Source organism: Burkholderia sp. AU33803 (assembly GCF_002223095.1).
In the GTDB taxonomy this organism is placed as follows: domain Bacteria; phylum Pseudomonadota; class Gammaproteobacteria; order Burkholderiales; family Burkholderiaceae; genus Burkholderia.
This window is the reverse complement of sequence record NZ_NKFJ01000005.1, coordinates 790,550-903,326: the sequence shown is the minus strand read 5'-3', so window position 1 is coordinate 903,326 and position 112,777 is coordinate 790,550. Positions and strand designations below refer to the sequence as shown.

The 112,777-nt window shown below is 68.1% G+C and carries 101 protein-coding genes and 1 pseudogene (2 of these 102 cut by a window edge); 37 read left to right on the top strand and 65 right to left on the bottom strand.

Annotated features, from left to right (window positions below):
• The 3 genes from CFB41_RS16005 to gor all read left to right on the top strand — a co-directional run.
• Positions 1–962, top strand: partial view of a porin gene (locus CFB41_RS16005; RefSeq protein WP_034190325.1) — the 3' portion only. It extends 160 nt beyond the left edge of the window; 962 of the gene's 1,122 nt are visible here — the last part of the coding sequence; its start codon lies beyond the left edge, outside the window; its stop codon occupies positions 960–962.
• Between the two features lie 374 nt (positions 963–1,336).
• Positions 1,337–1,567: a hypothetical protein gene (locus CFB41_RS16000; RefSeq protein WP_069249385.1), complete on the top strand. Its 231-nt coding sequence runs from the start codon at positions 1,337–1,339 to the stop codon at positions 1,565–1,567.
• 243 nt (positions 1,568–1,810) lie between these two features.
• The gene (gene gor / locus CFB41_RS15995) at positions 1,811–3,169 is read left to right on the top strand and encodes a glutathione-disulfide reductase (protein WP_089457060.1); all 1,359 of its coding nucleotides are present in this window, start codon (positions 1,811–1,813) and stop codon (positions 3,167–3,169) included.
• 73 nt (positions 3,170–3,242) lie between these two features.
• Here the strand turns inward: gor and CFB41_RS15990 are convergent, their stop codons facing one another.
• The 11 genes from CFB41_RS15990 to CFB41_RS38620 form a co-directional block, all read right to left on the bottom strand.
• A complete protein-coding gene (locus CFB41_RS15990; RefSeq protein WP_089457059.1) occupies positions 3,243–4,544 on the bottom strand; it encodes an FAD-binding oxidoreductase in 1,302 nt (433 codons plus the stop codon).
• A 25-nt stretch (positions 4,545–4,569) separates the two neighbouring features.
• Positions 4,570–5,874: an FAD-binding oxidoreductase gene (locus CFB41_RS15985; RefSeq protein WP_089457058.1), complete on the bottom strand. Its 1,305-nt coding sequence runs from the start codon at positions 5,872–5,874 to the stop codon at positions 4,570–4,572.
• Between the two features lie 111 nt (positions 5,875–5,985).
• Positions 5,986–7,563 (bottom strand): DUF3138 family protein, encoded by a 1,578-nt coding sequence (locus tag CFB41_RS15980; protein ID WP_089457057.1) that lies wholly within the window; start codon positions 7,561–7,563, stop codon positions 5,986–5,988.
• Positions 7,564–7,679: 116 nt separating this feature from the next.
• Positions 7,680–8,519 carry an ABC transporter permease subunit gene (locus CFB41_RS15975; RefSeq protein WP_011353448.1) on the bottom strand — a complete coding sequence of 280 codons (840 nt, stop codon included), beginning with the start codon at positions 8,517–8,519 and terminating at the stop codon, positions 7,680–7,682.
• Positions 8,516–9,502 carry an ABC transporter permease subunit gene (locus CFB41_RS15970; RefSeq protein WP_089457056.1) on the bottom strand — a complete coding sequence of 329 codons (987 nt, stop codon included), beginning with the start codon at positions 9,500–9,502 and terminating at the stop codon, positions 8,516–8,518. Before CFB41_RS15970 ends, CFB41_RS15975 begins: the two co-directional genes overlap by 4 nt.
• A gap of 10 nt (positions 9,503–9,512) precedes the next feature.
• Positions 9,513–10,667: an ABC transporter ATP-binding protein gene (locus CFB41_RS15965; protein WP_089441194.1), complete on the bottom strand. Its 1,155-nt coding sequence runs from the start codon at positions 10,665–10,667 to the stop codon at positions 9,513–9,515.
• A 188-nt stretch (positions 10,668–10,855) separates the two neighbouring features.
• Complete coding sequence (locus CFB41_RS15960) at positions 10,856–11,974, bottom strand: polyamine ABC transporter substrate-binding protein (protein ID WP_089441193.1); 1,119 nt, start codon at positions 11,972–11,974, stop codon at positions 10,856–10,858.
• Between the two features lie 62 nt (positions 11,975–12,036).
• Complete coding sequence (locus tag CFB41_RS15955) at positions 12,037–13,479, bottom strand: aspartate aminotransferase family protein (RefSeq protein WP_089457055.1); 1,443 nt, start codon at positions 13,477–13,479, stop codon at positions 12,037–12,039.
• A gap of 37 nt (positions 13,480–13,516) precedes the next feature.
• The gene (locus tag CFB41_RS15950) at positions 13,517–14,854 is read right to left on the bottom strand and encodes a glutamine synthetase family protein (protein ID WP_089441191.1); all 1,338 of its coding nucleotides are present in this window, start codon (positions 14,852–14,854) and stop codon (positions 13,517–13,519) included.
• Between the two features lie 27 nt (positions 14,855–14,881).
• The gene (locus CFB41_RS15945) at positions 14,882–15,667 is read right to left on the bottom strand and encodes a gamma-glutamyl-gamma-aminobutyrate hydrolase family protein (protein WP_089441190.1); all 786 of its coding nucleotides are present in this window, start codon (positions 15,665–15,667) and stop codon (positions 14,882–14,884) included.
• Positions 15,668–15,950: 283 nt separating this feature from the next.
• Positions 15,951–16,136 carry a hypothetical protein gene (locus tag CFB41_RS38620; RefSeq protein ID WP_043184603.1) on the bottom strand — a complete coding sequence of 62 codons (186 nt, stop codon included), beginning with the start codon at positions 16,134–16,136 and terminating at the stop codon, positions 15,951–15,953.
• Between the two features lie 455 nt (positions 16,137–16,591).
• On the opposite strand from CFB41_RS38620, the gene CFB41_RS15935 reads away from it, so the two are divergent.
• Together CFB41_RS15935 and CFB41_RS15930 are read left to right on the top strand one after the other, a co-directional pair.
• On the top strand, positions 16,592–17,143 hold the full coding sequence (locus tag CFB41_RS15935) for a cupin domain-containing protein (protein ID WP_089441340.1): 552 nt from the start codon (positions 16,592–16,594) through the stop codon (positions 17,141–17,143).
• A 96-nt stretch (positions 17,144–17,239) separates the two neighbouring features.
• Positions 17,240–18,730, top strand: coding sequence for an aldehyde dehydrogenase (locus tag CFB41_RS15930; RefSeq protein ID WP_089457054.1), 1,491 nt, complete (start codon positions 17,240–17,242; stop codon positions 18,728–18,730).
• 64 nt (positions 18,731–18,794) lie between these two features.
• Here the strand turns inward: CFB41_RS15930 and CFB41_RS15925 are convergent, their stop codons facing one another.
• Entirely contained in the window at positions 18,795–18,995 is a 201-nt protein-coding gene (locus tag CFB41_RS15925) for a heavy-metal-associated domain-containing protein (RefSeq protein WP_089457053.1), read from the bottom strand.
• A gap of 349 nt (positions 18,996–19,344) precedes the next feature.
• Here CFB41_RS15925 and CFB41_RS15920 point away from each other — a divergent pair, with 349 nt between their 5' ends.
• Positions 19,345–19,677, top strand: a complete 333-nt coding sequence (locus CFB41_RS15920) for a cupredoxin domain-containing protein (RefSeq protein ID WP_089441187.1) — start codon at positions 19,345–19,347, stop codon at positions 19,675–19,677.
• 12 nt (positions 19,678–19,689) lie between these two features.
• Positions 19,690–20,526 (top strand): FTR1 family protein, encoded by an 837-nt coding sequence (locus CFB41_RS15915; protein ID WP_089441186.1) that lies wholly within the window; start codon positions 19,690–19,692, stop codon positions 20,524–20,526.
• A gap of 122 nt (positions 20,527–20,648) precedes the next feature.
• On the opposite strand, the gene CFB41_RS15910 is transcribed toward CFB41_RS15915, so the two are convergent.
• The 7 genes from CFB41_RS15910 to CFB41_RS15880 all read right to left on the bottom strand — a co-directional run bounded on the left by CFB41_RS15910 (position 20,649) and on the right by CFB41_RS15880 (position 26,986).
• Positions 20,649–20,867 (bottom strand): hypothetical protein, encoded by a 219-nt coding sequence (locus CFB41_RS15910; protein ID WP_011353435.1) that lies wholly within the window; start codon positions 20,865–20,867, stop codon positions 20,649–20,651.
• Positions 20,867–21,343: a hypothetical protein gene (locus CFB41_RS15905; RefSeq protein ID WP_089457052.1), complete on the bottom strand. Its 477-nt coding sequence runs from the start codon at positions 21,341–21,343 to the stop codon at positions 20,867–20,869. The genes CFB41_RS15910 and CFB41_RS15905 overlap by 1 nt, the downstream gene beginning before the upstream one ends.
• A 59-nt stretch (positions 21,344–21,402) precedes the next feature.
• Positions 21,403–23,220 (bottom strand): glutamine--fructose-6-phosphate transaminase (isomerizing), encoded by a 1,818-nt coding sequence (glmS, locus tag CFB41_RS15900; protein ID WP_089457051.1) that lies wholly within the window; start codon positions 23,218–23,220, stop codon positions 21,403–21,405.
• A gap of 50 nt (positions 23,221–23,270) precedes the next feature.
• Positions 23,271–24,632: a bifunctional UDP-N-acetylglucosamine diphosphorylase/glucosamine-1-phosphate N-acetyltransferase GlmU gene (gene glmU / locus CFB41_RS15895; protein ID WP_089457050.1), complete on the bottom strand. Its 1,362-nt coding sequence runs from the start codon at positions 24,630–24,632 to the stop codon at positions 23,271–23,273.
• 134 nt (positions 24,633–24,766) lie between these two features.
• Complete coding sequence (gene ttcA, locus CFB41_RS15890) at positions 24,767–25,762, bottom strand: tRNA 2-thiocytidine(32) synthetase TtcA (RefSeq protein WP_089457049.1); 996 nt, start codon at positions 25,760–25,762, stop codon at positions 24,767–24,769.
• Positions 25,759–26,163 (bottom strand): dihydroneopterin aldolase, encoded by a 405-nt coding sequence (locus tag CFB41_RS15885; protein ID WP_089457048.1) that lies wholly within the window; start codon positions 26,161–26,163, stop codon positions 25,759–25,761. Before CFB41_RS15885 ends, ttcA begins: the two co-directional genes overlap by 4 nt.
• Before the next feature lie 79 nt (positions 26,164–26,242).
• The gene (locus CFB41_RS15880; protein WP_089457047.1) at positions 26,243–26,986 is read right to left on the bottom strand and encodes an SDR family oxidoreductase; all 744 of its coding nucleotides are present in this window, start codon (positions 26,984–26,986) and stop codon (positions 26,243–26,245) included.
• 13 nt (positions 26,987–26,999) lie between these two features.
• Between CFB41_RS15880 and CFB41_RS15875 the strand changes: the two genes are divergently transcribed.
• Together CFB41_RS15875 and CFB41_RS15870 are read left to right on the top strand one after the other, a co-directional pair.
• Positions 27,000–28,193: a class I SAM-dependent methyltransferase gene (locus tag CFB41_RS15875; RefSeq protein WP_089441339.1), complete on the top strand. Its 1,194-nt coding sequence runs from the start codon at positions 27,000–27,002 to the stop codon at positions 28,191–28,193.
• A gap of 11 nt (positions 28,194–28,204) precedes the next feature.
• Positions 28,205–28,399, top strand: coding sequence for a DUF2905 domain-containing protein (locus CFB41_RS15870; RefSeq protein WP_039355363.1), 195 nt, complete (start codon positions 28,205–28,207; stop codon positions 28,397–28,399).
• A 26-nt stretch (positions 28,400–28,425) separates the two neighbouring features.
• On the opposite strand, the gene CFB41_RS15865 is transcribed toward CFB41_RS15870, so the two are convergent.
• The 6 genes from CFB41_RS15865 to CFB41_RS15840 all read right to left on the bottom strand — a co-directional run bounded on the left by CFB41_RS15865 (position 28,426) and on the right by CFB41_RS15840 (position 35,466).
• Positions 28,426–28,647, bottom strand: a complete 222-nt coding sequence (locus CFB41_RS15865; protein ID WP_069249042.1) for a hypothetical protein — start codon at positions 28,645–28,647, stop codon at positions 28,426–28,428.
• Positions 28,648–28,747: 100 nt separating this feature from the next.
• Entirely contained in the window at positions 28,748–29,656 is a 909-nt protein-coding gene (locus CFB41_RS15860) for a carbohydrate kinase (protein WP_089457046.1), read from the bottom strand.
• Positions 29,653–30,933: an AGE family epimerase/isomerase gene (locus tag CFB41_RS15855; protein WP_089457045.1), complete on the bottom strand. Its 1,281-nt coding sequence runs from the start codon at positions 30,931–30,933 to the stop codon at positions 29,653–29,655. The genes CFB41_RS15860 and CFB41_RS15855 overlap by 4 nt, the downstream gene beginning before the upstream one ends.
• Positions 30,930–31,952, bottom strand: coding sequence for a LacI family DNA-binding transcriptional regulator (locus CFB41_RS15850; protein WP_089441179.1), 1,023 nt, complete (start codon positions 31,950–31,952; stop codon positions 30,930–30,932). The genes CFB41_RS15855 and CFB41_RS15850 overlap by 4 nt, the downstream gene beginning before the upstream one ends.
• Positions 31,953–32,315: 363 nt before the next feature.
• Positions 32,316–34,154, bottom strand: a complete 1,839-nt coding sequence (locus tag CFB41_RS15845) for a phosphodiesterase (protein WP_089457044.1) — start codon at positions 34,152–34,154, stop codon at positions 32,316–32,318.
• A gap of 280 nt (positions 34,155–34,434) precedes the next feature.
• Positions 34,435–35,466, bottom strand: coding sequence for a bile acid:sodium symporter family protein (locus CFB41_RS15840; RefSeq protein WP_089457043.1), 1,032 nt, complete (start codon positions 35,464–35,466; stop codon positions 34,435–34,437).
• A gap of 346 nt (positions 35,467–35,812) precedes the next feature.
• On the opposite strand from CFB41_RS15840, the gene CFB41_RS15835 reads away from it, so the two are divergent.
• The 3 genes from CFB41_RS15835 to CFB41_RS15825 all read left to right on the top strand — a co-directional run bounded on the left by CFB41_RS15835 (position 35,813) and on the right by CFB41_RS15825 (position 38,863).
• Complete coding sequence (locus tag CFB41_RS15835; protein ID WP_089457042.1) at positions 35,813–36,298, top strand: peptide-binding protein; 486 nt, start codon at positions 35,813–35,815, stop codon at positions 36,296–36,298.
• Between the two features lie 345 nt (positions 36,299–36,643).
• Positions 36,644–37,720, top strand: a complete 1,077-nt coding sequence (locus tag CFB41_RS15830; RefSeq protein ID WP_089441176.1) for a porin — start codon at positions 36,644–36,646, stop codon at positions 37,718–37,720.
• Positions 37,721–37,900: 180 nt separating this feature from the next.
• Complete coding sequence (locus tag CFB41_RS15825) at positions 37,901–38,863, top strand: LysR family transcriptional regulator (RefSeq protein WP_039346485.1); 963 nt, start codon at positions 37,901–37,903, stop codon at positions 38,861–38,863.
• 120 nt (positions 38,864–38,983) lie between these two features.
• Here the strand turns inward: CFB41_RS15825 and CFB41_RS15820 are convergent, their stop codons facing one another.
• Positions 38,984–39,943: a nitronate monooxygenase family protein gene (locus CFB41_RS15820; protein ID WP_089457041.1), complete on the bottom strand. Its 960-nt coding sequence runs from the start codon at positions 39,941–39,943 to the stop codon at positions 38,984–38,986.
• A gap of 266 nt (positions 39,944–40,209) precedes the next feature.
• Between CFB41_RS15820 and CFB41_RS15815 the strand changes: the two genes are divergently transcribed.
• Entirely contained in the window at positions 40,210–41,106 is an 897-nt protein-coding gene (locus tag CFB41_RS15815; protein WP_089457040.1) for an alpha/beta fold hydrolase, read from the top strand.
• A gap of 66 nt (positions 41,107–41,172) precedes the next feature.
• Here the strand turns inward: CFB41_RS15815 and CFB41_RS15810 are convergent, their stop codons facing one another.
• Positions 41,173–41,664 (bottom strand): Lrp/AsnC family transcriptional regulator, encoded by a 492-nt coding sequence (locus tag CFB41_RS15810; RefSeq protein ID WP_011353413.1) that lies wholly within the window; start codon positions 41,662–41,664, stop codon positions 41,173–41,175.
• A gap of 112 nt (positions 41,665–41,776) precedes the next feature.
• On the opposite strand from CFB41_RS15810, the gene CFB41_RS15805 reads away from it, so the two are divergent.
• On the top strand, positions 41,777–42,679 hold the full coding sequence (locus CFB41_RS15805) for a DMT family transporter (protein WP_089457039.1): 903 nt from the start codon (positions 41,777–41,779) through the stop codon (positions 42,677–42,679).
• Between the two features lie 266 nt (positions 42,680–42,945).
• Here the strand turns inward: CFB41_RS15805 and CFB41_RS15800 are convergent, their stop codons facing one another.
• From CFB41_RS15800 to CFB41_RS15785, 4 genes are read right to left on the bottom strand one after another with little or no spacing between them, the layout of a single operon-like run.
• Entirely contained in the window at positions 42,946–43,158 is a 213-nt protein-coding gene (locus CFB41_RS15800) for a DUF1289 domain-containing protein (RefSeq protein WP_089441172.1), read from the bottom strand.
• Positions 43,155–43,661 carry a YbaK/EbsC family protein gene (locus CFB41_RS15795; protein WP_089441171.1) on the bottom strand — a complete coding sequence of 169 codons (507 nt, stop codon included), beginning with the start codon at positions 43,659–43,661 and terminating at the stop codon, positions 43,155–43,157. The genes CFB41_RS15800 and CFB41_RS15795 overlap by 4 nt, the downstream gene beginning before the upstream one ends.
• Positions 43,662–43,687: 26 nt before the next feature.
• Positions 43,688–44,620 carry a hydroxymethylglutaryl-CoA lyase gene (locus CFB41_RS15790; protein ID WP_089426474.1) on the bottom strand — a complete coding sequence of 311 codons (933 nt, stop codon included), beginning with the start codon at positions 44,618–44,620 and terminating at the stop codon, positions 43,688–43,690.
• Positions 44,621–44,646: 26 nt separating this feature from the next.
• The gene (locus tag CFB41_RS15785; protein WP_089457038.1) at positions 44,647–45,588 is read right to left on the bottom strand and encodes a glyoxylate/hydroxypyruvate reductase A; all 942 of its coding nucleotides are present in this window, start codon (positions 45,586–45,588) and stop codon (positions 44,647–44,649) included.
• A gap of 334 nt (positions 45,589–45,922) precedes the next feature.
• On the opposite strand from CFB41_RS15785, the gene CFB41_RS15780 reads away from it, so the two are divergent.
• Positions 45,923–46,546 (top strand): alpha/beta hydrolase, encoded by a 624-nt coding sequence (locus tag CFB41_RS15780; RefSeq protein ID WP_089457037.1) that lies wholly within the window; start codon positions 45,923–45,925, stop codon positions 46,544–46,546.
• A gap of 255 nt (positions 46,547–46,801) precedes the next feature.
• On the opposite strand, the gene CFB41_RS15775 is transcribed toward CFB41_RS15780, so the two are convergent.
• Positions 46,802–47,089 (bottom strand): hypothetical protein, encoded by a 288-nt coding sequence (locus tag CFB41_RS15775; protein WP_089441168.1) that lies wholly within the window; start codon positions 47,087–47,089, stop codon positions 46,802–46,804.
• Between the two features lie 553 nt (positions 47,090–47,642).
• On the opposite strand from CFB41_RS15775, the pseudogene CFB41_RS15770 reads away from it, so the two are divergent.
• The 3 genes and pseudogenes from CFB41_RS15770 to CFB41_RS15760 all read left to right on the top strand — a co-directional run bounded on the left by CFB41_RS15770 (position 47,643) and on the right by CFB41_RS15760 (position 51,640).
• Positions 47,643–48,398 (top strand): annotated as a pseudogene (locus CFB41_RS15770) ((2Fe-2S)-binding protein).
• An 18-nt stretch (positions 48,399–48,416) separates the two neighbouring features.
• A complete protein-coding gene (locus tag CFB41_RS15765; protein WP_089457036.1) occupies positions 48,417–49,418 on the top strand; it encodes a xanthine dehydrogenase family protein subunit M in 1,002 nt (333 codons plus the stop codon).
• Entirely contained in the window at positions 49,415–51,640 is a 2,226-nt protein-coding gene (locus CFB41_RS15760) for a xanthine dehydrogenase family protein molybdopterin-binding subunit (RefSeq protein WP_089457035.1), read from the top strand. The genes CFB41_RS15765 and CFB41_RS15760 overlap by 4 nt, the downstream gene beginning before the upstream one ends.
• Before the next feature lie 9 nt (positions 51,641–51,649).
• Here the strand turns inward: CFB41_RS15760 and CFB41_RS15755 are convergent, their stop codons facing one another.
• Positions 51,650–52,570 carry a LysR substrate-binding domain-containing protein gene (locus CFB41_RS15755; RefSeq protein ID WP_089457034.1) on the bottom strand — a complete coding sequence of 307 codons (921 nt, stop codon included), beginning with the start codon at positions 52,568–52,570 and terminating at the stop codon, positions 51,650–51,652.
• Positions 52,571–52,682: 112 nt separating this feature from the next.
• On the opposite strand from CFB41_RS15755, the gene CFB41_RS15750 reads away from it, so the two are divergent.
• Positions 52,683–53,321 (top strand): glutathione S-transferase family protein, encoded by a 639-nt coding sequence (locus tag CFB41_RS15750; RefSeq protein WP_089441163.1) that lies wholly within the window; start codon positions 52,683–52,685, stop codon positions 53,319–53,321.
• Positions 53,322–53,377: 56 nt separating this feature from the next.
• Here CFB41_RS15750 and CFB41_RS15745 read toward each other — a convergent pair whose 3' ends face one another.
• Positions 53,378–54,649, bottom strand: coding sequence for an MFS transporter (locus CFB41_RS15745; RefSeq protein ID WP_089457033.1), 1,272 nt, complete (start codon positions 54,647–54,649; stop codon positions 53,378–53,380).
• A gap of 106 nt (positions 54,650–54,755) precedes the next feature.
• Here CFB41_RS15745 and CFB41_RS15740 point away from each other — a divergent pair, with 106 nt between their 5' ends.
• The 3 genes from CFB41_RS15740 to CFB41_RS15730 all read left to right on the top strand — a co-directional run bounded on the left by CFB41_RS15740 (position 54,756) and on the right by CFB41_RS15730 (position 56,519).
• Positions 54,756–55,814 (top strand): LysR substrate-binding domain-containing protein, encoded by a 1,059-nt coding sequence (locus CFB41_RS15740; protein WP_089457032.1) that lies wholly within the window; start codon positions 54,756–54,758, stop codon positions 55,812–55,814.
• A 115-nt stretch (positions 55,815–55,929) separates the two neighbouring features.
• Entirely contained in the window at positions 55,930–56,139 is a 210-nt protein-coding gene (locus CFB41_RS15735; protein ID WP_089426463.1) for a hypothetical protein, read from the top strand.
• Positions 56,139–56,519: a type II toxin-antitoxin system VapC family toxin gene (locus tag CFB41_RS15730; RefSeq protein WP_089457031.1), complete on the top strand. Its 381-nt coding sequence runs from the start codon at positions 56,139–56,141 to the stop codon at positions 56,517–56,519. Before CFB41_RS15735 ends, CFB41_RS15730 begins: the two co-directional genes overlap by 1 nt.
• Before the next feature lie 56 nt (positions 56,520–56,575).
• On the opposite strand, the gene dapA is transcribed toward CFB41_RS15730, so the two are convergent.
• Complete coding sequence (gene dapA / locus CFB41_RS15725; RefSeq protein ID WP_089457030.1) at positions 56,576–57,469, bottom strand: 4-hydroxy-tetrahydrodipicolinate synthase; 894 nt, start codon at positions 57,467–57,469, stop codon at positions 56,576–56,578.
• Between the two features lie 453 nt (positions 57,470–57,922).
• On the opposite strand from dapA, the gene CFB41_RS15715 reads away from it, so the two are divergent.
• Both CFB41_RS15715 and CFB41_RS15710 read left to right on the top strand, forming a co-directional pair.
• The gene (locus tag CFB41_RS15715; protein WP_069249019.1) at positions 57,923–58,942 is read left to right on the top strand and encodes a sulfate ABC transporter substrate-binding protein; all 1,020 of its coding nucleotides are present in this window, start codon (positions 57,923–57,925) and stop codon (positions 58,940–58,942) included.
• Between the two features lie 187 nt (positions 58,943–59,129).
• On the top strand, positions 59,130–60,092 hold the full coding sequence (locus tag CFB41_RS15710) for an ion channel (RefSeq protein WP_089457029.1): 963 nt from the start codon (positions 59,130–59,132) through the stop codon (positions 60,090–60,092).
• A 51-nt stretch (positions 60,093–60,143) separates the two neighbouring features.
• On the opposite strand, the gene CFB41_RS15705 is transcribed toward CFB41_RS15710, so the two are convergent.
• Positions 60,144–60,758, bottom strand: a complete 615-nt coding sequence (locus CFB41_RS15705; protein WP_089457028.1) for a glutathione S-transferase family protein — start codon at positions 60,756–60,758, stop codon at positions 60,144–60,146.
• A 358-nt stretch (positions 60,759–61,116) separates the two neighbouring features.
• Between CFB41_RS15705 and CFB41_RS15700 the strand changes: the two genes are divergently transcribed.
• Together CFB41_RS15700 and CFB41_RS15695 are read left to right on the top strand one after the other, a co-directional pair.
• Positions 61,117–61,674, top strand: coding sequence for a sugar O-acetyltransferase (locus tag CFB41_RS15700; protein WP_089457027.1), 558 nt, complete (start codon positions 61,117–61,119; stop codon positions 61,672–61,674).
• 2,270 nt (positions 61,675–63,944) lie between these two features.
• A complete protein-coding gene (locus CFB41_RS15695; protein ID WP_089457026.1) occupies positions 63,945–67,517 on the top strand; it encodes an indolepyruvate ferredoxin oxidoreductase family protein in 3,573 nt (1,190 codons plus the stop codon).
• A 92-nt stretch (positions 67,518–67,609) separates the two neighbouring features.
• Here the strand turns inward: CFB41_RS15695 and CFB41_RS15690 are convergent, their stop codons facing one another.
• Complete coding sequence (locus tag CFB41_RS15690; protein ID WP_089441153.1) at positions 67,610–69,277, bottom strand: Na+/H+ antiporter; 1,668 nt, start codon at positions 69,275–69,277, stop codon at positions 67,610–67,612.
• A gap of 298 nt (positions 69,278–69,575) precedes the next feature.
• On the opposite strand from CFB41_RS15690, the gene CFB41_RS15685 reads away from it, so the two are divergent.
• The 4 genes from CFB41_RS15685 to CFB41_RS15670 all read left to right on the top strand — a co-directional run bounded on the left by CFB41_RS15685 (position 69,576) and on the right by CFB41_RS15670 (position 72,645).
• On the top strand, positions 69,576–70,862 hold the full coding sequence (locus CFB41_RS15685; RefSeq protein WP_089457025.1) for an EAL domain-containing protein: 1,287 nt from the start codon (positions 69,576–69,578) through the stop codon (positions 70,860–70,862).
• Between the two features lie 160 nt (positions 70,863–71,022).
• A complete protein-coding gene (locus tag CFB41_RS15680; RefSeq protein WP_089441152.1) occupies positions 71,023–71,409 on the top strand; it encodes a hypothetical protein in 387 nt (128 codons plus the stop codon).
• Positions 71,406–71,810, top strand: a complete 405-nt coding sequence (locus tag CFB41_RS15675) for a hypothetical protein (protein WP_089457024.1) — start codon at positions 71,406–71,408, stop codon at positions 71,808–71,810. The genes CFB41_RS15680 and CFB41_RS15675 overlap by 4 nt, the downstream gene beginning before the upstream one ends.
• A 109-nt stretch (positions 71,811–71,919) precedes the next feature.
• The gene (locus CFB41_RS15670) at positions 71,920–72,645 is read left to right on the top strand and encodes a copper homeostasis protein CutC (protein WP_089431779.1); all 726 of its coding nucleotides are present in this window, start codon (positions 71,920–71,922) and stop codon (positions 72,643–72,645) included.
• Between the two features lie 301 nt (positions 72,646–72,946).
• Here the strand turns inward: CFB41_RS15670 and CFB41_RS15665 are convergent, their stop codons facing one another.
• The 6 genes from CFB41_RS15665 to CFB41_RS15640 all read right to left on the bottom strand — a co-directional run bounded on the left by CFB41_RS15665 (position 72,947) and on the right by CFB41_RS15640 (position 78,892).
• Complete coding sequence (locus CFB41_RS15665) at positions 72,947–74,302, bottom strand: cytosine permease (RefSeq protein ID WP_089441150.1); 1,356 nt, start codon at positions 74,300–74,302, stop codon at positions 72,947–72,949.
• A 223-nt stretch (positions 74,303–74,525) separates the two neighbouring features.
• Positions 74,526–75,521: a biotin-dependent carboxyltransferase family protein gene (locus tag CFB41_RS15660; protein ID WP_089457023.1), complete on the bottom strand. Its 996-nt coding sequence runs from the start codon at positions 75,519–75,521 to the stop codon at positions 74,526–74,528.
• Positions 75,511–76,386 carry an allophanate hydrolase subunit 1 gene (locus tag CFB41_RS15655; protein ID WP_069249007.1) on the bottom strand — a complete coding sequence of 292 codons (876 nt, stop codon included), beginning with the start codon at positions 76,384–76,386 and terminating at the stop codon, positions 75,511–75,513. The genes CFB41_RS15660 and CFB41_RS15655 overlap by 11 nt, the downstream gene beginning before the upstream one ends.
• Positions 76,383–77,846, bottom strand: coding sequence for an acetyl-CoA carboxylase biotin carboxylase subunit (locus CFB41_RS15650; RefSeq protein ID WP_089457022.1), 1,464 nt, complete (start codon positions 77,844–77,846; stop codon positions 76,383–76,385). The genes CFB41_RS15655 and CFB41_RS15650 overlap by 4 nt, the downstream gene beginning before the upstream one ends.
• 4 nt (positions 77,847–77,850) lie before the next feature.
• The gene (locus tag CFB41_RS15645; protein ID WP_089457021.1) at positions 77,851–78,093 is read right to left on the bottom strand and encodes an acetyl-CoA carboxylase; all 243 of its coding nucleotides are present in this window, start codon (positions 78,091–78,093) and stop codon (positions 77,851–77,853) included.
• Between the two features lie 16 nt (positions 78,094–78,109).
• Entirely contained in the window at positions 78,110–78,892 is a 783-nt protein-coding gene (locus tag CFB41_RS15640; RefSeq protein WP_089441145.1) for a 5-oxoprolinase subunit PxpA, read from the bottom strand.
• Between the two features lie 259 nt (positions 78,893–79,151).
• Between CFB41_RS15640 and CFB41_RS15635 the strand changes: the two genes are divergently transcribed.
• Complete coding sequence (locus CFB41_RS15635; protein WP_069249003.1) at positions 79,152–80,069, top strand: LysR family transcriptional regulator; 918 nt, start codon at positions 79,152–79,154, stop codon at positions 80,067–80,069.
• 78 nt (positions 80,070–80,147) lie between these two features.
• Here the strand turns inward: CFB41_RS15635 and bioB are convergent, their stop codons facing one another.
• From bioB to aceK, 11 genes are all read right to left on the bottom strand, one after another.
• Positions 80,148–81,170, bottom strand: coding sequence for a biotin synthase BioB (bioB, locus tag CFB41_RS15630; protein ID WP_089441144.1), 1,023 nt, complete (start codon positions 81,168–81,170; stop codon positions 80,148–80,150).
• A 54-nt stretch (positions 81,171–81,224) separates the two neighbouring features.
• Positions 81,225–81,944, bottom strand: coding sequence for a dethiobiotin synthase (gene bioD, locus CFB41_RS15625; RefSeq protein ID WP_089426452.1), 720 nt, complete (start codon positions 81,942–81,944; stop codon positions 81,225–81,227).
• A complete protein-coding gene (gene bioF / locus CFB41_RS15620; protein WP_256941059.1) occupies positions 81,941–83,311 on the bottom strand; it encodes an 8-amino-7-oxononanoate synthase in 1,371 nt (456 codons plus the stop codon). The genes bioD and bioF overlap by 4 nt, the downstream gene beginning before the upstream one ends.
• Complete coding sequence (gene bioA, locus CFB41_RS15615; protein WP_089457020.1) at positions 83,308–84,654, bottom strand: adenosylmethionine--8-amino-7-oxononanoate transaminase; 1,347 nt, start codon at positions 84,652–84,654, stop codon at positions 83,308–83,310. Before bioA ends, bioF begins: the two co-directional genes overlap by 4 nt.
• 399 nt (positions 84,655–85,053) lie before the next feature.
• Positions 85,054–86,403, bottom strand: coding sequence for a type II toxin-antitoxin system HipA family toxin (locus CFB41_RS15610; protein WP_089457019.1), 1,350 nt, complete (start codon positions 86,401–86,403; stop codon positions 85,054–85,056).
• Complete coding sequence (locus tag CFB41_RS15605) at positions 86,403–86,792, bottom strand: helix-turn-helix domain-containing protein (RefSeq protein ID WP_256941058.1); 390 nt, start codon at positions 86,790–86,792, stop codon at positions 86,403–86,405. The genes CFB41_RS15610 and CFB41_RS15605 overlap by 1 nt, the downstream gene beginning before the upstream one ends.
• A gap of 153 nt (positions 86,793–86,945) precedes the next feature.
• Positions 86,946–88,220, bottom strand: a complete 1,275-nt coding sequence (locus CFB41_RS15600; RefSeq protein ID WP_089457018.1) for a dienelactone hydrolase family protein — start codon at positions 88,218–88,220, stop codon at positions 86,946–86,948.
• Between the two features lie 106 nt (positions 88,221–88,326).
• Positions 88,327–88,764, bottom strand: a complete 438-nt coding sequence (locus CFB41_RS15595) for a YchJ family protein (RefSeq protein WP_069248996.1) — start codon at positions 88,762–88,764, stop codon at positions 88,327–88,329.
• 45 nt (positions 88,765–88,809) lie between these two features.
• Positions 88,810–89,487, bottom strand: a complete 678-nt coding sequence (locus CFB41_RS15590; protein WP_089441137.1) for an SDR family oxidoreductase — start codon at positions 89,485–89,487, stop codon at positions 88,810–88,812.
• A 111-nt stretch (positions 89,488–89,598) separates the two neighbouring features.
• The gene (gene can / locus CFB41_RS15585) at positions 89,599–90,366 is read right to left on the bottom strand and encodes a carbonate dehydratase (protein ID WP_089441136.1); all 768 of its coding nucleotides are present in this window, start codon (positions 90,364–90,366) and stop codon (positions 89,599–89,601) included.
• Positions 90,367–90,421: 55 nt separating this feature from the next.
• A complete protein-coding gene (aceK, locus tag CFB41_RS15580; RefSeq protein WP_089457017.1) occupies positions 90,422–92,239 on the bottom strand; it encodes a bifunctional isocitrate dehydrogenase kinase/phosphatase in 1,818 nt (605 codons plus the stop codon).
• 304 nt (positions 92,240–92,543) lie between these two features.
• Between aceK and CFB41_RS15570 the strand changes: the two genes are divergently transcribed.
• The gene (locus CFB41_RS15570; RefSeq protein WP_089457016.1) at positions 92,544–93,623 is read left to right on the top strand and encodes an MBL fold metallo-hydrolase; all 1,080 of its coding nucleotides are present in this window, start codon (positions 92,544–92,546) and stop codon (positions 93,621–93,623) included.
• A gap of 16 nt (positions 93,624–93,639) precedes the next feature.
• On the opposite strand, the gene CFB41_RS15565 is transcribed toward CFB41_RS15570, so the two are convergent.
• From CFB41_RS15565 to argS, 6 genes are all read right to left on the bottom strand, one after another.
• Entirely contained in the window at positions 93,640–95,286 is a 1,647-nt protein-coding gene (locus CFB41_RS15565) for an ABC-F family ATP-binding cassette domain-containing protein (RefSeq protein ID WP_089457015.1), read from the bottom strand.
• A gap of 199 nt (positions 95,287–95,485) precedes the next feature.
• Positions 95,486–97,081, bottom strand: a complete 1,596-nt coding sequence (locus CFB41_RS15560; RefSeq protein WP_089457014.1) for an ABC transporter substrate-binding protein — start codon at positions 97,079–97,081, stop codon at positions 95,486–95,488.
• A 442-nt stretch (positions 97,082–97,523) separates the two neighbouring features.
• Entirely contained in the window at positions 97,524–98,297 is a 774-nt protein-coding gene (locus tag CFB41_RS15550) for an SDR family oxidoreductase (RefSeq protein ID WP_089457012.1), read from the bottom strand.
• Between the two features lie 19 nt (positions 98,298–98,316).
• Entirely contained in the window at positions 98,317–98,955 is a 639-nt protein-coding gene (locus CFB41_RS15545; protein WP_089441130.1) for a thiol:disulfide interchange protein DsbA/DsbL, read from the bottom strand.
• A 69-nt stretch (positions 98,956–99,024) separates the two neighbouring features.
• Positions 99,025–99,930, bottom strand: coding sequence for an SPOR domain-containing protein (locus CFB41_RS15540; RefSeq protein ID WP_089441129.1), 906 nt, complete (start codon positions 99,928–99,930; stop codon positions 99,025–99,027).
• A 92-nt stretch (positions 99,931–100,022) separates the two neighbouring features.
• Entirely contained in the window at positions 100,023–101,804 is a 1,782-nt protein-coding gene (argS, locus tag CFB41_RS15535; protein ID WP_089426440.1) for an arginine--tRNA ligase, read from the bottom strand.
• A gap of 200 nt (positions 101,805–102,004) precedes the next feature.
• On the opposite strand from argS, the gene CFB41_RS15530 reads away from it, so the two are divergent.
• On the top strand, positions 102,005–102,328 hold the full coding sequence (locus tag CFB41_RS15530) for a DUF1840 domain-containing protein (protein ID WP_089426439.1): 324 nt from the start codon (positions 102,005–102,007) through the stop codon (positions 102,326–102,328).
• 114 nt (positions 102,329–102,442) lie between these two features.
• Here the strand turns inward: CFB41_RS15530 and metH are convergent, their stop codons facing one another.
• The 5 genes from metH to CFB41_RS15500 form a co-directional block, all read right to left on the bottom strand.
• The gene (gene metH / locus CFB41_RS15525; RefSeq protein WP_179250051.1) at positions 102,443–105,160 is read right to left on the bottom strand and encodes a methionine synthase; all 2,718 of its coding nucleotides are present in this window, start codon (positions 105,158–105,160) and stop codon (positions 102,443–102,445) included.
• Positions 105,161–105,202: 42 nt separating this feature from the next.
• Complete coding sequence (locus CFB41_RS15520; RefSeq protein WP_089441336.1) at positions 105,203–106,270, bottom strand: homocysteine S-methyltransferase family protein; 1,068 nt, start codon at positions 106,268–106,270, stop codon at positions 105,203–105,205.
• A gap of 201 nt (positions 106,271–106,471) precedes the next feature.
• A complete protein-coding gene (locus CFB41_RS15515; protein WP_006477667.1) occupies positions 106,472–106,729 on the bottom strand; it encodes a DUF3567 domain-containing protein in 258 nt (85 codons plus the stop codon).
• Between the two features lie 254 nt (positions 106,730–106,983).
• Positions 106,984–108,273, bottom strand: coding sequence for a DUF3108 domain-containing protein (locus tag CFB41_RS15505; protein ID WP_089457214.1), 1,290 nt, complete (start codon positions 108,271–108,273; stop codon positions 106,984–106,986).
• A 127-nt stretch (positions 108,274–108,400) separates the two neighbouring features.
• The gene (locus CFB41_RS15500; RefSeq protein ID WP_011353357.1) at positions 108,401–109,267 is read right to left on the bottom strand and encodes an IclR family transcriptional regulator; all 867 of its coding nucleotides are present in this window, start codon (positions 109,265–109,267) and stop codon (positions 108,401–108,403) included.
• Between the two features lie 167 nt (positions 109,268–109,434).
• On the opposite strand from CFB41_RS15500, the gene CFB41_RS15495 reads away from it, so the two are divergent.
• The 4 genes from CFB41_RS15495 to CFB41_RS15480 all read left to right on the top strand — a co-directional run.
• Positions 109,435–110,427 carry a fumarylacetoacetate hydrolase family protein gene (locus CFB41_RS15495; protein ID WP_039346348.1) on the top strand — a complete coding sequence of 331 codons (993 nt, stop codon included), beginning with the start codon at positions 109,435–109,437 and terminating at the stop codon, positions 110,425–110,427.
• A gap of 137 nt (positions 110,428–110,564) precedes the next feature.
• Positions 110,565–111,392: an enoyl-CoA hydratase/isomerase family protein gene (locus CFB41_RS15490; protein WP_039346345.1), complete on the top strand. Its 828-nt coding sequence runs from the start codon at positions 110,565–110,567 to the stop codon at positions 111,390–111,392.
• Positions 111,393–111,480: 88 nt separating this feature from the next.
• The gene (locus CFB41_RS15485) at positions 111,481–112,233 is read left to right on the top strand and encodes a PhaM family polyhydroxyalkanoate granule multifunctional regulatory protein (protein WP_089457011.1); all 753 of its coding nucleotides are present in this window, start codon (positions 111,481–111,483) and stop codon (positions 112,231–112,233) included.
• 24 nt (positions 112,234–112,257) lie between these two features.
• Positions 112,258–112,777, top strand: partial view of a patatin-like phospholipase family protein gene (locus CFB41_RS15480; RefSeq protein ID WP_089457010.1) — the beginning only. Its footprint extends 707 nt past the window's final position; 520 of the gene's 1,227 nt are visible here — the first part of the coding sequence; its start codon is at positions 112,258–112,260; the stop codon falls past the right edge of the window.

Sequence of the window (112,777 nt, the reverse complement as noted above, 5' to 3'; positions counted from 1 at the left end):
CGATGACCAACGGCGCGATCACGAACAGCCGCTTCGGCATCTACGGCACGGAAGACCTCGGCGGCGGCCTGAAGGCCGTGTTCAACCTCGAGAGCGGCGTGAACCTGCAGAACGGCGCGTTCGCCGACAGCGGCCGCCTGTTCAACCGCGCAGCGTACGTCGGCCTGCAGAGCCCGTACGGCACGGTGACCCTCGGCCGCCAGAAGACGCCGCTGTTCGACCTGCTGTCGGATACCTACGATCCGCTGACGGTCGGCAACTACCTCGAAAACGCGTGGCTGCCGGTCGCACTCGGCGGCGGCCTGTATGCGGACAACCAGATCAAGTACACGGGCAAGTTCGACGGCCTGACCGCGAAGGCGATGTACTCGACCGGCACCAACTACGAATCGACCGGCGCGGGCGGCTTCTCGGGCCAGATCCCGGGTTCGCTCGGCAAGGGCAATGCGTGGGGCGTGTCGCTGTCGTACGTGATGGGTCCGCTCAGCATCGCGGCCGGCGCGCAGCAGAACAGCGACAACTCGGCGCGCAAGCAGACGATCTACCACGCGAACGTCGTGTACGCGTTCAGCAAGGCGAAGATCTACGCGGGCTACCTGCGCTCGAAGGACGACACGGGCTTCGTCGACAGCCTGCTCGCACAGCAGACGATTCCGGTCGCGAAGGGCACCGGCCGGATCGACGACGGTCCGTTCGCGGGCGTGAGCTGGCAGGTCAGCGCGCCGCTGACGCTGACGGGCGCGTTCTACTACGACCACATGCGCAATGCGATGACCACCAACGGCACGCTCGCGAGCGGCAACCGCTACGCGATCGTCGGCATCGCCGAGTACGCGCTCAGCAAGCGCACGGAAGTCTACGGCACCGTCGACTTCAACAAGACGAACGGCGCGGCGAACGTCGAGCTGCCGGGTCGCAGCAACCAGACCGGCATCGCGATCGGCCTGCGCAATATCTTCTGACGAACGTCGGAACGCATCGGCCGGCAGTCGTCCGGCCTGCATCGAAGGGGCGCCGCGAGGCGCCTCTTTTTTTCGTCACGCGACCTTCATACGCGCGCACGACTATTCGGCGAATGCTTCATCACGAGACCCCCGCGCCGTAAGGGTTTCGTCGGCAATCCAGAACATACTTTTACAGTGCGCGCGCATGCTTTCCGCTACGCTGCGTGCATCGCCCGTTGCGTGCCGCCCGGCGCGCGCGTGCGTCGTTCCGGTTGCGCTCGGCGAGTGCGGCCGGCCTGGTGCGTAACTTGTGTATCCGGTGATGACAATCGCGGTCTGCCGGTTTTTTTCGTGGGACGATGCGCTCACGATTTTCTTGAAAGGGGATGACGATGGGTATCCTGAACACCGTGGGTGAAATCGCTGGCGCAGTCGCCGCTGTCGAAGGCGCGGAAAAGCTGGATCCGGATGCGGGCCTGCTGACCAAGGCGGCCGCCGCCGTCGCCGGCTTCAAGGGTGCGGAAGCGATCGAAGGCATGCTCGAGAAGAAAAAGGAAGACCAGCCCGAACAGGCTGCGGACGACACGCAGGCGACGGACGGCAGCGACACGTCGCAGGCATGAGCATGGCGGCCGGTCCGGCCGTGGGCGCGCCCCTCGCGCGCCCGTCGGACCGGTGCTGCGCAGCCGGCAGGTCGGGCATGCGGTCGATCGGTGACGCATGAGACACCCGGCAGCTGGTTTGACCGGCGAGAGGCAACGTCTCTCGCCGTTTTTTATGGGGCGCGCGCCGGGCTGCACCGTGCGCCGCAAGCATCCCGGAATCTTGCTATCGTGCCGTCATCCGAACTGCGATGAGGGAATGCGATGGATTTCGACTACGACCTGTTCGTCATCGGCGCCGGCTCGGGCGGCGTGCGGCTCGCACGCATGTCCGCGTCATACGGCGCGCGTGTCGGCATAGCGGAAGAAGAGCAGATCGGGGGCACCTGCGTGCTGCGCGGCTGCATTCCGAAGAAGCTGCTCGTCTATGCATCGCACTACCCGCATGAAGTCGAGGACGCGAAGGGCTTCGGCTGGACCTTCGGCGCCGGCACGCTCGACTGGCCCGCGTTGATCGCCGCGAAGGATCGCGAGATCAACCGGCTCAGCGACATCTACATCAACCTGCTGCGGCAATCGGGCGTCGAGATGCACGCGGGGCGCGCGACGCTCGTCGATGCGCATACGGTCGCGATCGGCGAGCGCACGATCCGCGCGCGCCACATCGCGATCGCGACCGGCTCGCGCCCGGCGATGCCGGCGCGGCCCGGCATCGAGCATGCGATCACGTCGCGCGAGGCGCTGTCGCTTGCCGCGCTGCCAAAACGCATCGCGGTGGTCGGCGGCGGCTATATCGCGGTCGAGTTCGCGGGCATCTTCAACGGCTTCGGCAGCCACGTCGACGTGTTCTATCGCGGCGAGAAAATCCTGCGCGGCTTCGACGACGACGTGCGCCAGTTCCTGACCGACGAGATGACGAAAGAGGGCGTCACGATCCATGCACGCTCGGTGATCGAGTCGATCGAGCGCGCGGACGACGGCACGTTGAGCGTGCGCGTGGGCGATGCGCGGCACGGGCCGTACGACCAGGTGCTGTATGCGACCGGCCGCGTGCCGAACGTCGACGGCCTCGGGCTCGAGCAGGCGGGCGTGATGCTCGACGCGCGTGGCGCGATTGCCGTCGATGCGTATTCGGCGACGTCGGTGCCGTCGATCCACGCGATCGGCGACGTCACGTCACGGCCGCAGCTCACGCCGGTCGCGACGCGCGACGGCGGGTTGCTCGCCCGCACGCTGTTCGGCGGGTCGCGCGTCGCGGCCGATCACGAATGGGTGCCGTCGGCGGTGTTCAGCCAGCCCGAGGTCGCGACGGTCGGGTTGACCGAGTCGACCGCGCGCGACCTGTACGACGGCGACGTCGATATCTACCGCACGTCGTTCAAGGCGCTGCGCCACACGCTGTCGGGCCGCGACGAGCGCACGCTGATGAAGCTGGTCGTCGCGCGCGACAGCCAGCGCGTGGTCGGCGCGCACATGGTCGGCCGCGATGCGGGCGAGATCATCCAGGGCATCGCGATCGCGATTCGCGCGGGTGCGACCAAGGCGCAGTTCGACGACACGATCGGCATTCACCCGACCGCGGCCGAGGAGTTCGTGACGATGCGGCAGAAGGTGGTGGATTAGCGGGCGCGTCAGCGCACGGCGGCAACGGAACGGCTGCGCTTCGGCGCGGCCGTTTGTCGTCGATGTGACCCGCTCAATGCACGCCGAACGCGTCGAGCAGCCGGTACCAGCTCATCGCGAGCACCAGCGCCGGCGTGCGCAATGCCTCGCCGCCGGGGAAGTCGCGATGGCGGATCTTGTCGAACAGGTCGAAGCGGCTCGCCTGTCCGTTGATCGCCTCGGCGATCAGCTTGCCCGCGAGCGCGGTCGTGTTCACGCCGTGCCCCGAGAATCCCTGCGCGAAATACATCGTCGGCGCGATGCGGCCGAAGTGCGGCGCGCGGTTCATCGTGATGTCGACGAAGCCGCCCCATGCGTAGTCGACCTTCACGTCCGCCAACTGCGGGAACGTCTTCAGCATGTCCGCGCGCATCGCCGCCGCGAGATCGCGCGGCTCCCGCGTCGAATAGCTGACCTTGCCGCCCCACACGAGCCGCGTGTCGGGCGCCGGCCGGAAATAGTCGAGCACGAAGCGGCTGTCGCAGATCGCCGCGCGCGCAGGCATCAGCGCGGCGGCGCGCGCGTCGCCGAGCGGCTCGGTCGCGATCACGTAGGTGCCGACCGGCATGATCTTCTTCGACAGCGCGGGCGCGAGCGTGCCGACGAAGGTGTTGCATGCGAGCACGACGAAGCGCGCGCGCACGTTGCCGCCGCTCGTCTCGACGACATGGCCGCCGGCGACGTCGCGCACGCGCGTCACGCAGCTGTCCTCGTGGATGCGCACACCCGCGTCGGTCGCCGCGCGGGCGAGGCCGAGCGTGTAGTTGAGCGGATGCAGGTGGCCGCTGTCCGGGTCGTACAGCCCGCCGCAATAGCGCTCGGACTGCACGTAGTCGCCGAGTTCGTCGGCTTCGACGAAATGGAAGCGGTCGTAGCCGAAGCGCTTCGCGGCTTCGTCGCGCCAGCGCTTCAGGCCGTCGGCGTCGCGCTCGGTGTTCGCGGCGGTCAGGTAGCCGGGCACCAGCGCGCAGTCGATATCGTGCTGCGCGATGCGCGACTTCACGAGCGACAGCGTCTCGAGCCCCATGTCCCAGATGCGCTTCACGTCGCCTTCCGGCATGAACTGCCCGAACGTGTCGATGTCGCACGCGAACCCGCCGATCAGCTGGCCGCCGTTGCGGCCGCTCGCCGCCCATCCGACCCGCGACGCTTCGAGCACGGTCACCGAATGGCCGCGCTCGGCGAGGTTGAGCGCGGCGGACAGGCCTGTGAGGCCCGCGCCGATCACGCACACGTCGGCATCGATCGTGCCGGCGAGCGGCGCGTGGCGGGTCGTATCGTTGGCGGTCGCCGCGTAGTAGGACGCGACGTGCGGCTGGTTGGCGAATATCTGCATGGTCAGGATAACGGAGGAGTTTTGCTCAGAATAGCTCGCGCACGCGGTGATACAGCATCCCGAGTTCGAGTGCGGGTTGCCGCCACGCGTCGCCGCCGGGGAAGCGCCGGTGACGCATGCGCGCGAACAGGTCGAACGCACGCGTGTCGCCCGCGATCGCGCCGGCGACCGCGCGCCCGGCGATGCCGGTGAGCGCGACGCCGTGGCCGCTGAAGCCCTGGACGTAGAAGAAGTTCGGATCGAGCGCGCCGAAATCCGGCGCACGGTTGCGCGTGACGTCGACGAAGCCGCCCCACGCATGGTCGACGCGCACGTCGCCGAGTTGCGGGAACACGCCGACCATGCGGCGCCGGATCGTCTCGGCGAGCGTGGCGGGCGACGCGCCGGCCGAATTCGCGCGGCCGCCGAACAGCATCCGGTGGTCGGCCGACAGCCGGAAATAGTCGAGGAAGAAGTTGTTGTCGCACACGGCTTCGCGCTGCGCGATCAGCGCGTCGGCGCGCGCCTGGCCGAGCGGCTCGGTCGCGATGATGTACGACGCGATCGGTGCGATGCGGGCGGCCGTCGCGGCCGGCAGCACGCCGCCGGGGCCGGCGTTGCAGCACGACACGACGAAGCGGCAGCGCACGTCGCCCGATGGCGTGCGCACGACGGGCCGCTCGCCGCGCACGACGTCGAGCGCGGGCGTATGCGCGTACAGCGCGACGCCTTCACGGCGCGCGGCATCGGCCAGGCCGAGGCAGTACTTGAGCGGATGCAGGTGGCCCGACAGCGGATCGTAGACGCCCGCGAGATAGCGCGTCGATGCGATGCGCGCGCGGATCTCGCCGGTGTCGAGCCATGACAGCGACGGGTGACCCCAGCGCTGCGTTGCGGCGTCCATCCATGCGTGCAGGTCGTCGATGCGGCGCGGTTTCGTCGCGACCGTCAGGTAGCCGCGCGTGAAGTCGCAGTCGATCCCGTAGCGCGCGATCCGCTCGGCGATCAGCGCGACACCGTCGAGCGACAGCGACCACGCGGCGCGCGCGCCGTCGGCGCCGAGCTGCCGCTCGATCTCCTCGTCCTTCGCGAAGCCGGTGATCGCCTGGCCGCCGTTGCGGCCCGACGCACCCCAGCCGGGCCGGTGCGCGTCGATCACCGCGACGGACAGCCCGCGCGCGCGGCAGTCGAGCGCCGTCGACAGGCCCGCGAAGCCGGCGCCGATCACACAGACGTCGACGTCGATCGTCCCGTCGAGCACGGGGTCGTCCACGGCGGGGCGCACGGCCGTCGCTTCGTAGTACGAGTCGCGCGCGAGCGCATCGGCGCGGCGGGTGAAAGACTGCGTCATGAATCCGGCTCCTTCGTTGCAGCCGGCGGCGGCGCATCGCGCACCGTCATCCGGCCGGTAAAAACGGCGCGGGACGCCGTGCGTGCGGCACGGCGTCCCGCGCGGGCTGCGTCAGAACGAATAGATGAACTGCGTCGCGAGCAGGTCGTTGGACTTGCCGTACGACCCGTCGTTGCGCAGGAACACCTTGTTGTTCGCCCAGTCGTGGCGGTATTCGACCTTCACGGTGATCTGCTGGGTCGGATAGAACAGCAGGTCGAGCGCGACATCCTGGCGCACCGCGCCCTTGCACTCGAAGCCCAGGCCACCATTTGCCTGCGACGTTGCGAGGCAGTCTGCATCGACGCCAAAGCCGTTGGACGTATCCATCCCGCGGCCGTTCAGCGCGATACCGCCACCGCCGCCGCCGTTCTTCGAGTTCGCGAGCAGGTCGTAGCGCAGCGTCACGCCCATCCGGCCGACCACCGGCGCGTTGAACTTGCGGTGCGCGAGCAGCGACAGGCCGTACCACTGTGCGAGCCCGCCGTTGAACGCCGCATGCTGCTGACGGCCGTAGTCGACTTCCGCGTTGTACTGAATGTCGGCGAGCGTGTAGGTCGCGTCGAGTTCACCGAAGAAGAACGAACCGTAGCCGCTCGGTGCCGCTCCGCCCGGGCCGTAGTGGACTACACCGTTCGAATCGATCGCACTCGCGAGCGTCTGGCGGCCGATGTTGAACGAACCGCCGAGATCGAGCGCACTGGACCACGTGTAGTCCGCGCGTGCGGTGAAGGTCGGCACCTTGTTGCTGGTGGTGATCGGATCGCCGAGCGCGTTGGTGCCCGTCGTCGTGACCGAGCCGTACGTACGGTACTGCTCGTTGCCGAGGAAGAACTTCCACGCCCAGTTGCCCTTCGTGTAGTTCGCGCCGATCCCGACGTAGCTGCCCGGATCCGAGAAATCGTACAGCAGGTTGTGCGTGAGCGTGAGCATCTGGTTCGACTGCTGCACCTCGTAGCCGCCGAAGCTCGGGATCAGGCCGGCGACCAGCGTCGTTTCGGCGGTGATCGGCACGTTGATGACCGCGGTGTTCAGCAGGTTGTCGGTGATCGAGCCGCGCGAGTTCTGCAGCAGCGTGATGCCGTTGCCGCGGTTCGGCATCAGCGTGATTTCCGCCGACGGCGCCATCGGGCCGACGCCGAACGTCTTCTTGATGTCGAGGTAGAGATCGCCGAACGTGCTGTTGAAGTAGTTGTACGCGTTCTCGTGGTTCGCGAACAGGAACGACGACGTGCCGGCCGCGCGGTTGTAGATGTAGGTCGGATCGATGTAGCCCGTCACCGACAGGCCGGCGAGCGGGCCCGTGTTGGCCGCGTCCGTCAGCGAGTCGACCTTCAGTTGCTGGTTCGCGATCTGCTGCTTCATTTCGCCGACCTCGTCGTTGGTCAGCGTGGCCTGCGCCTTGCCGTAGTCCGGCGAGCCCGGGTCGACGGCCACCGCGGCCGGCGCGGCGCCCACCCCTGCCTTCGTGCCGGCCTGGGCGGTCGCGGGGCCGCCCTTCGCCGACAGTTGCGCCTGCATCGCCTTCATCTGTTTCTGCAGCGCCGCGACCTGCGCCTGCAGCGCCTTGATCTCGGCGGATGTCGAGTCGGCCAGCGCGATGCCCGGTAACGCGCCGGCCACCAGCAGGCAGATCAGTTTCTTCTTCATTGCGGATTCTCCTTGTCGTGCGCCTGTCAAATCGGAATCGAATCGCGCGCCCCCCCTGGGGCAGCGCGGGTTGCTTGTCTGCAGTGCTTGTTATCTTTGAAGCCGGAAGCGGGGCGTCACGCCACCGCGAACGCCGCCTTCATGTCGGCGATACGGCGCCGCTCACGCGCGATCATCATCCGGTTCACGACGATCACGCCGATCGTCACCGCTGTGATGAACAGCGTCGCCAGCGCGTTCATCTCCGGGTTCAGCCCCAGCCGCACGCGCGAGAACACCACCAGCGGCAGCGTCGTCGAGCCCGGCCCGGACAGGAACGCCGACAGCACCAGGTCGTCGATCGACAGCGTGAACGACAGCAGCCACCCCGACAGCAGCGCCTGCGAGATCAGCGGCAGCGTCACCACGAAGAACACCTTCAGCGGCGTCGCACCGAGATCCAGCGCGGCCTCTTCCAGCGACTTGTTCATCTCCTTCACGCGCGACTGCACGATGATCGCCACGTACGACACGCACAGCATCACGTGGCCGATCCAGATCGTCACCATCCCGCGCCCCTTCGGCCAGCCGAACATCTGCTCCAGCGCAACGAACAGCAACAGCAGCGAGATGCCCTGGATCACTTCCGGGATCACCAGCGGCGCATTGATCATCCCCGTGTACAGCGTGAAGCCCTTGAAGCGGCCGAAGCGCGCGAGCACGAAGCCCGCCCACGTGCCGATCACGACCGACGCGGTGGCCGTCAAGAGGCCGATCTTCAGCGACAGCCACGCGGCGGTCAGCAGCTCGTCGTCGTCCAGCAGCGCGGAGTACCACTTCAGCGAGAAGCCCGACCACACCGTCACCAGCTTCGACTCGTTGAACGAGTACACGACCAGGCTGATGATCGGGATGTACAGGAACAGGAAGCCGAAGGCGAGGACGCCCGTCGACAGCGGTTTGCTCGGCTTGATCATTTCGCGTCCTCCAGTTCCTTGACCTGGTAGTACTGGAACAGCGCCATCGGCACCAGCAGCAGCATCACCATCGCGACCGTCACCGCGGACGCCATCGGCCAGTCCATGTTGTTGAAGAATTCATCCCACATCACCCGGCCGATCATCAGCGTGTCGGCGCCGCCGAGCAGCTCCGGAATCACGTACTCGCCGACTGCCGGGATGAACACCAGCAGGCTGCCGGCGATGATCCCGTTCTTCGACAGCGGCAGCGTGATGCGCGTGAACGCGACCCACGGTTTCGCGCCGAGGTCGTACGCGGCTTCGAGCAGCGTGAGGTCCATCTTCACCAGGTGCGCGTACAGCGGCATCACCATGAACGGCAGGTACGAATAGACCATCCCGATGTAGACGCCCGCGTCGCTGTGGTAGAGGCGCAGCGGCGTGTGGATGATGCCGAGCGCGATCAGCGTGTGGTTCAGCAGGCCGTCGTCCTTCAGGATGCCGATCCATGCGTACACGCGGATCAGGAACGACGTCCAGAACGGCAGCATCACGGCCATCATCAGCACGTTGCGGCGGTTCGGCTCCGAGCGGGCGATGTAGTACGCCATCGGGTACCCGATCAGCAGGCACAGCACCGTCGACACGGCAGCCATCTTCAGCGAGCTGAGGTAGGTCGCGATATACAGGTCGTCCTGCAGCAGGAACGCGTAGTGCGACAGCTGCAGCGCGAAGTGCACGACGCCGTCCTTGAACTCGACGAGCGACGTGTACGGCGGGATGCCCATCACCTGGTCGGCGAAGCTGATCTTCAGCACCAGCACGAACGGCAGCGCGAAGAACACGGCCAGCCACACGAACGGCACGCCGATCGCGACGCTGCGGCCCGACGGCAGGAAGCGCGACAGCGCGGCAAGGCGGCCCGGGCGGGCGCGGCCGGTGCCGGCGCTCGCGGCGCCGGTCGGCACCGGTGCGGACGGATTGGAGGCGGAGGTTCTCATCGTGGCGTCCTCACTGCGTCAGCACGACGCCGCTGGCGGGCGACCACGACACGAACACGTCATCGTTCCACGCCGGTGCGTTGTCGTTCATCAGGTGCGAGCTCGACAGGTTCGACACGACCGTCTTGCCGCTCGGCAGGCGCACGTGGTACAGCGAGTAGCTGCCCATGTATGCGATGTCGGTCACCACGCCGCGCGCCCAGTTGTGTTTCGAGCCGGGTTTCTCGCGCGACACGTGGATGCGTTCGGGGCGCACCGAGATGCCGACCGGCATCCCGAGCGGGCCCGTGATGCCGTGGCTCACGTACATGCGGGCTTCGAGGTCGTCGCTCTCGACGAAGATGTGATCGGGTTCGTCTTCGACCACGCGCCCTTCGAACAGGTTGGTCGAGCCGATGAATTCGGCCGAGAAGCGGCTGTTCGGGAATTCGTACACCTCGCCCGGCGCGCCGATCTGCACGATCTTGCCTTCGCTCATCACCGCGAGGCGGCTGGCCATCGTCATCGCCTCTTCCTGGTCGTGCGTGACCATCACGCAGGTCACGTCGACCTTCTCGATGATGTTCACGAGTTCGAGCTGGGTCTTCTGGCGGATCTTCTTGTCGAGCGCGGACATCGGCTCGTCAAGCAACAGCAGCTTCGGGCGCTTGACCAGCGAGCGCGCGAGCGCGACGCGCTGCTGCTGGCCGCCGGAGAGCTGATGCGGCTTGCGCTGCGCGTACTTGCTCATCTGCACGAGCGCGAGTGCGTCGGCCACGCGCTCCTTGATCTCGTTCTTCGGCGTGCCTTCCTGCTTCAGGCCGAACGCGACGTTCGATTCGACCGTCATGTGCGGGAACAGCGCGTACGACTGGAACATCATGTTCACCGGGCGGCGGTACGGCGGCAGCGACGCGAGGTCCTCGCCGTCGACGAAGATCTTGCCGGAGGTGGCCGTCTCGAGCCCGGCGAGCATGCGCAGCAACGTCGACTTGCCGCAGCCCGAGCTGCCGAGCAGCGCGAACAGCTCGTTCTTCGCGATCGTCAGGTTCACGTTGTCGACGGCGGTGCTGTCGCCGAATTTCTTCACGACGTTTTCGATGCGCACGAAGGCGTCGTTTTGCGTACGGGCCGCGGGGGCCGGTTGGGTCTGTCGTGCAGCAGCGGAAGAGGGTATCGATTGCATGGGATTCACCATTCGTTCTTCACGGATTGCAGGCGTGAGGGTCCCCGCGCGAGGTGCATGACGCGACTCACGGGCGACGGCTCGTGCCGGATGGAACAGTGCGCGCGGCGCGCGCGGGCGGACGGAGGTCCGCGGATCTCAGGCGGGCAGGCGAGAAGCGCCGCCTGCGCCGCCGGCATTCAGGTCGATCAGTGGCCGGTCTTCAATTGGGCCCACAGACGGTTCTCGAGGCGCAGGATGTCGGCCGGCATCGGCTTCATCAGCACCATCTTCTTCAGCACGTCTTCAGGCGGGTAGACGGTCGGGTCCTGCGCGACGGCCGGCGTGACGAACTGGTGCGCAGCCTTGTTCGCGGTCGGGTAGAACACCGTGTTGGTGATCGCCGCGTTGACCTTCGGATCGGACACGTAGTTGATCCACTTCAGTGCGGCTTCGGGGTGCGGCGCATCCTTCGGGATCACCATCACGTCGAACCACAGCAGGCCGCCTTCCTTCGGGTTCGAGAACTTGATGTCGTACGAACGCTTCGCTTCCGACGAGCGGCGGTGCGCGATGCCGACGTCGCCCGACCAGCCGAGCGCGACGCACACGTCGTTGTTCGCGAGGTCGTTGATGTAGCCGGACGAGTTGAACTGGGTGATGTACGGGCGGACTTTCTTCAGGACTTCGAACGCAGCCTGGTAGTCGCCGGGATTCTTGCTGTTCGGGTCCTTGCCCATGTATTGCAGCGTGGCGGCAAACACGTCGACGGCCTGGTCGAGGAACGACACGCCGCAGCCCTTCAGCTTTTCCATGTTGGCCGGGTCGAACACCAGTGCCCAGCTGTCGACCGGCGCCTTGTCGCCGAGCGCCTTCTTCACCGCCTGCACGTTGTAGCCGATGCCGTCCGTGCCGTAGGCCCAGGGCACACCGTACTGGTTGCCCGGATCGGCGTCCGAGATCATCTTCATCAGCAGCGGGTCGAGGTTCGCGAGGTTCGGCAGCTTCGACTTGTCGAGCTTCTGGTACACGCCGGCCTGGATCTGCTTGGCCATGTAGTTCGACGTCGGCACGACGATGTCGTAGCCCGAACTGCCGGCCAGCAGCTTCGCCTGAAGCGTGTCGTCGCTGTCGTAGTTGTCGTACTTGACGTGGATACCCGTCTGCTTCTGGAAGTTCGGGATCGTGTCGGGTGCGATGTAGTCGGACCAGTTGTAGACGTTCAGCTCGTCGGCCGCGTGTGCCGTCGGGCTGGCGACCGACGTGAACGCGGCCGCGGCGGCAAGGGCGGCAACGGAACAGGCTTGGCGAAGAAAGCAGGCACGCATGGTGGAATTCCCCTGGTTATGGCGGCGTGCGGCGCCCGCCGCACGCCTGTAGGCAAAAACCGTTACGAAATACCCAGTTGCTGGGCGGTTGCATCGACTGCTTTTTTCGCCTTCGATACGAGTTCATCGATTTCCGGACGCGAGATCACGAGCGGCGGCGACAGCAGCATCCGGTCGCCGGTCGCGCGCATGATCAGGTTGCCGTTGAAGCAGAAGTCGCGGCAGATCGTGCCGACGTCGCCGCCGTTCGCGAAGCGGCGGCGTTCGGCCGGCGCTTCGGCGAGCTGCAGGCTCGCGACGAGGCCGTGGCCATGCACTTCGCCGACGATCGGGTGACGCGCGAAGGTTTCGCGCATCAGCGCCTGGAAGTACGGGCCCGTGTCGTTCTTCACGCGCTCGACGATCCCTTCGTCGCGCAGCAGCTTCAGGTTCGCGACCGCGACGGCCGCCGCGACCGGGTGGCCCGAGTACGTGAGGCCGTGGTTGAATTCGCCGTTGTCGATGATCGGCCGCGCCACGCGCTCGTGAATGCCGACCGCTCCCATCGGCACGTAGCCCGACGTGAGGCCCTTGGCCATCGTGATGAGATCGGGTTCGAAACCGAAGTGCTGGTGGGCGAACCATTCGCCGGTGCGGCCGAAGCCGCCGATCACTTCGTCGGCCACCAGCAGGATGTCGTACTTGCGGCAGATCCGCTGGATTTCCGGCCAGTACGTCGACGGCGGGAAGATCACGCCGCCCGCGCCCTGGAACGGCTCGCCGATGAACGCGGCGACGTTCTCCGCGCCGAGTTCGAGGATCTTCGCTTCGAGCTGCTGCGCACGCGCCAGGCCGAACGCTTCCGGCGTTTCGCCGGCCGCTGCCTCGCCGAAGAAATACGGCTGGTCGATGTGCACGATGTGCTCGACCTTCGACGGCATCTGCTCGTGCATGTAGCCCATCCCGCCGAGTGTGCCGCCGGCGATCGTCGAACCGTGATAGCCGTTCTTGCGCGAGATCACGTACTTCTTCTGCGGCTGGCCCTGCACGCGCCAGTACTGGTGCACGAGGCGCAGCACGGTGTCGTTGCCTTCCGAGCCGCTGTTGCAATAGAAGAAGTGGTTGAAACCGGCAGGCGTGACTTCCGCGAGCATCGCGGAGAGTTCGATCACCGGCGGGTGCGTGGTCTTGAAGAACGTGTTGTAGAACGGCAGTTCCTGGATCTGGCGATACGCGGCGTCGGCGAGTTCCTTGCGGCCGTAGCCGACGTTTACGCACCAGAGGCCGGCCATCCCGTCGATCACCTTGTTGCCGTCCGAGTCCCACAGGTAGACGCCGTCGGCCTTCACGATCACGCGGCTGCCCGCGCGGTTCAGCGCGCCCATGTCCGAGAACGGGTGGATGTGGTGCGCGGCGTCGAGCGCGCGGTATTCTGCGGTCGTGCGCGCCTGCGTCGCGCGCGGTGCGGCGGCCGTGGCGCTCGGTGCGGCCGGCTGGACCCAGGCTGATTCGTTGCGATACGTCATGTTTCCTCCGTGATTCCGGGTTCGGTCGGGTGCACGCTCAGACGTGCAGCAGCAGATGGCGGCGTTCCCACGAGCTGATCACGCGGAAGAACGCTTCGTATTCGGTTTCCTTCAGCGCGAAATACGCCTTCAGGAACTTGTGGCCGAGGATCTCGCCGAGCGGCTCGCAGGCGGCCATCAGCGTCAGCCCTTCCTCGAGGTTGCGCGGCAGCTGGTACGGCAGCTCGTAGCCGTCGCTGACGAGCGGCTCGGTCGGCTCCAGGCGCTGCGTCATGCCGAGATAGCCGGCCGCGAGCGTCGCGGCGAGCGCGAGGTACGGGTTGCAGTCGACGCCCGGGATGCGGTTCTCGATACGGCGTGCCGATGGGCCCGAGTGCGGGATGCGGAAGCCGACCGTGCGGTTGTCGTAGCCCCACTGCACGTTGATCGGCGCGGCCATGAAGCGCGACAGGCGGCGATACGAGTTGATGTACGGCGCGAAGATCGGCATCAGCGCCGGCGTGTATTTCTGCAGCCCCGCGAGGTAGTTGTAGAACATCGACGTCGCGCCGCCGGTTTCCGGCGACGTGAACAGGTTCTGGCCGGTTTCCTCGTCGACGATGCTCTGGTGCACGTGCATCGCCGAACCGGGCTCGTCTTCCATCGGCTTGGCCATGAACGTCGCGTACATGTTGTGACGCAGCGCGGCCTCGCGCACCGTGCGCTTGAACAGGAACACCTGGTCGGCCAGCGACAGCGCGTCGCCGTGCATGAAGTTGATCTCCATCTGCGCGGCGCCGACTTCGTGGATCAGCGTGTCGATGTCGAGGTTCTGCGCTTCGCAGTACTCGTAGATGTCCTCGAACAGCGGGTCGAACTCGTTGACGGCCTCGATCGAATACGACTGGCGGCCCGTTTCGGGGCGACCCGTGCGGCCGACCGGCGGGCGCAGCGGCAGGTCGGGGTCCTTGTTCATGTCGACCAGGTAGAACTCGAGTTCCGGCGCGACGACGGGCTTCCAGCCCTTCGCCTTGTACAGGTCGAGCACGCGGCGCAGCACGTAGCGCGGCGAGATCTCGACCGGCGAGCCGTCGAAGTGCACGCAGTCGTGGATCACCTGCGCGGTCGGGTCGACGGCCCACGGAATCAGGCGGATCGTCGACGTGTCGGGCACGCACACCATGTCGGGGTCGGTCACGCCGGTCAGCGAGCCGTCTTCCGGATATTCGCCGGTGACGGTCTGCACCATCACGGCTTGCGGCAGGCGCATCGATTCGCCGGACGTGAACTTGTTGCGCGGCGTGATCTTGCCGCGCGCGATGCCGGCCATGTCGGGGATGATCGCTTCGACTTCGGTAATCCGGTGCTGCTTCAGAAAATCTTCGATGTCTTGCATGTCTGTTCTCGTTGGTTGGGTCGGCGCTCAGGCGAGCGCGGCGGCCGTGGCACGCGTGCGGGCAGCGCGGCGGGCGCGGCAGGCATCGCCGAAGGCGCGGAAGATCGCGCTCGACAGCGGATCCTGCGCATGGCGCCATTCCGGATGCCACTGCACGGCGAGGGCGAAAGCCGGTGCATCGACGACGCTCACGGCTTCGATCAGCCCGTCCGGCGCGACGGCTTCGACGGCGAGGCCGGAGCCGAGCTGGGCGATGCCCTGCTTGTGCAGCGAGTTCACGTGCACTTCGTCGCGGCCGCCGGCGAGTGCGTGCAGCGTGCCGCCGGGCGTCAGGCGCACGACGTGCGCGGGGCCGTACTGCGTGTCCATCGGCGCGTCGTCGTCCTCGCGGTGATCGGCGAGGCCCGGCACTTCGTGCACGCGCTGGTGCAGCGTGCCGCCGCAGACGACGTTCAGCTCCTGGAAGCCGCGGCAGACGGCCAGCACGGGCACGCCCGCGGCAATCGCCGCGCGCAGCAGCGGCAGCGTGGTCGCGTCGCGGGCCGGGTCGTGCTTCGTGCCCGGCGCGCTCGGTTCGCCGCCGTACCGATGCGGCTCGACGTTCGAGTAGCTGCCGGTAAACAGCAGGCCGTCGACCGTGTCGAGTACGTCGTCGACCGACTGGCGCTCGCCGAGCGCGGGCAGCACCATCGCGAACGCTTGCGCGCCGTCGACGATCGCGGCGACGTATTTGTCGCCGACCGTATGCGACGCGTGTGCGCCGATTTGCGTGTGGTCGGCGGTGATGCCGACGAGAGGTTTCCTTCTATCCATGACGTCAATCAGTTATCCGGAGGGTCGTTGCGTCTTGCTTGCCGGATGTGGCGAAACGCCGGCGTGCAACGGCCCCGCAGCCTTGCGCAAGAGGCAAGGCCGCTGGTGAATGGGCGCAACGGGATGGCGTGGCGATCCGCGCTGCGCGCGACGATCAGGCCGTCGTTCGTTTCATTGCGACACGCGACGCGGCAACGCATGCGCGAACGCGTTCCGTCACCGCACGGACGATGCGGTTGGCGAATCAGCAGACGAAACGAACGACGTAAAGAAAGGAGAGGCGCTACGGCAGCAGCGACGCCACTTCGTCGGTGTCGACGGCGACGAATGCGCGTGCGGAAACGGCGTTGTGACGCCGAACGGAACGACGGGACAGGATGGTGTAGATCGACAGGTGAAGCAGGCGAGGACTATGCCAGCCGCAACTGCCGTCGTCGGAAGCGGACGCCGCGCTGCGCAAACTTCGCACATCGCCTCGATCCCACCTCACCAGAGGGCCACGGACTCTCACGATTACACTCGACTGGGTTGTTGAAAGTATTGAACACCTGACCGTTTCGACGCGCTGGGCGTTTAAAATAATCAAGGCGCCGGTTACGCGTTATTTACATTGATGGGCATCAATTTTTGCGTTGCAATAACGTTTTTTGCTGCCGATGAATGCTTGATGACGCTAACCTGAGAGCCAGCATATACGAGCCAAAAACGGCGTCAAATGTTTTTTAACGGTGTTGCATCAGGGCTTTCCCGAGCAGTGCGAACAAAAGATTCGTAAAAGGAATAACCGGCGCGGTGTTCATTATTTCGAACGCCTTTCAGGGTTTTCCCCGCTGATGTGCGGCATAAAGTGATTAGAATATTCAACGGCTGTCCACCGCGTCGTTTCACTTTGTCATCGCACTTATCGTGTCCGAAACCGAATCGATGTCCACCGAAGTCGCCGAGCGCCTGCGTTTCGTGCGCAACAAGCATGGCCTGTCGCAGCGCGAACTCGCGAAGCGGGCCGGCGTGACCAACGGCACGATCTCGCTGATCGAACAGGGCCGCGTGAGCCCGTCGGTCGGTTCGTTGAAGAAGCTGCTCGAATGCATCCCGATGAGTCTCGCGGAGTTCTTCACGTTCGAGCTGATCGAATCGCGCTCGGTCGTGTCGCGTCGCGACGAGATGCCCAACCTCGGCAACGACACGCTCGCGTTTCATCTGGTCGGCGCGAGCATGAAGGATCGCAACATGTGCATCCTGCGCGAGATCTATCAGCCGCAGGCCGACACGGGGCCCGAGATGCTCGTGCACGCGGGGCACGAGGGCGGGGTCGTCGTGTCGGGCCGGCTCGAGCTGACCGTCGACGGCGCGACATGGCTGCTCGACCCCGGAGACGGCTACTACTTCGAGAGCCGTTTGCCGCACCGTTTTCGCAATCCCAGCGCGGACCTGATCTGCGAGGTCGTCTCTGCCAATTCGCCGGCGACCTTCTGACCTTTCCCCGCGCGTCACTGCATTCGCTGCCGGCCGGCTGCGCGTCATGCGCAGCGGCGTGCCGCATCGCGAATGCCCAAAAACTGAGGCATCCTGATGAACAAGTTGACTTTGGCTGACTGGCAGGACAAGGCGGCGTCGCTCAAGATCGAAGGGCGCGCATTCATCGACGGCGCGTCGCGCGACGCGCACGGCGGCAAGACGTTCGACTGCGTGAGCCCGATCGACGGCCGCGTGCTCGCGAAGGTCGCCGATTGCGGCGAAGCCGACGTGAACGCGGCTGTGGCCGCCGCGCGCCGCGCGTTCGACGCGGGCGTATGGGCCGGGCTGAATCCGCGTGCACGCAAGGCCGTGCTGCTGCGCTGGGCCGCGCTGATGCGCGAGCATCTCGACGAGCTGTCGCTGCTCGAAACGCTCGACGCCGGCAAGCCGATCGGCGACACGACGACGGTCGACGTGCCGGGCGCCGCGTACTGCGTCGAATGGTTTGCAGAAGCGATCGACAAGGTGGGCGGCGAAGTCGCGCCGGCCGATCATCATCTCGTCGGTCTCGTCACGCGTGAGCCGGTCGGCGTGGTGGCCGCCGTCGTGCCATGGAACTTCCCGATCCTGATGGCCGCGTGGAAATTCGGCCCGGCGCTCGCGGCCGGCAACAGCGTGGTGCTGAAACCGTCGGAGAAATCGCCGCTGACCGCGATCCGCGTCGCGCAACTCGCGTATGAGGCCGGCATTCCCGCCGGCGTGTTCAACGTCGTGCCGGGCGCGGGCGAGCCGGGCAAGCTGCTCGCGCTGCATCGCGACGTCGACTGCATCGCATTCACGGGCTCGACGGCGGTCGGCAAGCTGATCATGCAGTACGCCGCGCAGTCGAACCTGAAGCGTGCGTGGCTCGAGCTCGGCGGCAAGTCGCCGAACATCGTGCTGCCCGATTGTCCCGATCTCGACCGCGCGGCACAGGCGGCTGCCGGTGCGATCTTCTACAACATGGGCGAGATGTGCACGGCAGGCTCGCGCCTCCTCGTGCATCGCGACATCAAGGACGCGTTCATCGAGAAGCTCGTCGCGGCCGCACGCGCGTACGTGCCCGGCAATCCGCTCGATCCCGCGGTGTCGATGGGCGCGATCGTCGACGGCATCCAGCTCGAGCGCGTGCTCGGCTATATCGAGGCCGGGCGCAGCGAAGGCAGGCTCGTCACGGGCGGTGCGCGCGTGAAGGAGGAAACGGGCGGTTTCTACGTGGAGCCGACGGTGTTCGAGGTGAAGCCGGATGCGAAGATCGCGCGCGAGGAGATCTTCGGGCCCGTGCTGTCGGTGATCGTGTTCGACGATGTCGACGAAGCGGTGCGGATCGCGAACGACACCGAATACGGGCTGGCGGCGGCCGTGTGGACGTCGAACCTGACGACCGCGCACGACGTGTCGCGCCGGCTGCGTGCGGGCACCGTCTGGGTGAACTGCTACGACGAGGGCGGCGACATGAACTTCCCGTTCGGCGGCTACAAGCAGTCGGGCAACGGCCGTGACAAGTCGCTGCATGCGCTCGAGAAATACACCGAGCTGAAGTCGACGCTGATCCGGCTGCGCTGACGCGCAATCGGGCGCGGGCGCGGCGCCGGTTGGCGGTGTGCCCGCGGGTCGCGGCGCGCGGGCGTTATGCGGCGCGCAGCGCGGGGTGGAAGCCGGCGGCTTCGATGATCGACTGCACGCGCTCGGCGCCTTGCGCCGATTCGACCTTGACGAGCTTCGCCGCGACGTCGATGTCGAGCTTCGCGGCGGGATCGGCGGCCGTCACCGCGCGCGTGATGGCGTTGGCGCAGCCGCCGCAGGTCATGTCCTGGACTTCGAATTCCATCGTGTTCTCCTGAGTTGACGATTGACAAGCATCGACAGCATGAAGCTTGCCACGGTGGGAAGGTCAAGCGTACGCGTGTTGCCGGAAATCCGTGTCGCGGCCTCGCTGCAGCGTCAGACGGTTGTAAACATGAAGTCTGATGAATCGCGAGCGTGCCTTTGACGTCATTCCGAATTTATCCCGATTGACGGCGAAGCGTGCTGGCGCACACGGGGCGGATGCCTTGCCGGGCAACGCGCGACGACGATCCGTGAAGCGTGATCACCATGTTGCCAGTAAGGGTACGCGAGTTGAAAATGCGAATCGATCTTAGTATCGGTTCCCTTCGATATTTCAATTCGTTACTGTCATGAACCGTTTTGCTTTCGGCTTCGCGCTGGCCCTGCTGGGCGCATCGGCCACGTCCGCATTCGCGGCCGACGATGTCGTCAACCTGACCCTGAAGGACCACAAGTTTTCGCCCGATGGCGTGACGATCCCGGCCGGCAAGAAGGTGAAGTTCGTCGTGAAGAACCTCGACGCGACGCCCGCAGAATTCGAGAGCGACGACTTCAAGGCGGAGAAGGTCATCCCGGCCGGCAAGTCGGTGGAAATCATGGTCGGGCCGCTGAAGGCTGGCACGTACGAATTCCACGACGAGTATCACGAAGCGCAGTCGAAGACGCACCTGACCGTCAAATAAGCCGATATCGCCATGTTGTCTACTGCCCTGATCGTCTTTCGTGAAGTGCTCGAGGCCGCGCTGGTGGTGTCGATCGTGATGGCCGCCACCAAGGGCGTGCCGCGGCGCGGCTGGTGGGTCGGCGGCGGGCTGGTGGGCGGCGTGATCGGCGCGGGTCTGATTGCCGCGTTCGCCGACGTGATTTCGCAGTGGGCGTCCGGCATGGGGCAGGAGGTGTTCAACGCGGGCGTGATGTTCGTCGCGACGCTGATGCTCGCGTGGCACAGCATCTGGATGAGCCGGCACGGCCGCGAGATGGCGATGCAGATGACCGAGGTCGGACGTGCCGTCGCGGCCGGCAGCAAGCCGCTGACGGGGCTGGCGATCGTGGTCGGCGTTGCCGTGCTGCGCGAAGGCTCCGAGGCCGTGCTGTTCCTGTACGGCATCGCGGCGGGCGATCCGGGGCAGACGCCGCAGATGATCGTCGGCGGCCTGCTCGGCGTGCTGGGCGGCGCCGGGCTCGGCTACGGGATGTATGCGGGCCTGCTGCAGATTCCGCTGAAGCGCCTGTTCTCCGTCACCAACTGGCTGATCGTGCTGCTCGCGGCGGGGATGGCGAGCCAGTGCGTCGGCTTCCTGCTCGCGGCGGGCCTCGTGCCGTCGTGGGGCGACGTGATCTGGGATACGTCGTGGCTGCTCAAGGAAACCAGCATCGTCGGCAAGGCGCTGCATACGCTGATCGGCTATACCGCGCGACCGGCGGGCATCCAGATCGTCGCGTACCTTGCGACACTGGCCACCATCGTCGGGCTGGCACGGCTCGTCGGCCGGCCGCAGGCGGCCATGCGGCCGCCAAGGCCGGTGGCCTGAGTTGTCCAGGTGCGAATAAAAAAGGGGCGTTCATCACGGACGCCCCTTTTTTCATGTGCGGTTCGCGGCCGGCCCGTGCGCGGCCTCCACAGCCGCGTGCGGGTGGCGCACGCCGCCCTTGCTCAGCGGTGGCTGTCGATCCAGGCGCGAGCCCATTCGAGCCCCGCGTCCCGCGCGTCGTCCTCGGTGTCGAACACGCCGAGCACGCCGGATGCCTCGACCAGCTTGTTGTTCTGCGTGATCGTGCCGCTCGCCGCGAAGCGCTCGGGTTGCAGGATCTCGTCCTGCTGCAGGATCGCGTGCCCCCAGATCTGGTAGCCGTGATAGGTTTGCGCTTCCATTATCGAGCTACCTCCGCGGAGCGGCCGTGCGTGCCGACCTGCAGCACGTTGCCGTCCGGCGTGTATTGACGCGGGATGTTGGAGTAATTCAGTGCGTGCGGCGCATCGGGCGCAGCCGGCTGCATCACTGTCAGGCGTCCCGGTGCGGGCTGCGCAACGGGGCGCGGAGCGGCCGGCGTCCCGGCCGCGGGCGGACGGTGCGAATCGGTTTTCACGGCCTGCGCGACGCGGCGCTTGTGCGGTTTCGCCGCGGCTTTCGGGGTGGCGTTCGCGTGCTTCTCCGCGCTCTTGCCGGCGCGTGCGTCGGCGCCCGTGTGCGTGGCCGCGGTACGGGCATCCGGGGTACGGACTTCCGGCGCGTGGGCTGCCGGCTTCCGTGCTTCGGGCGGGTTCCAGACCTCGACGTAATGCTCGGCGGCCCAGCCCGTCGACGCGAACGTCAGCGCCAGTACACCGCATCCAATCAGTCTTACCATTGTCTCTCCGTCTGTCTCGGCGGCGCACACGTTGCTGGTGCGCCGACCGGTGCCCTGCCTTACTCCACCGTCACCGACTTCGCGAGGTTCCGCGGCTTGTCGACGTCGGTGCCGCGCGCGCACGCGGTGTGATACGCGAGCAATTGCAGCGGCACGACGTGCAGGATCGGCGACAGTTGCCCGTAGTGCTCCGGCATCCGGATCACGTGCAGGCCGTCGTCGTTGACGATCTGCGTATCGGCATCGGCGAACACGTACAGCTCGCCGCCGCGCGCACGCACTTCCTGCATGTTCGACTTCAGCTTCTCGAGCAGCGTGTCGTTGGGCGCGACCGTGACGACCGGCATCGCTTCCGTGACGAGCGCGAGCGGCCCGTGCTTCAGTTCGCCGGCCGGATAGGCCTCGGCGTGGATGTACGAGATTTCCTTCAGCTTCAACGCGCCTTCGAGCGCGATCGGGTAGTGCAGCCCGCGGCCGAGGAACAGCGCGTTTTCCTTGCGCGCGAATTCCTCCGACCACGCGATGATCTGCGGCTCCAGCGCGAGCACGCTGTTCAGCGCGGCCGGCAGGTGGCGCAGCTGCTTCAGGAATTCGGCTTCCTGCGCGGCATCGACGTGCCCGCGCAGCTTGCCGAGCGTGGCCGCCAGCACGAACAGCGCGACGAGCTGCGTCGTGAACGCCTTCGTCGACGCGACGCCGATCTCGGTGCCCGCGTGCGTCAGGAACTGCATTTCGGTGAGGCGCACCATCGCGCTCGTCGCGACGTTGCAGACGGCGAGCGTATGCGTATGGCCGAGCGACTGCGCGTGCTTGAGCGCGGCGAGCGTGTCGGCCGTCTCGCCCGATTGCGAGATCACCAGCACGAGCTGGCGCGGGTTCGGCACCGATTCGCGGTAGCGGTATTCGCTCGCGATCTCGACCTGGGTCGGAATCTTCGCAATCGATTCGAGCCAGTACTTCGCGGTGAGGCCCGAGTAGTAGCTCGTGCCGCACGCGAGGATCAGCAGGCTGTCGATGCCAGCGAACGCGGCGGGCGCGGCGTCGCCGAACAGCGTCGCGTCGAACGCGTCCGCCTGCGGCACGGTATCGCTGATCGCGCGCGGCTGCTCGAAGATTTCCTTCTGCATGAAGTGGCGATACGGCCCGAGTTCGACCGCGCCGCCGTACGCGCTGACCACGCGGATCTCGCGCTGCGCGGTGGCGCCGTTGCGGTCGACGATCTTCACGCCGTCGAGCGACAGCTCACACACGTCGCCTTCCTCGAGGAACGTGAAGTGGTCGGTGCTGCCCGCGAGCGCGAGCGCGTCGGACGCGAGGAAGTTCTCGCCGTCGCCGTGGCCGACCACGAGCGGCGAACCCTGGCGTGCGCCGACGACGGTGTGCGGCTGGTCCTTGTGGATCACGGCGATCGCATACGCGCCGTGCAGCTGGCCCACCGCTTCACGCACCGCGTCGAACAGGTTGCCGCGATACAGGCTGTGCACGAGGTGGGCGATGACTTCGGTGTCGGTCTGCGACACGAATTCGTAGCCCTTCGCGCGCAGCGCTTCGCGCAGCGATTCGAAGTTCTCGATGATGCCGTTGTGGACGAGCGCGAGCGCGTTCGACGAGAAGATCGGGTGCGCGTTGTGCGTGACGGGCGCGCCATGCGTCGCCCAGCGGGTGTGCGCGACGCCGGTGGTGCCTTCGAGGTTTGACTCGCGCACCTGCGCGTCGAGATCGGCGACGCGTGCGACGCTGCGCGCGCGCTTCGGTGCGTCCGGCTCGAGCACGGCGACGCCGCACGAGTCGTAGCCACGGTATTCGAGGCGCCGCAAACCTTCGATCAGCACCGGAACGATATTACGCTGCGCAACTGCGCCGACAATGCCGCACATGAAATCTACCTTCCATAGGGAAGCGGGCGCCGTACGGCACCCGCGTGATGTTAACTTTTCTTCTTGACCGGGCGGACGTAGCCGCTCTTCGCGGTCTGGGTCTTCTCGTTCAACGCGAGCAGGCCGTCGGCCACGTCCTTCCAGATCGTCGTGCCGGCGGCGATCGTCACGCCGCGGCCGACACGCACGGGTGCGACGAGCTGCGTATCGGAGCCGACGAACACGTCGTCCTCGATCACGGTGCGGAACTTGTTCGCGCCGTCGTAGTTGCAGGTGATCGTGCCCGCGCCGATGTTCACGCGCGCGCCGATGTCGGCGTCGCCGATGTACGTGAGGTGGTTCGCCTTCGAGCCGTGGCCGATCACCGCGTTCTTCACCTCGACGAAGTTGCCGACGTGCGCCTCGTCCGCGAGTTGCGCGCCGGGGCGCAGCCGCGCGTACGGGCCGATCACGGTGTGCGCGCCGAGCTCGGCGCCGTCGATGTGCGTGAATGCGTCGATGCGCGTGCCCGCGCCGACCGACGCATTGCGGATCACGCAGTTCGCGCCGATCGTCACGTTGTCCGCGAGCGTCACGTTGCCTTCGAACACGCAGTTCACGTCGATCGACACGTCGCGGCCGCAGCGCAGCGTGCCGCGCACGTCGATACGCGCCGGATCGGCGAGCGTGACGCCCGCGACGAGCAGCGCATCGGCGATGGTGCGCTGGTGGATGCGTTCGAGCTCGGCGAGTTGCGCCTTGCTGTTCACGCCGAGCGTTTCCCATTCCTCGTCGGGCTGCGCGGTGACGACCTCGAAACCGGCCTCGATCGCGAGTTCGACGACGTCCGTCAGGTAGTACTCGCCCTGCGCGTTCTCGTTCTTCAGCGCGCCGAGCCACATCGACAGCTGGGCCGTGGGCGTGACGATGATGCCGGTGTTGATCTCGGCGATCTTCAGCTGTTCGGGCGACGCGTCCTTCTGTTCGACGATGCGCGTGACGAAGCCGGCCGCGTCGCGCACGATGCGGCCGTAGCCGGTCGGATTGTCGAGCGTGACCGTCAGAATCCCGTAGCGGCCTTCGCGCGCGGCGTCGACGAGGCGCTGCAGGGTCGACGCGCGCGTGAGCGGCACGTCGCCGTACAGCACGAGCGTCGGTTGCGCGGGATCGAGGAGCGGCAGCGCCTGGCGCACCGCGTGGCCGGTGCCGAGCTGTTCGGCCTGCACCGCGAACTGGACGTCGGGCGCGGCGACGGCGGCCTGGACCTGCTCGGCGCCATGACCGACGACGACGACGAGCCGGGACGGCTGCAGCGTGCGCGCGGTGTCGATGACGTGGGAGAGGAGCGGCCTGCCGGCCAGGGGGTGAAGCACTTTCGGCAGCGCGGAACGCATGCGCTTGCCGGTGCCTGCCGCCAAAATCACGATATTCATGGCGCGCGCTTGGGTCAGAGTTCGAAGCCGTCCATTTTAGCATGCGGCCCCTGTCGCTCCGGGCCTGTCGCGGCGGGGCGACAGCGCCGGAAAGCGGCCTTGCGGCCCCGTTCCGGCGGGTGTTCCGGCCCTGCTTACAGGTCGTCGAACTGGACGATCGAGATCGGTTGGGCGCCGCCCGGCGCCGCGCTGTCGTCGCCCGACGCGCACGGTTCCTCGTCGAACGCGATGTCGCCCTGCGGATCGGCCTCGCCCGTCGCGCGCAGCGACTGGAACGGGTACAGCGTCGTGTCCATCAGGTGCGACGGCACGACCTTCGCGAGCGCGTTGAACATGTTCTCGACGCGGCCCGGGAAGCGCTTGTCCCATTCGCGGATCAGCGCCTTCATTTCCGCGCGCTTCAGGTTCGGCTGGCTGCCGCACAGGTTGCACGGGATGATCGGGAATTCGCGCAGTTCCGCATACTTCTCCAGATCGGTTTCCTTCACGTACGCGAGCGGGCGGATCACGATGTTCTTGCCGTCGTCCGACTGAAGCTTCGGCGGCATCCCCTTCAGCTTGCCGCCGTAGAACATGTTGAGCAGCAGCGTCTGCACGATGTCGTCGCGGTGGTGGCCGAGCGCGATCTTGGTCGCGCCGAGCTCGCCGGCCACGCGGTACAGGATCCCGCGGCGCAGCCGCGAGCACAGCGAGCAGGTCGTCTTGCCTTCGGGCACGAGGCGCTTGACGATGCTGTAGGTGTCCTGGTTCTCGATGTGGAACGGCACGCCGACCTGTTTCAGGTATTCCGGCAGCACGTGCTCCGGGAAGCCCGGCTGCTTCTGGTCGAGGTTCACCGCGACGATGTCGAAATCGATCGGCGCGCGCTCGCGCAGGCGCAGCAGCACGTCGAGCATCGCATAGCTGTCCTTGCCGCCCGACAGGCACACCATCACCTTGTCGCCTTGCTCGATCATGTTGAAGTCGCCGATCGCCTGGCCTACCTGGCGCACGATCCGCTTGAACAGCTTGTTGTTCTCGTACGCGTCCTTCTGTTCGCGGCGCGTCAGCGCCGGGCGGCCGGCCGAGGCGGCGGGCGTGTCGAGGGTGGCGGCATCGGCCGCCGTGTCATTCATGTGGGGGGCGTTCATGCGCGCTCCTCGTCCTTGATGCGAAAGACTTCGACGCCGACGGCGTCGCAGTCCGGATAAGCGTCCGGTTTCTCGGTACGGACGCGTACCGCGCGCACGGCATCGTGCGCCAGCAGGCGCGCGGCGATCGCGTCGCACAGCGTTTCCTGCAGGTGGATGTGGCCGCGCGCCAGGCATTGCGTGACGCTCTGCTTCATCAGATCGTAGTCGACGATTTCATGCAGCCGGTCGTCGACGGGGGTGGACAGCGCGAGCGGCACGAACAGGTCGACATTGATGACGACGCGCTGCTCGCCGCGCTTCTCGTGTTCGAAGGCACCGATGTTGATGTGCACTTCGTAGTCGCGCAGGTAGAGCCTGCGGCAGTCCGCGAGGCGGGGGTGCAGGAGAGCGGAAAACATGGTCGTCCCAGTCAAATTGGCGTGCGCGCACGCAAAGCGGCGCGGGCGGCGGCGCTCAGGCCGCGCGTTTCCGCGCAGTTCATTCATTCGGGCCGGCGGCGGGCGGCACGAGGTGCTCGCCGCCGTCGACGGTCAGCGTCGCGCCGGTGACGCCCGGCGCGCTCGCGAGATAGCAGGCGGCCGCCGCGATGTCGTCCGCGTGCGGCGCGTGGCCGCGCACGAGCGCCGCGACCCGCACCTTCGGCGCGAGCGCCAGTGCGAGCGCCGACGTCGCGCGGTTCAGCGCGGCCTGCATCAGCGCGTGCGACAGCTGCGCCGGTGCCGGGTGAAACAGGGCCTGATCCAGCACGTGGATCGCGCAGGCGCGCAGCGCCTCGTGCTCGCGCGCGGCGTCGGGCGTCGCATCGGCGAGCGCGCGGGCCAGTGCGAGCGGCGCCGTCACGTTGCGCGCGAGGGCGCCGGCGAGCGACGCGCCGTCGACCGTGTGCGCGTCGTCGGCGCCGGCGCTGGCGCTCACGAACACCGCGCACGCGGGCCGGCCGAGCGCCGCGCCGCACGCGGCGACGAGTCCGGCGGCGTCGGCTTCCAGGGCCAGATCGGCGTCGAGCACGACCGCGCGGCGGCCGAGCGCCGCGACTTCGGCGACGAGTGCGTCGGTTGCCGCATGCGGCGCGCCGTGGCTGCGCTGCAGCGCGACGTCCCAGCCGCGCCGGGCGAATCCGGTCGCGAGCGCACGACCGATCGACGCGGCGTCGGCTGCGCTGCCCAGGGCACCCGTGATGAGCGCCACGCGCTGGGTCGACGTATCGGCTGAAACGGTCATTTACAATGCCGGGATGAACCCGAAAGCTCACGAACCCGCTAGTTTACCTGCTCCCGGCCCTGACGCGCTCGCGCAGTCCGAAACCCTCGCCGCGCAACTGCGCGACGAGATCGCGGCGGCCGGCGGCTGGCTGCCGTTCGACCGCTTCATGGAGCGTGCGCTGTATGCGCCCGGCCTCGGTTATTACAGCGGCGGCGCGCGCAAGTTCGGGCGCCGCGCCGACGACGGCAGCGACTTCGTCACCGCGCCCGAGCTGTCGCCGCTGTTCGCGCAGACGCTCGCGCAGCCGGTCGCGGAAGCGCTCGCGGCGAGCGGCACGCGCAGCGTGATGGAATTCGGCGCCGGCACGGGCAAGCTCGCGGCCGGGCTGCTCGCGGCGCTCGACGCGTTGGGCGTCGAACTCGACGCCTACCTGATCGTCGATCTCTCGGGTGAGCTGCGCGAGCGGCAGCGCGACACGATCACGGCCGCCGCCCCGGCGCTCGCCGCCAAGGTGCGCTGGCTCGACGCGCTGCCCGAGCGGTTCGACGGCGTCGTGGTCGGCAACGAGGTGCTCGATGCGATGCCGGTGCGCCTGTTCGCGAAGGCGGGCGGCGCATGGCACGAGCGCGGCGTTGCGCTCGACGCGCGGCAGGCGTTCGTGTTCGAGGACCGTCCGGCCGCACCGGCCGGCCTGCCGCCGGTGCTCGCGGGCCTTGACGATGCGGCGGACGGTTACGTGACCGAGACGCACGAGGCCGCGCTGGCGTTCACGCGCACCGTCTGCACGATGCTCGGGCGCGGCGCGGTGCTGCTGGTCGACTACGGCTTTCCCGCGCACGAGTACTACCACCCGCAGCGCGACCGCGGCACGCTGATGTGCCACTACCGTCACCATGCGCACGACGATCCGTTCCTGTACCCGGGGCTGCAGGACATCACCGCGCACGTCGAATTCACCGGCATCTACGACGCGGCCGTCGCGACCGGCGCCGATTTGCTCGGCTACACGTCGCAGGCGCGCTTCCTGCTGAACGCGGGCATCACCGACGCGTTGTCGGCGATCGATCCGTCGGACATCCACGCGTTCCTGCCGGCCGCGAACGCGGTGCAGAAGCTGATTTCCGAAGCCGAGATGGGCGAGCTGTTCAAGGTGATCGCATTCTCGCGCGGCATCGACGGCACGCTCGACGCGTTCGCGCGCGGCGACCGCTCGCACGCACTCTGACCGGAGCCGACATGCTGCGCTGGCTGATGACGTCGTTCGTCGCGGTGATGATCCTGACGCGCTGCTGGCCGTGGCTCGGCAAGCTCGGCATCGGACGGATGCCGGGCGACGTCACGCTGACGCTCGGCGGGCGGCGCTACCCGTTCCCGTTCATGTCGACGCTGGTGCTGACGATGCTGCTGTCGATGGTGGCGCGGCTGCTCTGAGCCGCGCCGCAAAGAGCGGCGGCGCGCTACAGCTCGATTTCGCCGAGGATCCGGTGCGCGAGCGCCTTTGCCTCTTCGAAGGCTTCCTCCTCGCTGGGGCTCGTCGAGTGGACGTCGTAGCGCGTGTTCTCGGTGTCGTCCCCGTCGTCCCGCGCGAGGATCACGTAACCCTGGAACTGCCCGTTGCCCGCATGCTGGGTATGCGCCTTGGCCGTGTAGATGCCCTTCGTGAACGTGTTGGTGTCCATGGTGCTCTCCCGCAAAAGGACACTTCATCGTAGCACTGCGGCGCAGCATGTACAGCGCGGCTTATCGGTGACCGAACGGGGTCCGGTCGCCATCCTCCCGTCATCGTTCGATCAGTGCGACGACCTCGTCGAGCGTCGGCGCGTGCGCGCCCGTATGCCGGCAGGCCGCGGCGCCCGCCGCCAGCGCGAACACGAGGTGCTCGCGCCAGGTTCGCTGCGGCGCGGCCATCAGGCTGAACAGCATGCCGCCGATCGACGCGTCGCCCGCGCCGACGGTGTCGGCCACCTCGACGCGCGGCGGGCTCGCTTCATGCACGTCGCCGTCCGCGTAGAGCGTCGCTGCCTGCGCGCCGCGCGTGACGAGCACGGCCGCGCGCGGGTTCAGCGCGCGCACCGCGCCGATCGCGTCGGGGCCGTCGCCGCCGAACAGGTGCCGCAGGTCCTCGTCGGACACCTTGATCAGGTCGGCGAGCGCGGCCATCTTCTCGAGCGTCGGCCGGAATGCGGCCGTCATCAGGTTGCGGACGTTCGGGTCGAAGCTGATCTTCACGCCGCGCGCGTGCAGGTCGGCCGCGAGCGCGGCCAGCGTGCCGGCGAGCGGTTCGCGCACGAGGCTGATGCAGCCGAAGTGCGCCCATTTCACGTGATCGGTCCAGCCCGCCGGCAGCCGCGCCGGATCGAACGCGAGGTCGGCACTCGCTTCGCCGATGAAGAAGTACGCGGGCGGGCGGGTCTCGTGGACGATCGCGAGCAGCGGCGGCCGCGCGACGCGCTGCAGGAAGCGCAGGTCGAGCCCGGCCGCTTCGCTCGTGCGCCACAGCACGTCGGAGAAGCAGTCTTCGCCGATCGAGCCCGCGAGCGCGCTCGGCACGCCGAGCCGCGCAACCGCGCGCGCGACGTTCCAGCCGGCGCCGCCCGGCACCGAGGTCCATTGCGCGTCGCCCGCGCGCACCATGTCGGTCAGGATGTCGCCCGCCGACACGAAAGCCGGAAACGTGCCGCCGCTCATTGTGTCGGCTCGCTGCGTTGCGCGCGCGCGAGGGTCGCGAGCACGTCGTAGCACGCGCCCATCGTGTGATAGTCGGTCTTGCCGGCCGGGCTCTTCTCGTCGCTGTACTTGCGGTTGTCGCAGGTGAGGATGCGGTACCACGCGCCGTAGCGGTGATCGACGAAGTGCGCCCAGCTGTAGCGCCAGATCTCGTCGTACCAGTCCCAGAAGCGCTCGCTGCCGGTGCGCGCGCCGAGCATCGCGGCGGCGGCGAAGGTTTCTGCCTGCACCCAGAAATACTTGTTGTGGTCGCAGATCGTGAAGTCGGGGCCGAAGCCGTAGCACAGGCCGCCGTGATCGGCGTCCCACGCGTGCGTGAGCGCCGCGTCGAACAGCTCGGCCGCGCGCGGCACGAGCCAGTCGAGCGGGCGGTGCCGCTCGAGGATCAGCAGCAGCTTCGCCCATTCGGTCTGGTGCCCGGGCTGGAAGCCCCACGGGCGGAAGATGTTCGAGCTGTCTTCCTTGTTGTAATCCCAGTCGACCGACCAGTCCGCATGGTAGTGCTCCCACACAAGCCCGCCCGACAGCGCGGCCTGGCGCTGCGTGATGTGGGACGCGAGCTTTTCCGCGCGATCGAGGTACGTGAGGTGGCCGGTCGCCTCGTACGCCGCGAGCAGCGCCTCCGTCATGTGCATGTTCGCGTTCTGGCCGCGGTACGACGACACGATCCAGTTCGGCGTCGCGTCGTCCGCATAGAGGCCCGCGGCCGCATCCCAGAAACGGTGCTCGGCGAGCTCGAAGGTCGCCGCGATCAGCGGGCGGGCCTCGTCGAGGCCGGCCATCGTCGCGTGCGCGGCCGCGAGCAGCACGAACGCGAGCCCGTAGCAGTGGCGCGTGCCGTCGAGCGTCGCGCGCTTCGCGCCGTCGCGCCAGTCGAGCTCCCAGTCGTAGCCCTGCAGTGCGTCGTCCCAGTGCGCGTCGCGCAGGAAGCGCAGCCCGTGGCGCGCATATTCCAGGTGGCGCGGATCGCCGAAATGCCGGTACGCCATTGCATAGTTGAAGACGAACCGGCAACTGCTGACGAGGTGGCGCGACGTGCGGTTGTAGATGCTGCCGTCGTCGCGGAAGTAGTGGTAGAAGCCGCCCGTCGGGTCGAACGCGTTCGTCGCGTAGAAGCGCAGCGTGTCCTCGACGTGCGACAGCAGGAACGACGGATCGCGGAAACTCGCGACGAACGGCGCTGCTTGCGTGTGGGCGGCCGGCGCGGCCGAGCAGGGTTGGACCGGGGGCATGTTCATGATGATTCGGTGGCCGTGGCGGTATCGAGTGCCGGGGAGCCGGCGGGCTGGCTGCTGGCCCGCACGATCAGCTCGACGGGCAGGGAAATCTCGGTGCGCTCGGGCGCTTCCGCGAGCAGCAGCTCGACGCCGCGGCGGCCGAGCGCCTCCTTGTCGACCGCGAGCGTCGTGAGCGGCGGGCTCGCGTGCGCGGCGGCCGGGATGTTGTCGAAGCCGACGATCGCGATGTCGTCGGGAATGCGCAGCCCGCGCGCGGTGCAGACGCGCTGCGCGGCGAGCGCGGCCGCGTCGTTGTACGCGAACACGGCTTCCGGGCGCGGGCCCGGCGCGTCGAGCAGCTGCTCCATCGCCCGCGCGGCGCCGGTGTCGGGATCGAGCCCCGCATCGATCGTCACTTCGTACGCGGGATCGAACAGCCGCCCGGCCTCGAAGAACGCACGCCGGTAGCCGATTGCGCGCTGCGCGATGCTGTAGTGCGCGGGCGAGCCGCCGATGAACGCGATCCGCGTGCGGCCGGTGGCGAGCAGGTGGCGCATCGCGAGCGCCGCGCCCGTCGCGTTGTCGATGTTCACCGAGCGCAGCCCGGGCGCCCACAGGTCGATCAGCACGAGCGGGCGGCCGGTCGCGGCGAGCGCCTCGATCGTCTCCGGCTCGATGAAGCCGGCCACCGCGATCGCGTCGGGCGCGTGCGGGCGCATCTGGCGCAGCACGTCGTCGTTCGGCCCGACCGTGAGCAGCGTCGGCACGATGCCGCGCTCGCGGCATGCGTCCTCGACGCCGTGCAGCACGTGCGAGAAGAACGGGCTGGCCGGAAAGCGGTTGTGCTGGCGATGCAGCAGGAAAGTGAGCCGGCGGATGCGCGGCCGCAGTTGCGCGGGATCGTAGCCGAGCCGCTGCGCGATCTCGACGATGCGCGCACGCGTCGCTTCGGACAGGCCCGGCTGGTTTTTCAGCGCGCGGGAGACGGTGCCGATCGAAACCTCTGCCGCCCGCGCCACATCGCGAATGGTCGTACCCATCGTTCGGGGTCCGGTTTGTTTAGGGTGGAGGCGATTGTATAGTAAAACGTATTGCGGAATTCGGGCCGGATAGCCGGGGAATACCCGAAAATTCCCGGGTTTTAAGCGCTAATCTGCGAAAACACCGTTACTAAAAATACTAAACAAAACGCGAAAAAGGCAAGGTAGAGAGGCGGGCGCGTCGCGAGCGGGAAACGGGCGGCAAGCTGGCTGGCTTCATCCGTTCACGGCAGCGGTGCCCGATCGCCGCCGCGGGCCACCGCGAAGTCAGTGTGCAACTCACGGTCTGGCTGCCTGGCGGATGAGTGTCCGCCGTCGCCGCACCAGGCGCCGCCGTGTCTGCAAACGACGGTCGCCCGCCGTTCAGCGGATTGCCACGGCCGGCGGCTCGCCGCGATGGCGCAGCGCGGCGCGGCCCGCATCGAGGTCGACGACCGCGAGCCCATCCGGCTGCTGTTTCGCGCGCCGTTTCGCGAGCGCGGCGACCGACGCGATCTCGTCGCTGCCGTAGCGTTTCGCGCCGTGCGCGCCGGCCGCCACACCGACCGCGCCGATCGCCATCGTCACGAAGCCGAAGAATGCCGGGTTGCCGTGGCGGTCCTCGCCGTGCAGCCCGCCCGCCTGACGGTCGGCCTGCGTGTAGAAGAGCTGCGCGCCTTCGTTGAAGCGGGCGATCGCGTCGGCGGCGCGTTCGCGCCAGTCGTCGCGCTGGAACAGCACGAGGAAATCGTCGCCGCCGACGTGCCCGAGAAAGTCGCGCTGCGGGTCGCACACGCCGGCCAGCACCGTCGCCGCGAACTTCAGCACCTCGTCGCCCTGCCAGTAGCCGTACTGGTCGTTGAACGGCTTGAACTGGTTCAGGTCGACGTAGCACGCATGAAAGCCCGCGTCGCGCTGCAGCAGGCGGTCGATGTGCGCGCTGATCGGGATGTTGCCGGGCAGGAACGTCAGCGGGTTCGCGTAGCGCGCGGCCTCGATGCGCATCTCGGTCACCGCGCGCACCAGGCTCTCGCCGGTGCCGAGCCCGACGTAGCGGCCGTGTTCGGTGATCACGAAGCCGTCCGCGAGATAGCGCTGGTCGTGGCTCGCGAGCAGCATCGCGAGCTGCTCGAAGGTCGTCGCGTTGTCGATCATCAGCGGCGCGTCGTTCGCGAACTGCAGGCACGGCTTCTTCCCGAACACCTCGCGGTGATACGGCAGCGCGAAGCGGTCGATGAAGCCGCGGCGATTCACGAGCGCGACGGGCCGCCCGCGTTCGACGAGCGCGACCGCATGCAGGTCGGGCATCCGGTTGAACAGGTCGAGCACGTCGTTGCTGGTCGCGTCGCGCGGCAGCGCCGGCGCCGGCACCAGCATCTTCCCGGCGATCGTGCCGGCCGGCCGCACCGAGCGCGTCGCGCCGGGAAACACCGCGATGTGCGGCGCGCGGATCGCATCGCGCGCGGCCGGCGCGACGACCCGCGACGGCTGCGCGTTCGGCCGGCCGAGCAGGAAGCCCTGTACGCAGCAGATGCCCATGTCGCGCACGACGATCAGGTCGCACTCGTTCTCGATGCCTTCCGCGATCAGTTTCGCGCCGCTCGCCTGCGCGAAGTGCTGCATCGCCTTCACGGCCTCGAACTTCAGCGGGTCGCGGGCGATGTCGTGGATGAAGAAGCGGTCGATCTTCACGACGTCGGGATGCAGGCGCAGCCACAGGTTCATGCTCGCGTTCGCGGTGCCGTAGTCGTCCAGCGCGAACTGGATGCCGGCGTCGCGCAGCGACGCGACCGCCGGGCCGATCTGGGCGACATCGGGAATCGCATTCTGCTCGGTCAGCTCGATCACGATGCGCTCGGCGCCGATTCGCGCGCGGACGAGGAGCTGGCGTGCCCGCTCGCGTTCGCTGGCGAGCTTCAGGATCGTCCCGGCGCTGAAGTTGAGGAACAGCTTGCCGTCGCAGCCGAGTGCCGCGAATGCGTCGAGGCAGGTGCGCGCGGCGGCCTGTTCGAGCGCGATCGTTTCGCCTTCGCGCGCGGCCTGCGCGAACAGCGCGGCGGGCGGTTCGAGGTCGGTGCCGCGCGGGCCGCGTATCAGGCCCTCGTAGCCGACGACCGTCCCCGACCCGAGATCGACGATCGGCTGGAAGACGGCGGCGAGCGCGCGATCCGCGATCAGGCGCGTGATGCTGACGGCAGCGGAGTCGGGGTGGGGCGCGGGCATGGGCGAGGGCAGCCGAATCGACAGGACGCCCGACTTAACGGCATCGCTCGCGGAGAATTGAATGAAGATTTCGTGACGCGATGGGCGCTGGTGGTGCATCGCGCCTGGGGTGCATCGGGAAGGGCGGTGCGGCGGGAAGGCGGGAAGGCGGGAAGGCGGGAAGGCGGGAAGGCGGGAAGGCGGGAAGGCGGGAAGGCGGGAAGGCGGGAAGGCGGGAAGGCGGGAAGCGGGAAGCGGGAACGTCGGGACGGCACCACTCGAGGGCCGTCCCGCCTGCCCGTCAGCGCTTGCCCGGGCTCAGCGCGCCGGACGCCGATGCCGCGTCGCCCTCGTCGTGCTCGCCGCTCATGTCGCGCGCGCCCCAGCGCTGCGCGAGCGCCGCGCACGCCATCAGCTGGATCTGGTGGAACAGCATCAACGGCAGCACGATCGCGCCGACCGCGTTCGCCGAGAAGATCACCTTCGCCATCGGCACGCCGGCCGCGAGGCTCTTCTTCGACCCGCAGAAGATGATCGTGATCTGGTCGGCGCGGTTGAAGCCGAGCCGCTTGCTGACGAACGCGGTCAGCAGCAGCGCGATCGCGAGCAGCACGAGGTTGACGACGAGCAGGCCGCCAAGCGCGCGCGGCGGGATCTGGTGCCACAGGCCTTCGTTGACGGCCTCGCTGAAGGCGACGTAGACGACCAGCAGGATCGAGCCCTGGTCGACGAAGCGCAACACGCCGCGGTTGCGGTCGATCCAGCCGCCGATCACGGGCCGCAGCAACTGGCCGGCGAGGAACGGCACGAGCAGCTGCATCACGATGCTGCCGACGGTGCTCCACGGCGACGCGGCGGCTGCCGACTGCGACGTGATCATCAGCCCGACGAGCGCCGGCGTGACGAAGATCCCGAGCAGGCTCGACGCGGATGCCGCGCACACGGCGGCCGGCACGTTGCCCTTCGCGATCGACGTGAACGCGATCGACGACTGGACCGTCGACGGCAGCGTGCACAGGAACAGCACGCCCGCGTACAGCGTCGGCGTGACGAGCGGCTGCAGCACGGGCTTCAGCGCGAGGCCGAGCAGCGGGAACAGCGCGAACGTGCTGAGCAGCACGACCGCGTGCAGTCGCCAGTGAGTCGCGCCCGCGACCACGGCTTCGCGCGACAGCTTCGCGCCGTGCAGGAAGAACAGCAGGCCGACGGCGATGTTGGTCGCCCAGTTGAACGCATGGGCGGCCGGGCCGCGGCACGGCAGGAAGCTCGCGAGCACGACGGTGCCGACGAGCGCGAGCGTGAAGTTGTCGGGAAGAAAACGGGGACGGGCCATCGGGAACTCGATTCGGAAACGACGAAGGCGCGCGTCGCGCGCGCGGATGGCGCCATTGTCCCGGTCCGCGATTCACTACACAAATGCATTGTGGGAATCGATTGATGAGCCAGTCTCATGCAACAGCGCCCGCAGCACCGGCCCGGCCGTGCGCAAAACGGCAGAAGAATGTTCTGTCGCGGTCGCACCCGGAAGTGAAAAAACCTAGCAGTAACATGGTGTTACACCGATGCCGGCGACATAACACTTTTTGGCTCGACACGCTTTCGGCCCGCTCATAAATTACTGCTGAAAGCCTTGGGTCGGCCGAAAGGAGCCGGCGGCGGGCGTGGACAGGCACTGAACGATGACGGAACGGGTGAAACGGAAGATCGGACGATGGGTGGCAGGCGTGCTCGGCGCGCTGCTGTTGCCGCTCGCGCTCGCGCAACCGCCCCACGGCGGCGGTCATGCGTTCGGCGGCCACGGCTTCGGTGGCGGCGACATGCGCGCGTACGGTCAGCCGGCTGGTAACGGGCCGGTCTGGCGCCGCGTGGCACCCCTGGCCGGCGCACGCGCCGGCGGCGTGAACGGCTCCGGCTCCCGCTGGGGGCTGCGGCCGACGCCGTCGTATGGCCACTACGCCGCGCAAAGCCCGTATCGTCCGATCAGCGCCGACGTGCGCCAGGTGCCGCGCCCGCCGGGCGGCGGCAACGTGCCGCTGCGCGCCGGTTCGATCCGCGCCGACGTCGCGCGCTACAACGAGGAGCGCGGCGGACGTCCGATGCCGCCGCCCCGCTCGCAGGAAGAGCCTGCGCACTCGCCGTATTTCTCCCCGTTCTACCGAAACTGAGCGCCCCCGCGCGCGTCCCTCCGCCGGCTGATGCGAATTCGCCACAGTCGCGCACAGATTTCCGCTGATTTTCCCGTCGCATTGCGCTATCTTTCGCGCCCGGCTCGCGTGTGCCCCGCTGCCGTCCCGCCGCGCGACCGCGTTCGTGCGGGGCCGCCGGCAGGTGCCCGGCCATGTATCGATTCCGCGAAGTTAATGCTGGCGCTATACCAGCAATAAGTGTGCGCAATTTTGGCCGGACGAATGATCCGTAAAGATGGCTGCGCCCCATACGACGCAAGCACTCGGCTCCAAAAAACAACGCTCGCGCCACTTATCGACCATTCGACAAAATCTGGAGATCCAATGAAAGCATTTGCTCGCCGTGCGTCGCGCACGTCCGTCAAGCTGATCGCCGCGGCCGCCTGCGTGGCGGCTGCCGCTCCCGTCCATGCGCAGTCGAGCGTGTCGCTCTACGGTCAGGTCGACGAATGGGTCGGCGCAACCAAGTTCCCGGGCGGCAACCGCGCATGGAACGTGAGCGGCGGCGGGATGTCGACGTCGTACTGGGGCCTGCACGGCGCCGAGGATCTCGGTAACGGCTACAAGGCAATCTTCACGCTGGAAAGCTTCTTCCGCGCACAGAACGGCCAGTTCGGCCGCTTCCAGGGCGACACGTTCTTCGCCCGCAACGCGTACGTCGGCATCGATTCGCCGTACGGCACGGTGACGGCCGGCCGCCTGACGACGCACCTGTTCCTGTCGACGATCCTGTTCAACCCGTTCTACGACTCGTACACCTTCTCGCCGATGGTGTACCACGTGTTCCTCGGCCTCGGCACGTTCCCGACCTACCCGAGCGACCAGGGTGCCGTCGGTGATTCGGGCTGGAACAACGCGCTGTCGTACACGTCGCCTTCGTTCGGTGGCCTGAATTTCGGCGCGATGTACGCACTCGGCAACCAGGCCGGCGACAACGGCTCGAAGAAGTGGAGCGCGCAGTTCAACTACGCGAACGGCCCGTTCGCGGCGACCGCGGTCTACCAGTACGTGAACTTCAACAACGGCCCGCGCGACCTGAGCGCGCTGGTGGCCGGCATGAAGAGCCAGGGCATCGCGCAAGTCGGCGCGACCTACGACCTGAAGTTCGTGAAGCTGTTCGGCCAGTACATGTACACGAAGAACGACCAGGTCGCGGGCAGCTGGCACGTGAACACCGCGCAGGGCGGCGTGTCGGTGCCGCTCGGCGTGGGCAACGCGATGGCGTCGTATGCGTACTCGCGCGATTCGGGCGGCCTCGACCAGACGCGCCAGACCTGGGCCGTCGGCTACGACTATCCGCTGTCCAAGCGCACGGACGTCTACGCCGCGTACATGAACGACCACATCAGCGGCCTGTCGACCGGCAACACGTTCGGCGCCGGCATCCGCGCGAAGTTCTGACGCGCACGCGCGACCGGTGCGCCGGACGCGCGCGAAAAGCGCGTCCGGACTGCATGTTTTCCCGCCAAAACGGCGCTGCGACCCCGCGGCGCCGTTTTGCCTTTCTTGACCTTTCTGTTTCTCCGCCTTTGTTACCCTATCTCGTAATTGGACCATTCCCCGTCATTACGAGCTAGTTCGATGGATACCCTCGTCAGCATGAATGTGTTTCGCTACGTCGTCGAAGTGGGCAGCTTCGTCGGCGCGGCCGAGCGCATGCAGATGTCGGCTGCGATGGCGAGCAAGCACGTGATGCATCTCGAGCAGCAGCTCGGCGCACGGCTGCTGCATCGCACGACACGACGCGTCGCCCCTACCGAGGCGGGACGCGAATACTATGAGCGCCTCGTGCAGGCGCTATCCGAACTCGACGAAGCCGGGCAGGCCGTCGGCGCCGCGAGCGTGGTGCCGCAAGGCCGGCTGCGCGTGACGTCGCTATCGGCGTTCGGGCTGCGGCACGTGATGCAGGCCGTCACCGATTACGCGGGCCGGTTCCCGGACGTGACCGTCGACATGACGCTGTCCGATCGCGTGGTCGACCTGATCGAGGAAGGCTACGACGTCGCGGTGCGCGCGGCGCCGAACGGATTGAAATCGTCGTCGCTGGTCGCGCGGCAGATCGCGACCGCGCACATCCTGCTGGTCGCGTCGCCCGAGTATCTCGAGAAGCACGGCACGCCCGCGACGATCGGCGATCTCGCGCACCACAACTACCTGCGGCGCGACTCGAATTCGACGATGCTCGACTCGCTGGTGATCGACGCGGCCGCCGCGTCGCGCGTGAACCTCAACGGCAACCTGATCGTGAACCATCTCGAAGGGCTGCGTGCGGCCGTGCTCGCGGGCGCGGGCATCGCGCTGCTCGGCACCGAGGTGGTCGGCGACGACATCGAGTCCGGCCGGCTCGTGCCGGTGCTGCTCGATGCGGTGCCGCCGCACGAGGCGCCGATCTACGCGGTCTACGCGAGCCGCCGTCACGTATCCGCGAAGGTGCGTTCGTTCGTCGACTTCCTGGCGGCGCGTTTCGAAGGGCAGTCGCTGTGCCCGTCGATCGAATCGCGCCTGCGCGTGCTGCCGATCACGCGGATGAAGCGCGCGGTCTGAGCCGCCGCGTGCCCCGTTACAGCGGGGCGATGAAAAAAGCGCGAACCGCTGCGGTTCGCGCTTTTTTGTTTTGTCCGACGGCATGCGCGCCGGTGGCGGCCGCGAGGGCCGCCGCATCCGTCAGCGCGGAATGCCGAGTCGCGCCTTCGCGTCGTCGTATTCGCGCTTCAGGCGCTCGACGAGCGCGCCCACGCTCGGCAGGTCGTCCATCAGGCCGACGCCCTGGCCGGCGCCCCAGATGTCCTTCCACGCCTTCGTCTTGTCGCTGCCGAAATTCATCTTGGTCTTGTCGGATTCCGGCAGTGCGTCCGGATCGAGGCCGGCCTTCTCGATGCTCTCGCGAATGTAGTTGCCGTGCACGCCGGTGAAGTGGTTCGTGTAGATGATGTCCGACGATTTCGCGTTCACGATCGCGTGCTTGTAGTCGTCGATCGCGTGCGCTTCCTGCGTCGCGATGAAGCGCGTGCCCATGTACGCGAAGTCCGCGCCCATCGCCTGCGCCGCGAGGATCGAGCCGCCGTTCGCGATCGCGCCGGACAGCACGATCGGGCCGTCGAAGATCTTGCGGACTTCGCCGACGAGCGCGAACGGCGACGTCGTGCCCGCATGGCCGCCTGCGCCGGCCGCGACGAGGATCAGCCCGTCGACACCGGCTTCGAGCGCCTTCTGCGCGTGGCGCAGGTTGATCACGTCGTGCAGCACGATGCCGCCGTAGCTGTGCACCGCGTCGACGATCTCGCGCGCCGGGGCGCGCAGGCTCGTGATGAAGATCGGCACCTTGTGCTCGACGCACACGCGCACGTCGTGCTCGAGCCGCGCATTCGACTGATGGACGATCTGGTTGACCGCGATCGGGCCGATCACCGCGCCGGGATGCTTCGCCTGGTGGTCGGCGAGCTCGGACTGGATCTGCGTGAGCCATTCGTCGAGCAGTTCGGCCGGACGGGCGTTGAGCGCGGGGAACGAACCGACGATGCCCGCCTTGCATTGCGCGAGCACGAGTTCGGGGTAGCTGACGATGAACATCGGCGACGCGATGACGGGCAGCGTCAGGTTCTGCAGGACGGTGGGCAATGCCATGTGATGTCTCCAGTCTCCAGGGGCGCCCGCGCGGTTGCGCCGGCGCCATGCTTTGCGGTCGAACGGTGATTCGAGTGTAGCTGCGAAACGATGTCGTCCTTATTAATACGAACGATCGTGCGATTCTACGCGAGCTTAACAAAATGCGCGGTGTGCCGGCAATCGAGTGAGTGTTCTCTTTCTACGGATTCTGGCTGTTGCCCCGCTGTGCAGAGGCACAAGCGCTCATAAAATAGCCGCCATAACAAACCAACGAGAAATAAACCATGTCGTTTGAGGCGTTTGCACCGTTTCGCGTGACGGTGCAGGACACCGACATCTTCGGTGTCAAAGGCGGCGCGGGTCCGCCGCTCCTGTTGCTGCACGGACATCCGCAAACCCACATGATCTGGCATCGCGTGGCCGCGACGCTCGCGAATCATTTCACGGTGATCGCCACCGACCTGCGCGGCTACGGCGCGTCGGGCAAGCCGCCGAGCGACGCGCAGCACGTGCCGTATTCGAAACGGGCGATGGCGGCCGACCAGGTCGCCGTGATGCGGCATTTCGGCTTCGAGCACTTCCATGTGTGCGCGCACGATCGCGGCGCGCGGGTCGCGCACCGGCTCGCGCTCGATCATCCGGACGCGGTCGAACGGATGATGCTGCTCGACATCGCACCGACGCTCGCAATGTACGAGAAAACCGATCGCACGTTCGCGACCGCGTATTTTCACTGGTTCTTCCTGATCCAGCCGGCGCCGCTGCCCGAGACGCTGGTCGGCGCGCATACCGATGCGTACATCGAGCGCGTGATGGGCAACCGGTCCGCCGGGCTCGCGCCGTTCGCGCCCGAGGCGCTCGCCGCGTACCGCGCCGCGCTCGCGCAGCCGGGCGCCGTGCATGCAATGTGCGAGGACTACCGCGCGTCCGCGACGATCGATCTCGAGCACGACCGTGCGGATCTCGAGCGCGGCAACAAGGTCGCGTGCCCGCTGCGCGTGCTGTGGGGCGAGAACGGGATCGTCGGCCGCTGCTTCGATCCGCTCGACGAATGGCGCCGTGTCGCGCGCGACGTCAGCGGCCGCGCGCTCGAGTGCGGGCACTACATTCCGGAAGAGGCGCCCGTCGCGCTGATCGACGAACTGCTGGCGTTCTTCGAGGCGCGCGACGCGGCTGCATGACGGTACGAGCGGGCACGCGCGGGCTCGCGTGAGCACGTAGGCGGCGCGCACCGCGTACCGGCTCGTTCAGCGGTGCGCGCCGTCGTCCTCGACGAGCGGCGGCAGCCGGCGTGGCACCGGTGTCGACTTCACGATCGCGGTGCTCGTCTCGGCGCGCTCCGTCACTTTCGACAGGATGTCGTCGAGGTGCGCGATCGTGCGCAGGTAGAGCCGGCAGATGAAGCAGTCGTCGCCGGTCACCTTGTCGCACTCCACGAATTCGGGAATCCGCCGCAGCATCTCTTCGACGAGATGCAACTGGCCGGGCAGCGGCTTCACGCGGACGATCGCCTGCAGCGTGTAGCCGAGCGCGCGCGGATCGAGCTCGACGGTGAACGCGGCGATCACGCCTTGCGCCTCGAGCCGCCGCACGCGGTCGGCCGTCGCGGGTGCCGACAGCCCGATCTGCCGGGCGAGTTCGCTGGTGGCGATGCGCGCGTCGTCGGCCAGCGCCGCGAGGATCGCGCGGTCGGTCGCGTCGAGCGACGCGACGGCGGGCGGGGAAAGGCGTTTCGGCATGATCGCTTTGCTTTCGAAGGTGAATCGGTCGATTCACTTCAGTTTAGCCGTGGCTGCCGCGAAAGCAAGTTTCTAGAATCGAAGTCATCCACTCTTCTGAACGGAGTTCACGATGGCTTCGAATGAAATTCGCCGCGGCGCCGCCGAGATGGTCGTCGCGATGATGATGTCCGGTACGATCGGCTGGCTCGTGATGTCGTCGCAGCAGCCGCTGACGAACGTCGTGTTCTTCCGCTGCCTGTTCGGCGCCGCGACGCTCGCGATCGTCTGCGCGGCGTTCGGGTTCCTGCGCCGCGCGCTGTTCTCGCCGCGGATGCTCGCGCTGGCGACCCTCGGCAGCGTCGCGATCGTCGCGAACTGGCTGCTGCTGTTCGCCGCCTATTCGCGCGCGTCGATCTCGATGGCGACCGCCGTCTACAACACGCAGCCGTTCATGCTCGTCGCGCTCGGCGCGATCGTGTTCCGCGAGCGGATCACCGCGTCCACCGTCGCGTGGCTCGCGCTCGCCTTCGTCGGGCTCGTCGCCGTGGTGCGCGTCGAGCCGGCCGTGCTCGCGGTGCCGGGCGAATATCTGGAAGGCGTCGCGCTGTCGCTCGGCGCGGCGTTCCTGTATGCGATCTCGTCGATCGTCACGAAGCACCTGAAGGGCACGCCGCCGCACCTGCTCGCGTTGCTGCAGGCCGGCCTCGGCGTCGTGCTGCTCGCGCCGTTCGCGCACTTCGGCACGTTGCCGGCGACCGCCGGGCAGTGGCTCGACCTCGTCGTGCTCGGCGTCGTGAACACCGGCCTGATGTATGTGCTGCTGTACGGCGCGATCCAGAAGCTGCCGACCGCGATGACCGGCGCGCTGTCGTTCGTTTATCCGGTCGTCGCGATCGTCGTCGATCGCGTCGCGTTCGGGCAGACGCTCGCGTGGACGCAGGTGGTCGGCGCGCTGCTGATCCTGCTCGCGGCGGCCGGCGTGAATCTCGGCTGGCGCATCGTGCCGGCCCGTCGTGCGGCCGTCGGTCACTGAAACGGTCGTGCGATTCGGTGAGCCGCCGTGGAGCAGCGCAGCAGCGCGTCGAATGCGTATTTCAGGGGCGCGTATTGCGCGGAGAGGGCGTGTGCGTGCCGAGCAAAAGCCGTGCGCGCGCACGGGTCCGGGACGCTGTAAGAAGTTGTAGGGAAACACCCGATGCGATGCGGCCGCGTCGCTCGTATGATGCGGGCTGTGACGTTGATCACGTTCACAGGATTCCGATCTCATGCCGTTCGCCTGTCAGGCTGAACGGCTTTTTTTTATGCGCCGCTTCTCGCCAGCAGACGCCGCCGCGCATCGAGCCGCGCGAGCAACGCGCGCCGCGCGTCGTCGTCCGACGCACGCCATCCCTTGATCTCGTCGCGCGTGCGCAGGCAGCCCGCGCACCAGTCGGTGCGCGGATCGATCCGGCATACGTCGGTGCACGGCGACGCGACCGTGGCGACCGGCACCGTCACCGGCACGTCGCTCATGCGGGCTCCCGCAACGCGACGTCCGCGACGGGCGCGCCCGTCAGCGACACGAGTTCGTTCGGCGACAGGTTGAACACCGCGTGCGGATGGCCGGCGGCCGCCCACAGGCTGTCGAGCGCGAGCAGGTCGGCGTCGATCAGCGTGACGGGTTCGACGAGATGGCCGATCGGGCAGACGCCGCCGATCGCATAGCCGGTGTTGTCGCGCACGAACTTCGCGTCCGCGCGGCCGACCGCGCCGACTTGCGCGGCGACCTTCTTCTCGTCGACGCGATTCACGCCGCTCGCGACCACGAGCACCGGCGCGCCGTCCGACTGGCGGCGAAACAGGATCGACTTCGCGATCTGCGCGACCGAGCAGCCGAGCCCGGCCGCGGCCTCGGCCGAGGTCTTGCCGGTTTCGGCGAGCATCACGATGCCTTTCGCATGGCCGCGCTCGCGCAGCAGCAGCGCGACGCGTCGCGCGGAGTCGGGGAGGGAATCGAATGAAGCAGGTGTCGTCATGTTGAGGAATCCATCGAATACCGGGGTCATACGCAGTTCGCGGCGTCGGCCGCGCTCTGCGCCTTGGCGAGCAGGGCGCGACCGGCGCGCGACACGTTCGCGCGGCCGATCGCGTTCGAGATGAAGTCGCCGGCGGCGACGACCTGCGCGAGGTCGATGCCGGTGTCGATGCCGAGGCCCTGCATCAGGTACAGCACGTCCTCGGTCGCGACGTTGCCGGTCGCGCCCTTCGCGTACGGGCAGCCGCCCAGGCCCGCGACCGACGCGTGGAAGATCTCGATCCCTTCGAACAGCGCCGCGTAGATGTTCGCGAGCGCCTGGCCGTAGGTGTCGTGGAAGTGGCCCGACAGGCGTTCGCGCGGGAACACGCGCGTGACGGCCGCGAGCACTTCGCGCGTGCGCTTCGGCGTGCCGACGCCGATCGTGTCGGCGATGTCGATCTCGTCGCAGCCGAGCGCCGCGAAGCGTTCGACGACGTCGACGACCGATGCGACCGGCACGTCGCCCTGGTACGGGCAGCCGAGCGTGCACGACACGCTGCCGCGCAGCCGCAGGCCCGCATCCTTCGCCGCCTTCGCGACGGGCTCGAAGCGCGCGATGCTCTCGGCGATGCTGCAGTTGATGTTCCGCTGCGAGAACGCCTCGCTCGCCGCGCCGAAGATCACGACTTCGTCCGCGCGCGCCGCGACCGCGTTCTCGAAGCCCTTCAGGTTCGGCGTGAGCACCGAGTACACGGTGCCCGCGCGGCGCTCGATGCCGGCCATCACGTCGGCGCCGTCGGCCATCTGCGGCACCCATTTCGGCGACACGAACGACGCGGCCTCGACGTTGCGGAAGCCGGCGTGCGACAGGCGGTCGACGAGCGCGATCTTCACGTCGGTCGGCACGAAGGTCTTCTCGTTCTGCAGCCCGTCGCGCGGGCCGACTTCGACGATCTTGACGGCGGTGGGGAAGGTCATGGTTGTCTCCTGGTGTGCTTGTAGGTTCAGTAGCCGCGTGCGTAGTCGACGATGCCGCCGACACGCTCGCCGCGCTCGAGCGCGCGGATCTTGCCGGCGATCTGGGCGACGGCCTCGTCGCGCAGCGTCTCGGCCGAGCTGTGCGGCGTGATCGTGATGCGCGGTGCGTGCCAGAACGGGTGGTCCTCCGGCAGCGGCTCGCGATGGAACACGTCGAGCGTCGCGGCGGCGATCTGGCCGCTCGCGAGCGCGTCGAGCAGGTCGGCTTCGACGAGATGCGCGCCGCGTGCGACGTTGACGACATACGCGCCGGGCGCGAGCCGTGCGAACGTGCGCGCCGCGAGGATGCCGTCGGTGTCGGGCGTGCTCGGCAACAGGTTGACGAGCACCTTCGCGCCGTCGATGCACGCATCGAATGCGCCGTCGCCGGCGAAAGTCGTCACGCCGTCGAGCTGCTTCGCGCTGCGGCTGTAGCCGCGCACGGGCAGGCCGAGCGCGGCGAGCGCGCGCGCGACTTGCGCGCCTAGCACGCCGAGGCCGAGCATGGCGACGGTGAAGCTGGCGCGCGCATGCGGTTCGAGTGGTTGCCAGCGGCGCTCGCGCTGCAGCACTTCGTATTCGTCGAAGCGGCGCAGGTAGCGCAGCACCGCGTGCGTCACGTATTCGACCATCTGCTGCGCCATGCCCGAATCCTCGAGCCGCACGAGCGGCACGTGCCGCGGCAGCGTGCCCGGATGCGCGTGCTCGAGCGCGAGCAGCGCGTCGACGCCGGCGCCGAGGTTGAAAATCGCGCGCAGGCCGTCGCGCGGGGCGAAGAATTCGCGCGGCGCGCGCCAGACGAGCGCGTAGTCGGCGGCGGCCGTGTCGTCCGGCTGCCACGCGCGCAGTTCGGCTTCCGGCAGCGCATGCGCGATCGCGTCGCGCCACGCGGCGGCTTCCTGGTGCGGAGAATGGAACAGGATCTTCATTGGATGACGGCGCGCGCGCCGGCGAGGCGCGTCACGGGAACGGCGAGCGGGGCCGGGCGCGGCGCGCCGGCGGGCGTAGCGGACATCGGGCGTCTCCTGACGACCGGGCGCCCGGCGCGTCGGCGCCGGCCCCGGTTCGGTGTGAAGCTGACGGGAAGCCCACATTCTACGGTCTCGCGGCGCATCGCGCGCCGGTGCACGGGGCGGGCGGACGCCCCCGATGGCCCGCCCCCGGATGGCCGGCCCACTTAAAAGCAAAGCACAAAATATTGGTTCGGCCGCCGCGGACGCCGCGCCACAATCGAATCCCGTCTTCAAGCAAGCGAGGGCAATCATGCGCGCATGCAGCAAATCGGCGTGGCCGCCGCGGCTCGTCACCGTTCCGGGCCTGCACGGCAGCGAAGGCGCTCACTGGCAGACCTGGCTCGAACGGCAGTTCCCGCGCTCGCTGCGCGTCGAACAGGACGACTGGGATGCGCCCGATCTCGCGCGCTGGGCGCAATCGGTGCGCGCGTTGCTCGACCGCGAACGCGGCCCGTTCGTGCTGGCCGCACACAGCTTCGGCTGCCTCGCGGCCGCGCATGCGCTTGCTCAGTGGCCGCATACGGGCGATGTCGCGGGCGTGCTGCTCGTCGCGCCGGCCAGTCCGAAGAAATTCACGTTTGCCGGGCCGTTCGACGCGCGCCGGCTCGCCGTGCCGTCGATCGTGATCGGCAGCGAAACCGATCCGTGGATGCCGCTCGCCGACGCGCGCACGCTCGCGCAGCATCTGGGCAGCGCGTTCGTGAACCTCGGCGACGCGGGGCACATCAATACCGCGGCCGGCTTCGGGCCGTGGCCGCGCGCGAAGTACTTCATCGACACGCTCGTCCACTGCGCGGCACCGCTGCGCTTTCGCGACGCGGACGACGGCTTCGAAACCGCGCTCGTCGACCGCGCGCTCGCGCACGCGGTCTGACGCGCCGGGCGGGCGGCGCGTGCCGCGCGGCGGCTGCCGCGGTATCGCGCGCCGTTGCGCTCGCGGCGCGCGCACGGGCCTGACGCCGCGCGGATCCGAATCGCTCGGCCGGCCGGGCTCGGCGTGGCCCGCGAGGTGGCGCGACGTCATGCCGTTTGCGCCACCGCCGACCGTGACGTCATGTCAGCGACGCCTCCCAACGAAATCCCACCGCTCGCCCCGAGCGGGTCCGACTCACATCACGTGGTGACGGGATCAGCCCGGTGACGACGCGGCCGCACTGGAGGCGGCTGCGTTCGCGGCGGGCTTCGCATCGTCGTCGTCATCGGGCGGGTAATGCACGACGGGCGGCGCGAGCGGCGCGGCATCCGACGCGGCGGTATTCGCGCGCGCGTCGCTGTTGAACGCACTGGCGGCGCCGCTCGATGCGCCGCCGGCCTGCTGCGCGGCGTCGGTCGCGTTGGCGTCGTGCGGCGCGTCGTCGCTGCAGGCGGCGACGAAAACGGCGGCACACAGAACGACGGCGACGAAAACGCGACGCATGACTTCTCTCCTGGCAGGCTGATCGGGAAACGTTTTCGAGTATGCCGCCGCGATGCGACGTTTCGGTGAATCGTTTGCGATGCGAGTGCAATCGCGACCTGTTTTCGTCAGGCTGACGGAACGCCTTCGCGGTGATCCACCGGCATGCGTGGCGGAATTTTCCAGCAGAGACGGACGCTGCGCGCATTTACACGGCGCGCAATGACGCGACCCGGCCCCGGCGACGCGAGCGCCATGCGCGCCGTGGTACATGCACCCGGCAACTTGCGACCGATGTGTGGCCGGATGCACCGGAAAACCGGGCGTTATTGCCGCTTCGCCAGCGAACGGCCAGCCGCGCGCCAGCGTGCTGTCATGAAGGCAGGGTCAGCGGCAACGTGTTCCGTCTGCCACCCGGCGCGCGTCGCGCACGGATGACCGGCGCGGCACAGCGGCGTTGCCCCGCCGTTTCGCGGCACCGGAATTGCTCAATGTAGATGCGCGTGCCGACCGCGCCGCCATCCGGGCGCGGGCGGCACATCCGCGTCCGTCAACCATGGAGCGAGCAGAAGTCATGTCCAGCGATCGATCCGAATCTCCGTCTGCCGAACCGGCGCGCGATGCCGCCCCGTCGCCGCGCGGGCCCGGCCATTCAGCGGCGCCGCGGTTGCCGCACGATACGCCGTCCAGTGCCGCGCGGCGCCACTTCCTGCAATCCGCGGCGGCTGCCGCGACCGTCAGCGCCGCATCGCACGTTCATCCGCAGCCGTCGCACGCGGCATCCACGCCGGCCGCGCCCCGCCGCGATACGGTGCCGGCGCAGCCCGTGCGTTTCGACATCAACGGGCGCGCGTACACGCTGCAGCTCGAACCGCGCGTCACGCTGCTCGACGCACTGCGCGAATACGCCGGGCTCACGGGCACGAAGTAGGGCTGCGATCGCGGGCAGTGCGGCGCATGCACGGTGCTCGTCGACGGGCGGCGCATCAACGCATGCCTGACGCTCGCGGTGATGCACGAAGGCGCGCGGATCACGACCGTCGAAGGGCTCGCGCGCGGCGGCGTGCTGAGCCCGGTGCAGCGCGCGTTCGTCGAATGCGATGCGTTCCAGTGCGGCTACTGCACGTCCGGCCAGCTCTGCTCGGCGACCGCGCTGCTCGACGAGTTCGCGGCGGGGGCCGGGAGCGCCGCCACCGACGACGTGCGGCGCCGTCCCCCGCAGCTGTCGGACGACGAGATCCGCGAGCGCATGAGCGGCAACCTGTGCCGCTGCGGCGCGTACCCGAACATCGTCGCCGCCGTGCGCGCCGCGCACGCGGCGCGCGGCTAGCCGACGGAGGGCACCGCAATGGAAGCGATCTCCTACGAACGCGCGACCGACGTCGCCGGCGCCGTGCGCGCGGCGCAGCGGCCCGGCGCCGCCTTCATCGGCGGCGGCACGAACCTGCTGGACCTGATGAAGGGCAGCGTCGCGCGGCCCGTCACGCTCATCGACATCACGCGGATCGCGGGCCTGGATACGGTCGATGCGCTGCCCGGCGGCGGCGTGCGCATCGGCGCGCTCGTGCGCAACAGCGATGCGGCCGATCATCCGCGCCTGCGCGCCGACTATCCGCTGCTGTCGCAGGCGCTGCTCGCCGGCGCGTCCGCGCAATTGCGCAACATGGCGACCGTCGGCGGCAACCTGATGCAGCGCACGCGCTGCCCGTATTTCTACGATCCCGCGTTCGCGCAGTGCAACAAGCGCGAGCCGGGCAGCGGCTGTGCGGCGATCGGCGGCCACAACCGGATGCACGCGATCCTCGGCGCCAGCCCCCAGTGCGTGGCGGTGAACCCGTCGGACATGAGCGTCGCGCTCGCCGCGCTCGACGCCGTCGTGCAGGTGAGCGGCCCGCGCGGCGCGCGGCAGATTCCGATCGCATCGTTTCACCGCTTGCCGGGAGATCGTCCCGACCTCGACACGACGCTCGAGCCGGGCGAGCTGATCACCGCGGTGGACTTGCCGCCGCCGCGCTTCGCCGACCATGCGCACTATCTGAAAGTGCGCGATCGCGCGAGCTACGCGTTCGCGCTGGTGTCGGTCGCGGCTGCGCTGCGGATGAACGGCCCGCGTGTCGCCGACGCACGGATCGCGCTCGGCGGCGTCGCGCACAAGCCGTGGCGGGCGATGGAGGCGGAAGCGCATCTCGCGGGCCGCACACCGACCGACGCGACGTTGCGCGAGGCGGCCGCGCTGGCGTTGCGCGACGCGCGTCCGCTCGACGGTAACGGCTTCAAGGTCGCGCTCGCGCAGCGGGCGATCGTCCGTGCGCTCGAAACGGCAGCCGCCATGCCGGGAGGTGCAGCATGAACACGATGACGGGACAACCGCTGGACCGTGTCGACGGCGTGCTCAAGGTGACGGGCGGCGCACACTACGCGGCCGAATTCTCCGATGCGCGGCTCGCGCACGCGGTGCTCGTGACGAGCACGATCGCATCCGGGCGGATCGAGTCGATCGATGCGGCGCGCGCCCGCGCGATGCCGGGCGTGTTGATCGTGATCACGCACGAGAACGCGATGCGGCTGCCCGACGGCGGCCGGCCGCCGCTGTCGCCGCCCGCCGGGCGCCGGCTCACGTTGCTGCAGGACGACACGGTGCGCTACAGCAACGAACCCGTCGCGGTCGTCGTCGCCGAAACGCTCGAGCAGGCGACCGACGCCGCGCATGCCGTACACGTGCGCTATCGCGCGAGCGAGGCCGTGGCGGATTTCGCGCAGGCGTTGCGCGACGCGCGCGTGCCGCCGAAGCAGCAGGGCCGCCCGATGGATACGCAGCGCGGCGACGTCGATGCGGGTCTGCGCGAAGGCGCGGTGCGCATCGACGCGACCTATACGACGCCGATGCAGCATCACAACCCGATCGAGCCGCATGCGACGCTGGCGCGCTGGGACGGCCCGACGCTCACGCTGCACGATGCGACACAGGGCGTGTCGGGCGCGAGCACGGCGGTGGCCGCGGTCTTCGGCATCGCGCCGGACCACGTGCGCGTGATTTCACCGTTCCTCGGCGGCGGCTTCGGCTGCAAGGGTTCGTCGTGGTCGCACGTGTCGTTGTGCGCGATGGCCGCGAAGCAGGTCGGGCGCCCGGTTCGTCTCGCGCTGACGCGGCCGCAGATGTTCGGCCCGGTCGGCGGTCGGCCGTTCACCGAACAGCGCGTCGTGCTGGCCGCCCGCCAGGACGGCACGTTGACGGCGATGCGCCACGACACGATCGCCACCACGTCGACGTTCGAGGACTGGATGGAGATGTGCGGGATGCCGTCGCGGATCATGTACGCGGTGCCCAACCACGCGACCACGCACCGGATCGTGTCGCTGAACGTCGGCACGCCGACGTTCATGCGCGCGCCCGGCGAGGCGTCGGGCTCGTTCGCGCTGGAATCGGCGATGGACGAACTCGCGTGGCGGCTCGGCATGGACCCGGTCGCGCTGCGGCTCGCGAATTACGCGGCGGTCGATCCGCAGGACGGCAAGCCGTGGTCGAGCAACAAGCTGCGCGAATGCTACGAGGTCGGCGCGCGGCGCTTCGGCTGGTCGCGCCGCACCGGCGCGCCGCGCACGATGCGCGACGGCGACACGCTGATCGGCCTCGGGATGGCGGCCGCCACGTATCCGGCGAACCGCAGCGAAGCGTCGGCGCGGGCGCGCATCTTGCCGGACGGCACGGCCGAAGTCGCGTCGGGCACGCAGGACATCGGCACCGGCACCTACACGGTGATGACGCAAGTCGCGGCCGATGCGCTCGGTTTCTCGCCGCAGAACGTGCGCTTCGTGCTCGGCGATTCCAGCCTGCCGCGTGCGCCCGTATCAGGCGGCTCGCAGTCGGCGGCGAGCGTGGCGCCGGCCGTGCGCGAGGCCGCGCTGCAGGCGCGCGCGAAGCTGGTCGCGCTGGCGGTCGCCGCCCCCGGATCGCCGCTGCACGGCGCCGCGGCCGACGACGTGACGGTCGACAACGGCTGGGTCGTGCATCGCGGCGACCCTTCGCGGCGCGATCCGGCCGCGGCGGTGATCGCGCGCGCGGGCGGTCAGCCGATCGACGCGCAGGCGACGACGAAGCCGGGCGACGAGAAGTCGCGCTATGCGTCTCATTCGTTCGGCGCGGTGTTTGCCGAAGTGCACGTCGATGCCGAGCTCGGCACGATTCGCGTACCGCGCATCGTCGGCGTGTACAGCGTCGGCAGCCTGCTCAACGCGAAAACGGCACGCAGCCAGTTGATCGGCGGGATGGTGTGGGGGTTCGGCACCGCGCTCGAGGAAGGCTCGCATCTCGACGTGCGGCACGGCCGCTTCACGAATGCGAATCTCGCTGAATATCACGTGCCCGTGAACGCGGACATCGGCGAGCTGGATGTAAGTTTCGTCGACGAGCGCGACACGCATTTCAATCCGCTCGGCATTCGCGGCATCGGCGAGATCGGCATCACCGGTGTGCCGGCCGCGATCGCCAATGCGGTCTATCACGCGACCGGCGTGCGGGTGCGGGATCTGCCGATCACGCTCGACAAGGTGGCGATGCCGATGCGGGCGTGAGCGCCGGCGTCAGCGCCGCGGCGTCCTGCGCCGCACCTCGCTGCGCAGCCAGTCGAGCCACGTGCGGATCGCCGCTTCGTGCGGATGGCCGGGGCGCCACACGACGTAGTGCGCATACACGTCGGTGATGCGCACCGTCGACACGCGCACGAGCGTGCCATTCGCGAGCTCGGGCTCGATCAGCGAGCGGCGCGCGAGGGCGACGCCGCGCCCCTTCAGCGTCGCGTCGATCAGCGCGTTCGGATCGGTGAAACGCGGCGCGCGTGCGGATTCGGTGAGGTCGAGCCGCGCGGCCTGGAGCCACGGTTCCCACGGTTGGGCGGGATGACGCAGCAGCGTCGCGCGCACGAGATCGGCCGGCACGCGCGGCGCGACGCCGTCGCGATTGCGGTACGCGGGGCTCGCGACCGGAAAGATCGTCTCGTTCATCAGCTTCTCGGCGACGACGCCCGGCCACGTGCCGGGCCCGTAGCGCAGCGCGACGTCGATGCGGTCGCGCTTGCGCAGCGGTGCGAGCGCCACGTCCGGGTGCAGCACGATCGCGATGCGCGGATGCGCCGCCGCGAAGCGCGGCAGGCGCGGCGCGAGCCAGCGCTCGGCGACGCTCGGCAGCACGCTGACGTTCAGCGTGACGTCGCAGGTGCGCGGGCGACTGCGCACGGTGAGCGCCGGCTCGAACGCGCGCTCGAGCACGCTGAGGCCCTGGCGCACCTGCAGTGCGAGCGCGTGCGCGGCGTGCGTCGGCGTCGCGCCGTTACGTTCGCGCGTGAAGAGCGGATAGCCGAGCTGCGCCTCGAGCGCGCGGATGTGCTGGCTGACAGCGCCTTGCGTGAGCGCCAGTTCATCGGCCGCACGCGTGAAGCTCTGCAGCCGCACGGCGGTCTCGAACGCGCGCAGCGTCTGCAGCGGAGGAAGGTGGATGCGTCGCATGCGGGTATTAGTAACACTAATGTCCGAGCACGACAATTCATCGTTTGCGGCGGGCGGGCACGCGTTCCTACACTCGGTTCCGTCTTCCACCTCCCCGTCGGGCCCCACCACCATGAACGCCTATCGTCTCTATCTTTCGCCGGGCGCCTGCTCGCTTGCCGTCCACATCGCCCTGGAGGAAACCGGCGCGCCGTTCGACGTCGAGATCGTCTCCGTGCAGAAGCAGCAAAACCTCGAGGCGCGCTATCTCGCGATCAACGCGAAGGCGCGCGTGCCGGTGCTCGCGATTCCGGGCGAGCCGCACGTGCTGACCGAAACGCCGGCGATCCTCACGTATCTCGCGCGCCGTTATCCCGAGGCGCAATTGCTGCCGTTTGGGGACCCGCTGCGCGAGGCACGGTGCCACGAATGGCTCGCGTGGCTGGTCGGCTGGGTGCATGGCGTCGGCTATGGCGCGCTGTGGCGGCCGGGCCGCTTCATCGGCGATCCGGCCCTGCATGGCGAGGTCCGTGCGCATGGCCGACGCACGATCGAAGCCGCGAACGAAACGATCGAAGCCGCGCTCGCCGACGGCCGCACGTGGGCGGAGCCGGGCGCGCATTCGATCGTCGATCCGTTCCTGTTCGTGCTGTATCGCTGGGGCGTCGCGATCGGGCTCGACATGACGCGGCATGCGGCTTGGACTGCCCACGCGCAGCGCGAGGCCGAGCGGCCGGCGTCGCGGCGTGCGCTGGCGCGCGAGGCGGCCTGATGGATTGCGCGGGCGTCGTGGCGTGCGCGGCGACGCCCGCGTGAGACGGGCGGCTGCTATTTCACGGCGAACAGCGGATAGGTTGCGCCGGCGACCAGCGCGGCCGCGAGCCACACCACGCTCCACGAACTGACCGCGAGCAGCGGTGGAATCGCGAGCGGCGTCGCGAACAGCCCGAGGTAGACGATCGTATTGGCCATCCCGAGTGCGGTGCCCGCCTGATTCGCGCCTGCGAGCGTCGCGAGCTCCGTGTACGCGACGCCGTGCCACGCGGACACGCAGATGCCGGCGAACACGAGAATCGCGACGATCGCGGCGAGCGGCACGTGCGCATGGCCAGCCGTTGCGGCTGCGAGCAGCGCGAACGAGCCGGCCGCGACGAATACCGATCCGCGCAGATACGCGCGCCGGTTGCCGTGCCGGTCGGTATGACGGCCTCTCCACACGCGCATCACCATCGCGCCGAGCTGCAGCGTGACCATCGCCGCGCTGATGCCGGCGAGGCCGAGCCGGCCGAAGTCGTGCAGGAACACCGTCGCGAACGTGAGCACCGCGAACTGCGGCGCGCACAGCAGGCCGATGCCGAGCACGATGCGCCACACGGGGCCGCTCGCGAGCGGGTTGCGCCCTTGCCGCGCGGATGGCTGCCGCTCGACGGGGCGATGCGCGGCGGGGTGCGTCACGGCCGGTTCGGCCGGCGGCTCGTGCAGCCAGCGCCAGGTGAGCGCGGCCGATCCCGCGCACAGCAGCATCAGCGCGCCGAATACCGCGGCAAAGCCGATATGCGACGCGAGCGACGGCAGCAGCGCCGCGCCGATGCCGCCGCCGAGCGGCACGGCCGTCTGGCGGATGCTCATCGCGAGCCCGCGTTCGCGCTCCCCGAACCAGCGCATCACCGCGCGCCCGCTCGACCCGTTCACGCTGCCGCCGAGCAGGCCGACGCAGCACATCGCCGCGACGACGCGCATCAGCGGCGGCACGCCGTGCGCGGTCGGGACGATCGTGCCCACCATCAGCGCGAACATCGCGGCCGTCGCGACGAGCCCGGCGAGCAGCACGCGGCGGTCGCCGAAGCGGTCGGCGGCCATTCCCCACGGCAGCTCGGACAGTGCGACGCCGAAGCCGAGCGCGCCGAGCACGAGGCCGAGCGCGCCGTTGTCGAGGTGATAGGCGGAGCGCATCCACACGGCCGTGGTCGGAATGCCGGCCGCCGCGGCCGAAAAGCTCATGTTCGCGGCGACGCCGGCCGCCAGCACGCGCCAGCGATGAGCCGCGCCGCGCACGTCGCGGGCGGGCGAGGAGGGGGAAGCGATGCACGAGGTATCCATGACGGCAGGCCCGGGTGGAAATTGACATCCACAGTCTGGCGACCTACATTCATCCTGAAAATCGGAAAGTTCTTGATGAATCGTTCGATAAAGCAGGATGGTTGAGATGTCCGGACATGACATTCCACACGACGACGGCGAGTCGCTCGCGCTGGCCGATGCCACGCTGGCCCGGCCCAACTTCGACGTGGCGGCGCTGCGCAGCCTCGTCGCCGGGGTGGATCTCGGCAGTTTTGCGAAGGCGGCCGACCGCGTCGCGCGCTCGTCGTCGGCGGTGAGTGCGCAGATCCGCAAGCTCGAGGAGCAGGCCGGCACGCCGCTGTTCGTGAAGGCCGGGCGCGGGCTGGCGCTGACCGATGCCGGCGACGCGATGCTGCGCTATGCGCGGCGGATGATCGAGCTGAACGACGAGGCGGCCGCGGCCGTGCGCGGCATGAATCTCGACGGCTGGGTGCGGGTCGGGCTGCAGGAGGATTTCGGCGAGGCGATTCTGCCCGACGTGCTCGGGCGGTTCGCGCGTGCGCATCCGAAGGTGCGGATCGAGGCGCGCGTGGCGCGCAATGCCGACTTGCTCGACCGGCTCGACGCGAACCAGCTCGATCTCGCGCTGGTGTGGGGAGACCCGGCGTCGGCGGTGCTGGTGGCGCGCGCGGGGATCGATAGCGAAGCGATCGCGCAGGTGCCGATGCAGTGGGTTGGGGCGGCGGGCTCGGTCGCGGGCGGCTTCGGCATGCCGGGCGGTGGCGCGGAAGAGGGTATGGACGGCGGCGCGGACGAAACGGGTGACCGAGCGGTGCGAGAGTCCGGCGAGCCGCTGCCGCTCGTCGTGTTCGACCGGCCGTGCCGGTTCTTCAGCGCGGCGACCGGCGCGCTCGATCGCGCGGGCGTGCCGTGGCGCGTTGCGTTCACGACACCGAGTCTCGCCGGGCTATGGGCCGCGGCGGCGGCCGGCCTCGGGCTGACGGTGCGCTCGCAGTACGGGCTGCCCGCGTCGGTGCGCGTGCTCGATGCGGCTTCGTGCGGGCTGCCGGCCCTGCCGAGTTTGCCGCTGATCTTGCTGCGGCGCACGTCGTCGGCGACGCCGACCGTCGATCGGCTCGCGCGGATCGTGAAGCAGGCGGTGCGGGATGCGACGGAGGGGACGGGGGTGGCGCTGGCGGCGTGACGAAATGCTCGATTGCCGCTGCGGGTTGCGATTCGGCTGTCCCTCTGCCGATCGGTCGAATGGATCGATCAGGTGAACCTGACTACAGTGATGATCACTTGAAACGGAGGTCATCATGCAAAACGCGAATACGCCCGGTACCAATGCGGTCGATCCGGCCCAAAGGGCAGATGCCACGATCCGCGGTGACGGAACGTCAACTGATCGACTCGTGCCCGGCGATCCGCCTGTTCGGTTCGGTGTCCTGCAAGGGCAGGCGTGGATCGCGGACGATTTCGATGCCCCGCTGCCTGATTACCTGCTGGATGCCTTCGAAGGGCGCTGATGCGGCTGTTGCTCGATACGCACATCTTTTTGTGGATCGTGACCAATGACCCCAGGCTGAGCGCAAGGGCGCGCCGACTGATCTCGGCCGCCGACGTACGTTTCGTCAGCAGCGCGAGTATCTGGGAGGCCGCCATCAAGGCCGGCCTGGGGAAGCTCGACATCGACGTCGACAAGCTGATTCGTGCGATCGGCGCGAGCGGGATTCGCGAGCTACCCGTTCGGGCCGTGCATGGTGCCGCGGTCCGGGATCTGCCGCACCACCATCGTGATCCATTCGATCGCTTGCTGGTCGCGCAGGCCCGTCACGAGCCGCTTCAGCTCGTGACGGCCGATGCCTGTCTCGCGCGGTACGACCTGTCTCTCGTTCTGACAGTTTGAAGCAATCTGTCGGGGCGAAATCCATCGGTCGCCTGCACGTCATGTGGCGTCGCGGTTCATGCTGCCGCGACGTCCGGCTCGATTTCGTCCAGTTCCGCACAAATGGCCGCCAGCCGCTCCTTCAACCCTTCACTCGCCGGCACGAACGGCAGCCGCAACCCGTCCTCGCACCAGCCTTGCGCGGCCAGCACGGCCTTCACCGGCGCCGGGTTCGGCTCCGCGAACAGCGCCGCGACGAGCGGCTGCAGCGCGACCGCCAGGCGCCGCGCATCGGCGAGCCGGCCGTCGCGCAGCAGCGTATGGATGCGCACATGCCATTCGGGCAGCACGTGCGCGCTGCTCGCGATCGCGCCGTGCGCACCGGTGCACATCGCCGCGAAGTTCTGGTTGTCGTCGCCGGACAGGATCGCGAGCGGCGTGTCGTGCACGAGCCGGCTCATCCGGTCAAGCGTGCCGCCGCATTCCTTGATGCCGGCGACGCGCGGGTCGCGCGCGAGCGCCTGCAGCGTGTCCAGTTCGACGTTCACGCCGGTGCGGTACGGGATGTTGTAGACGAGCACCGGCAGGTCGGCCGCGTCGACGATCGCTTCGACGTGGCGTCGGATGCCGTCCTGCGTCGGCCGCACGTAGACGGGCGGCGTGACGAGCAGCCCGTCGGGTTGCAGCGCCGCGAGTTCGCGCGCACGGGCCGCCGCGAAATGCGTCGCGCTCGCGGTCAGCCCGACGACGATCGGCAGCCCCGGCGCCGAGTCGCGCAGCGTCGCGAATACGGCGTCCTGTTCGCGTGCGTCGAGCAGCACGCCTTCACCGGTCGTCGCGCCCGCGACGAAGCCCGCGAGGCCCGCGGCTGCATAGTGGCGCGCGAGTCGCGCGAGCGCGGCATGGTCGACTTCGCCGTGGTGGAACGGCGTGATGATCGGCAGCCAGATACCTTCGAAACGTGTGTTCATGCAAAGCCTCAGGATGGAAACGGAGTGGGAAGGAACCGTTCCGCCAGCGAAGAGCCGGAGCGAGGCGTGCGAGCAAGGAGAAAGAAACGACCTGCGGGCATCCCGTCCGGCATTCGCCTGACGGGACGCGACGTCCCCGTCAGTCGAGGAGTCGTTTTTTCAGTTTCAGCCCGGCTGCGCGCGCACCTGCCGCGACGGCGGCAAGGATCGGAAGCGAGCGCAGGGCAGCGGACATGGAGGAACCGGGAAAATGGGCTGAGCGGCGATCTTAACATCGGATCCGATCCGCGCGCGAGGGCACGCCATCGTTTAGCAGGATTCGAGATTTGCTTTCCACGACTGATTGGAAAGGGCGCCGCGCCCGGCCGCTAGAATGCCCGCTTACGTTTCGATGACAGCGCGTACGCGTGCCGTCACGCACATTCACCACCACTGGAAACGGGGCATATCACGATGGCAAGCATGAAGGGGATCGGCCGCTGGCTGCACACGGGCGCGGCGGCGGCGCTGGTCGTGGCGGCAACGGCCGCGCACGCGGATACGTCGATCCTGAACGTGTCGTACGACGTGACGCGCGAACTGTACAAGGACATCAACGCGGGTTTCGCCGCTGCCTACAAGCAGAAGACCGGCGAGACGGTCGCGATCAAGCAGTCGCACGGCGCGTCGAGCGCGCAGGCGCTGTCGGTGCTGCAAGGGCTGCAGGCCGACGTCGTGACGATGAACCAGCCGAACGACATCGACCTGCTCGCCGAGCGCGGCCAGCTGCTGCCGAAGGATTGGCGCGCGCGTTTCCCGGACAACAGCTCGCCGTACTCGACCACGATGGTGTTCCTGGTGCGCAAGGGCAACCCGAAGGCGATCAAGGACTGGAGCGATCTCGCGAAGCCGGGTGTCCAGGTGATCATCGCGAACCCGAAGACGTCGGGCAACGGCCGCTATGCGTATCTTGCCGCGTGGGGCTTCCAGAAGCAGAAGGGCGCGACCGACCAGCAGGCGATCGACTTCGAGAAGGCGATCTTCCGCAACGTGCCGGTGCTCGACTCCGGCGGCCGCGGCGCGACGACCACGTTCACGCAGCGCGGCATCGGCGACGTGCTGGTCACGTTCGAGAACGAAGTCGCGCTGATGGACACCGGCGCATCGGGCGCGCAGTTCGACGCGGTGTATCCGTCGGCGAGCATTCTCGCGGAGCCGCCCGTCGCCGTCGTCGACAAGGTCGTCGACAAGAAGGGCACGCGCAAGGTCGCGCAGGCGTATCTCGACTACCTGTACACGCCGGAAGCGCAGGAAATCATCGCGCAACACCATCTGCGCCCGCGCGACGCGAACGTGCTGAAGAAGCATGCGGCCGAATTCAAGTCGTTGAAGACGTTCAGCGTCGAGCAGGTCTTCGGCAGCTGGGCGAACGCGCAGAAGACGCACTTCGCGGACGGCGGAACGTTCGACCAGGTGATCGTCGACCGCAAGTGAGCGTCGACCGCAGGTGAGCGCCGCGCGCTCGCCCACACGCCGACGACGCAGCCGGCCGCTTCCGCGGCCGGCTTTTTTTGCGCCGCGCGGCCGGTAGCGCGACGGATTTCCATTCCGAACCGGCACGCATACCCGACCGCCGCCGCGCGTGCTACGCTCATCGCCTCCCAGCTTTCGGCACCGCGCGATGAACGTCGATTCGTCCTCCCCAGCCTCCCGCGGCCGTGGCCGCAAGCTCTGGTCGGGCACTCGCCCGGTGATCGCGTACGGGATGCCGCCGCTCGGCTGGCGCGACCTCTATCACCGCGCGCTGACGGTGAGCTGGCCCGTATTCTTTCTGTCGCTCGCCGTGCTGTTCCTGCTGCTCAACGGCGCCTTTGCGACGCTCTACCTGCTTGGCCATGCGCCGATCGCGAACCAGTCGCCGGCCGGCTTCGGTGGCGCGTTCTTCTTCAGCGTCGAGACCCTTGCGACCGTCGGCTACGGCGACATGCATCCGCGGACCGTCTATGCGCACCTGGTCGCGACGTTCGAGATCTTCGTCGGGATGTCGGGCATTGCGATGGCCACCGGGCTCGTGTTCGCGCGGTTTTCGCGGCCGCAGGCGAAGATCCTGTTCGCACGCTACGCGATCGTCCGGCCGTTGAACGGCAGGATGACGCTGATGGTGCGCGCCGCGAATGCGCGCCAGAACGTGATTGCCGAGGCGCAGGCGAAACTGAGGCTGATGCGCGTCGAAGGCACGCACGAGGGCTATACGCTGCGCAAGATCCACGACCTGGCGCTTGTGCGCAGCGAGCATCCGATCTTCCTGCTCGGCTGGAACCTGATGCACGTGATCGACGAATCGAGCGCGCTGTTCGGCGAGACACCCGAGTCGCTCGCCGCGCGCGACGCGTCGTTGCTGATCACGATCGAAGGCTCGGACGAGACGACCGCACAGGTGATGCAGGCGCGTCATTCCTGGGAGCATGACGAGATCCGCTGGCGTCACCGCTATGTCGACCTGATGCACGACGAAGACGGCATCACGCACATCGACTACACGCATTTTCATGAGGTGGTGCCGGTCGACGCCGATACCGACGAGCGCGGCTCGCCGGGCGCGGTGGTCAATGCCGGTGCCGCGACGTCGGGCCCTGCCACGTAGGCATGCTCGCGGGCGGCGGGTAGCGCCGCCCACGCGCTGCACATCGACACGTCACGCATGCAGCAGGCGCGCCGCTTCGCGCTGTTCGATCGCGACCGCGCGGCGGAATGCGTCGCGATCCTCGGCGCGCGCGACGTAGTCGCCGAGCACGCCTTCGTGCGGCAGCAGATGCGCGTCGAACGCGATCTTCAGCGTGCTGGCGAGCAGCAGGTCGGCTGCGGTGAAGCGGTCGCCGACGAGCCACGGAGCATGGGCGAGCGCTTGCGCGAGTGCGCGCTGCACGCGCGTGATGTTGCCCCAGCCGAACGCGACCGGATTGCCCGACGCGCCGGTGAATTTTTCGGCCATCGCCGGTTCGAGGCAGGTCGGCGTGAAGAACATCCATTGGAGGAAACGGCCGCGCAGCGGATCGTCGGGCGCGACGCCGAGCCCGGCGCCCGGGCAGCGGTCGGCAAGATAGAGCAGCACGGCGCCCGATTCGGCGAACGGCATGCTGCCGTCGTCGAGCGCGGGCAGCTTGGCCATCGGGTTGACCTGCACGAACGCGTCGCTGCCCTGTTCGTGCGAACGCAGGTCGATCGGCACGAGTTCGTACACCACGCCGAGTTCTTCAAGCATCCACAATGCCCGGAATGCCCGGGTCTTCGGCCAGTAGTAGAGCTTCATCGTGCCTCCGCGTTGGGGTGCAGCTGTCGGTCCGGTGGATGCTCCAGCGTACCCGAGCAGCGGCGGTTCGGACAGGGGCGCCCGACTAGGGGCGCTAGCTGCGTGTGATGGCCAGATGCGTTGTGTGTCGAGCGTGAATCAGGCAAAAGACCGGGCAAAGCCTTATGGTGCAAGGAGGTATTTAAATAACTAGTTATTTTTAAACTAGTTATAAATTTTACGGAAGAGCCCGGTGCAGGCCGGCATCCTGCACACGGCATCACGGAGCCCGCAGCGTCCGTGCACACGCCAACACGGGCATTGCTCCGCAAGCGCCGATGCATTGCGAAACAGGGAAATCATGGGAGACAACTCACGCATGGCAAACGACGATCGCACCACGATCATTGCGAGAAGAACGCCGGAATCGGCGGCGATGGTGGCCGAGGTCAAGCGGGCGATGTCGATCGCCGCGCGGATCAATCGCCTGACGTTCGACGATGTTGCCGAAGTTCGTACATTATTCGGAGAACTGATCGGCACGCAGGTGGACGACGGCTTCGTGTTGATCCCGCCGTTCCATGCGACAGGCGGCACCGGCATGAAGCTCGGGCGCAATGTGTTCATCAACCAGAACTGCACGTTCTACGATCTCGGCGGGCTCGAGATCGGCGATGACGTGATGATCGGGCCGAACGTCAGCCTCATCACGTCCGGCCATCCCGTCGAACCTTCGCGGCGGCGCGACTTCGTCGTCGCGAAGCCGATCGTGATCGAACGGAACGTCTGGATCGGCGCCGGCGCGACGATCATCGGCGGTGTGACGGTCGGGGAGAACTCGGTGGTGGCTGCCGGGGCCGTCGTCACACGGGATGTTCCGCCGAATGTGCTGGTCGGCGGTAATCCGGCAGCGGTCATCCGGTCGATTGCCGAGTAATGCGGCTTGAGGGCGCGTGCCCGTTCGAGGCAGCCGGGATGGGCGGATGTGGATAACCCACTCCCGAGGCGACTCGAAACACTGTGTATTTGAACGGTGAGCGCGCCGCCGAGGCAGTCTGGATGGAGCTTTCCGGTAAATGCCCGATAGCCGTCGGCGGATGCGCGGGCCGTTCCGGTCGACGGTCGGACGAAAGTCGCACCGCGAGATCGGTTGTGGATATCCTCACACCGAAACGACTCGGCGCCCTGTGCATTTCACAGGTGAGGGTCACCGGATGATACGGAATGAATGAAGCGGGGTGTGGACAACTCGTCCGCGAAACGACGCGAAATGCTGTGGAATTCAACGGTGAGGGGCGGCGTCCGATCGGGCGATGCGCCTTTCCTGGCGCGGTTTACCGGTCTTTGCGCGGTGCGAGGCGTCGCGCATTCTAGCCGAACGCGCGCATGCTTGGCGGAACCGCGTGCGTGCCGCGACGTGGAGATCCGGTTCCGGCTGTCACCCGGAAGGCCGTGCATTTTAACGGCGAGTGCGGGTGCGTGGTCTGCAACGTGCAGATTTCGCTGCGCCTTGCCGCGTTCGCAAACGACTCGAAGCACTGCGCAATGCAGCGGCGAGCGCGAATACGCGAGCGGTGGTCGGCGCGGCAAGATGCGATCGTTCCGCCAGCGGTTCCGTCCGAAGTGGCGTGCATGTCCGGTTCGGACGCGAGCGTGCGAGCGGGGCCAACGCGAGCCCCCGTGTGGATATCCGATCACCGAAACGACTCGCGACACTGTGCATTTCAACGGTGAGTGGCAGTACTCGATCGGCCGGCGAGCCTTGTCCCGCAGGGATTTCCGGCCGGTCGAACCTTTCGCCGCGTGCATCCGTCATCGCATCGGCGGATGCGCATGCATGTGGATATCCTGCGTCGCGGACCACTCGACGCGCTGTGGTTTTCAACGGTGAGGGTGCCCGCGAGGATGGTCGGTAATGCCGGATCGGGCGGGGATAACCGCTGTTGCAGACACTCGAAGCCCTGTGTATTTCAACGGTGAGCGCGAGCCCGCGATTGTGCCGCATGCGCGTTGTGGCGTACATGTCCGGCCGATAAACCTGCTCGTGCCGCAGTGTGTACTTCTGCGGAGTGTGTGAATCCGCGATTGCGCAGCATGCGGGTTCCAGCGTGCCTTTCCGGCCGACAAACCCACGCGCGATCCGGTGTATTTCCACGGCGAGTGTGAGTCCGCGATTGTGCGGCATGCGTGTACCTGGGCGCCCGTCCGGCGGATCGTCCGGCTCGCGACCCAGGGCGTTTCCACGGTGAGCACAGGCCCGTGATTGCGCAGCATGCGTGTTTCAGCGTGCCTTTCCGGCTGATAAACCCGCTCGCGACCCAAAGTACTTCCACGTTGAGTGCGCGTTCGCGATTGTGCAGCATGCGGGATTCGGCACGCCTGTCCGGCCAATAAGCCGGCTCGCGATCCAGTGTATTTCCACGATGAGTGCCCGACCGCGATTGTGCGGCATGCGGGTTCCGGCATGCCTTTCCGGCTGATAAACCCGCTCGCGACCCAACGTACTCCCATCATGAGCGCGAGTCTGCAATTGCCCGGCATGCGTGTTTCTGCACGCCATTCCAGTCCACAAACTCACTCACGACCCTGAGCATTCGAACGTTGAAGGCGAGCCGCCGATCGACGCAACATACCTTCGCCGATGTGGATATCCGCAGCCGAAACCCACTCGCCGCGCTGTGAATTTCAATGGTGAGCCTCGAGGCAAGCGCCGAATTCATGCCGCCAACGATGTGGACATCCCGGCCACCAAGCCACTCGAAACGCTGTGCAATCGAACGGTGAGCGCGCGAGCCCGGCCGGCCGAGGGACGCGGCGTTGTGGACATCCAGCGTCGCCAACCAATCGCAACCCTGTGCATTTCAATGGTGAGGGTCACCGCCGAGAGGTGCCGAAACCCTTGTCAGACGGGGCGCGAGCGCCACCCGCCCCCTACCCGGAGCCGCCGTCGGGCAGCCACGCGTTTCCCGGCAAACAACCCGCCCGCCCCGACGCGTCGCCCATCCCGCCGACCGCCGTGCGCGAAAACTCTCTCAAATCCCGGCAAAAAGCTGCGCAGTTTTTCTCACGAAGGGTCCACTCGAGCAAGATGAGAAAAAACATTCTCGGCTGCGCACGAAAAAATAGAGCTATTCGCTGCCGCCAGTCCCGCGTCGCCCGACGCCCTGCCGAGCAGCCCAGAACAGCACAATCCGGAGACATCCCCCCATGACTGCCCGCCTGCCCGTCGACGGCACGCCTGCCCTGTCCGACTACCGCCTGACCGACAACCTGACCGCGACGCGCGGCCGGATCTTCCTGACCGGCACGCAGGCGCTGGTTCGCCTGCTGCTGATGCAGCGCACGGTCGACGCCGAACAGGGGCTCAACACGGCCGGCTTCGTCAGCGGCTATCGCGGCTCGCCGCTCGGCATGGTCGACCAGCAGCTGTGGAAGGCGAAGAAGCTGCTCGACGCCGGCGGCGTGCGCTTCCTGCCCGCGATCAACGAGGAACTCGGCGGCACGGCCGTGCTCGGCACGCAGCGGGTCGAGGCCGATCCCGAGCGCACGGTCGAGGGCGTGTATGCGATGTGGTACGGCAAGGGCCCGGGCGTCGATCGCGCCGGCGACGCGCTGAAGCACGGCAACGCGTACGGCTCGTCGCCGCATGGCGGCGTGCTCGTCGTCGCGGGCGACGACCACGGCTGCGTGTCGTCGTCGATGCCGCACCAGAGCGACTTCGCGATGATCGCGTGGCACATGCCGGTCGTGAACCCGGCGAACATCGCCGACATGCTCGAATTCGGCCTGTACGGCTGGGCGCTGTCGCGCTACTCGGGCGCGTGGGTCGGTTTCAAGGCGATCTCGGAAACGGTCGAATCCGGCTCGACCGTCGACCTCGACGCGCTGCAGACGCAGTGGCCCGCGCCGGAAGGCTTCACGCCGCCGGCGGGCGGCCTGCACAACCGCTGGCCCGACCTGCCGAGCCTCACGATCGAGGCGCGCCTCGCGGCGAAGCTCGACGCGGTGCGCCATTTCGCGCGCACCAACAGCATCGACAAGTGGATCGCGCCGAGCGCGCAGGCGAACGTCGGCATCGTGACCTGCGGCAAGGCGCACCTCGACCTGATGGAAGCGCTGCGCCGCCTCGACCTGACGGTGGCCGATCTCGACGCGGCCGGCGTGCGGATCTACAAGGTCGGCCTGTCGTATCCGCTCGAGATGACGCGCGTCGAAACCTTCGTCGACGGCCTGGCCGAAGTGCTCGTGATCGAGGAGAAGGGCCCCGTCATCGAGCAGCAGATCAAGGACTACCTGTACAACCGCACGGAAGGCGCGCGCCCGCGCGTGCTCGGCAAGCACGACGCCGCCGGCGCCTGTCTGCTGTCCGAGCTTGGCGAGCTGCGCCCGTCGCGCATCCTGCCGGTGTTCGCCGACTGGCTCGCGCGCCACAAGCCGGCGCTCGACCGTCGCGAACGCGTGGTCGATCTCGTCGCGCCGCAGATCCTGTCGAACGAGGCGGACGCGGTGAAGCGCACGCCGTATTTCTGCTCGGGCTGCCCGCACAACACGTCGACGAAGGTGCCGGAAGGCTCGATCGCGCAGGCCGGCATCGGCTGCCACTTCATGGCGTCGTGGATGGAGCGCGACACGACGGGGCTGATCCAGATGGGCGGCGAGGGCGTCGACTGGGCCGCGCACGCGATGTTCACCAACACGAAGCACGTGTTCCAGAACCTCGGCGACGGCACCTACTTCCACTCGGGCATCCTCGCGATCCGCCAGGCCGTGGCCGCGAAAGCGAACATCACGTACAAGATCCTCTACAACGACGCGGTCGCGATGACGGGCGGCCAGCCGGTCGACGGCAGCATCTCGGTGCCGCAGATCGCGCGGCAGGTCGAGGCGGAAGGCGTGTCGCGCTTCGTCGTCGTGTCCGACGAGCCGGAGAAGTACGACGGTCATCACGGCCAGTTCCCGACGGGCACGACGTTCCATCACCGAAGCGAACTCGACTCCGTGCAGCGCGAGCTGCGCGAGACGCCGGGCGTCACCGTGCTGATCTACGACCAGACCTGCGCGGCCGAGAAGCGGCGCCGCCGCAAGAAGGGCGAATTCCCCGACCCGGACAAGCGCCTGTTCATCAACGACGCGGTGTGCGAAGGCTGCGGCGATTGCGGCGTGCAGTCGAACTGCCTGTCGGTCGAGCCGCTGGAGACGCCGCTCGGCCGCAAGCGTCGCATCGACCAGTCGTCGTGCAACAAGGACTACTCGTGCGTGAACGGCTTCTGCCCGAGCTTCGTGACGGTCGAAGGCGCCGCGCTGAAGAAGGCCGCGGGTGCCGCATTCGACGAAGCCGCGCTCGCCGTGCGGGTCGACGCGCTGCCGGTGCCGGCGACCCATCTCGACGCGGCACCGTTCGACATGCTCGTGACGGGCGTCGGCGGCACGGGCGTCGTGACGGTCGGCGCGCTGATCAGCATGGCCGCGCATCTCGAAGGCAAGAGCGCGTCGGTGCTCGACTTCATGGGCTTCGCGCAGAAGGGCGGCTCGGTGCTGTCGTTCGTGCGGATCGCATCGAGCGACCGGTGGCTGAACCAGGTGCGCATCGACACGCAGCAGGCGGACGTGCTGCTCGCGTGCGACATGGTCGTCGGCGCGAGCGCCGAGGCGCTGCAGACGGTGCGCCACGAGCGTACGCGGATCGTCGTCAACACGCACAAAATCCCGAACGCGTCGTTCGTGCAGAACCCCGACGCGAACCTGCATGCGGATGCGCTGCTCGAGAAAATGCGCCACGCGGCCGGCGACGGCTACCTGTCGAGCTGCGACGCGCAGGCGCTCGCCGCGAAGTTCCTCGGCGACTCGATCGGCGCGAACATCCTGATGCTCGGCTATGCATGGCAGCTCGGCCTCGTGCCGGTGTCGCTCGCGGCGCTGATGCGCGCGATCGAGCTGAACAACGTCGCGGTGCCGATGAACAAGCTCGCATTCTCGATCGGCCGGATGGCGGCCGGCGACGCGGCGAGCCTCGATGCGTTGTGGAATGCGCGTCACACGGTGGCCGCGCACGCCGCGCCGGAGACGCTCGCCGAGCTGATCGCCGATCGCGAAGCGCGTCTCGATGCTTACGGCGGCGCACGCTATGTCGAGCGCTACCGTGCGCTCGTGAGTGCGGCGCGTGCGAAGGGCGACGACGCGCTGACGCGCGCGGTCGCGACGACGTTCCACCGGCTGCTCGCGGTGAAGGACGAATACGAGGTCGCGCGGCTGTACACGGACGACGCGTTCCGCACGGCGCTCGAAGCGCAGTTCGAAGGCGTGCCGGGGCAGGCCTATCGCGTGAAGTTCAACCTGGCGCCGCCGACGGTCGCGAAGGCCGGCCGCGACGGCAGCGCACCGAAGAAGCGCGTGTTCGGCCAGTGGATGTGGCCGGTGTTCGGCATGCTGGCGCGCGTGCGCAGCCTGCGCGGCACGTGGCTCGATCCGTTCGGCCGCACGGTCGAGCGCAAGATGGAGCGTGCGCTCGCCGACGACTACGAGACGACGCTCACGCGTGCGCTCGCCGCGATGACGGCCGGCAATACGGCGCAGGTCACGCAGCTGGCCGACCTCCACGCCCGCGTGCGCGGCTTCGGTCACGTGAAGGTGCGCAATCTTGCCGGCGTGAAGCGCGCGGAGCGCGAGCTCGCATTGCAGCTCGGCATCGAAGCGGCGACGAGCGCGGCCGTGCAGCACGCGCTCGACGAGATGAAGGGCGCGGGGATGCTGAAGGGGATTCCGGTCGTCGTCGCGAAGTAGCGCGAACGCGGGCGGATGTGAAAACGGCGACGCATGTGCGTCGCCGTTTTTTCTTGGGCCGCGGCGGCTGCGTACCGGCAGCGGCCGGCCCTTTAGAGAATGCCTTTCTTGCGCGTCGACAGCGCGGTTTCCGACAGGTCGATCTCGCGGAGCAGCTTCGTCAGCGTCTCGTCGGAAATCTTGCTCTCGCTGCGCAGCCGGTACAGCGCGGAGCGTTCCGCGCGCACGGCCGCGATCCGCATCTGCAGTTCCATCGTTTCGGCCTGCTTCGCTTCCGCGCGCGGCGTGGGGCCGTCCTCGGCGAGCGTCGCGAGGCGGCGGCGGTACTGGTCCATCACGCGTGCGGAGATATCCGCGCAGCGTGCGGCGCCCGATTCGTCGAGATCGACTGAGATCGCGTCGTGCGACGAGTCGATCGCGCGGATCGCCGCCTGCGCGGCGGCCGCGCGCGCGGCGCGTTCCTCGTCGCCGAGCGGGCTGCGCGACGAACGCACGCCGCGCAGCAGCAGCGGCAGGCCGACCACCGCGACGACGAGCGAGCCGAGGATCACGGCCGACGCGACGAAGATCGCCGTGTCGCGGCCCGGCAGCGGCACGCCGTCGGACAGCGCGACCGGAATCGACAGCACGCCGGCGAGCGTGACCGCGCCGCGCACGCCGCCGACCGTCATCACCGCGATCGTGCGCACGCCGGCCATCGTGCCCGCGAGGCCGTGGCGGGCGGCGCGACGGCTCGCGAACCAGCGCAGCAGCCAGACCCACAGGAAGCGGATCGCATACAGCGCGAGCATCATCGCGCAGACGTTGAAGATCATCCGGCCGACGAGCGCGTCGCTCGTGTGGTGCGCGTCGACGAGCGTGCGGCCGATGATGTGCGGCAGCTGCAGCCCGAGCATGATGAACACCATGCCGTTGAACACGAACTCGATCATCGCCCACGTGCTTTCGGCACGCACGCGCGACGCGACGGTGCTTTTACGTGAGAAGCTCGTGTAGTTCATCATCATCCCGGCCGACACGGCCGCCAGCACGCCCGACAGGTCGAGGTGCTCGGCGAACAGGTAGGCCGCGAACGGTACGAGCAGCGTCATCACGATGCCGGGGGCCGGATCGCCTTCCTGCTCGGCGTTCAGGAAGCGCGTCGACAGCGCGCTGAACGCCCACGACACGATCGCGCCCGTCGCAAGGCCGCCGGCCGCGACGATCACGAACGTGACCGATGCGTCGCGCAGCGAGAACATGCCCGTCAGCGCGGCCGCGATCGCGAATTTCAGTGCGACGAGGCCCGACGCGTCGTTCATCAGCGCTTCGCCTTCGAGGATGTGCATCAGTTGCGGCGGGATCCGGCCCTTTCCGGCGATGCCGGACAGCGCGACCGCGTCGGTCGGCGACAGCACGGCCGCGAGCGCGAACGCGATCGGCAGCGGCAACTCGGGTATCAGCCAGTGCGCGAAGTAGCCCACTGCGAGTACCGTCATGAACACGAGCCCGAATGCGAGCATCAGGATCGCGCGGCGCTGCAGGTACAGCTCGCGCTTCGGAATCCGCCAGCCGTCCGCGAACAGCAGCGGCGGAATGAACAGCAGCATGAAGATTTCGGGATCGAACGTGACGTGCAGGTTCAGCTTCGGCCACGCGAGCATTGCGCCGAACGCGATCTGCATCAGCGGCAACGGCAGTTGGAACGGCAGGAGGCGTGTGACGGCGCCGGATAGCGCGACGGTCAGCAGCAGGATCAGGACGGTGAAGACGATTTCCATCGATACGGCGAATACGGGGAATGAAACGATCGTACGGAGTGTAGCGTGCTGGCGTGACGGCTGCGCTCGAGCGGCCGGTGCGCGTGCACGAAAACGGTGCGCGTGACCTGCGCCGGGATGGTGCGGCAACCCGGCGCGAGCCATGCGGCGCACGGGCGGTCGGCGCCTTGCACGGAGCTTGCTTGAGGTTCGGCAGCCGTCCGGCGTCGACCGGGCAACCGAGGGTCCAACCAATGACATTGCACGCGCCGCTCGCTTCGTCGGGCGCCGCGTTCGAAGGCAATACCAGGAGGAAGGCATGACGATCGTGCAACAGGAGCGTCCGGCCGCCGCGTCGCCGTACCGGTTCGAGCGGGAGGTGAGTTCCGGCTTCGAACGTCTGGCGACGCAGCACCGCGACATGACGCTCACGACCGTATTCCAGCCGATTTTCAGCCTGTCGCACCAGCGGGCGGTGGGCTACGAGGCGCTGCTGCGCGCGCACGATGCGCTCGATCGCGCCGTGTCGCCGCTCGACGTGTTCGGCGAAGCCGCGCGCCGGGGCGAGCTGCTGCAGCTCGACCGGCTCGCGCAGGCGCTGCATCTCGAGAACTTCGCGCTGCTCGGCGCCGAGCGCGAGTGGCTGTTCCTCAACGTGCATCCGGGCGTGCTCACCGACCCGTTCCAGGCGGCCGCGCTGCTCGCGAACCTGAAGCGGCTCGGCATGCCGCCGCGCCGCGTCGTGCTCGAAGTGCTCGAGCAGCGCGCGGAAGACGTCGAGCGGCTTGCCGAAGCCGTGCGCGAATTCCGCACGCACGGCTTCCTGATCGCGCTCGACGATTTCGGCGCGGGCCACTCGAACCTCGAGCGGATCTGGCAACTGAACCCGGACATCGTGAAGCTCGACCGGATCATGCTGTCGCACGCGGCGCATCGCACGGGGCTCACCGCGATCCTGCACGGGCTCGTGACGCTGCTGCACGAGGCCGGCAAGCTGGTGCTCGTCGAGGGCATCGAGACCGAGCACGAGGCGCAGATCGCGCTGTCGTGCGAGGCCGATTTCGTGCAGGGCTACTACTTCGGCCGGCCGGCGCCGGGGCTGCCGGACAGCGCGGCCGCGACGGGCTGCATCGGCGAGCTGACCGAGCGCTTCCGGCAGCAGACCGACGCGCGCGAACGGCGCGATGCGCAGCGGCTCGCGCCGTACCTGCGCGCGTTCGAACGTGCGGCCGAGCGTCTCGCGGCCGGCGAGCCGCTCGACGAGGTGTGCTGGAACTTCCTCGCGCTCGACGCGGCCGCGCGCTGCTTCCTGCTCGACGCGCACGGCCGACAGTCGGGCCGCAACGTCGTGCTGCGCGCCGACCGCGCGCTCGCCGAGGCGCGCTTCTCGCCGCTGGCGGACGCGCAGGGCGCGAACTGGCTGCGTCGGCCGTATTTCCGCTCGGCGATCGCCGAGCCGGGGCGCGTGCAGGTCACGCGGCCGTACCTGTCGATCAACGAGGCGCAGCCGTGCGTGACGCTGTCGGTGGCCGTGCGCATCGGCGACGCGCAGCGCGTGCTGTGCGGCGATATCGACTGGCGCGACGACGAAGCGGACGGCGGCTAGCGCCGCGCGCATCGCGGGCGGCGGTGGCGGGCGAGGCGAGCGGAGCGGGCCCGCCGTTGCGTTCGCCCCGCGCTTCCCCGACAATGGCTCGACCGCGGCGATCGTGACCGCGCGCGCCGTCCCGGGGGCCACCATGGCGGCGAATAACAAGGAAAACACAATGAAAAGACCGATTTCGCTGACCATTCTCGCGTGGATCATCATCGTGACCAACGCGATCACGTGCGTCTATACGCCGTTCTCGATCGGCATGCCGACCGCCCAGGCGCTGCTGTCGCACTACCTGCTGCCCGTCTGGGCGACGCTCGGCATCAGCGTGATCCTGGAAGCCGTGAACGTCGTGATCGGCATCGCGATCCTGAAAGGCCGCGAGTGGTCGCGCAAGGCCTACATCGTGACGTTCGTGATCGGCATTGCGTTCTCGTTCGTCAACATGCCGGCGTCGATGTATGCGGTGCTGATTCCTGGCGTCCTGCTGTTCGCGCTGTTCGTCTACCTGCTGTTCCGGCGCCCCGCGACCGCGTATTTCCGACAGGCCGTCGCGTGAGCGTCGTGCGTAACGCGCTGGCGATCGTGCCGTTCTCGATCGCCGGCTTCTGCGTGATCGCCGCCCAGATGGCGGCGTTCATGAAAGTCGGCCACGCGGGCGCGACCGTCCTATTCGTCGCCGTGCTGTTCGCGGTATCGGCCGTGCTGCTCGCTGCGGGCGCGTTTGCCGGCGCATTCCGGCCGCGTGCGCGCGGCGCGGGCATCGTGCTGCTCGTCGCGGCCGCGACCACCGCGCTCGGGATGGTGGGCTGGGGGACGCTCGTGCTCACACCGGCGATCGTCGACGTGATGCAGCAGCAGGGCGCGTACTTCAACGCGCGCATGTTCCGCTTCGTGCCCGGCACCGGCGTGACGGCGTTGTCCGCGCTCGTCGGCGTCTGGCTCATGCGGCGCGGCTGACGTACCCGGCTGAAATACGCCGCTGAAGTACGTGGTGGCCGGCACGCTGGCGTCCGTCACGCGGCTCGGCTAGGATGCGCGAATTGTCCTGACGATTCGCGGGCCGCCCATGAACCGAAACGCCGCCTCCTCCGTTCTTCTCGAAGTGATCGCCACGACCGTCGGCGATGCGAAGGCCGCCGCCCGCGCGGGCGCCGACCGCCTCGAACTCGTGACCGCGATCACCGAGGGCGGGCTGACGCCGAGCGTCGGCCTGATCGAAGCCGTCGTGGCCGCCGTGCCGATTCCGGTCAACGTGATCGTGCGACCGCACAGCCGGTCGTTCGTCTATGACGCCGACGATCTCCGCGTGATCGAACGCGACGTGCGTGCAGCCGTCGCGGCCGGTGCGAACGGCGTCGTGTTCGGCGCGCTCGACGCACGCGGCGACGTCGATCTCGGCGCACTGGCCCGCATCGCGGCCGCGGCGGACGGCCGCGCACTGACTTTCCACCGCGCGTTCGACGTGTCGCGCGACCTCAATGCCGCGTTCGACGCGCTGCTGCGCGTGCCGGCCGTCACGTCGGTGCTGACGTCGGGCGGCCATCCATCGGTGCTCGACGCGGTCGCGACGATCACGCGGCTCGCGCGGCAGGCGGCAGGCTCGACCTGCACGGTGCTGGCCGGCTCGGGGCTCACGGTCGACGCGGTCGGCGATTTCGTCCGCGCGACCGGCGTGCGCGCGGTGCATTTCGGCTCGGGCGTGCGGCCGCGCGGCGAGGTGCTGGCGCCGGTCGATCAATCACTCGTCGAGCGCGTGCGCGCGGCGATCGACGGCGCGGCGGCACACGTGTGATGCACACGGTGTACGGTCGCGGGCAGCGGCCGTGTGCGCCGATACGACACACCGGTGCGTCATCCGGAAGGGCGGGCCACATGACGGGCGTGTCACCCGCCACGCAGGACGGCGCAGATGACAGCGCACGCGTCTATCCGGTGCAGGCGCTGGCGCGCATGCTGCAGCCGCGCGCCAGCGAGTATGCGGTCGACGGCCTCGACGGCCTGCGCCGGCCGGGGCGGGAAGACCGTGATCCGCTACGCGCAGGGCAACGCGGTACAGACGATCTGGCGACGCACGGCGGCGCGCAGGCGTCCCGTCACGTATTGCGTACGAACCAGGTCCGCTTGGCCGTGCCCAGCAGCGCGCGATAGACCACCCACGACACGACGAACGTCGCGGGCGCCGACAGCGATGCGGCGAACCCCGTCGCCTGGTTCAGCGCGAGCCCGACGAATGCGCCGGCGAACCAGGCGGTCAGTCCGCCCGGGTTGAAGGTCGGCACATGCGCGTCGCGGCATTCGACGTCGTCGCCGACCAGTTTCCCGTAGCGATCCGACAGGATGTGCGCGAGCGCGACGCCGACCCATGCGACGACGAAGATCCCCTGGTACGCGAGCGCCTGCAGGATCCGCGAGAAGATGTCCGCCATCATCAGCGCATAGACGACCGCGCCCACCACGAGCGCCCACACGAATTTCGGCGCGCGCAGGCCGGCCACCTTCAGGAAGAACGCCTGCATGTTGACGGTAGCGAGGTAGTAGTTCGCGGTGTTGATCCGCGATTGCGTGACCCACACGAACAGCAATCCCCATACGCCCATCAGCTTCAGCAGCGCGAGCACCACGGATACTTCGGAGAGCGTACCGAGTCCCGGAATCGTGCTGACGAGATAGATGCCGGCCGCGCCGTTGACGAGAAACGTGACGAGGTAGAACGGCATCCCGAAGTTGAAGCGGCCGTGATAACCCGCGTCTTCCTTGCGGCCGAAGCGCGCGTAGTCGAACGTGAACATCATCAGCACCCACACGCCCATGTAGTAGACGAAGCAGTGCCACCAGCCGCCGGCCGGCACGGCGCCCGTCGGCCCGAAATCGAGCCAGGCCGCGTGGTAGCCGTATTCGGCCGTCGCGAGCCCGACCGCCGCGAGCAGCCCGAGCAGGTAGAACGGCAGCAGCACGCCGTTGAACTTGTCGAGCCAGTGCTGCACGCTGCCGAACACGAGCGGCACGCTGTAGCAGACGACGATCAGCGCGGCCCATTTGTAATCGAGCCCGGGAAACTGGTGATGCGCGGCGACCGCGATCACCGAACCCTCGAACACCGCGTAGTAGATCGCCGTCGCGAAGAAGATCAGCGTCGCGAGCGCCGCACCCGCGCTGCCGAACAGCACGCGCGAGAACAGCGCGACCGAGAGTCCCGTGCGGATCGCATAGCGGCTGATGATCGTGTTGACGAGGCCGTACGACACGACCGACAGCGCCATTCCGATCAGCGCGTTGCGCGCGCCATAGGTGAGCGCGAGCGTGGCGCCCACGACGATGTAGAACACCGCGCTGCACACGGCCCACCACGCCATCGTCAGCGAAAAGGGCGGCATGCGCGCGTGGTCGGGAACGGCGAGCGTCGACAGGTCGAGATCCTCGTCGGGGCGAGCCTGAGCCAGGTTGGCCATGATCGTGCTCCTTGATGAGCGGAAACTGCGAACGACGTCTCGGCCGCGGCACATGCGATCCGCAGGGTTGCCCCGACGTCGGGCGGGCAACCGGTTCGGCAGGAACGGAAACAGCGCGCAAGCGTCCCCGCCGCGCGGCGCACGGCCGCGCGGTCGGGAAACGACAGCGGAACAGGAACGAGACGGCGTCAGGCGCCCGGCACGCGCGCCGGGCGCCCGGAGCTCAGTCCCGCAGCACGGCGCGCAGCAGCGCGAGGCGCCGCTGGTACTCGCGGCGCGCGGCGAGCGCGTCGGCCATCGTCACGCGCACGAAGCGCGCGCGGTGGTTGGGCTGCATCTGGCCGATCAGGTCCATGTCGGCGCTGATGACCGTGCCGATCGTCGCGTAGCCGCCGCCCGACACCGCGTCGCGGTGCAGGATGATCGGTTCGAGCCCGGCCGGCACCTGGATCGAGCCGATCGGGTAGCACGCATCGACGATGTTGGACGGATCGGCGCCTGCGCCGAATGGCTGCTCGCGCGGCCGGAACTGCAGCGCGCGGCCGTTCTTGTAGCGGTAGCCGATGCGGTCGGCTTCGGGCGCGACCGTCCATTCGTCGTCGAAGAAGGTGCGCGCCGATTCGTCGGTGAGCCGGTGGTGGTACAGGCCCGTCAGCACGCGCAGCTCGACCGGGTTGTCGAGCGGCCGGCTCACGGCCGCCGGCAGCTCGCGTCCTTCGCGGTGCGTGCCGGCGGGGGCACCGATCGGCAGCCGGTCGCCTTTCTGCAGGCGCCGGCCCGCGTGGCCGCCGATCGCGCCGAGCGTATAGGTCGAGCGGCTGCCGAGCACGACCGGCACGTCGATGCCGCCCGCGACGGCGAGATACGCGCGCGCCCCGGCCTTCACGTAATGGAACGACAGCACGCTGCCCGCGCGGATTCGCAGCGCGACGTTGCAGCGCTGCCCGATGCCGTCGATCTTCGGCGTCATCTCGGCGCCGGTGACGGCGATCAGCGCATCCGTATGGAACATCAGCTCGGGGCCGAGCAGCGTGCATTCGAGCACGGCGGCTTCCTCGGGGTTGCCGACCAGCAGGTTCGCCGCACGCGATGCGTACTGGTCGAGCGAGCCCGACGGCGGAATGCCGACGTGGTAGTAGCCTTGCCGGCCCATGTCCTGGACCGACGTCGCGAGGCCGGGTTTCACGACTTCGATCAGGTTGTGCGCGTCAGTTTGCATGCAGCACCTCGACGAGAGAGCGGTTATACGCATCGGGATCGCGCAGGAATGCGTCGAGCGAGAATTTCACCGGGCGCACGCGCAGCGAGAAGGTGCCGGCCTCGACGGCCGCCACTGCCGCGTCGTACGCGTCGCGATCGATCGGCTGGAATTTCACGATGTCGCCGGGCCGGAAGAACACCATGAACTCGCGCAGGTAGTCGAGCCGCTGCTCGGGGTCGAAGATCGGCGCCGGCGTCACGCCGAACATCTGGTAGCCGCCCGCGCCGCGCACCGAGTAGATGCAGCCGAAACAGCCGCCGTGACCGACCGTCAGCTTCGGCGTGTCGGTGCGCGGCCGCAGGTACTTCGGCACTTCGAGCTGGCGTTCGCGCTCGACCATCTGGTACATGAACGGCAGGCCGGCGACGAAGCCGACCATCGACACGAACCACGGCGAGCCCGAGTGCGCAGCGATGAATGCGTCGACGTCGCGCTTGCCGTTGATGCGTGCCGCGTATTCGAGATCGGTCGATGACGGGTCCTGGTGACGCTCGCGAAACCGCATCAGCGTCTCGTGCGTCCACGGATCGTTGTAGAGCACCGGCACCTCGACGATGCGCGTGTCGAGTTCGAGCGGCGCGTCGCCGACTTCGGCCTCGATCGTCTTCAACAGCGCGACGAGCGCATCGGGCTCGATCACGTCCGGGTCGTAGCGCACCTGGTAGGACGCATTCGCCGGGCAGATCTCGGTGATGCCGGGCACCGCGCGGCGCTGCAGTTCGCGCGTGATCGCCGTGCCCTTGAAGAACGCGTCGAGCGACATCGATTCGCTGATTTCGACGAACACGAACTCGTCGCCGCCGAACGTATAACGGGTCGTCACATCGCCTCCCCGACGCGCACGGCGTCTGCATTGTCGGCTGCGTGTTGCTGAGCGGCGGCGGTGGCGGCTTCGCGCCATCGCGGCATCCACGCCTCGAGGAAATTCGTGTGATAGCGCCCGGCGCGCACGTCGTCGTCTGCGAGCAGCGCGACGTGCAGCGGCGCGGTCGTCTTCAGGCCGCCGACGTGCAGCTCGCCGAGCGCGCGAGCCAGGCGCCGCAGCGCGGCCGCGCGGCTCTCGTCGTGCACGATCAGCTTCGCGAGCAGCGAATCGTAGAACGGCGGCACGACGTAGCCCGGATAGAGCAACGAATCGACGCGCACGCCGGGGCCGGTCGGCCACACCAGTTCGTCGATCCGGCCGGGGTTCGGGCGGAAATCCTGCAATGGATCTTCCGCGTTGATCCGGCATTCGAGCGCCGCGCCGCGCATCGTGATGTCGTGCTGCGCGAAGCGCAGCGGCTCGCCGTCGGCGATGCGCAGCGTCTCGCGCACGAGATCGATACCGGTGATCGCCTCGGTCACCGGATGCTCGACCTGGATGCGCGTGTTCATCTCGATGAAGTAGAACTCGCCGCGCGCGTCGTCGAACAGGTATTCGAGCGTGCCCGCGCTGCGATAGCCGACCGCTTGCGCGAGTCGCGTGGCCGACGCGCACAGCGCGTCGCGCTGCGCGGGCGTGAGCGAAGGCGACGGCGCTTCCTCGAGGATTTTCTGGCGGCGCCGCTGCAGCGAGCATTCGCGTTCGAACAGGTGGACGACGTGGCGGCCGTCGCCGAGCACCTGCACCTCGATGTGGCGTGCCCGCGCGATGAAGCGTTCGAGGTACACGCCGCCGTCGCCGAACGCCGCCTGCGCCTCGCGCTGCGCGAGCGGCAGCTCGGCGTCGAGCTGCGCGGCGTCGTGCGCGACGCGGATGCCGCGCCCGCCGCCGCCGGCGGCCGCCTTGATCATGATCGGATAGCCGATGCGCGCGGCGACGTCCCGCGCCTCGTCGAGCGACTGCACGACACCGTCGCTGCCGGGCACGGTCGGCACGTTGGCGCGCCGCGCGGTTTCGCGGGCGCGGGCCTTGTCGCCCATCGTGGCGATCACCTGCGAGTCCGGGCCGACGAAGATCAGGCCGGCCGCCTCGACCTGCGCGGCGAATGCGGCGTTTTCCGACAGGAAGCCGTAGCCGGGATGGATCGCGTCCGCGCCGCACTGCTGCGCGGCGCCGAGGATCGCGGCGGGATTCAGGTAGCTTTTCGCCGCGTGCGACGAGCCGATGTGGATGGCTTCATCGGCCATGCGCGCGGCGAGGCTGTCGCGGTCCGCGTCGCTGACCACGGCGACCGCGCGCATGCCCAGTTCGCGCGCGGCGCGGATCACGCGCACCGCGATCTCGCCGCGGTTCGCGACCAGCACGGTCCGGATTCGCGACGGGCGATAGAACGCGTCGGGGGAAGTTTCCGGTTTCATCGCGTCACCCCTCGATCCGCATCAGCACCTGGCCCGCGTCGACCGGCTCGCCGTCCTCGACGAGCAGCTCGACCACGCGCCCTGCCGCATCGGCTTCGATCTCGGTGAATTGCTTCATCACCTCGACGAGGCCGACCACCGCGCCGGCGGCGACCGTCGCGTCGACCGCGACGTAATAGTCCGCATCGGGCGACGGACGCCGGTAGAAGGTGCCCGGCAGCGGGCTGACGATTTCGTGCAATGCCATCGTGTGTCTCCTTGAGTCAGTGATGGGCGGCGAGCGGTTGCGGCCCGGCGGTCCGGATGCCTTCGCGGATCAGCGCGTGACGCGTGTCGCGCACGAGGTCGAGCGCGCCCGGTGTGTCGCTGTGGATGCAGACCGAGTCGAAATCGATGTCGATGTCGTCGCCGTCGATCGTGCGCACCTTGCCGTCGATGCACGCGCGCAGCACCTTGTCGGCGACCTGGCGCGGGTCGAGGCGGCCGACGCGGCGCGTAAACACGATCGAGCCGCTGCGGTCGTAGTCGCGATCCGCATAGAACTCGCGGATCACCGGCTGCCCGTATTCGACGGCGACGCGGTAGGTGACCGACGCTTCCATGCAGTACAGCCACAGGCCCGGGTCGACACGTTGCAGCGTTTCGATCAGCAGCCGCGAGAACGCCTCGTTGGCCGCTGCGTGCATGTAGAGCGCGCCGTGCGGCTTCACGTGCTGCAGGCTGACGCCGTTCAGGCGCGCGAACTCGCGCAGCGCGCCGAGCTGGTACAGGATGTCGTTGACGAGCGCCTGCGGCGTTTCGGCGATCGTGCGGCGGCCGAAGCCGACGAGATCGCGAAAGCCCGGATGCGCGCCGATGCCGACGCCGGCGTCGCGCGCGAGCTGCACCGTGCGCGCCATGATGTTCGGGTCGCCGGCGTGAAAACCGGTGGCGATGTTCGCCGAGCTGATGAGCGGCATGATCTGCTCGTCGACGCCGTCGCCGATCGTCCACGGGCCGAAGCCCTCTCCCATGTCGGAGTTCAGGTCGACGCTGTGCTTCCTCATACGGTGTGCTCCTCCAGGTTCTCCGGTTCGCGTGCGTCGTCGCGCATGCCGAAACCGTGTTGAACGCAGGTTAGCCGCGCGGGTTGCGTCAAAAAAGTTCTATTTTTGTATGCAGCAGTATCGATTTTTTCGATACCCCGGAGAGCGGCCGCAGATGGCCGTCGCAGTTGGGATGGCAGGGTTTCCACGAGGCTCGGTTCAAGGGCGCGGCACGGTTGTTATGATGTTTATCGCGTGCCCATCTGCTTTCCCATCGACCATGGCCCTGACCCTCAGACAGCTCAAGTATTTCGTCGCGACCGCCGAGCTCGGCCAGATCTCGCAGGCCGCGATCCAGCTCACCATTTCGCAGTCGGCCGTGACGAGCGCGATCAAGGAGCTGGAGGACAGCCTTGGCACGCAGCTCTTTCTGCGCACGCCGTCGGGCGTGACGCTCACCGACACGGGGCGGCGCTTCCTGAATCATGCGTACACGATCCTGTCGTCGGTCGACGAGGCGATGCGGATTCCGAACCTCGAAAGCACGCTGACCGGCACGCTCGCGATCGCCGCGAGCTACACGGTGCTCGGCTACTTCCTGCCGCATCACGTGCTGAGGCTGAACACGCTGTATCCGCGGCTGACGATCCACCTGCACGAGCTGAACCGCGAGTCGATCGAGGAAGGGCTGATCGCGGGCCGCTACGACATGGCCGTGTTGCTCACGTCGAACGTGTCGAATCCGGCGCTCGTGCTGGAGCCGGTGATCCACTCGGTGCGACGGCTGTGGGTTGGTGCGCATCACCCGCTGCTCAGGCACGAGAGCGTCACGTTCGCGGAAGTCGCGCGCGAGCCGTTCGTGATGCTGACGGTCGACGAGGCGGGGCAGACGGCTCTGCGCTACTGGAACGAGACGCCGTACCGGCCGAATGTGATCCTGCGCACGTCGTCGGTCGAGGCGGTGCGCAGCATGGTCGCGAACGGCAGCGGCGTCGCGATCCTGTCCGACATGGTGTATCGGCCGTGGTCGCTCGAAGGGCGGCGGATCGAGACGATCGTGCTGCGCGATCCGGTGCCGCCGATGAGCGTCGGTCTCGCCTGGCGCAAGGACATCGAGTTGAGCCCCGCGATGCATGCCGTGCGCGACTATTTCCGGCACACGTTCATGGAGCCGCGCGCGCTGGGTGGAGCAGGTTGAGGGCGCGACGCACGCGAAAAAAAGCCGGGACGTATCCCGGCTTTTTCATGTGGCGAACGAACGCGCCGTGCGTGCCGCTTACGCGTTCGCCGTCATCGCGTCCGCATCGCTCGAGCGGATGCCGAGGCGTTCGAACAGCGCGCGGTCCTTCTGCGACTGCGGGTTGCTCGTCGTCAGCAGCTGGTCGCCGTAGAACATCGAGTTCGCGCCGGCGAGGAAGCACAGCGCCTGCAGCCCGTCGTCGAGCTGCTCGCGGCCGGCCGACAGGCGCACCACCGCCTTCGGCATCGTGATCCGCGCCACCGCGATCGTGCGCACGAATTCGAACGGGTCGAGCGGCGCGGTGCCTTCGAGCGGCGTGCCTTCGATCGCGACGAGGTTGTTGATCGGCACCGAATCCGGATACGGGTTCAGGTTCGCGAGCTGCGAGATCAGGCCCGCGCGTTCGCGGCGCGATTCGCCCATGCCGATGATGCCGCCGCAGCACACGTTGATGCCCGCGTCACGCACGCGGTCGAGCGTGTCGAGGCGATCCTGGTAGGTGCGCGTCGAGATCACCTGGCCGTAGAACTCCGGCGACGTGTCGAGGTTGTGGTTGTAGTAGTCGAGGCCCGCGCTCGCGAGTTCCTGCGCCTGCTCGTCTTCCAGCATGCCGAGCGTCATGCAGGTCTCGAGGCCGAGCTCCTTCACGCCGCGCACCATCTCGGTCAGCGCCGGCATGTGACGCTCCTTCGGGTTGCGCCACGCGGCGCCCATGCAGAAGCGGCTCGCGCCGTTCGCCTTCGCCGCGCGCGCGGCGTCGAGCACCGCGTCGACGTCCATCAGCTTCTCGGCCTTCAGGCCCGTGTCGTGGTGCGACGACTGCGAGCAGTAGCCGCAATCTTCCTCGCAGCCGCCCGTCTTGATCGACAGCAGCGTCGACAGCTGCACCGCGTTCGCGTCGAAGTGCTCGCGGTGCACCTGTTGCGCGCGGAAGAGCAGGTCGTTGAACGGCAGCTCGAACAGCGCGACGACGTCGGCGACGCGCCAGCGCTGCGAGACCGGAGCGGCCACGGGAATCGCGTCGGGTTGCACGGTGGCGGCGGTCTGGGCTTGGGTCATATCGTTTTCCTGTCCTGGTCGGGGATGAGGGATCGGGGGATCTGTTTCGGTTGGTCAATGCTGCGCGGTGCGCAGCGTCTCGACGAGCGTGGCGATGTCGAGCATCGCCGCGGCGGATTCGGGGGCGGCCGGGCTCAGGTGCGGAATGCGGCCGAGCAGCGGCGCGCCATGCTCGCGCGCGAGCCAGTCGCGCATCGTCGCGATGTTTTCATCGGGGAACGACATCGCCGGGTCGACGTGGTTCGCGACCCAGCCGGCGAGTTTGAGGCCGCGCGCGGCGATCGCGTCGGCGGTCAGCAGCGCGTGGTTGATGCAGCCGAGGCGCACGCCGACCACGAGCACGACCGGCACGCCGAGCGCGACCGCGAGATCGGCCATGTCCTGCGTGTCGTTCATCGGCACGCGGAAGCCGCCGGCGCCTTCGACGACGACGATCTCCGCGCGCGTCAGCGCTTCGCGATGGCACGCGACGATCGTGTCGATGTCGAGCGTCACGCCTTCCTGCGCGGCGACGATATGCGGCGCGGCCGGTGCCTTCAGCAGGAACGGCGTGCGCAGCTCGGGCGGCAACACGACGTTCGCGGCCGCGTCGAGCTGGTCGGCGTCTTCGTTGCGCCACACGCCGTCGCGCTCATACGCGCCGGCCGCGACGGGTTTCAGCGCGGCCGCGCGCAGGCCATGCCGTGCGAAGCCGTGCAGCATCGCGGCCGAGACGAAGGTCTTGCCGATTTCGGTGTCGGTGCCGGTAACGAACAGCGAGAGCGGGGCGGTCATGCCGCAGTCTCCCGCCGGGCCGCCCCAAGGGAGGCTGCAGCCCCCTCGGGGGGCAATGAACGAAGTGCGCGTGGGGGCGGTTCCGTCTCCTGCACGGCCTGCGCCTCGCTGGCTTCGACCAGCGCGGCTTCGAGCCGCGCGAGATCGTCGAACGAATGCGCGGCCGACAGCGACACGCGCAGCCGCGACGTGCCGACGGGCACCGTCGGCGGCCGGATCGCGGGCACCCACAGGCCATGCGCGTCGAGCGCGCGCATCGCGGTGAGCGTCGCGTCGTTGCTGCCGATCACGAGCGGCTGCACGGCCGTGTGCGAATCGACCGGCTGCCAGCGCGTGTTGCGCAGCAGCGCGCGTGTGCGGTCAATCAGCGCGGCGAGATGCGCGCGTCGCGCGTCGCCTTCGTCGCCCGCGATCACCTTCAGGCTGGCCGATACCGCGTGCGCGACGGCCGGCGGCGCGGCCGTCGTGAAGATGTAGCTGCGCGCGCGCTGGATCATCCATTCGATCACGGTCTCATGCGCGATCACGAACGCGCCCGCGACGCCGGCGGCCTTGCCGAGCGTGCCGACGTACACAAGATGCGGCGAGCGCAGCGCGGCGGCCGCGAGCGCGCCGCGGCCTTGCGGGCCGAGCACGCCGAAGCCGTGCGCATCGTCGACGACGAGCCACGCGCCGTGGCGTTCGGCCAGCGCGACGAGTTCGGCGAGCGGCGCGATATCGCCATCCATGCTGAACACCGTGTCGCTGACGATCAGCTTCGTTTCGGCATCCGATGCGTCGAGCAGCGCGGCGAGCGCGGCCGTGTCCGCATGCGGATAGACCTGCACGTTCGCGCGCGACAGCCGCATGCCGTCGATCAGCGACGCGTGATTCAGCGCGTCGGAGAAGATCGTCGCGCCCCGGCCGGTGAGCGCCGTCATCGCGGCGAGGTTCGCCATGTAGCCGGTGCTGAAGTACAGCGCGCGCGGCGCGTCGGAGAAGCCGCCGGAGAAGGCCGCGAGTTCTTCTTCGAGCGTCGCGTGCGCACGCGAATGGCCGCCGAGCAGGTGCGAGCCGCCGCTGCCGGAGCCGTAGCGCTGCGCACCTTCGGCGAACGCGGCGACGAGCGCCGGATGCGCGGCGAGGCCGAGATAGTCGTTGCTCGCGAAGCCGATGATTTCGCGGCCGTCGACGGTCATGCGCGCATCGCAAGCGGTGTCGGCGGTGCGGCGCACGCGGCGCAGCCCTTGCGCGTCGAGCTCGGCGAGGCCGCGTTGCAGGGTATCGAGCAGAGGGTTCGTCGCTGCCTCCCGCCGGGCCGCCCCAAGGGAGGCAGCCGCCCCCTCGGGGGGCAGTGAACGAAGTGAGCGTGGGGGCTGTTGTGTCATCCGGCGATCTCCGCGAGCGTTGCATCGAGCGTGTCGCGCGTGCTTTGCGCGAGCCACGCGATGTCGTCGTCGCTCATCACGTATGGCGGCATCAGGTACACGGTCGTGCCGATCGGGCGCAGCAGCAGCTCGCGTTCCAGCGCGCGTTCGAAGAAGCGACGCGAGAAGCCGCGCGCCGCGTCGCCGTCGAGCGCGACGTCGAACGCGAACAGCGTGCCGCGCTCGCGCAGGTGGCGCACCTGCGGGTGCGCATCGAGCGGCGCGAGCGCCGCGCGCATCGTCGCCGATTTGCGGGCATTGGCCGCGAGCACGTCGTCGCGCTCGAACAGGTCGAGCGTCGCGACCGCCGCGCGGCACGCGAGCGGGTTGCCCGTGTACGAATGCGAGTGGAGAAAGCCGCGCGTCGTGTCGTCGTCGTAGAACGCGGCGAACACGTCGTCGCGCGTGAGCACGAGCGACAGCGGCAGGTAGCCGCCGCTGATGCCTTTCGACAGGCACAGGAAATCGGGCCACACGCCGGCCTGCTCGCACGCGAAGAAGGTGCCGGTGCGGCCGCAGCCGACCGCGATCTCGTCGGCGATCAGGTGTACGCCGAATTCGTCGCACAGCGCGCGCAGCCCGCGGACGTACGACGGATCGTGCATCGCCATGCCGGCCGCGCACTGCACGAGCGGCTCGACGATCAGCGCGGCGATCCGGTCGCCGCGTTCGACGAACAGGCGTCGCACGTCCGCGAGCGCACGGCCCGCGACGTCGGCGGCCGTTTCGCCCGGCAGCGCGCCGCGTGCGTCGGGTGATGCGACGACGTGCGCATGGCGGATCAGCGGGTCGTACGCGTCCTTGAACAGCGCGACGTCGGTCACGCCGAGCGCGCCGATCGTCTCGCCGTGATAGCTGTTGGCGACGCAGACGAATTCCTGCTTGTTCGCGCGGCCGCGGTTGCGCCACGCGTGGAAGCTCATCTTCAGCGCGATCTCGACCGCCGACGCGCCGTCCGACGCGAAGAACGCATGGCCGAGCGTGCGCTGGGTGAGCGCGTGCAGCCGCTCCGCGAGCTCGATCGCGGGCTCGTGCGTGCAGCCGGCGAGCATCGCGTGCTCGAGCGTGTCGAGCTGGTCCTTCAGCGCCGCGTTGATGTCCGGGTTCGCATGGCCGAACAGGTTGACCCACCACGAGCTGATCGCGTCGAAGTAGCGGCGGCCGTCACGGTCGTACAGCCACAGGCCCGCGCCGCGCGCGACGGGGATCAGCGGCAGGCGCTCGTGATGCTTCATCTGGGTGCAGGGATGCCAGACCGCGCGCAGGCTGCGCGCGACCCAGTCGTCGGTGGCTGGCGTACTCAAGGCGACTCCGGGGGATAAAACGGCTGCGCGGCATCGACGGGATGCCGCGCGGCGAGATACGAAACGCGCTGAGATTAGCGTGTTCCGCGACCCGTTGCACTACCGGTTACAAACACCGCAAAGCCTTGCCGGGCGGGAGTTCGGCGCAGATCGGAGCGGCTCGGGACGGTACGGTTCAGATATCCCGAAATGACCGCAGATGACGACGTTCGAGCGAGACCCCCCAACCGAAAAAAATCGTGGGGCGGGTGGGGCGTGACGGCGCAGAAATATGGGGAATGATGAGGTGAGTGGTTTGTGGCGACACTGGGAGATCGAACGATTCAGCGTCTCGCGTTGCCCGATCGACGGGGGCCATGCGTGGCAAGGCGCCGGGACGGACGCCGATGGAAGGTGAGATCAGGGCAACGCTTTACGCAATGTCGGGTGGGATACGTCATCGATGTGGCGGAACGCCGGCGCGATCTTGTCGATTTCCTTGCCGGGCACGCCGCGCTCCTCGAAACACGTCTTCCACTCGCGGGTCGGTTGCCAGACTTCCGCAATCGCGAGTCCGGCATCCGTTTTCGAAAGACCGAACGCATCCCGGGCGTCGAACGCGTTGTCGAGCGTCGCGAGCCGGCCTTGCGGACCGATGCCAAGGTGCAGATAGCGCTCGTGCGCGCTGCTCGGCCGGGGCAGGACATCGTACAGCGGGCTGAGGCGCCAGCCGGGCAGGCGGGGGTCGTGGATGAATCCGTGGTTGCGCAGGTGGTCGTCGTCGTTGCTCACGAGGATGTTGAAGACCATCCGCTTGAACAGTTCCCGGTTGTCGGCGCGAATGGTATCGATGTGTCCATGCTGCCGGATCGCGTGCGCGACGTCCTGGTAACTTTTCGCCATCGATTCCATCTCGGCACAGCCGACCAGGGTCAACGCACTCGCGAAGGGGAGTCTTCGCTCGGTCGTTCCGGCGCGAGGGGGCAGGTATAACGCGTCGTCGCCGCGAAGGGTGTCGAACTCGGGGTGGGTCCAGTACCGATCGAATCGGCGGATCAACATGACCTGACGGGTTCCCACGTCGACGATGCGGGTGGGCGGCACCCGAATGCCGCACCGTGCCGCCAGACGAAGCGTGGCTTCTTCGATGACCGTCAGGTTCAACCGATCGCTGAGACTCGGGAATTTGGCCAGCCACAACACGCCGTCTTCATCTCGCACCGTCGCCTTCGGGCGAGCACCGCCGAGGCCGCTCCCTTGTACGAAGATGGCCTCGAGTTCGGCGGGCACGGTCTCGCCTTCCTCGATGCGCGCCGCCGAATCGACCAGGTATTCGAGGTTGAGCAGGCCATTGCCCGCCTGCGGGCCGGGGGGCGTGTCCAGGCTTTCCCGAACATCGAGTGCGCCGATCCGCTGACTGCCGGCGTGCAGGAGATAGGTGGACTCGGGCAGCGCGTTGGCTTTGGCCCTGAGCTTGGCTTCGATGACGCGTCGCCCCCATGCATCGGGCGCGGCATCGCGAATACCGCCGAACTGCGTCAATCCGCCCGCCGGAAAGTTCATCTTGCCGCGTATCTCGTCCTTTCTTGCGAGGCTCAGGCTGACCGGGTCGACTTCGATGGCGTTGGGCCGGCCGAGATAGCGCAAGCCGTATGCGAAGCTCGACGCCTGCAGGCTCACGCCCTCTTCGGTCATTTCGAGCAGGCCGGCGGGTGCCCAGTCATCGTCGAGATAGGCAAACACCGCGAGTCTTTTGACGACGGCAGCCATCAGAAGTCCAGATCCTTGAGTTCGTTGTCGGTGAGCGAGCGCACCCGCCGGCCGCGTTCGCGGGCCGCTTGAGCCTTGAGCGACGGGTCCGTTCCGGAGAGCAGTTCCAGCAGGGTCGTTCCTGGCGCAATCGCGTCGAGATACCGAAGCCACTGCCCGAGGGCGACGCCAGGATCGCCTTTCTCGATACGATAGGCGGTATTGCGCGAGAGCCCGGCGCGGGTGGCCGCCTCGTTTTGCTGAATGCGTCGCGCAACGCGCAGACGGGCGAGCGCTTCGCCAACGCGGGCGGCTTCCGCGAGAACGGTTGGGCTGGCGGCAGCGGCTTGATTGACCTTCATGTTCGTAAAATCGATCGTTATGTCGATAGGGATCGAAATAACGATCATGATAGATCATGACTACCCGAATTCAAGCTGGATGCTCGTAAAAACGAGCGTTCCACGGATTGCGCTCGATTTTACGAGCACGAGCGAGGCGTGAAGTGAGGCGCTGCAATGGCCTCGGTGTGATGGGCGAGGGGAGGAAATGACGCGCTTGGATCAGCGCGAAGCCAACGCCGGCGTGCCGGTGTCGCGTGCGTTGCCGTCGTCGTTGCCGGCCGTCTGCGTCGCGTCGTTCCACACGACCCGGTCGTTGACCGCATACAGCCGGCACGAACCTGCGCCCTGCTTCGAGCAGTTGTCGAGTGCGAGCGCCATCGGATCGTCGCCGCCTTCGGCCCACGACCACGCGCCTTCCGACGACACCGCGAATGCGCGGCTCGGATGCTGGTTCAGGAAGCGGCGATAGCCTTCACGGCCGGCTTCGTCGACATACGGCACCGCGTTGACCGAGTCGATCGACGCATAGCCGCTCGCCTTCGGTTCGTGCGGGCTCGCGACCGCGTAGCGCACCGACGTCGGCAGGTTCAGCTGCGCGAGGAACGCGTTGACGGCCGGCCACCACACGGGCACGCCGTCGCGATCGACGATCAGCCGGTGCGCGTCGTCCTTGTAACGGCCGAAATCGATGAACTGGGCCTGCGTGCCGTGCGAAACGTACGCGTCGTGCATCTGTGCGACGAGCCCGGGCGTCCACACCGAGTCGTTGTCGCCGTACAGCCACAGCGACCGCACGGCCGTATGTGCGCCGTACTGGTCGAACGCGTCGACGAGGTTTTTCTGCCAGCCGTCGCAGAGGTCCTGGCGCAGCCCGCCGGAGAAGTTGATGATGCCGCGCACGCCCGGTGCGGCTTCGGTGCCGTACGCGACCGACACGAGGCCGCCGTGCGACGTGCCGGCGACGACGATGCGCGACGCATCGACGTACGACTGATGCGACATGTAGCGCACGGTCGCGTCGACGTCGGCCGCCTGCGCGAGGCCGTTCTTGCCGACGTTGCAGCCTTCCTGCTGGTACGTGCCGTCCGAGCCGGCGAAACCCTGGCGGTTCGGCGCGATCACCGCATAGCCGCGGCGCACGAATTCGCGCGCGAACGCGAGCGGCCGGCTGCGCGGCTGCTGATGGAGATCGCCGGTGTTCTTGCCGTGGTTGAAGACGACGAGCGGGAACGGGCCGGGCCCGTTCGGCTTGAAGAGCGTGGCCTCGAGCGTGACGGTGCCCGATGCGTCGGCCGGAATGCGGAGGATCTGTTCGTTCAGGTCGGCGGCGACCTGCGGCAGGTTCGAATCGGCGTAGTCGAAGCGTTCGGCGTGGGCGAGCGACCCGCTGGCGCCGGCATCCGTCCCCGTATTGGCGCCCGGCAGCGTACCGGCCTGAGCGGCCGACAGCGCACACGCCGCCATCCATCCCACCAATACCTTGCTGAACGCCATTCGTAAGCCCTGCCATGCAACATGACCAATTCGAGGTCATCGTAGCCGGACAAAATGGGGTTGTGCAATGCGGGAATTACCCGGCGTCTGACACAGCAACTATTTGTCAACGTTCACTGACTTCGCCGTCGACGTAGCGCCAGAAACCCTGTTCGTCGCGCTCGAAACGGCTCGTCTCGTGGAGCCGGTAAGCGCGGCCGCCGACCTTGTACCGGGCCACGAATTCGACCTCCGCGTGCCGCTCGTCGAGCGGCGCGTGGCGTTTGACCGCGAGGCCGAGCCAGCGCGGCGCGTCGGGCGCTTCGGGGTCGGTATCGAGATCGGGCGGGCAGGTGCGCGCGGCCCAGGTCGCGCGCAGGTAGTCGGTCGCGCCGAGCACGTACGCGCTGTACCGCGAGCGCATCAACTCGAGCGCGGTGGGCGCGGCCTCGCCGCCGTCGATGAAGCGGCCGCAGCAGGCCGCATAGCGGGGCGCCGGCGCTTTGCCGGCGGGAGCGGGGGACGCGCCGCCGCACGGGCACGCGTCAGGTCGGTTCAAAATCATGCGAAACAGGAATTAACGACGTAGGGTTGTCGGCTGACTACCGGTTCACCAGCTCAGCTCGATACCGTCGTACTGGAAGAAACGGCCGTTTGCCTGCGACACGTCCGCGCCGGATTCGGCGATCACGCGGCGCATGCCGGTCACGCTGGTTTCGGGGTCGATCGCGGCCTGCGCGCCGCCCATGTCGGTGCGCACCCAGCCGGGATGGAGCGAAATGCATGCGGCGTGGCGCGTCTGCAGCGACGCGATGCGCAGCGCATCGTTCAGCGCGGCCTTGCTCGCGCGGTACAGCCAGCCGGTCGTGCCGGTCGCCTCGGCGATGCTGCCCATCCGGCTCGACACGACGGCCAGCACGCCGCGCGCGTCCTCGACGAGCGGCAGCACGATCGGCAGCAACTGCATCGGCCCGCGCACGTTCGTATGCATCACCGCGTCGAAATCCTCGGCGGTGACCGTCTCGACCCCTTCGGTGCGCGGCCCGTACACCCCCGACACCAGCACGGCCGCATCGAGCCGCTCGCCGTCGAGCTTCCAGCCGAGCGCCGCGATCTGCTCGGGCTGCGTGATGTCGAGCGCATGCGCCTGCGCGCCGAGCGCGCGCAGCGCGTCGAGCGACGCGTCGTCGCGCGCGGTGGCGATCACGTTCCAGCCGTCGCGCCGGTATTGGCGGACGAATTCGCGGCCGAGGCCGCGCGATGCGCCGACGATCAATGCGGTTTTCATGCCCGTCGCTCCTTTGCTTGGCGCCGCCGTGGCGGCAGCGCCGGTGTCAGATCCGTTCGATGAGTGCGCAGCGGCACGCCTGTGTAGCGATCCGCTACGCAGGCCGTGGCGTCACTTCGCGTCGTCGCACGGCTTCAGCGTGGCGGCGACTGCCTGCGCGACGCCTTCGAGCCGTGCGGCGTCCGCCGCGATCATGTCGTTGTCCGGCGCATGCTCGCCGCCGGCGACGAGTGCGGCCACGCAGCGCTTGTAGGTCTCGTCGAGCGCGTCGAAGCTCGACACGGCCATCCCGAGGTTGCGCATCCGGCCGTCATGCACGCCGTACACGAGCCCGTGCACGGTGAGCGACTGGCCGCGCGCCCACGCGTCGTTGACGATCGTCGTGCGGCACACGTTGACGACCTGCTCGATCGCATTCAGCTCGATCAGGCGGCGATAGCGCGCTTCGCCCACCGGCCATGCGTCGAGCAGCGCCGAGTGGCGTTCGCGCACGTCCTGCACGTGATGCAGCCAGTTGTCGGCGAGGCCGACGCGGCGGTTGAGCAGGGCGGCGTTCACGCCCGAGCAGCCGTAGTGGCCGACCACCATGATGTGCTTCACGCGCAGGATGTCGACCGCGAACTGGATCACCGACAGGCAGTTCAGGTCGCTGTGCACGACCACGTTCGCGATATTGCGGTGGACGAACACTTCGCCCGGCGGCAGGCCGATGATCTCGTTCGCGGGCACGCGCGAATCCGAGCAGCCGATCCACAGATATTCCGGCGCCTGCTGGTGGGCGAGACGCGCGAAGAACTGCGGGTCGTCCTCGAGCTTGTGCTTGACCCAGGCGTCGTTGTTGTCGAACAGGTGTGAAAGCGGATTGTCTTGGGGGTTCATCGGTGTGGATTCCGTTGACGGAAATCGGGTCGCAATCGGTGCGGTCTAGCGGGCGTCAGGCGGCGCGCTGCGCGTCGCCTGCGCCCTCGTTCTGGTCCGTCGCGCCGAAGCGCGCGGGGTAGCGCACGCAAAAGCGCAGCGCGGTGTCGTACGGATAAAAGTCGGGCAATTCGCCCTGGATCAGCTTGTCCTTGCTGGCCTGCCACAGCGCGGGATCGAAAAAGTCCGCGTGATGCTTCATGAAGACCTCGCGCACGCGCGGGTCGCCGAGCAGGAACGGCCCGTAGGTCTCCGGAAAGATGTCGTGCGGGCCGACGGTATACCACGGTTCGCCGGACAGCTCGTCTTCCTCGTTGCGCGGCGGCGGCACGCGGCGCACGTTGCAGTCGGTCAGGTACTCGATCTCGTCGTAGTCGTAGAACACCACGCGGCCGTGGCGCGTGACGCCGAAGTTCTTGTACAGCATGTCGCCGGGGAAGATGTTCGCCTTCATCAGCTCCTTCACCGCGTTGCCGTATTCCTTCACGCCGTGCTCGACGTCGGCATCGGAGCCGTTCTGCAGGTACAGGTTGAGCGGCGTCATCCGGCGCTCGATGTACAGGTGCTCGATCACGAGATTGCCGTCCTCGTATTCGAGCAGCGACGGCACTTCCTTCTCCAGCTCGCGCACGAGCGCGTGGTCGAGCCGCGCGAGCGGCAGCGCGACGCTCGAATACTCGAGCGTGTCGGCCATCCGCCCGAGGCGGTCGTGGCGCTTCACGAGCTGGTACTTCTCCATGATCTGCGCGCGCGTCGTTTCCTTCGGCGGCGGGAAGTGATCCTTGATGATCTTGAACACGTACGGGAACGACGGCAGCGTGAACACGAGCATCACGAGGCCCTTGATCCCGGGCGCGATGATGAAGCGGTCGCTCGAATGCGACAGATGGTGCAGCAGGTCGCGATAGAACAGGTTCTTGCCCTGCTTCTGCAGCCCGACCGACGTGTAGATCTCCGCCTTCGGCTTGCCGGGCATGATCGTGCACAGGAAGTCGACGTACGCGGACGGCACGCCCATGTCGACGAGGAAATACGAGTGCGAGAAGCCGAAGATGATCATCAGCTGGTCGCGGCGCAGCAGCACGGTGTCGAGCGCGAGCACGCCCGGGCGCACGTGGCGGATCGGCACCGCGAACGGCAGCACGCGGTCGGCGTTGATGATGCGGCCGACGATGTACGCGCTCTTGTTGCGGAAGAACAGCGACGACAGCACGTGGATCTGGAAATTCGGCGCTTCGTCGAAGTGGCCGAATTCGTCGTGGATCGCCTGCATCACACAGGCGATGTCGCGCGGGAGGTCGTCGAACGCCGGCTCGAGCTGGAAGTTCGTGACGATCCGCTCGAGCGTGGCCGCGAGCCCGTCGGTGCCCGGATAGTACGCGCGGTAGGTCGGCTTCGCGGCCGGCTCGTCGTTCTCCAGATACTCGGTCGAGATCGCCGGGCGCACGAAGATGAAATCGTTGCTGAAGTACGAGCGGTGCAGGATCTTGCAGCACACCGAATTGAAGAAGGTCTCCGCGCACTCGGGCTGGCGGTGCGACGTGAGCAGGCCGATGTAGTGCAGCTTGATCTGCTGCCACACTTCGTCGTCGATGTTCTCCGCGTCGTATTCGTCTTCCAGCACCTCGACGCATTCCTTCACGCGATCGTCGTACGACGTGATCCGCTCGCGCGCGAGCCGCTGCAGCCCGTGCCAGTCGCCCTGCTCGTACAGCGTCTTCGCCTCGACGGCCGCGTCGCGGAAGATCCGGTAGTGGCGGTCGAAGTTCTCGAGCATCGTCTGCGCGACGTCGAAACCGATCTGCGAGGACAGCAGTTTGGGGAAGTGATTCATCGCGTGCAGGCTCGTTCGGGAGGGGCTGTAAGCACTCGCCATTTTAGCGCCCAAGCGGGCGGTTCAAGGGCGTTGCGGCGACGCGCGGCCGGCAGGCAGGCGGCGGGTTGTCCGCCGTTGGGAGCCGTTCGGTGCATCTTCGCGTAAAGATACGGGTACGGAACCGATTCTGGCACGAACTTTTTTTGACCGGCAGCCAGCCGCCGGGCACGCGTTCCTCGGGACGGCGATAGAATCGACGCACCGCCCGCCGCGGCCTGCCGCCGGCGCGCAATCGCACCGATAACGACGAGATGCCCCATCGATGAACGCACTGGAACACCAACTCGACTATCCCTTCGCCGACACGCTGCCCGCCGCGGGCGACACGTTCGAGGTCGCGCCCGGCGTGCGCTGGCTGCGCATGCCGCTGCCGTTCTCGCTCGATCACATCAACCTCTGGCTGCTGCGCGACGAGATCGACGGGCAGGCCGGCTGGACGATCGTCGATTGCGGGATCGCATCGGACGCGATCCGCGCGCACTGGGAACAGATCTTCGACACGCATCTCGACGGCCTGCCCGTGCTGCGCGTGCTCGTCACGCACTGCCATCCCGATCACTTTGGCCTCGCGAACTGGCTGTGCGAAGGCGGCGACAAGGGCCGCTGGAACGTGCGGCTGTGGATGACGCTCGGCGAGTATATGTTCGGCTGCCTGATGGCGGCCGGCAACGGCTCGAACGCGGGCGGCGCGGCGGCGGCCGATCACTTCGCGCGCCACGGGCTGACCGATCCGGCCGCGCTCGACAAGCTGCGCAACCGCCGCAACTACTACTCGGATCTCGTGCCGGCCGTGCCGCCGCGCTACCGGCGCCTGCGTGAGGGCGACGCGGTGACGATCGGCGCGCGCACGTGGCGCGTCGTGACCGGCTTCGGCCATTCGCCTGAACATTGCGCGCTGCACAGCGAAGCGGACGGCGTGTTGATTTCCGGCGACATGGTGCTGCCGCGCATCTCGACGAACGTGTCCGTGTTCGACCTCGAACCGGAAGCGAACCCGCTCGCGCTGTACCTGCAGTCGCTCGGCCGCTACGAGACGATGGCGCCCGATACGCTGGTGCTGCCGTCGCACGGCAAGCCGTTCCGCGGCGTGCGCACGCGCATCGCGCAACTGCGCGAACACCACGACGCGCGCCTGGCCGAGGTGCGCGTCGCCTGCGCGGAACAGCCGATGAGCGCGGCCGACATCGTGCCGATCATGTTCCGCCGCCGCGAGCTCGACATCCACCAGATGACGTTCGCGCTCGGCGAGGCGCTCGCGCACCTGAACCTGCTGTGGCTTGCGGGCGAGCTCGTGCGCGAGCAGGGCGACGACGGCGTACTGCGGTTCCGCACCGCCGGCTGACACCGTTTCGTTCTCCTCAAGCGACGGGTTCGTAGCGCCACCCGTCGCGATGCCATTGCATCGTGTGCGTCGGGTCGAGCGCCGCAAGAAACGCGGAGTCGTGCGACGCGACCACGATCGCGCCGGGGAAGCCCGCCAGTGCGGCTTCGATCGCCCGCACCGATTCGAGATCGAGGTGATTGGTCGGCTCGTCGAGCAGCAACAGTTGCGCGGGCGTGCCGCGCCACAACGCGCACGCGAGCGCGGCTTTCAGCCGTTCGCCGCCGCTCAGCTGCCGCGCCGGCTGCGTTGCGCGCACCGCATCGAGCTGCAACAGCGCGAGCCGGCTGCGCAGGTCGCCTTCGGCGAGCGGCGTATCGAGCAGCTCCAGCTGCGCGACGATCGAACGATCGGGATCGAGCAGCGCGAGCCGCTGGTCGAGATACGCGGCGCTCACGTGCGTCGTGCACGCGCCTGAACGCGGCGAAAGCTCGCCCGCGAGCATTCGCAGCAACGTCGATTTGCCGCAGCCGTTCGGGCCCGTCAATGCGATGCGCACGGGGCCGCTCGCCGACCACGTGATCGCATCGGCCGCGCCGGCGATGCGCCACGGCAGGTGCGCGCGTTCGAGCGTGAACAACTGGCGGCGCGCGCTGACCTCGGTGCCCGGCAGCGACACGAGCACGGGTGCATCGGCTTCGACGCGAGCGGCTGCTTCCTGCACGCGTTCGTCGAGTGTCGCCTTGAATTCGTTCTGGTGGCGCCGCACCGTGCCCATGATGCTGCGCGCCGCACCTTTGCGACTCTGTTTCGCCATCGACGACAGGTTGGCCGTCTTCGCGCCGCGCAGCGACGCGGCCGCGTGACGCTGGATCGTGTCGTGTTCCTGTTCGAGCCTGCGCCTGACGCGTCCGCGTTCGGCACGCGCGTTGTCGAGCGCGGACTGCGCGGCATCCTGTTCCGCGTCGCGCTGCGCACGGTAGAGCGCGTAGTTGCCGCCGTACGTGCGCACGCCTTGCGGTGTCAGCTCGACGATGCGTTGCACGTCGGCAAGCAGCGCACGGTCGTGGCTCACGATGACGAGGCCGCCGCGCCAGCCGTCGAGCGCCGCGCGCAGCCACGCGCGGCCGGGCGCGTCGAGATGGTTGGTCGGCTCGTCGAGCACGAGCAGGCCCGCGCCGGACAGCAGCGCGCCGATCAGCGCAACGCGCGCGAGCTGCCCGCCGCTCAGTGCCCGCGCGGGCGTGTCGGGTTCCACGTCGTGCAGGCCGGCTGCGTCGAGCGCGGTGCGCAGCCGCTCCGCGAGATCCCAACGATCGCCGATCAGGTCGAAGTCATGCGGTTCCGCGCGGCCGTTGGCGAGACGCGCGAGCGCGCCGAGCGGTGCATCGAGCGCGGCGATCTGCGCGACGGTTCGCGGGCCGGCCGATACGTCCCCGTCGTCATGCTGCTGCGCGACGTAGACGACGTGCGTGTGCCGCTCGATCGTCCCCGCGCTCGGCGTGCAGCGGCCCGCGATCAATTGCGCGAGCTGGCTCTTGCCGATGCCGTTGCGGCCGACGATGCCGGTCGGCGTGCGATCGATGCAAAGGTCGAGCGAATCGAACAGCGTGAAGCCGTCGTCGAAGCGGAAGGAAACGTGATGAAGCGCGACGAGCGCGCCGGTGGGCGTGGCTGCAGCCATAAGCACCTCCGAAAATGCGTGAAGACCTTCGCGCGCGGCGTGCGTGGCACGGCGGCGAAAACATTTTGGGAAGGCTTAGTTGTTCACTTTGGCTGGCGTCCGGTATGAGGAATAGGCGCGCAGTGTAGCAAGCGCGGCGCGCGGGCCGCAAGCGACGGTCGGACGCACCGTCGCTTGCGCGCCACGCGCGAGGATCGCGTTACTGCACGGCGACGGTCGTGAAGTTCTGCCGCCCGAACGGACTCACGTGATAGCCGCTCACGTTCGTGCGCGTGAGCGCGGCCGCGGTCGGGTAGCCGAGCGGAATCCACAGCGCCTGGTCGTGGATGATCTTCTGCGCGGCTTCATACAGTTTCGCGCGCTTGGCCTGGTCGGCGGTCGACTTGCCGTCGGCGATCAGCTTGTCGAGCTGCGAGTCGCAGAAGCGCGCGAAGTTGATGCCCGACTTCACCGCATTGCAGCTGAACAGCGGCGACAGGTAGTTGTCCGGATCGCCGTTGTCGCCGGCCCAGCCCATGAACAGCATGTCATGCTGGCCGAGCTTCGCCTGCTTGATCAGCTCGCCCCATTCGATCACCTTGACCTCGGCCTTCACGCCGATCTTCGCGAGGTCGGCCTGCAGCAGCTCCGCACCGACCTTCGGATTCGGGTTCAGCACGCTGCCGGTCGGACGCGTCCAGATCGTCGTCGAGAAGCCGTTCGGGAAGCCGGCCTGCGCGAGCAGCTGCTTTGCCTTCGCCGGATCGTACGCATACGGCGCGACGTCCTTTGCGTAGCTCCACGTGTTCGGCGGATACGGATTGTTCGCGGCCGTCGCGGTGTTGTCGAACACGACCTTCAGGTAGGTCGCGCGGTCGAACGCGAGGTTCAGCGCTTCGCGCACCTTGTCGTTGTCGAGCGGCTTCTTCTGCGTGTTCAGCGCGACGAACGCGGTCATGAACGCAGGCGTCTGCACGACCTTCAGCGCGCTTTCGCCCTTCGCGGCGAGCACGTCCTGCGGCTTCGGCGACAGCGCGATCTGGCATTCGCCGGCCTTCACCTTCTGCAGCCGCACCGACGGATCGGGCGTGATCGCATAGATCAGCCGGTCGACCTTCGGCTTCGTGCCCCAGTAGGTCGGGTTCACGTCGTAGCGGATCAGCGCGTCCTTCGTGTAGCTCTTCAGCACGAACGGGCCGGTGCCGACCGGCTTCGCGTTCAGGTCGGCCTGCTTGCCGGCCTTCAGCAGCTGGTCCGCGTATTCGGCCGAGTAGATCGACGCGAAGCCCATCGTCAGGATCGGCACGAACGTCGCGTTCGGCTCGTTCAGCACGAACTTCACGGTGCTGTCGTCGACCTTCGTGACCGACTTCACGAGCTTCACGAGGCCCATCGACTGCGCGTGCGGGAAGCCGCTCGCGCCGGCCACCTTGTGCCACGGATTCGCGTCGTCGAGCATCCGCGAGAACGTGAACACGACGTCGTCCGCGTCGAGCGCGTGGGTCGGCTTGAAATACTCGGTGGTCTGGAACGCGACGTTCGGGCGCAGATGGAACGTGTACGTGAGGCCGTCGGCGCTCGCGTCCCATTTGTCGGCGAGCGCGGGCACGACTTTCTTCGCGGCTTCGTCGTACGACACGAGCGTATTGAAGATCACGTCGGCCGACGCGTTGGTCGTGACGAGCGAGTTGTACTGCACGACGTCGAAGCCGTCCGGGCTCGATTCCGTACAGACGGTGAGCGGCTTGGCGGCGGCGAGGCCGGGGGCGGCGAGGGCGGCGGCGAGCGTGGCCGCGGCGAACAGCTTGACCTGCATAGGATCTCCCACGTGGCTTGTGTTTTTTGCTGGGTGACGGGATGCGGGCGCGGCCCGGAAGCGGACAGGGCCGGCGCGGCTGGCGAATAGCATACCGTCAAAGCGCGCGGCGCGTGAAAAAAGGCGCCTGAACGCGGCGAATTGGCCGAAAAACGGCTGCGTTCGCGACGGAACGGGTGTTGGGGCGGCAGTGGGGCGGAGGAGGCGGCGGGCGGCGGAACGCTGGCACCGGGGATGCAGGGCAGCGGCGCGTCGGGGACGGCGCGGGCGCGGTGCGGGCGTGTCGCGGATCGAATCGTCGAAACGGCCAGGCGGCGGTGCGGAGAAGTGGAGAAGTGGAGAAGTGGAGAAGCGGAGAAGCGGAGAAGCGGAGAAGCGGCGAAGCGGAGAAGCGGAGAAGCGGCCCGCGCAGCTTCACGCGGGCCGAGCGCTCACCGGAGCGTCAGTGCGCGCCCGCCTTCGGCTTGCGCGGCGCCTTCTCGAACAGGCGGTCGTACAGCCAGCGCGGCAACACATGCAGCACTTTCGCGACGACGCCCATCTGCCACGGAATCACGCGGAACGCGTGTTGCCGCGCGATCGCCTGGGCCGCACGCGCGGCGAAGCGATCGGCGTCCATCAGGAACGGCATCCGGTACGGGTTGTGCGCGGTCATCGGCGTGCGGATGTAGCCGGGCGCGATCGTCACGACGCCGACGCCGGCCGGCCGCAACTCGACGCGCAGCGCTTCGAGATACTTGATCGCGGCCGATTTCGACGCGCTGTACGCGCCGGAACCGGGCAGCCCGCGCACGCCGGCAACGCTCGCGACACCGACCAGCGTGCCGTGGCGCGTGGCCGTCATCGGGCCGACGAACGGCTCGAACGTCGCGACCATCCCGTAGTAATTGATGTCCATCACGTCGCGGAACGCCGCGAGATCGCCCTGGCCCGTGACGGCGCCCTGGCTGATGCCGGCGTTCGCGATCACGACGTCGGGGCAGCCGTGCGTCGCGATGAACGACGCGGCGGCCGTCGCGAGCGCGTCGGCGTCGCGCACGTCGGCGGAATAGACGGAGATGGACAGCTTCGGGAAGCGCCGCGCGAACGTCTCGAGGGCATCGGTGCGGCGCGCGACGAGTGCGAGCGTGGCGCCCTGGCGGGCGTATTCCTCGGCCATCGCGAGGCCGAGGCCGCTCGATGCGCCGGTGATGAAGACCTTCAGCGGAGTAGTCATGCCGGCGCGCGGGCGGGGATCAGAGCTTCTTGTCCTGAACCTGCTTCACGAGGAAGTCGAGCACCTGGGCGGTACCCGGGATGCTGTTCGTGTAAGCGGGGCCCGTCTTGTACTTGCCCTGGACGACGACCGTCGGCACGCCGTCGATCGCGTAGTCCTTCAGCAGCTTGGCCGACTGGTTCACTTCGCCCTGCACGCTGAACGAGTTGTACGCGTCCGTGAACTGCTTCTTGTCGACGCCCTGCGTGGCCAGGAAGTCGGCCTGCGCCTGCGGCGTCAGCAGGTAGTTCTTCTGCTTGTGGATCGCGTTGAAGATCGCCGGCGTGACCTTCTCGGAGATGCCGAGCGCGGACACCGCATAGAACAGCTTCGAGTGCGGGACGAAGTCGTCACGGAATGCGACGGGGACGCGCTTGAAGTCGATGTTGTTGCCTTGCTTCTTCACCCAGGCTTCGATCGTCGGCTCGAATTCGTAGCAGTGCGGGCAGCCGTACCAGAAGAATTCGATCACCTCGACCTTGCCGGCCGGCGCGGACACCGGCTGCGGCGACTTCATCACCTCGAAGTCCTTGCCGGAGACCGGTGCGGCGGGCGAAGCCTGCGCGAGGCCGGCGGCCAGGCCCAGGGACAGAAGGAGCGTGCTAAGCAGTTTTTTCATGTTGTGAACGTCGAATCAGTTGCTCGGGTTACGAAACGTAACGGGTTCTGCGTGGGCTCGGCCGGTTGCTTACTGCTTCGTGAAACGAATCACCGCCGTGTCGACACCTGCATCGGACAGGCGCTGGCGAGCCGAGTTCATATCCTCGAATTTCGAGAATGGGCCGACACGCACGCGGAAATACGTCACGCCGCTGACATCGCGCTTCGACACCTTCGACTCGAAGCCCTGGAAGCCGAGGCGCGCGCGCTGCTGCTCGGCGTCGCCTTCCGTCTTGTACGCGCCCACCTGCAGGAAGTAGCCGGTATTCGCGTCGTTCGCGGTCGGCGGCTTTGCCGTCGCGGCGGCCGCGGCCGACGAGGTCGGCTTCGGCGTGTTCGCGGCCAGTTGCTGTTGCTGCTGCTTTTGCGCGGCCGCTTGCTGCGCCTGCTTCTGCGCGGCGAAGCGGGCGAGGTCGTCCTCGCCGCCTTGCTGCTGTTGCTGCTGCGCCTGCTGGGTCTTCTTCGGCGGCGGCGTGGTGTCGGCCGGCTTCGGCGCGACGGCCACGCCGTTGCTCGACGACGTGTTGTTCGACGCGGTCGAATTGTTCGAGCTGCCGGTGTTGTTCGAGCCGCTCGACCCGTTGGCCTGCGGCGGCACTTCGACGATTTGCGGCTCGGGCAGCAGGCCGCCCTGGGTCTGGTTCGCGGCCTGGCCGGGCGCGGTGTTCGGCGGCGCGGGCTGCGCGGCCTGCGGCACCGGCTGGCCCGGCGTCTTGCCCTGCAGCGCGCGGTTCGGATCGAACTGCTGCGGCTGGCTCGCGCCGTTGTCGGCCGGCGGCGGCGCGACCTTCGATACGAACGGCGACGGGGAACGCGTGATGTAGAGCGCCACCACCACGGCGATCGCGAGGCCGACGATCAGGCCCAGCACGATTCCAAGAAATGTCCCTCCGGCTTGTTTCGATTGCTTCGAAGTTCGGCGTGGTTGTGCCATTGCTTGAGTCACCTGCAAAAAGAATCGTGAAAAGGCTGCGACGGGCGCTCCAGCCGCAGCCATTCGCTGCCCGGTTCGGGCCGCTTACTGCCTTACATCTTGGCGGGCGCGGACACGCCGAGCACCGCCAGGCCGTTCTCGAGCACCTGCCGGGTTGCAGCGAGGAGTGCGGCGCGCGCATTGCGCGGCGCTTCGTCGTCGACCAGCACGCGCTCCGCATTGTAGAACGAGTGGAATTCGCCAGCGAGGTCGCGCAGGTAGAACGCAACGGCGTGCGGCGCCAGTTCGTTGGCCGCGTGCGTGAGCATGTCCGGGTACTCGGCCAGCTTCTGCATCAGCGACGCCGCTTGCGTGCTCGTCAGTTGCGACAGGTCGGCGCCCGGCAGCTGCGCGACGTCGACGTTGTAGCGCGACTTCAGCTCGTTGAGCACCGAGCAGATCCGCGCATGCGCGTACTGGACGTAGTAGACCGGGTTTTCGTCGTTCTGTTTCAGCGCGAGGTCGATGTCGAACACGAACTCGGTATCGGCCTTGCGCGAGATCAGGAAGAACCGCACCGCGTCACGGCCGCGCGTGATGGTCGCTTCGTCGATCAGGTCGGGCGCCGCTTCCTGGCCCGCCGCCGCGCCGCCCGACCATTCGATCAGGTCGCGCACCGTCACGTAGCTGCCCGCGCGCTTCGAGATCTTCACTTCCTGGCCGTCGCGCATCACGGTGACCATCTTGTGCAGCACGTAGTCGGGGTAGCCCTTCGGGATCCCGATGTGCAGGCCCTGCAGGCCGGCGCGCACGCGCGCGATGGTGCCGTGGTGGTCCGAACCCTGGATGTTGATCACCTTCGTGAAGCCACGCTCCCACTTCGTCACGTGGTACGCGACGTCCGGCACGAAGTACGTGTACGTGCCGTCCGACTTGCGCATCACGCGATCCTTGTCGTCGCCTTCGTCGGTCGTGCGCAGCCACAGCGCGCCGTCCTGCTCGTAGGTCATGCCGGCCTTGATCAGCGCGTCGACCGTCTTCTCGACACGGCCTTCGCTGTACAGCGACGACTCGAGGTAGTACTGGTCGAACTTCACGCCGAATGCCTGCAGATCCATGTCCTGCTCGCGACGCAGGTACGTGACCGCGAACTTGCGGATCGCGTCGAGATCCTCGACGTCGCCCGTGCCCTTGACCGGCTCGCCGTCCGACGCGGCGACCGTTTCGCCGTTCAGGAAGTCGCGTGCGATGTCGGCGATGTATTCGCCGTTGTACGCGGCTTCCGGCCAGCCCGCGTCGCCCGGCTTCAGGCCGCGTGCGCGTGCCTGCGTCGAGATCGCGAGGTTGCCGATCTGCACGCCTGCGTCGTTGTAGTAGAACTCGCGGTGCACCGCGTAGCCCTGGCTCGCGATCACGTTCGCGAGCACGTCGCCGAGCGCGGCCTGGCGGCCGTGGCCGACGTGCAGCGGGCCGGTCGGGTTCGCCGACACGAATTCGAGCAGCACCTGCTTGCCTTTCTCGCGATCCGACGTGCCGAACGCTCGGCCCTGGTCGAACACGGCGGCGATCACCGCCTGCTTCGCGGCGGCCGACAGGCGCAGGTTGATGAAGCCGGGGCCGGCGATCTCGGCGGCTTCGACGAGGCCTTGCGCGCCCGGCTGGGCGGTGAGGGCGGCGACGATCTGCTCGGCGAGCTGGCGCGGGTTCGTGCCGAGCGGCTTCGCGAGCTGCATCGCGACGTTGCACGCAACGTCGCCGTGCGCGGCGACCTTCGGGCGCTCCAGCGTGATGACGGGGGCGACGGATGCCGCGTCGGCGCCTTTCAGCGCGTGTGCGACCTGCTTGACGCTATCCGCGAGCAGGGCTTCGAGGGTCTGTTTGTGTGCTGGCAGCATGCTGGTAGAAGGCTTCGTTGGTGGCGGCCGGAAACGCCGGCCCGCCGGCGCGCTTTTTAAGCGCGCGTTTCAGGGATCGCAGAATTTTAACAGGTGCTAATATGCCGCTCAGGCGGCCCGCGTCCGCGAGGCCGGACGCCGGTCTGCCGGCGTTCCCCAACCGCGCCGCGCAGGCACAACAAGATGAAAAGGGAATTGTCATGATTACGTTCAAGAGCAAGGCGGCACAGGATCTCGACGTGCTGAAGGATTTCGCCGTGTATGTGCTGGGTCTCGTCGGCAAGCAGCTGGGCGAGCGCGGGGTGATTACGCACGATGAGCTGGACCACGCGATCGCCAAGCTGGAAGGCGCGGTTGCGCAGGCGAAGCAGGAACGCGCCGAGCACGCCGGCCATTTCCACGAGGACGAAGCCGACCACGCGCACCACGAAGTGCCGGCGAGCCTGGCCCAGCGCGTTGCGCCCTTCCTCACGATGCTGCGCGAAGCGAAAGCCGGCGAAGCCGACGTGCACTGGGGCTTCTGAGCCTGCTTGCCCGGCCGCTCCGAAAGGATCGAAAGGCAGAAAAAGCCCGCGTTCGAGCGGGCTTTTTCTTTTGTCTGACGATAACGGGCGGTGGCGCGCCCGTCGAAGGGCCGATCAGAGCTGCGGCGCGAGCGCGCGGCGCGCGTCGTCGAGCGACAGCGCCATGCGCTGCGCGTAGTCCTCGAGCTGATCCTGGCCGATTTTGCCGACCGAGAAATACGTGCTGTCCGGATGCGCGAGATAGAAGCCCGACACGCTCGCGGCCGGCAGCATCGCCAGCGAGTCGGTCACGCTCATGCCGATCTCGTCCGCGCGCAGCACATCGAACATGTCGCGCTTCACGAGGTGGTCGGGGCAGGCCGGGTAGCCGGGCGCCGGGCGGATGCCCGCGTACTTTTCCGCGATCAGCGCATCGTTGTCGAGCGTCTCGCCGCTCGCATAGCCCCACAGCTCGCGCCGCACGCGCGCGTGCATCGCTTCCGCGAAGGCTTCCGCGAAGCGGTCGGCGAGCGCCTTCAGCATGATCGCACTGTAGTCGTCGTGGTCGGCTTCGAACTGCTTTTCCTTCGCGTCGACGCCGAGGCCGGCCGTCACCGCGAACATCCCGATGTAGTCGGCGACGCCCGATTCCTTCGGCGCGATGAAGTCAGCGAGCGAGCGGTTCGGCCGCATCACGCCGTCGACCACCGGGCGCACGCTCTGCTGGCGCAGGTTGCGCCAGGTAAGCAGCACTTCCGAGCGCGACTCGTCGCTGTAGATCTCGATGTCGTCGTCGTTGACGCTATTCGCCGGCAGCAGCGAGATCACGCCGCTCGCGGTCAGCCAGCGGCCCTGGATCAGGCGCGCGAGCATCGATTTCGCGTCGGAGAACACGCGCCGCGCCGATTCGCCGACGATCTCGTCGTTCAGGATCCCCGGGTACGGGCCCGCGAGATCCCAGGTCTGGAAGAAAGGGCCCCAGTCGATGTACTGCGCGAGCTCGTTCAGGTCGTAGTTCTTGAATACGCGGCGGCCGATGAACTTCGGCTTCACCGGCTGGTAGCCCGCCCAGTCGACCTTGGTCTTGTTCGCGCGCGCTTCGGCGAGCGTGACCATCGGCTGCGCCTTGCGGTTCGCGTGCTGGTCGCGGATGCGTTCGTAGTCGGACTTCAGCTCGTCGAGGTACTTCGTCGCGCCTTCGTCGGACAGCAGGCTGGAGGCGACCGACACCGAGCGCGACGCGTCCGGCACGTACACCACCGGGCCTTCGTAGTGCGGCGCGATCTTCACGGCCGTGTGCACGCGCGAGGTCGTCGCACCGCCGATCAGCAGCGGAATCTTCTTCACGCGGAAGTAGTCGTCGCGCTGCATTTCGGACGCGACGTAGGCCATTTCCTCGAGGCTCGGCGTGATGAGGCCCGACAGCCCGATGATGTCCGCGCCCTCGACCTTCGCCTTCGCGAGGATCTCGTTGCATGGGACCATCACGCCCATGTTGACGACTTCGAAGTTGTTGCACTGGAGCACGACCGACACGATGTTCTTGCCGATGTCGTGCACGTCGCCCTTCACGGTCGCGATGACGATCTTGCCCTTCGCGCGCACGTCGCCGCCCGCTTCCGCGAGCAGGCGCTTTTCTTCCTCGATGAACGGGATCAGGTGCGCGACCGCCTGTTTCATCACGCGCGCCGATTTCACGACCTGCGGCAGGAACATCTTGCCCTGGCCGAACAGGTCGCCGACGATGTTCATCCCGTCCATCAGCGGCCCTTCGATCACGTTGATCGGGCGGCCGCCGGCCGCGGCGATCTTCGCGCGCACTTCTTCGGTATCCTCGACGATGAAGTTCGTGATGCCGTGCACCAGCGCATGCGAGAGCCGCTTCTCGACCGGCTGGTTGCGCCACTCGAGGTTCTCTTCCTTCTTCGCGCCCCCTGCCTTGAACTTGTCGGCGATCTCGAGCAAGCGGTCGGTCGAATCGTCGCGGCGATTCAGGATCACGTCCTCGACGCGCTCGCGCAGCTCCGGGTCGAGGTCGGCATACACGCCGAGCTGGCCCGCGTTGACGATGCCCATGTCCATCCCCGCCTGGATCGCGTGGTACAGGAACACGGTGTGGATCGCCTCGCGCACCGGGTCGTTGCCGCGGAACGAGAACGACACGTTCGACACGCCGCCGCTCACCTTCGCGTACGGCAGGTTCTGCTTGATCCAGCGGGTCGCCTCGATGAAGTCGACCGCGTAGTTGTTGTGCTCCTCGATACCGGTCGCGACCGCGAAGATGTTCGGGTCGAAGATGATGTCTTCCGGCGGGAAGCCGACTTCGTTCACGAGGAAGTCGTACGAGCGCTTGCAGATCTCGGTCTTGCGCGCGAACGTATCGGCCTGGCCGGTTTCGTCGAACGCCATCACGACGGCCGCCGCGCCGTAGCGGCGGATCAGGTGCGCGTGGTGGCGGAACGCATCCTCGCCTTCCTTCAGCGAGATCGAGTTCACGATCGCCTTGCCCTGCACGCACTTCAGGCCCGCCTCGATCACTTCCCATTTCGACGAGTCGATCATGATCGGCACGCGCGCGATGTCCGGCTCCGATGCGATCAGGTTCAGGAAGCGCACCATCGCCGCCTTCGAATCGAGCATCGCCTCGTCCATGTTGATGTCGATCACCTGCGCGCCGTTCTCGACCTGCTGGCGCGCGACCGCGAGCGCCTCGTCGAACTGGCCGTTGAGGATCATGCGTGCGAACGCCTTCGAGCCGGTGACGTTGGTGCGTTCACCGACGTTGATGAAGAGCGTTCCGGACGTGACGTTGAACGGCTCGAGGCCGGCGAGGCGCATCATGTGATCGGTCATGGCGGTGCGAATTCTGGTGATGAAGGACGGGGGACGGTCGGGTCAGGCGTTGTCGCTGTACTGGTTCGGCCAGCGGCGCGGCTTCACGTCGGCGAGCGCCTTCGCGATCTCGGCGATGTGTTCGGGCGTCGTGCCGCAGCAGCCGCCCGCGAGGTTCACGAGCCCGGCTTGCGCGAATTCCTTCAGCAGGCCCGACGTGACGTCCGGCGTTTCGTCGAAGCCCGTCTCGGCCATCGGGTTCGGCAGGCCCGCGTTCGGATAGCACGACACGTAGGTATCGCACAGCTTCGCGAGCTCGGCGATGTACGGGCGCATCAGCGCCGCGCCGAGCGCGCAGTTCAGGCCGAACGTGAGCGGCTTCGCGTGGCGCAGCGAATTCCAGAACGCCTCGACCGTCTGGCCCGACAGGATCCGGCCCGACGCATCGGTGACGGTGCCCGAGATCATGATCGGCAGACGCTCGCCGGTGTCCTCGAACAGTTCGTCGAGCGCGAACAGCGCGGCCTTCGCGTTCAGCGTGTCGAAGATCGTCTCGACGAGGAACAGGTCGACGCCGCCGTCGAGCAGCGCCTTCGCCTGCTGGTAGTACGACGCGCGCAGCTCGTCGAACGTGACGTTGCGTGCGCCCGGATCGTTGACGTCTGGCGAGATGCTGGCCGTCTTCGGCGTCGGCCCGATCGCGCCCGCGACGAAGCGCGGTTTGTCGGGCGTCGCGTATTGCTCGGCCGCTTGGCGCGCGAGCTTCGCCGATTCGATGTTCATCTCGACGACGAGATCTTCCATCTCGTAGTCGGCCTGCGCGACGGTCGTCGCGCCGAACGTGTTGGTCTCGACGATGTCCGCGCCGGCCGCGAAGTACTGGTCGTGGATCTCGCGGATGATCTGCGGCTGCGTGATCGACAGCAGCTCGTTGTTGCCCTTGATGTCGCGCGGGAAATCCTTGAAGCGCTCGCCGCGATACGCGGCTTCGTCGAGCTTGTAGCGCTGGATCATCGTGCCCATCGCGCCGTCGAGGATCAGGATGCGCGATTTGAGCAGCGCAGGCAGAGCGGCGCCGCGCGTGTAGGAGGCGTCGAGCGGGACGGAAGCGGCGAGAGGAGTCGCAGACATGGGCGAAAGACCGGCGAAGACGGGAAAACCGCCATTGTAGCCGGTGCGCATGGGCGCCGCCCGGCCTTGCGCCGCGCCGGCCGGGCCGCCAAATGAAAACCCCCGCCGGCGAACCGGGCGGGGGCAGGATCGGAGTGCTCGCGGCGCCGCGTCGATGCGCGGCAAATGGCCCGGCCGCACGAGGCGCCGGGCCGCGGGTCGTCAGTGCAGCACGACGGGCATCATCATCAGGCTGTCGAATTGTCCGAGGAATTCGTCGACTTCATCGAGCGACGGTTCATCCTCGATCAACTGCTTCACGTGCGCGCGGAATCGTTCGGCAAGTTCGCCGTCGATGAAGATTTCGCGCTGCGCGTTCTTGTCGACGATTTCATATCCGCCGGCATTCATCAGGTGGTGGCCGGCCTGCGGCGCGAATTCGACGACGCAGTAGTTGGGGCTGTTGTAGATCATTTGCATGGCGGCACTCCTCTTCGCAGTGGCATCTGGCCTTGTTGTCCCCTAGGTGGGGCGAGCCTTGCCGGTTTCAAGGGGCTTGCGCTGCACACCCCGTTCCCGTTTGCGTGGGGTGTATCGGTTAGAAGCCGATGTCTATGAAACGTTTCCCATTGTCTGCCGGTGGACTGAAATAGTTGTTAAAGAGTGTCATCGGCCATTTCACGGAAATCTGTAATCGGTCGAAATTGCCGAATCGCGTGCATTCGCGCGCGAGTTCACTGTGTGACAGGCGATGTGACAGGCGAGGGCGCGGGCGGTGCAGCTTGTTGTGCCGGTGGTTGCACGGGAGCCGGCGGCGCGGGTTGGGCCGGTTCCGCAGCGGGAGCGGTCGATGCGTCGGGCGTTGGCGTACCGGCGGGCGCATGCGTTGCGCCGCCTGCGGGTGCTTCGTCGGCCGGCGCGCTGGGCGCCGCGAGCCGGCCATGCCACAACAGCTCGATCTGCGCGCCGTTCGGTTCGGTCTGCACGAGCCGCGCGGGCAGCCAGCCGAGCGACGGCGCGAGCCACATGTCGATGCGGCGCGTGTCGCCGTCGCGTCGCGGCAGGCGCATGAAATGCCGCGCGCCGATGATGCCGGCCTGCGTCTGCACCTGCTCGTCGCCGATCACGGTGATCGGCCAGGTTTCGCCGCTGTTGTTGTCGATCACGAAGAACTGCTGCGTGACGCCCGGCTTGTACGCGGACGGATTGCCGCGCACGAGCCCCGACAGCTGCATCAGCATGCTGAAGCGATCCTGCACGCCGTCGGGCAGCGGCGCGTTGTTCGGCGTGCGCGTGAACACGACCTGCCGGATCTCGCGGTTGAAGATCGCGATGTCCTCCGGCCGCTTGCCGCGCTTCTCGACGTAGCGCTCGGGCGCGACGCCGAACGCGTCGATGCGGCCTTCGCTGCGGTAGGTGAACGGGCCGACGAACGGCACGGGCATCGACACCGACAGGTCGTAGGTGTGCCCGTCGGTGCGCCAGTGGATCGTGCCGATCATGTTCTGCATGCCGTTGTAGAACGTGTCGTATTGCAGGTCGCCGGACGGCGGCGCGTTGAACTTCACGCCGTTCGTCGCGGGGCCCGGAGTCACGGTGGTGGCGGCGCTGGCGGCGCCGGCAGCCGACGCGGCATGCGCGCCCGATGCGGCAGGCACACCACTCGCTGCGGACGCGGCGGCCGGCGGCTCGCCGTGCTCGGCCGTTTGCGTCGACGTGAGGACCGGCTCAGGCGCGGGTTTCGGTGCGGCGGCCTTCGGGGCCGCCGGCGCGGGCGCGGCCGGCTGCTCGACCGGCTTCGGCGCGGGCGGTGCAGGCTGGCGTTCGATCGGTTGCGGTTTCAGCAGCTCGATCTGCACGGGGACTTCGGCGGGTGGCGGCGGCGTGAACGAATCGCGGTTGCGCATCAGCCAGAACGCGGCGAGCGCATGCAGCACCAGCACGATGACGAGCGCAATGCCCACGCGCAGCCAGTGGCGGGGCAACGCGTGACTCGGGCGGGTATCGGCAGGCTGCATGGGCATCGGGACAGGATCGGGGCGTTCGCGTGAGCTCGGGCGCGCGGCGCGCGCCACAGGAATCGGACTGTCGAATGCGCCGCACGTTCGCGCTGCGTGACGGGCAGGTTCCGGGGGGCGGTTACCGGAGGCGTCAGGCGTCGCGCGCGTCGGGACTATAGCCGAGTTCGTAAGACAGTTTCTGCGCGCAGGCGCGCAGCGCGGTGTCGATCTCGCCGCCCCATGCGATGTCGAACGAGCCTTCCTGGCCGAGCGCGACGATCGCGAGCGCGAGTTCGCCGACCGCATCGAACACGGGCATGCAGAACGCGTGGATCGTCGGCAGCAGCATCCCCTCGACGCGTGCGGCCTCGTGCCGGCGCACGTCGGCGAGCACCGCGTCGACCTCGTCGAGCGTGCGCGGGCCGCCGTGGTGCGGCGAGCGGCGCGTATCGGCGAGTTCGCGCTCGAGCATCGCGGCGGTCTTGCTGCGCGGCAGGTACGCGGCGAACAGCAGCCCCGTCGCGGAGCCGAGCAGCGGCATCACGTCGCCGAGTTTCAGCGACGCCTTCGCCGGGTGGCTCGACTCCATCCAGTGCACGATCGTCGGCCCCTGGTTACCCCACACGGCGATGCCGACCGTCTGGTCGAGGCGGTCGCGGAATTCGGTCAGCGCGATCCGCGCGAGCTTCACGCCGTCGACGCGCGCGAGCCGCGCGAGCCCCATCTGCAGCGCGAAGCCGCCGAGTTCGTAGCGGCCCGAGACGGGGTCCTGCGACACCACGCCGAGCCGCGAGAAGCTGACCAGGTAACGGTGTGCCTTCGCAGGACTCATGCCCGCGCGCTGCGCGAGGTCGCGCAGCATCATCGCGCGCGGCTCGCTCGTCAGCACGTCGAGCAGGCGGAAGCCGACCTCGATCGACTGGATGCCGGAACGGACCTTCTCGCCGTGCTCGCCGGAAGCGGCGTCGTCGGTGTCGGAGTCGGCGAGATCGTCGTCGGGAAGCGGGCTGGCGGGCATGGGCGGCAGGGGCGCGAAAAGGCGGCAGGAAGCAGGCTGAAAAACCGGACTGAAAAACCGGGCCGAAGAATCGGGGCGAAAACGGCACGCACGATCGCCGCGCGCCGCAGGGATTCACCATCGTAAAATAGATTCCCTCCATCGTCACTACAACGCCAGAGTCTCCTATGAAACTTGCTTCGCTGAAGGACGGCACGCGCGACGGCCAGCTGATCGTCGTGTCGCGCGACCTGCACACCGCGGCGATCGCCGACGCGATCGCGCCGACGCTGCAGCGCGTCCTCGACGACTGGGCGTTCTACGCGCCGCAGCTGCGCGACCTGTACGACGCACTGAACCACGGCCGCGCGCGCAATGCGTTCGCGTTCGATCCGGCCAACTGCATGGCGCCGCTGCCGCGCGCGTTCCAGTGGGCCGACGGCTCCGCGTACGTGAACCACGTCGAACTCGTGCGCCGCGCGCGCGGCGCGGAGATGCCGCCCGAATTCTGGACCGATCCGCTGATGTACCAGGGCGGCAGCGACGATTTTCTCGGGGCCCGCGACGACGTCGTGTGCCCGTCCGAGGAATGGGGCATCGATTTCGAGGCGGAAGTCGCGGTGATCACCGGCGACGTGCGGATGAGCGCGACGCCCGACGAAGCGCTGAAGGCCGTGCGGCTCGTCACGCTGGTGAACGACGTGTCGCTGCGCAACCTGATTCCGGCCGAGCTCGCGAAGGGCTTCGGCTTCTTCCAGAGCAAGCCGGCCACCGCGTTCGCGCCGGTCGCCGTGACGCCCGACGAGCTCGGCGACGAATGGCGCGAAGGCCGCGTGCACCGGCCGATGATCGTCCACTGGAACGGCAAGAAGGTCGGCCAGCCCGATGCCGGCACCGACATGGTGTTCCACTTCGGCCAGCTGATCGCGCACGCGGCGAAGACGCGCAACCTGCGCGCCGGCTCGATCGTCGGCTCGGGCACGGTGTCGAACAAGGACGCGAAGCGCGGCTACTGCTGCATCGCCGAGAAGCGCTGCCTCGAGACGATCGAGCACGGCGCGCCGCAGACGGAATTCATGCGCTACGGCGACACCGTGCGCATCGAGATGTTCGACACGGCCGGCAAGTCGATCTTCGGCGCGATCGAGCAGTCGGTCGCGCCGCCCGACGGCGCGGCGTAAGTCGCGCGGCGCCCGCAGCGCTGCGCTTGCGCGAAACCCGGGCCCGGCCCGCGCGCCGGGTTTCGCCTGATGTTTGCCCGCGCGGGCTTGGCTACACTCGATTCAGGGGCGCGAGAGCCTCGAGCAAGGAGCAGCGCATGGCCGATCTCGCCGCGTACGGCGGTTACGAAGCACTGAAGGTGACGCGCCGCGACCATGGCGTGCTCGACATCGTGATGAGCGGCGAGGGCGCGAACCGCAGCGGCCTCGCGACCGCGAACGCACGCATGCATCGCGAGCTCGCCGACATCTGGCGCGACGTCGACCGCGATCCCGACACGCGCGTCGCGGTGATCCGCGGCGAAGGCAAGGGCTTCTCGGCGGGCGGCGACCTCGCGCTCGTCGAGGACATGGCGAACGACTTCGACGTGCGCGCCCGCGTGTGGCGCGAGGCGCGCGACCTCGTCTACAACGTGATCAACTGCAGCAAGCCGATCGTCTCGGCGATGCATGGCCCGGCCGTCGGCGCGGGGCTCGTCGCCGGGTTGCTCGCCGACATCTCGATCGCCGCGAAGGATGCGCGCATCATCGACGGCCACACGCGGCTCGGCGTCGCGGCCGGCGACCATGCGGCGATCGTGTGGCCGCTGCTGTGCGGGATGGCGAAGGCGAAGTACTACCTGATGCTGTGCGAGCCGGTGAGCGGCGAGGAGGCCGAGCGGATCGGACTGGTCTCGCTCGCGGTCGAGCCGGCCGACCTGCTGCCGAAGGCCTACGAAGTGGCCGAGCGGCTCGCGCACGGTTCGCAGTCGGCGATCCGCTGGACCAAGTACGCATTGAACAACTGGCTGCGCACGGCCGGGCCGACCTTCGATACGTCGCTGGCGCTCGAATTCATGGGTTTTTCGGGGCCCGACGTGCAGGAAGGCATTCGCTCGCTGCGCGAGCGGCGGCCGCCCGAGTTTCCCGGCGACGCGCCGTTCTGACACGCGCCGGCGCTATGATCGACCCAGGCGCGGCTCGCGCGACGCATGGCGGCCGCCTCGCTCTCACCCAGTCAACCAGGATGCCCGTATGACGACCGATGCCTCCGGCTCCAACCCTTTCGCCGGCTTTGCCGGCTTCAAGCCCGCCGACATGATGGACCGGATGTGGGACATGATGCGGATGTCGCCGTTCGGCGGGATGACGTCGTTCCCGGGCGCCACGCAAGGGCTGCCGCCGTCGCTGTCGAGCATGTCCGACATGATGGCGCCGCTCACGAGCGTCGAGGAGCTCGACAAGCGGATCACCGATCTGCGCGCGGTCGAGCAGTGGCTGAAGCTCAACCTCGGGATGCTGCAGTCCGCGATCCAGGCGCTCGAGGTGCAGCGCGCGACGCTCGCGACGCTGCGTGCGTTCGGCGCGTTCGCGCAGAGCTCGATGTCGGCGGCCGAGGAAGCGGCCGCGCATGCGGCGAAACACGCGTCGGCGGCGTCGAGCGATGCGCCGCCGGCACCGGATGCCGACGCGTCGGCGGCAGCGGCCGGCGACGCCGCGCAGCAGGCGTTCGACCCGTCGGGCTGGTGGAACCTGCTGCAGTCGCAGTTCAATCAGCTCGCGAGCCTTGCGATGGCGCAGCCGGGCATGCAGCCCGCCGCGCCGGGCGATGCGCCGCCGGACGCGGCCGCTGCGCCGGAGCCGGCCGCGAAGCCGGCACCGGCCGCCGCCGCGCCGCGCAAGCCTGCCGCGAAGCGCGCGAAGTCGGCCGGTGCGGCCGGTTCGGCCGCGGCGCGCGCGGCCGCCGCATCGTCGCCCGAAACCCGTCCGCCGAAGCGTTCGACGTGACGCGGCGCAGGTAGCAGGTCGATCATGCGGCTCGCGCTCGTGCTGATGGGAGGCGGCGCACGTGCCGCCTATCAGGTCGGCGTGCTGAAGGCGCTGGCCGAGATCGCGCGCGAGGCCGATCCGCTGCGGCACACGCTGCCGTTCGCGGTCGTGTGCGGCTCGTCGGCCGGCGCGATCAACGCGACGTCGATCGCGAGCCACGCGGACGACTTTTCCCATGGCGTGCGGCGCCTGCTCGAATTCTGGGAGCCGTTGCGCGCCGACTACGTGTATCGCACCGACTGGCTCGGCATCGCGGGCGCCGGCGCACGCTGGCTGGCGACGATGACCTTCGGCTGGGCGGCCCGCCGTGCGCCGCGCGGGTTGCTCGACAACGCGCCGCTCGCGCACCTGCTGCAGCGCGAGCTGAGTTTCCACCGGATCGAGCAGATGCTCGAGGCGCGCCTGCTGCATGCGCTCGCGGTGACGGCGCTCAGCTATTCGAGCGGGCGGCACCTCACGTTCTACCAGGCGGCCCAGCCGATCCAGGCGTGGCGGCGCGCGC

Coding starts and splice junctions, on each gene's coding strand:
- CFB41_RS16000 (WP_069249385.1), top strand. CDS start 1,337: ATGGGTATCCTGAACACCGTGGGTGAAATCGCTGGCGCAGTCGCCGCT.
- gor (WP_089457060.1), top strand. CDS start 1,811: ATGGATTTCGACTACGACCTGTTCGTCATCGGCGCCGGCTCGGGCGGC.
- CFB41_RS15990 (WP_089457059.1), bottom strand. CDS start 4,544: ATGCAGATATTCGCCAACCAGCCGCACGTCGCGTCCTACTACGCGGCG.
- CFB41_RS15985 (WP_089457058.1), bottom strand. CDS start 5,874: ATGACGCAGTCTTTCACCCGCCGCGCCGATGCGCTCGCGCGCGACTCG.
- CFB41_RS15980 (WP_089457057.1), bottom strand. CDS start 7,563: ATGAAGAAGAAACTGATCTGCCTGCTGGTGGCCGGCGCGTTACCGGGC.
- CFB41_RS15975 (WP_011353448.1), bottom strand. CDS start 8,519: ATGATCAAGCCGAGCAAACCGCTGTCGACGGGCGTCCTCGCCTTCGGC.
- CFB41_RS15970 (WP_089457056.1), bottom strand. CDS start 9,502: ATGAGAACCTCCGCCTCCAATCCGTCCGCACCGGTGCCGACCGGCGCC.
- CFB41_RS15965 (WP_089441194.1), bottom strand. CDS start 10,667: ATGCAATCGATACCCTCTTCCGCTGCTGCACGACAGACCCAACCGGCC.
- CFB41_RS15960 (WP_089441193.1), bottom strand. CDS start 11,974: ATGCGTGCCTGCTTTCTTCGCCAAGCCTGTTCCGTTGCCGCCCTTGCC.
- CFB41_RS15955 (WP_089457055.1), bottom strand. CDS start 13,479: ATGACGTATCGCAACGAATCAGCCTGGGTCCAGCCGGCCGCACCGAGC.
- CFB41_RS15950 (WP_089441191.1), bottom strand. CDS start 14,854: ATGCAAGACATCGAAGATTTTCTGAAGCAGCACCGGATTACCGAAGTC.
- CFB41_RS15945 (WP_089441190.1), bottom strand. CDS start 15,667: ATGGATAGAAGGAAACCTCTCGTCGGCATCACCGCCGACCACACGCAA.
- CFB41_RS15935 (WP_089441340.1), top strand. CDS start 16,592: ATGTCCACCGAAGTCGCCGAGCGCCTGCGTTTCGTGCGCAACAAGCAT.
- CFB41_RS15930 (WP_089457054.1), top strand. CDS start 17,240: ATGAACAAGTTGACTTTGGCTGACTGGCAGGACAAGGCGGCGTCGCTC.
- CFB41_RS15925 (WP_089457053.1), bottom strand. CDS start 18,995: ATGGAATTCGAAGTCCAGGACATGACCTGCGGCGGCTGCGCCAACGCC.
- CFB41_RS15920 (WP_089441187.1), top strand. CDS start 19,345: ATGAACCGTTTTGCTTTCGGCTTCGCGCTGGCCCTGCTGGGCGCATCG.
- CFB41_RS15915 (WP_089441186.1), top strand. CDS start 19,690: ATGTTGTCTACTGCCCTGATCGTCTTTCGTGAAGTGCTCGAGGCCGCG.
- CFB41_RS15910 (WP_011353435.1), bottom strand. CDS start 20,867: ATGGAAGCGCAAACCTATCACGGCTACCAGATCTGGGGGCACGCGATC.
- CFB41_RS15905 (WP_089457052.1), bottom strand. CDS start 21,343: ATGGTAAGACTGATTGGATGCGGTGTACTGGCGCTGACGTTCGCGTCG.
- glmS (WP_089457051.1), bottom strand. CDS start 23,220: ATGTGCGGCATTGTCGGCGCAGTTGCGCAGCGTAATATCGTTCCGGTG.
- glmU (WP_089457050.1), bottom strand. CDS start 24,632: ATGAATATCGTGATTTTGGCGGCAGGCACCGGCAAGCGCATGCGTTCC.
- ttcA (WP_089457049.1), bottom strand. CDS start 25,762: ATGAACGCCCCCCACATGAATGACACGGCGGCCGATGCCGCCACCCTC.
- CFB41_RS15885 (WP_089457048.1), bottom strand. CDS start 26,163: ATGTTTTCCGCTCTCCTGCACCCCCGCCTCGCGGACTGCCGCAGGCTC.
- CFB41_RS15880 (WP_089457047.1), bottom strand. CDS start 26,986: ATGACCGTTTCAGCCGATACGTCGACCCAGCGCGTGGCGCTCATCACG.
- CFB41_RS15875 (WP_089441339.1), top strand. CDS start 27,000: ATGAACCCGAAAGCTCACGAACCCGCTAGTTTACCTGCTCCCGGCCCT.
- CFB41_RS15870 (WP_039355363.1), top strand. CDS start 28,205: ATGCTGCGCTGGCTGATGACGTCGTTCGTCGCGGTGATGATCCTGACG.
- CFB41_RS15865 (WP_069249042.1), bottom strand. CDS start 28,647: ATGGACACCAACACGTTCACGAAGGGCATCTACACGGCCAAGGCGCAT.
- CFB41_RS15860 (WP_089457046.1), bottom strand. CDS start 29,656: ATGAGCGGCGGCACGTTTCCGGCTTTCGTGTCGGCGGGCGACATCCTG.
- CFB41_RS15855 (WP_089457045.1), bottom strand. CDS start 30,933: ATGAACATGCCCCCGGTCCAACCCTGCTCGGCCGCGCCGGCCGCCCAC.
- CFB41_RS15850 (WP_089441179.1), bottom strand. CDS start 31,952: ATGGGTACGACCATTCGCGATGTGGCGCGGGCGGCAGAGGTTTCGATC.
- CFB41_RS15845 (WP_089457044.1), bottom strand. CDS start 34,154: ATGCCCGCGCCCCACCCCGACTCCGCTGCCGTCAGCATCACGCGCCTG.
- CFB41_RS15840 (WP_089457043.1), bottom strand. CDS start 35,466: ATGGCCCGTCCCCGTTTTCTTCCCGACAACTTCACGCTCGCGCTCGTC.
- CFB41_RS15835 (WP_089457042.1), top strand. CDS start 35,813: ATGACGGAACGGGTGAAACGGAAGATCGGACGATGGGTGGCAGGCGTG.
- CFB41_RS15830 (WP_089441176.1), top strand. CDS start 36,644: ATGAAAGCATTTGCTCGCCGTGCGTCGCGCACGTCCGTCAAGCTGATC.
- CFB41_RS15825 (WP_039346485.1), top strand. CDS start 37,901: ATGGATACCCTCGTCAGCATGAATGTGTTTCGCTACGTCGTCGAAGTG.
- CFB41_RS15820 (WP_089457041.1), bottom strand. CDS start 39,943: ATGGCATTGCCCACCGTCCTGCAGAACCTGACGCTGCCCGTCATCGCG.
- CFB41_RS15815 (WP_089457040.1), top strand. CDS start 40,210: ATGTCGTTTGAGGCGTTTGCACCGTTTCGCGTGACGGTGCAGGACACC.
- CFB41_RS15810 (WP_011353413.1), bottom strand. CDS start 41,664: ATGCCGAAACGCCTTTCCCCGCCCGCCGTCGCGTCGCTCGACGCGACC.
- CFB41_RS15805 (WP_089457039.1), top strand. CDS start 41,777: ATGGCTTCGAATGAAATTCGCCGCGGCGCCGCCGAGATGGTCGTCGCG.
- CFB41_RS15800 (WP_089441172.1), bottom strand. CDS start 43,158: ATGAGCGACGTGCCGGTGACGGTGCCGGTCGCCACGGTCGCGTCGCCG.
- CFB41_RS15795 (WP_089441171.1), bottom strand. CDS start 43,661: ATGACGACACCTGCTTCATTCGATTCCCTCCCCGACTCCGCGCGACGC.
- CFB41_RS15790 (WP_089426474.1), bottom strand. CDS start 44,620: ATGACCTTCCCCACCGCCGTCAAGATCGTCGAAGTCGGCCCGCGCGAC.
- CFB41_RS15785 (WP_089457038.1), bottom strand. CDS start 45,588: ATGAAGATCCTGTTCCATTCTCCGCACCAGGAAGCCGCCGCGTGGCGC.
- CFB41_RS15780 (WP_089457037.1), top strand. CDS start 45,923: ATGCGCGCATGCAGCAAATCGGCGTGGCCGCCGCGGCTCGTCACCGTT.
- CFB41_RS15775 (WP_089441168.1), bottom strand. CDS start 47,089: ATGCGTCGCGTTTTCGTCGCCGTCGTTCTGTGTGCCGCCGTTTTCGTC.
- CFB41_RS15765 (WP_089457036.1), top strand. CDS start 48,417: ATGGAAGCGATCTCCTACGAACGCGCGACCGACGTCGCCGGCGCCGTG.
- CFB41_RS15760 (WP_089457035.1), top strand. CDS start 49,415: ATGAACACGATGACGGGACAACCGCTGGACCGTGTCGACGGCGTGCTC.
- CFB41_RS15755 (WP_089457034.1), bottom strand. CDS start 52,570: ATGCGACGCATCCACCTTCCTCCGCTGCAGACGCTGCGCGCGTTCGAG.
- CFB41_RS15750 (WP_089441163.1), top strand. CDS start 52,683: ATGAACGCCTATCGTCTCTATCTTTCGCCGGGCGCCTGCTCGCTTGCC.
- CFB41_RS15745 (WP_089457033.1), bottom strand. CDS start 54,649: ATGGATACCTCGTGCATCGCTTCCCCCTCCTCGCCCGCCCGCGACGTG.
- CFB41_RS15740 (WP_089457032.1), top strand. CDS start 54,756: ATGTCCGGACATGACATTCCACACGACGACGGCGAGTCGCTCGCGCTG.
- CFB41_RS15735 (WP_089426463.1), top strand. CDS start 55,930: ATGCAAAACGCGAATACGCCCGGTACCAATGCGGTCGATCCGGCCCAA.
- CFB41_RS15730 (WP_089457031.1), top strand. CDS start 56,139: ATGCGGCTGTTGCTCGATACGCACATCTTTTTGTGGATCGTGACCAAT.
- dapA (WP_089457030.1), bottom strand. CDS start 57,469: ATGAACACACGTTTCGAAGGTATCTGGCTGCCGATCATCACGCCGTTC.
- CFB41_RS15715 (WP_069249019.1), top strand. CDS start 57,923: ATGGCAAGCATGAAGGGGATCGGCCGCTGGCTGCACACGGGCGCGGCG.
- CFB41_RS15710 (WP_089457029.1), top strand. CDS start 59,130: ATGAACGTCGATTCGTCCTCCCCAGCCTCCCGCGGCCGTGGCCGCAAG.
- CFB41_RS15705 (WP_089457028.1), bottom strand. CDS start 60,758: ATGAAGCTCTACTACTGGCCGAAGACCCGGGCATTCCGGGCATTGTGG.
- CFB41_RS15700 (WP_089457027.1), top strand. CDS start 61,117: ATGGCAAACGACGATCGCACCACGATCATTGCGAGAAGAACGCCGGAA.
- CFB41_RS15695 (WP_089457026.1), top strand. CDS start 63,945: ATGACTGCCCGCCTGCCCGTCGACGGCACGCCTGCCCTGTCCGACTAC.
- CFB41_RS15690 (WP_089441153.1), bottom strand. CDS start 69,277: ATGGAAATCGTCTTCACCGTCCTGATCCTGCTGCTGACCGTCGCGCTA.
- CFB41_RS15685 (WP_089457025.1), top strand. CDS start 69,576: ATGACGATCGTGCAACAGGAGCGTCCGGCCGCCGCGTCGCCGTACCGG.
- CFB41_RS15680 (WP_089441152.1), top strand. CDS start 71,023: ATGAAAAGACCGATTTCGCTGACCATTCTCGCGTGGATCATCATCGTG.
- CFB41_RS15670 (WP_089431779.1), top strand. CDS start 71,920: ATGAACCGAAACGCCGCCTCCTCCGTTCTTCTCGAAGTGATCGCCACG.
- CFB41_RS15665 (WP_089441150.1), bottom strand. CDS start 74,302: ATGGCCAACCTGGCTCAGGCTCGCCCCGACGAGGATCTCGACCTGTCG.
- CFB41_RS15660 (WP_089457023.1), bottom strand. CDS start 75,521: ATGCAAACTGACGCGCACAACCTGATCGAAGTCGTGAAACCCGGCCTC.
- CFB41_RS15650 (WP_089457022.1), bottom strand. CDS start 77,846: ATGAAACCGGAAACTTCCCCCGACGCGTTCTATCGCCCGTCGCGAATC.
- CFB41_RS15645 (WP_089457021.1), bottom strand. CDS start 78,093: ATGGCATTGCACGAAATCGTCAGCCCGCTGCCGGGCACCTTCTACCGG.
- CFB41_RS15640 (WP_089441145.1), bottom strand. CDS start 78,892: ATGAGGAAGCACAGCGTCGACCTGAACTCCGACATGGGAGAGGGCTTC.
- CFB41_RS15635 (WP_069249003.1), top strand. CDS start 79,152: ATGGCCCTGACCCTCAGACAGCTCAAGTATTTCGTCGCGACCGCCGAG.
- bioB (WP_089441144.1), bottom strand. CDS start 81,170: ATGACCCAAGCCCAGACCGCCGCCACCGTGCAACCCGACGCGATTCCC.
- bioD (WP_089426452.1), bottom strand. CDS start 81,944: ATGACCGCCCCGCTCTCGCTGTTCGTTACCGGCACCGACACCGAAATC.
- bioF (WP_256941059.1), bottom strand. CDS start 83,311: ATGACACAACAGCCCCCACGCTCACTTCGTTCACTGCCCCCCGAGGGG.
- CFB41_RS15610 (WP_089457019.1), bottom strand. CDS start 86,403: ATGGCTGCCGTCGTCAAAAGACTCGCGGTGTTTGCCTATCTCGACGAT.
- CFB41_RS15605 (WP_256941058.1), bottom strand. CDS start 86,792: ATGATCGTTATTTCGATCCCTATCGACATAACGATCGATTTTACGAAC.
- CFB41_RS15600 (WP_089457018.1), bottom strand. CDS start 88,220: ATGGCGTTCAGCAAGGTATTGGTGGGATGGATGGCGGCGTGTGCGCTG.
- CFB41_RS15595 (WP_069248996.1), bottom strand. CDS start 88,764: ATGATTTTGAACCGACCTGACGCGTGCCCGTGCGGCGGCGCGTCCCCC.
- CFB41_RS15590 (WP_089441137.1), bottom strand. CDS start 89,487: ATGAAAACCGCATTGATCGTCGGCGCATCGCGCGGCCTCGGCCGCGAA.
- can (WP_089441136.1), bottom strand. CDS start 90,366: ATGAACCCCCAAGACAATCCGCTTTCACACCTGTTCGACAACAACGAC.
- aceK (WP_089457017.1), bottom strand. CDS start 92,239: ATGAATCACTTCCCCAAACTGCTGTCCTCGCAGATCGGTTTCGACGTC.
- CFB41_RS15570 (WP_089457016.1), top strand. CDS start 92,544: ATGAACGCACTGGAACACCAACTCGACTATCCCTTCGCCGACACGCTG.
- CFB41_RS15565 (WP_089457015.1), bottom strand. CDS start 95,286: ATGGCTGCAGCCACGCCCACCGGCGCGCTCGTCGCGCTTCATCACGTT.
- CFB41_RS15560 (WP_089457014.1), bottom strand. CDS start 97,081: ATGCAGGTCAAGCTGTTCGCCGCGGCCACGCTCGCCGCCGCCCTCGCC.
- CFB41_RS15550 (WP_089457012.1), bottom strand. CDS start 98,297: ATGACTACTCCGCTGAAGGTCTTCATCACCGGCGCATCGAGCGGCCTC.
- CFB41_RS15545 (WP_089441130.1), bottom strand. CDS start 98,955: ATGAAAAAACTGCTTAGCACGCTCCTTCTGTCCCTGGGCCTGGCCGCC.
- CFB41_RS15540 (WP_089441129.1), bottom strand. CDS start 99,930: ATGGCACAACCACGCCGAACTTCGAAGCAATCGAAACAAGCCGGAGGG.
- argS (WP_089426440.1), bottom strand. CDS start 101,804: ATGCTGCCAGCACACAAACAGACCCTCGAAGCCCTGCTCGCGGATAGC.
- CFB41_RS15530 (WP_089426439.1), top strand. CDS start 102,005: ATGATTACGTTCAAGAGCAAGGCGGCACAGGATCTCGACGTGCTGAAG.
- metH (WP_179250051.1), bottom strand. CDS start 105,160: ATGACCGATCACATGATGCGCCTCGCCGGCCTCGAGCCGTTCAACGTC.
- CFB41_RS15520 (WP_089441336.1), bottom strand. CDS start 106,270: ATGTCTGCGACTCCTCTCGCCGCTTCCGTCCCGCTCGACGCCTCCTAC.
- CFB41_RS15515 (WP_006477667.1), bottom strand. CDS start 106,729: ATGCAAATGATCTACAACAGCCCCAACTACTGCGTCGTCGAATTCGCG.
- CFB41_RS15505 (WP_089457214.1), bottom strand. CDS start 108,273: ATGCCCATGCAGCCTGCCGATACCCGCCCGAGTCACGCGTTGCCCCGC.
- CFB41_RS15500 (WP_011353357.1), bottom strand. CDS start 109,267: ATGCCCGCCAGCCCGCTTCCCGACGACGATCTCGCCGACTCCGACACC.
- CFB41_RS15495 (WP_039346348.1), top strand. CDS start 109,435: ATGAAACTTGCTTCGCTGAAGGACGGCACGCGCGACGGCCAGCTGATC.
- CFB41_RS15490 (WP_039346345.1), top strand. CDS start 110,565: ATGGCCGATCTCGCCGCGTACGGCGGTTACGAAGCACTGAAGGTGACG.
- CFB41_RS15485 (WP_089457011.1), top strand. CDS start 111,481: ATGACGACCGATGCCTCCGGCTCCAACCCTTTCGCCGGCTTTGCCGGC.